The sequence below is a fragment of the Chryseobacterium indologenes genome, from assembly GCF_002025665.1.
In the GTDB taxonomy this organism is placed as follows: Bacteria; Bacteroidota; Bacteroidia; order Flavobacteriales; family Weeksellaceae; genus Chryseobacterium; species Chryseobacterium metallicongregator.
Genome location: NZ_CP018786.1, coordinates 3,286,989 through 3,402,331 on the forward strand (window position 1 = coordinate 3,286,989; position 115,343 = coordinate 3,402,331).

A 115,343-nucleotide genomic window follows, 5' to 3' on the forward strand; every position below is an offset into this window, starting at 1 on the left:
GTAGTCCAGAATGGTCATGCCCAGTTATTAGATGTTTCGTTGTTTTATCTTCATTAAGGATAGTCCAAATTGGAGAAATTAAAACTAAATTTTTTATCTCTTTACCGTTTGGTGACTTTATTCTAAGTTGCAGGAACTTATCTATAAGTGCGTTAATTCTTCTTTGACTGAGAGTAGGTTTTATTTCTATAAGTGTCCCACCAGAAAAGTCATCAAATCCATCCTCAGCAATAGCATCCCCCAACGTATTATTTATAATCTGGAATGGCTTACCTTGTGCTTCAACATGTATTTTCAATAAGCTTATTATAAATGTCTCTATAGAATAATAGTCTTTGTGACTATCAAGAAAATCCTCTATTTTCATGGTTGTTATTTGAGTGCAATCTACAAAATAATAGATTATCTAATCATCATATTAAAAGATTATTTGTCTGTGATTTCAAGCCTTACCATTTATATCCCCGCTCTCCAAAGTCTCCTGACTTCGGAACAAGTTTAAAGAAAATGGTTTTATTATCAGCCTAAAATCAGGAGTATTTTCATAACTGAAATCAAAACAAACTGCAAGTCTGTATTGTTTTAGGATTTACCTTATTTTTCCACCATCTTCCCTCTACGATTTTGTGCCTTGCTCAACCGAGGCTTTCTGTAGAATCTGTATGGCTCCGGTAGAGGTATTTCCATAGAGCTGAATATAAATATCATCGCCATTTGTTCTTCTGATGACATATACTTTTACGGGTTCATTCCAATAATCTATAGAACCTTCCTCGCCAAAGTATTTGGCATCTTCTTTTATTCTGTCAAGCTCTGGCTGAGAAACTTTACCATCAAATATTTTTACACCGCCTGCTTTTGTAATAGCATCATCATAGCTTTTCAAAAAATAGGGCAATGACCATTCTTCCTTGTTACTTTTCCCGTTGACTACATATGTTTTCCATACTTTTCCTTCTATGGGCGTCATTACGCCGTTAAGTGGAAAATACAGCATGTCAAAGCTTCTTTGTACTGGTTTGTTTTGAAAGTCCAGTCCTTTAGGAAAACTGAAAAAGGGAAAATCACCTACTTCAGCGGTGGAAACCGGCACAGCGTTGATGTCAAATTGAGTAGTTTCTCCGGGAGATTTTTCTGCGGCTGTAGTATTTCCTATGGCGACAGTGTCCTTAGCTGCCTCTGTTTTCTGTTCAGCCTTTTTGTTGCAGGCAGCAAGCAAAGCGCCCATGGATAGAATAATCAGTGTCTTCTTCATTGTAATAAATTTAGTTTTTAGGTGTCTCATTTTTTTAAAACAGTGAAGGATAAAACAATACGAATCTTTCTTCATCAGAATCGTTCTGTATATTTTTATCCTGTACTATTTTTGCGGCACTAACTTACAAATAAAAATAAGGATAGGAAATCCCTATTTTTAAGGAGTTTAGTAAGTGAAAAAAATATACTGATGATATTTGACGCAGAGATTTTTATTTTTGTAATTGTTGATTTTTAAGAAAGCAAAGTGTAGACTCAACCTTGTTGATTCCTCGAAGCGTATGGATAAACACACCGCTTCATGAGCGACGAAGTCGAAGCATTGAGCTCACTTACAATACAACGAAATTATCAATGGACTTTGCGTTAAAAAAATTCCAGTAATGATCTGATGAAAGGTCTAAAAACTTATGCCTTCCTAATTACCCCGCTCTCCGAAGTCTCCTGACTTCGGAGCAAATTCAAAGAAAATAACCTTATTTCATCAGCTTAAAATCAGTAGATTTTCCGTTGCAGTATTTAAAAACAAAAAAATCCCAGTTTTCTTTGGGATTTTTAAGCAAGTCTTTACTGATCTGAAGCTTCCTAGCTATTTCAAAGTAAATGAAAGCTAATAAGCAAATCCAAGTCTGTTTTTAACATGCTTACTTTCTTCCTCTCTTAATTTCTGATTGGTCATGATCTCATGTTCTTTATTTTTTTGGATAACCTTAAACCAATGTATTGCAGGAATCAGCCCGTTGGAATGTAATTCAAGCCTGATGATGAATTCATCTGTCGGCTTTCGATGATTATTAATATATTGACTAAGTACAGCTGGCTTCACATCAACCTCAACAGCAAAGTCCTTATCTTTTTTATCTTGTCTGCTAACATACTCATTTAAAAAAAAGCCAAAACTAAAAGCTTCCAAATATTGGCTGCTATCTATATAGTCTTCCAATTGAAACTTTAGCTGTAACAATCTCGAATACATTTTTTGACTATGAGTACGATTTTCAAACTGTTTGCGACGAGCTATCCAAAAGTCCTTCTCCTCTTTTTTCTCTTTCGCATTCAAAATTCGATCTGCAGGAAAGATAAAAGCATCCGCAAGTTCTTCACTTGTAAATTTTGAAAAATCTGTTTCCTTAATTTCCTTCCTGTTTGTCTTCATAATATTCCTGAATTAATTTTAGTGAATTTTCTCCTTCAGTGATCAAATATATTTTGGTTGACTGTAGTCCATATTGTTGTATATAATGCTTTTCAAGCTTTGTTTTTGGCTTTAAGCATACATAGCCTTCAAATCCTTTTTTAAATGCTTCTCTGCATGCAAATGCAATAAGGCAGCCTGCAATCCGGCTATAATTTTGCGATTTACCTACATTTTCTTTAGAAGCTGCCAGAAGTCTGATTTCCAAAGCATAATCCTGTGGCCGCTCTTCTATTGATAGCAGCCCCATAGGTTCTTCTTTCTCCTCTACTGTCAATTTATAGACATGAAAGTTTTTTTCTTTGTTCCAATTAAAATCAAATCGCCTGGTTTTATTAATTTTCGAAATTTCAGCAGCATCAATTCTAGTTATTGTTGCAGTCTGTTTCTTACCCGTAATTTTATTTAATACGTACATTGCTTAACAAATATACAAAAAAAAGTTTACATTATATGTAAACTTTTTCCTAATTAATTCTTTTCAATTAGCTTACTCAACTTCAATAAAGTTATTACCCGCTCTCGAAAGTCTTCTATTTTAAAGCAAATAAGCTTAAACCAAGAAACTTTGCACAGCATAAATAAAACCACTTATGCTTTTCTAATTGTATTCCGCGTAAGATAAATATAATTAAACATACAAAACGTCGCCACTGCCCCGAAAGTATGCCATAAGAAGTGGGTTCCGAAACTGAACCATTCCCATTTGTCAGCGATGCGGAAGGTCAGGGCAAAAACAAACGATAGTACAGCAAAGCCTACCCATTTGCCAGCTTTCCATTGGGTATAGATCAAATACCTTATTACTGAGAAAACTACCAATGAGGCCATGATTGCATAATTGACGTTGATAAAAAGAGAAGGGTTATCTACCAAAATCCAGTTTCTTAAACCAAACATCAATATCAGATATCCCAGAACCATTGCAACAGCATAGTACCATCTGGTGCTCTGGGTTACAAAATAAAATCCGGCAGAAAGGCATAACAACATAATGGGCAGCCAATCCATCATGATAAATACCGGCCATTGTCTGAATGAATGATAAACAGTTCCTCCTATGGCACCAATGTATAATAAAACTAAGCAGTAGGTTAAAAAAGGATATTCTTTAAAATTATCCTTTATTTTAAGGGTCCAGAAAATGGCTATGGCTAAAAAAAATACGGCAGTTATTGCATTTAATGGCTCAGGGAAAAACTGAGTCATATCTGTTTCTTTGTATAACATGCCTCCGTCCGGAGGTATTAGGTTTATCGGCATTGTCTTTTTTTATATTAGTATTTATAGGCAAGGTCAGCGTGCAAAATATAAACACAAGCCTATTTCTAAACATTACTAAAACCTATATACTATTAAACTTCCTCTAAATATAGACAAAATTATGGCATCATATGCCTGGATATGCCGATTCTATTTTATAAAAATGTTAATTCTACTCCTTTATACCCATCAACCAGATTGATGATAAAACACAGATTACTTATATTCCTGATTCATCAAGACCATTTGGGCTATTTACTTCTTATTACAACTTCTTTTACTCCTCCTTTTGTCAGAATTATAGAATTGTAAAGACCTGCACTATCTGGAATGAATTCAACGGTTCTGTCATTATTATCTGCTCTGAAAAATTTGGTTTTAGATTCTGGGATGAGCTCCATCTCCACACTGTTAAAATAAAGTTTACCGTCAATTTTCAATATGTCTATTTTATCATACTTACCGATATATTGATCGTATAAATTGGGGTCTATTTCAACCCGATAATGTTTGTAAGGAAGCTCAACTTCTTTTCCCAATGCAATGGCGGAAAGTCCATAACTTATAATATAGGAAAATGATTCATTATTGGAAAGTACAGTCACGAAAAGCTTGTCGTCCGTAAAGCGGTTAAAAGAAGTCATTGTCCCGAAAAAGCCTCCATCATGAGCAATCAATTGATGCCCGTGATTGTAAAACGGATTGATTACAAAGCCATACCCCCAATTTTCAGCGCCATAGGGACTAAACATGAGTTTCTTCATCTGTGCAGAAAGAATATTTGTTCCATATAAGGCTTTATCCCATAAGGCCAGATCTTCAACTGTGGAATAAACACCATCATGCCCTACATTAATTTCCCAGTTGATATAGGGATTATGAATAAGCCCGTTTTCTGTGTGATAGTAAGCCTTTGCTTTTTTTTCAACAATCGATTCGTTATTACTAACGCCGGTATTCTTCATTCCTGCTTTTTCAAATATGTTCTTCTTTAAGAAAACAGCATACTTCTCACCTGACACTTTTTCAATGATCTTAGCCAACAAATAATAGCCGATATTGCTGTATCCGCTTTGAGTTCCTGGAGAAAATTCATAAGGCATTTTCTTTATTTTGACATAAGCAGAATCTTTATCCATCGAGCTTAAGGCTATTTCTTTAAAACCCATAGCCAACCCCGAGCTATGCGATAATAACATATGGATTGTAACACTATCACCCTTGGGGTAATCTGGTAAAAACTTACTCAGTTTATCATCAAGAGATAGTTTTCCTTTTTCAATCAATAGAAGTATAGCCGTGGCGGTAAATTGTTTTGTTACTGAGGCCAATTGAAATTTAGTATCTATGGTATTTTTAATATTCCACTCATAATCTGCCAAACCGTACGCTTTTTTTAGTAAAACCTGGCCGTTTTTCGATACAAGAACAGCTCCGCTAAAATTATTTATTTCAACCTGAGCCTGCATATATTTTGCAAGATTGGCTGACACATCTTTCTGCCCGAAAATAAGAATTGGGAATAAAAGTAATATTAGGATTGGCTTCATAAACTATTGAATGATATGATTAAGCTGCAATGATACTACATAATCCATCATCATCATTGTATTTTTGTAAACCCTGCTAGATAAACATCCATTTTATGAATCCTTTTTCAAGTGTTGTTATTTTTGAAAAAAAGATTTTTGGTGTAAAACCTGTTAATTTTTTAAAATCCCTGATCATGTGTGACTGGTCAAAATAATCCAGACTATAAGACAATCCCGCTCTATTTCCATCTTCAAGCTGACTTTGAATGGCTGCCCTGAATCTGATGATTTTTTTGAACTGCGAGGGTGTTTTACAAATATGCTGATCAAAATGCTTGTTGATCGTTGTTCGTGACCTGCCCGTTGCAAAAGACAATTTCGTCATAGACTGATTGATATTATTCGTATGGAACATTTCGGTGAGTACTTCTGTCAACAGGGTATTCTCAAACGGGCGAAATTTTGAAAGCCAATATGATTCTAATGCCTTGATTTTTTCTCCCGGATCTTTTGTGGAAAGAATAGCAGCCATAGTTGCTTTATAATCCTCATATGGACTAAAATCCGGAAAACTCCCCTCTGAATAATCTCTTAAATCATTCGGTATAAAAGCATTGATTCCCAATGGCTTGAAATAGGTAGTAATTTCATTGATTACGCCTTCATAGCTCACCAATACCGGTTCATTAAAATCGCTTACCAGATTGGTTTCAATTGGATTCGATTGGCAGTATCTGGTTGTTATTTTATTTTTAGTGACCAGAGTTTCCGTGTTCTCACTAGCAGTGACAATGGTATAGATGCTCGGAAAGGTAAAGTAAGTAGCTGAGGGTTCTTCAGAGGTCTGCTCGAGAATATAAAAGCATTCAATATATTTTTTTAGTACAGGGTTTTCAGGTCTATAGATTTTTATGGTCATCCTTTTTGGCTTTTAAATTTATGTGAATCCAGCTCAATTAGCCAATATTTTTTTTCCTGGATTATAAAAGGAAAGATACAAACTAAAATGCTCAACAGAATTCAAAACAAAACAGATTTGGGATTTGTTTTTATAACTATTCACAAATCGGTAAATTGTTTCTTTCTTCCAGTAATATGTTTCGTTGATGAAATAACTATTTTTTTATTTTTGAATAAACATTACAATGATAAAATCATACAACATACCTTCTTTTCTAAAGTACATTAATGTAAAAGGCTCCAATAGTGATACTATTCAGGTTATTCATTATGATGAACATAAGAATTTACTTTTAAAATCAGCCCCTGTTGAGCTTGAATTTTATGTAATAGCAATCAAAAACAATATTGCCGTACAGCCACCTGTTAACGAAATGTCAAGTTCAAGTCTTTTCCTTGACAGACCTGGAAATAATATGGAATGGGATCTGGAACATCCATTTGTAGGATATGGAATTTTTGTTAATCCAAAACTGCTTGATAAATTTGCAAAAGATTATACATTTACAGGCTATACACGCCATGAAGCTCTATTTTTGACTGACCGAGAAAGTAAAGTCTTGTATGATCTTTTTATAAAAGCTTATGAAGAATACCAGCGGGAAGACTTTTCTCAGGATGTTTTGGTTTCTTATGCTGTGCTTATACTTTCCTACACTCAGACTTTTTATGAACGTCAGTTTGAATCAAGAAGCAAAATTTACAATAAAGTAGTAGCGGATTTTTATAAAGATCTGGATTGGTACTTTGGAAAAGATAATACTATAGAAACATTTCCCTCGGTTGCCTATTTTGCAGACAGAGTACATCTTTCTGTCAATTATTTTGGAGATGTCATTAAACATTTCACTGGCCAGCCTCCCATAGAACACATTCAGCAATATATCATACAATCAGCAAAAACCAAATTACGCGAAACCAAGCTTAGTATTAATGAAATAGCTTATAGTTTAGGTTTTGAATACCCTACCTATTTCACCAGATTTTTTCGTAAAAAAACAGGCATCTCTCCTAAGATATTCAGAAATCAGTAAAATGTTTCTGTTTTAAAGTATTTTGTTTTCAAATATAGCATCATAGCCAGCCTACCTTTGTCTTATCAAAATGAAAAAACATTTATAAGATAAAATATTTAAAAATGAAAAAATCAGTAAAATTCAAAGCATTGTATTGGGATATCGCAGCAGATCTATTATTCCCACCAGATTTCGATGAAAACAAAAAATATCCTACTATCATAAGCACCCATCCTATTGGAAGCTGTAAAGAACAAACTTCAGGAAATGTATATGGACAAGCATTTGCTGATGCAGGGTTTGTAGTATTGGTTCCGGATGCTTCTTTTCAGGGAGAAAGTGGTGGCGAACCTAGATTTTTGGAAGATCCATCATTTCGGGTAGAAGATTACAGTTATGCGTGCGATTATCTGGTAACCCTTCCATTTGTAGATGAAAAAAGAATTGGAGTTTTAGGTATTTGTGGTGCAGGAGGTTATTCTATTAACGCTACAATGAAAGAGCGTCGTATCAAAGCGGTTGCAACAGTAACTGGAGCTAACTATGGTCGTGTAATGCGTGAATTTGGCGATCCGATCGCCAATCTTGAAGCGATTGCAGAACAAAGAACAGCAGAAGCCAGAGGAGCCGCTTTGAGAATTGACCAGGGACTTTACCCTACTTATGAAATAGCTAAAGAAGCCAATGCCAACATTGACCTTCTGGAAGCTACCGAGTATTATCGTACCTCTCGTGGTGAAAGTGCCAATGGGGTAAACAAGACATTATTTTCCCATAATGCTGCGGCCCTCACCTGGGATGCTTATAATCTTGCCGAAAAATTGTTGACTCAACCGTTATTGGTGATTGTAGGAAGCAAACCAGGAGCTTTCGGAGCATATAGAGATGGATTTGAGATTGTTCGCCGTGCTGCTTCTAAGAAGAAAGAATTGGTAGTTGTTGAGGGTTGGTCACATTATGATCTCTATGACAAACCAGAACCTGTAAAAATTGCATTGAATAAGCTCATCCCTTTTTACAAAGAAAATTTATAATTAAACAGCAATAAATCGGATTCTTTCTGACTTCGTTGTTTAAAAATAACATACTGTACTTCTGGTATCAAAAGGTATAGCGATCAGATTTATCCGGAAAAGCTAGTTATACAATTAGCTTTTCTTTTTTACCTACATTTGGAATCGAATGAAGAGTCATTAGGAATTAAGTCTCAACACATCACAAATAGACTGAAAATATGAGAATTGCAATATTCGGTGCTCACAAAGTTGGTAAAACCACATTAGCGGAAGAACTTCTGGAGAATCTTCCCGGATATAGATTTGAAACAGAGCCTTATTATCAGCTGGAGTCTTCAGGTTATGAATTTTCAGAAGATCCGAATGCTGAGGATTTCATTGAGCAGTTTAATTATTCAACCCATCTCATTTCCCAAAGCGGAGACGATGTGATATTTGACAGATGCATTATTGATATCTTAGCCTATCTTCATGTTCTTGATCCCCACAGAAATATTCAGTCGCTTTTTGAAAAAACTCAGGCCATGGTTTCCGAAATTGATCTTTTTGTATTTGTTTCCATTGAAGAGCCGGATATGATTTCCATTCAGGAGATAGATCTGCCAACACTTAGACGTCAGGTTAATGACTTGCTCCATGATTGGATTGATGATCTGGGAATAGAAACAATCAAAGTAAGGGGTACATTATCAGAACGGAGAGATCAGGTACTTGCTAAAATCCCATCATAAAATCAACTCTATAAAAACAAAAATCAGAGCAGAAATGATCTGCTCTGATGGATATTTGATTAGCAATTATTTAAAAACCTGTTATGATTTATCTGAAAAAAGAACATTTTTCTCTGTTACTGTTTTTTCAGTCTTATGATTCACATACACAGGTATACCGCCTACCCAGGTTTCCAATACCGGAATGTCTCTCATTTTCATATACTGTAATGAAGGTGTATTCAATGAAAGAGGATCCTGTTCCAAAATAACAAAATCAGCAAAGTAACCTTCATTTAACGATCCCACCCATTTATCCGCATAACACTGCCAGGCAGCATCATAAGTAACGGCAATTAAAGCCTGCTCCGGAGTAATACGTTCAGCACTGTTTAAAACTTCAATATCATTTGGATTTTTTTCCATGATTCTGGTAATGGATTGTTCCATCATTCTTAGAGGACCTAATGGACTCACCTCATTGTCGCTGTGAAGGGTAATTCTCATACCGGCAGCAAGCGTTGAACCACAAAGGTCAAGCATTTGAGCCTTTTCTCCGAATATCACTTCTTTAAAAGCATAACCCCAGTAGCCTACGTGACCAATCAGGAAACTTGGTGAAACACCCATTTGAAGCATATTGGTAATTTGCTCCGATGTCAGCAGTGAACAGTGTTCAATACGGTTACGAAGCTCCGGGCCTCTATATTGAGCAAGTGTACGTTGATAAGCATTGATAGCAAATGTTACCGCCTGATCTCCATTAGCATGAACCATCAGCGGCCAGCCTTTTACTGCTACCACACTGTTGATTAATGTATTATAGCTTGGGGGAATCGTATGGGCAGGAATACCTGTCTGCGGGAAATTAAACACTCCTGTATTATTGGCAGGATTACACAGATAAGGAGCACTCTGATAACCCGTCAAACCTTGGTTGGAACCATCTGAAACCACTTTAATATGTCCATTATATACAGGTTTATAGTGCTCCGGCTCTTTATAAGGTTCCAGTTTATCCACATCTTCCTGGCTGGAACATAGATAAGCACCTCCTGTTCTTACCAGCTCAGGGTGAGTCTCAAAATATTTGGTTAAAAGTGTTTCAGAACCTTTATTCAGTCCGGCATCATACATAAAAGTAACCCCTCTTGAATTGGCTGTATTGAAAAGATTGGTAAGATATCTGTTAATCTCTATGCTCATCGCAATGATCTGCAGCTTTACCGTCTTCAATGCAGGAGTCATCTGTAAGCCTTCCTGCAGCTGACCTTTAGTCTCAGCAATATAATTTTCAACGGTTTTATACTCGTCACTGATATCAGAATTATGTTTAAATACATATTCCAGCGCCTTGGTATTCAGATAAAGTGTATGCATGGAAGCACTTAACAACATCATCGGTGTAGTATGATTAATACTGTCAAGTAATATATTATCGATGGTTATTAACTCTTTTTTACCGTCTTTTTCCTTAAAAGGCATTAATGAAGGATCCAGTCCTCTACCTAAAATAACAGCTCCCGGAATTTTAGGAATATGATTGTTGATGATGGTTCCCACAGAGGCAAGGTCATATATGGCCTTTAAATTCTGTCCTTCAAAAGGACTTAGATCCAGCCAGCCCTGCATCATTGCAGTTGGAACCATATGAACATGGGGTTCTATAAGACCCGGAAGTAAAGTTTGGGTACCGGTTAATTCTTTTCTTTGAAACCTTTGATAGTGCTGTTTCATATACTCTTCTACCTGATCTTTTGTACCGGTTACCACTATTTTTCCATCAGCGATCCCAACAGATTCAACGGTAGCTGTTGATCCTCCAATCATAGGGCGGATGATTCCTCCGCTTACCATGAGAGTTTGTGGTTTTTCGTGGATAGCTTTTCCGGAACCCGGATTTATTTTTGTCATATTTTCTGCACTGAAAAGTTCTTCTTTAAGAACATCCAAAACAGGATTGTGGCAAGAGCAATGCATGCAGCCATGCATGTGATTGTGTGATTTTTCCATAGGAATAATTGGATTTAAGGATTTGTTTAAGCTTAATTTTGTTTGTATCGATTTTTAATTATGCTTTATCTTGATATATATAGAAATACAGGCCTCTCATCAGATGAGGCTTATTTGTAATTTAAATTAAAAAGGATTTTTTTAAGGTACTATGTCAGGTTGAATTTGGGAATGTGAATAAATTTCATATATTTTCATGTTTTAGTTTATTTCATAAAAATAATAAAAATATTCATTCAAAATATTTTTTATCACTAAATGTTGATTAAATTTCCATCTCTAAAATTTTAATTTACAGCAAGTTCCTATTTAATTCACAATTCCCTATTGTCATTCACCAATACTTCATCATGCACTGCATCTCAAGATTTTTGACTTAAAAACATCCTTAAATTCTTTTTACTCTTGTGAAATAACATGTTAAATATCAACTCCAGAAACCTTTAAATGATTACATTAGCAAAGAATTAAAATGTGCTGAGATTTCTATGAAAAATATGTTCTGTGTATTGCTCCTTTCAATGGTACAGCCTGTACTGGCACAAACCAAATTAGAAAAAGCAATTACCAATCTTGAGGATAATTACGAGCAGGAAAAAGTATATGTACTTACCGACAAATCACAATATGCAGCTGGTGATAAAATCTGGTTCAAAAGTTTTGTATTTGACGGATATAACCGCTCTGCATTATCCACTACTCTGTTTGTTGAGCTGTATAATTCTGATAAAAAATTAATAGACTGGAAAACAGTACTTCTTACGAATGGTGAAGGCAGCGGGGATTTTCAACTGAAAGAAGATCTTCCTGAACAGGTTTATTTTGTAAGAGCTTACACGCCATACATGACCAATTTTAATGAAGACTTCCAAATTGTCAAAACAATTCCGGTTTACAATCCAAACTCTACAGAATCATTGGTGATCGCCAAGAGTTCCGATTGGTCTGCCAAGGTATTTCCGGAAGGCGGAACTTTTATTAACGGCATGCCTACAAAATTTGCTGTAAGATTATCTTCCCATTCTTCTCTGCCGGAAAACTGGTCCGGAAAAATAATAGACTCTCAAAATCCCAACACTCCTGTCACTACATTTAAATCTTTTGATAAAAATGTTGCGTCTTTTAAAATAACTCCCGCGCCAGGAAAAAAATATCAGGCTATTATTCATGATAATGCAGGAAAGAGCCAAACTATAGATCTGCCACAAGCTGCAGACAGCGGTCTCAATATAGACGTTTCCAGTTCTAAAGAAGGAATCAAATACACGTTGAAAGGCGTTAACCTAAAACAGCAACTGCAGGGTTATAAAATTATTGGGCTCATCAATAACCATCTTGCTTACAGAGCCAACATCAACCATTTGACCAATGAAGCATCCAGCCTTATTCCTACAAAAATCAGTAGTGGTGCTAACGGTATCTTGCAATTGGTTATTCTTGATGATCAGGACAATGTGGTGGCACAAAGGCTTTGCTTTATAAAACCTGGTAATTTAAAGGTTGAGAAAGCAGAAATAGTAGGCCAGAGCTTAAAACCAACCCCAAGAGCTTTTAATAGTATTGATCTTTCTCCGGAATCTTATTTCAAAAATTATACGGTTGTGGTAAGCGAAGATAATGGTACTGAGACACCGGAAGAAGAAAATATCCTGAGCGGTCTTTGGCTAACGGGAGATTTTACCACAAGAATAGACAGTCCTGCACAATATTTGTCTAAAAATGCCAATACTGAAGCGCTGGACGCCTTGCTTATTTCTGAAAAATGGAAAAGATTCGATTGGAATGCTGTACTCAGCGGAGTTTCACCTACCATTAAGAACCAGTCTCAAAAATACCTTTCTTACAGAGTAAAACCTATTAAAAATAATGCTCTGCTACCCAACACGAACATCAATTTATTATCAAAATCTGGTCAAAGCCAGCCTGCATTCAGCCAATTCAAAACAGATCAGAACGGGTATATCTATTTAAATAACCTCAACAATGATGAACCTCTGGAAGTTTCAGCCTTTGTCAATTCAGAAAATAAGGAATCAGGAAATGAGGATTTGTTTGTCACCATAGAACCGTTAGTCACACCTTCCCCATTTAAGGGCAATTTCCCGGCTACAAAATACACATTGGTAAAAGCTGATAAAAATAAAGCTCTTCCTTTAACTATTTCAAGAGCCATCAATACTCAAAAAAATATAAAAAAGAAAGAGAGTAATGATATACAAATTCAGGAAGTTGCTTTGGTAGGAAAAAAGAAAGATGCGAAGGCAGATCTTGATAAACAACTTTCCAGCGGAATGTTCAGTTCTGTCAATTCTACTGTATTTGATTTCGTGAATGAAGACCAGCATACGTCAGGATACACCAATATTTTGGACTGGCTGCAGGGAAAAGCTGCAGGCCTGACATTTCAGAGAAATAATTCAGGAGCCAACGTACCTTATATCCGAGGACAGCAAGCCAAACTCTTTTTAGATGAAATAGCTACCGATCCTACCATGATTTCCACTCTTCCCATCAACAATATTGCAATGGTAAAAATCATCAAAGGATCAGGATTGGTAGGCGATGCCGTAGCCATCTACACAATGAAAGGCAATATGCAGGCTAAAAGCAACGAAAAAGAAGTAAAAAAGAACAATTCATCCATCATCAAAGGATATGATAAACCTTCAGAATTCCCTATTGAAATGATAGATAATGATGCTCCGGAAAAAATTGAAAATGATACCCGTGAAACACTTTACTGGAACCCTAATCTATTTGACAGCGATTACGTTCCGCCAAGAATTAAATTTTTCAATAACGACAGTGCAAAACAATATAAAATGTTGATCATAAGCTTTGATGAAGATGACAATATTCTTTATGACCAGCAGGTTTTGAAATAATCTTCAAAAAGATTCTGAAGATCATCAAAGGGACAAGTCTGTATGTAGACTTGCCCCTTTTCATTAAGATGAGTATTCATATAACAAACAGGCATACTGCCGTTACTTCAGGACGGTATCATACATTGTATTCAGAAGATCCTGCCTCATCTTTGAGTTTCTCTGATCAAGAAAGATAATAATACCCCACTTTTTAGCCCTGTTATAACATATGATGGAAGATTGTCCCATAGAATCTCCGGATTTTATATACAGTGTATTTTGATCATCTGTTGAGATATTTAAGCCTAATCCCATTTCTCTTTTTTCATCCTTGTAAAAAATTTTCTCCCCTATTATGGAAGCCTGTCCTACTTTGGTTTTATCATTTAATACAGCCTTTAAAAACCTGATCATATCGGCTGAGTTAGATTTCACTAATCCGGCGGGAGCGGTAACATTCCAATGGAAAAATTCCTGAGTTCCTCCATCCTGATTGTGACCTGTTGTTCGGTTTTTTACATTAAAATCTTTCGTTAATGTAGTAGTCATTTTTAATGGCTCTGTTAGTTTTTCTCTGATAAGGACATCATAACTCTTTCCGTATACTTTTTCCAGAATCTGCCCCAGTAAAGCATAGCCAATGGTAGAATAACGGTATTTACCATAGTCTTTCAGCTCAGTGCAGGTATTGATTAAAGAGGTCAGTGTATTTTGGGTCACACTGCTGATAGGCTGCTGAGGATTCAGTTCTATTAATTTCGGAAAGTCTATATCCGGCAATCCGGATTGGTGAGAGGCAAGATCTGAAATTCTGATTTTGTTTTTAAGATTTTGATGCAAAACATATTCCTTGGGAAGGAAATTATCTATATAATCATCCAGTTTTATTTTGCGGTCTATCACTGCCTGAGCAATTAAATTGGTAGTTAATATTTTGGTGATGGAGGCAATTTCGAACAGAGAGTTTTTGTCAATCTTATTTTTATTTTCTGTATTCAGGTTACCATAAGAAGTAAAATGTTCTTCGTTATTATGGATAAAACCAACGCTGATTCCTACCGTTGGATTTTTCTTATAATTATCCCGAATAATAGAATCAATCTTTGTAGAAAATTTTTGTCCGAAAGTAAAGCTGCTTAAAAATAAAAGACCTGCTAAGAATGGTAATGAAGTTTTCATTGTATCGTTTTTTAATGTTAAATATTAATTTCGATACAAAGATGTGGAAGCTCCTCAAAGCTGGCGACCGAATAAAAGTAATCGTTCACATTTGCCACAAAAAATACGTACGAATCATTCCAAAAAAGCGTACGACTAATCACAAAACACTGTATTACAAGCTTTTACGATACAATGTAGGCGTAGTTCCTGTGTGTTTTTTGAAAGCTGTATTAAAAGAAGATTTTGAATTAAATCCCACTTCATATAGAATTTCAAGGACTGTTATCTTACTTTTGGTTTCATCTTTTAAGATGTCCATTGCATTTTCTATTCGATAGGTATTTACAAAATCATAGAAATGTTGCCCTAATTGGTGGTTGATTAAAAGAGACAATTCACGCACAGGAATTTCAATTTCACCGGACACTTCCTGAATGGTAAGTGAGGAGTTGAGAAATGGCTTTTTCTCCACCATATAATTTTTTAATCTCAAAATATCCTCATTATATTCCCTGTCACTTGTCACCGGTTCTTCGTTGTTTTTGTCTTCCGAAACCATCTCAGATACCAGTTTCAATTTTGAATCCACATTTCTGAAAAGCTCAGGATGATTCAGTGCTTTGAAAAGATACCAGCAGATAATGAAAAGGGATAATAATAAAAGTCCGGCCTTTATCCCCTCTGAAATGTAAACATAATCCGAAAATTTAAGGATGTTTTTTAAAAGGGCTATACCATATACAATACACAATACCACCGTAAACTGGAACAGCCAGTTGTAGGAGTTTATATTTTTCCCTGCATAATTTTCAAGATAAAGCGTCTTCGATTTTCTTAATACCCTGAAAACCGCAACAAAGTAAATAATCATCTGAACATGCAGCAGAATATGATTAAACTTCAGTTCCATCATATTCTGGCGGTTTTCAATAAAGAAAATTTTAGCGGCAGTATCTACGCCATAGAAACGGGGCACTAAAGCAAGATTAGTAATGATAAACGGAATCGTGTGCAGCAAATGCTGAGGTTTCAGTTTGAAATCCGAATAACAGACAGATAATACATAGAGATAAAAAACCGGAATTTGCAGGAAAACAAACATGTTTTTGAACATTCCGAGGTTAGACGGCCCATCCACCATCATATAAAACAAAGGATCACAAATATCTATAGCATTCAGGATGAGAAAAACAGCAAATAAAACATTACTTACCTTATGTTTCGTCTTTACGGTAACGAGGAAAACAGCAAGAAGTATAGAAATGAATATAGAAACCGAAGCTATAATAATTAATAAATTACTCTTATCCATTCCTTATTTTTCTTTGTTTTGGGTTATTATATTTTAAGTTTTGATGGGTATTCCGGCGATCTTCTGAGAGTCCTGCCCAACCCATGCAAATATAAAAATTTGATTGATACTGGCTGGATTTTTTATCTGTTGGATGTGAGAGTTGGGATGCAGGGAGCTGGAAGAAGGAAGTAATGTTCTCCGTCACTTGCTATAACCCCAAGCAAATAATTGTACTTCTGTCATTCTGACGAAGGAAGAATCTCTCCGCTACCGCACAAATCCTTTCGTGTGGTTCTTAAACTCATAAATCAAACATTCTAAAAACAACAATATGATCTAAAAGTCCTTTTTCATCAGCATAATCTATGGTACTGCTACATCCATAGCAAACATCCCCTTATCAAGATTTAAAACCTTGACAAGGAAATCAACTGAAGTCCCTTTGTATAAAACTTACACAACAAAAACAACATTTTGCTTTTTACTTTATCCCAACTAATATCTGGAAACTTTTTGCATGAAAAACAGTAAGAATTTTATAAAAAAATATCATCTTTCAAAAGAAACTCCCAAATATTCCGTTTAATTCTTAAATTTGGCTTATGCGAAAGAATCTTTATTTCATCCTTATATTATCTACGCTTACCAGCTGCTATACCTATCAGGTAAAAAAGCCTGCAGATCCGGCTGTGGCAACCAACAATAATCAGGGCCCTAAAAAGAATACCGATATAGCGAATAATACTTCTTCTCAAATGATGGGGACAACCACTGCCGCTCCAAACATGAATGCACAGCCAGCCCCTGTACCGGTCAATGTTCAGGAGAAACTGGCTGCCGGTAAAAATGTTAAAATTGAGGTAGACAACAAGAGTTATAAAGTCATTGTTGACCGTTGGGAAGGAGACAGTCTGGTAGCACACCCTGTTCGTAATGCTAAAAAAAGCCTGAAATTCCATAAGAACCAGATCAATAGCGAGAGAATTGCAGAAAAACGGTTTTCGCAGCCTATCGCTGATATCCTTACCGTTACGGCTTATGCAGCCATTGGAGTCGGAATTTACCTTCTGGTCAAATAGTTTTTTAAACATTCCTATCCTTCATAGTTTCCATGTTTCGAACCAGCAAAAAGTCTGAAAATTGACACAATAAGAATACTTTGAAAGCAACCTAATAAAAATAGACTGCCTTGTTGAGACAGTCTATTTTGTTATACTTATTGTTGTTGATTATGGCCAGATCACCCCGGATTGTTTTGGGCTTGTCCATGGTTTTCCTGCAGGGCTTGTTCCCGGATGGGCGGCAAGACATTCGCTTACCCATGTAGCACCTACGGCGTGAGATTTCACTTTTTTTACAGAACAATAAGTAGTTCCGAAGTTATCTTTATACAGCTGATAGTTAGGATAAGCGCCCTTCGCTACTAACTCTTCATTGTTAAGAAGTTCAACATCATCACTCACTTCAGCCGGATAATCCACAACTGCACCCAGAACCCATGCTATGGAATCTCTGTTGTTACCAGCCACCAAACTTGGCGGAGGACTGAGTGTAATCTTGATGGAAGATTTAGAATGATCTACAGAGTAGGAAGAAGAATAGGTAGATTCTTTAACGCTTGCCAACGGAATTCCTAAGAAAGAAAGCGTGGCAGAAGTAGACTGTTCAAAGGTTTTCTGAATGCTTTTATAATCTTCACCCGTTACTGTGATCTCTACCGTAGGATAATTGGAAATAGCCACCCCGTTCAGTAATCCGAAAGGTCCTTCCGGTCCGAATTTCATCCCCGGATCCGGAGAAAACTTATACCCTGAAATATGTTTTTCTTCTTCTTTATCTCTGCTGTTGATCTGTGCTTTACGAATTGGGTCAAACCATGCCCAATACATATTGCTGGCAATATTAAAGTCTTTGGGGCCAAAGTTCACAAGTGTAACCCCTGTAAACATCATCGAGATTTGGATGGAATTTTTGCTTATTGCAATATCTTCACTGAAATAATTGGCATTTCCCCCAATTCCTAAGGTAAAGAAATCAAAGATAGGAATAGAAAAACCAGTCTTCCCTTCTACGGAAACACTGAAACGACTTTCAGATTCACGGGTCACTTCCATATCGATCTGAGCAGTCTGAGAAGTATTTTTAAGCCCGTTTAAAATTTCGTTGAGCGGAGTGGTCACTTCAAAAGCCGGTAAAATACTGTCATCATTCAGCAGCAGTCCGCCATTCTCTTTTTTAGGATTCTGTACATTCTTCAATGCTTTGGACAGGTAACCGTTATTCATCGTTACATTGTTCTGTAATGATATCGTAGCGCCCAGTGCGTCCAGATAATTGGCTAAGACAGGGAGAATAGGTTTACCGCTTGCCGGGGTCTTATTCAGTAACGCATCAAGGTTATCACTCTTCTGAATCTGGTATAAAGTAGTGGAAGGATTCGCCCATTCAGTAGCAATTTTATCCATAATGATATCAATAGGCTGCATGGTATCGGTAGCTGGAGGAAGCGTATTATAAGCCGCTACCCAAGCATTAAGCAAAGCCATCTGCTGATCTGTAGCTCTTGTATGCGCATCATTCAGTACAGCGGTATCTTCTACAGATAAAGAATAATTGACTTTTGAAAAAGCATCAATAAAATAATTGGTAAACACCTGATCCAGCTGTACTGGTTCAGTATTAGCTCTAAGGTTGGAAGAGATCCAGTCATAAGTTTTCTTATTAAACTTCAGATTAGAAGGATCCTGCCAGTAATAAGGAAAATTTCCTTTACCATTGATGGTGATCGCAGACAGGTCTGTACTTAAAACACTGGAAAGAATATCATTAGCTCTGTCTTTCAGTTCTGTAATAATTTGTGATGCTTCTACAAAGGGAGCAACATTTTCTGGATTTTTCATGATAATAATATTGGTATGGTTCCTACTCTTTTCTTGGCTTTTCGGATGCTGCCGTTGTTCAGGGTTTTGAAGCTTCTTTTGAACATATCAAAGTAACGGCGAAAAAAAGGCAGATTTTAGGGTATAAATTTCCGATTTTGAAGCCAAGTATTTGTACTGTAGACGATAGGCATTTTTACGTATAAAAAACAACGCATTATTTTAATCATAAGCATCTGTGAAAATCTGTGTCATCCGTGGGAAAATATAAACCACAAATTTTTAAACACTTAAGTAAACTTTAGAGTATTTTATTTTGCATAATAAGTCCACATAAGTTTAAAAAATCTTTGATTTTTATCTTAAGTGCTATTTTTATGGCTGCTATTTTTAAATCTGCTTAAGTGTCTAAAGTGTTTTTAAATAAATCCTGATCAATTTTATTTTTAAAGGTTAACCGTTATCTAAATAGCTTAAATAAATTCTATATTTGAAAATCAACCAACACTATCTCACACCATGAAAGATACTCAATATGACATCAAACTCAGGCCGACTGTAGTGGAAGATTTAGAAACTCTTTTTCAGTTTCAGCTTGATGATGAAGCCAATCATCTGGCAGCATTTACATCAAAAGATTCTGCGAATAAAGAAGCCTATATCGCCAAGTTCACAAAACTACTGGCTGATCCTACCATCAATAACCAAACGATCATTGCCGGTACAGTGATCGTTGGAAGTATTGCCAAATTTATCATGGAAGGAGACGCAGAAATCACCTATTGGATTGATAAGAATTTCTGGGGAAAAGGTATTGCTACAAATGCTTTGAAAGATTTTCTCACAATTGAGACCACAAGGCCCATTTTTGGACGGGTTGCCTTTGATAATCTGGGTTCACAAAAGGTTCTGGAAAAATGCGCCTTTGTAAAAATCGGCACCGATAAAGGGTTTGCCAATGCCAGACAAACGGAGATTGAGGAGTTTATTTACAGACTTGATGATTAAGAAAAAACGATATTCGTCTGCATAGGCTATGAATGAATTATTTGTATCTTCGATAAAACTAAAATCTATCATCATGAATTACAAAGTACTCTCCAATTTTATTTTAGAAAATTTAGAACAGGAAGTTAATGATTACATTCTCCGTGGCTGGAAACCTCAAGGCGGAATATTCGTTAATGCCTCAGGATTCTACCAGGCAATATCTAAAGTATAGTACACCATTATAATCTTACTGCTGAGGATTAACTGTCCATGACTGTAATTAAAAATCAAACTCCTGACTTCTCTTTTCGGGGAGTTGGAGGGAATCGCCCCTTCTTCTGAACTTTCCTGGAAGAAGGGATTCAAACCCTTAGCAGATCACCAGATCTCCTTCACAAAATATTTCCATTTTTCAGAGTACCTGACTCATAATCAGGTGGCCATAAACTATTCTCTGTAAGGAAGTAATATAAAAAACATCCATTTTTAACTGCCCATTATCCATTCAACTTTGAAACAGCAAAAATGATAGATACCACCTAAAAATTTACACTACAATAATTGCGAATGCATATTAACCAAAAAAGCGTTCATTCATCTGATTAATTATCGTTTCTATTCCTTCTTTTCTCAGCCATTCATATTCAGAGGTTGCCAGTTCACCAGCAATATAATGAAGCTGCTCTCTATTGTCTGTAGCGGCTTCGTAAACAATATCAGCAATGGTTTCAGGAGCATCCCGTTTTGCAGATGAATCCGCTCTCATGGCTGCTATATATTGATTAAAAATATGCTGATAATCGGGATGGGAAACCATTTGTGCATTGCTTCCAAAATCAGTCTGCATGTAAGCAGGAACTACTGTTTTAATCTTAATATCCCAATCTTTCAGTTCGTAGCGCATTCCTTCTGTCCATTTCTCCAATGCAGATTTTGTGGCAGCATATACGGAAACAAACGGGTAAGGAATATTGGCAGTAGATGAAGTTACCGTAATAATTGTTCCGTTTTTTCTAGCTCTTAAATAAGGAAGAAATGCCTTTGTCACCAATAGAGTTCCTAAAAAATTGGTATTGATCTGACGGGCAAGCTGTTCATCTGAAATTCCTTCAAAAGGTCCCATAAGTCCGTAAGCAGCATTATTCAGGACTACATCCACCGGACTTATTTTTTCTGCTTCTGAAGCAATTCCGGAAATCTGTTTCGGATCGTTGATATCTAATTTCAGGAGACGAATGTTAGACCATTCTGTAAGTTCAGTTTCTTTTTCGGGATGCCTCATGGTGGCAATTACAATCCAGCCTTTTGATGCAAACAGTTTAGCGGCGGCTTTTCCTAATCCTGATGAAGCGCCTGTAATGAAAATTGTTGGGTTCATTTTTTATTCTTTTATATTGACACAGCAAAGGTGCACCGATAAAAAAAGAACCTGTTTACCATTTGGTAAAAAGCATATTACCGGATATTTTTCCTGATTCTGCTTAATGACTGCTGAGTAATTCCCAGATAAGAGGCAATATAAGATAAAGGGATACGATTGACCAATGTGGGATATTTTTCCATAAATTCCAGATAGCGCGTGGTAGCATCCTGTGATACTAACGGACTTATCCTTTCCAGCTTTTGGGCAAGGGCTTTATTCGTCACTTTTTGAATAATATTTTCCCAGTCGATAATGGTATCTGAAATTTCTTTCCAATCCTGATTAGAAAACACCAGCAATGTACAGTCTGTTGCGGCCTGAATATATTCTGTGGAAGGTACATTTTTCAGATTGAAGAGCAAATGTTTTTCTTCAATAAAGATCTTGGTAATTTCTTCCCCTTTGTTGTTATAATAGCAGATACGAATGATCCCGTCAAGAATAAAACCTACCTGCCTGAGGACTTTTCCTGCTTCTGCAAAATATTCCTCCTTGCTCAGCTCAATCTCTTTTGCTTTGCTCGTGATAAGATCTATTTGCTGTTGGTTCAAATGACCAAACTGCAGAATATATTCTATAAACTCTTTCATGATAACAAAGTTAGCAATTGTCTTTTGGGTGTATTTACCATTTGGTAAAAAATGACATTCTTAGGAAGTATGGGTGCTAATTCTGTCTTCAATTCTAAAGACATTAAACTGTCCGTCATTTTGGGGAAAATCTCCTGATAACGCTCCGTATTTATTCCTGTAAATACTCATCAAGTGTCTCAGTAGCTTTTGCCATAGCCTTTATAATTTATACTTCTAAATGCATATCAATAAAACACTGTAAAGCTTTCGACTGTGGTCCGTCTTTTCTAAAAACAAGAATGGTATTCATTGTTCCCAGCTGCTTATTCAGTCCATAGGTTTTAATTCCTCTTCCGGCATAATATTTAGTGACCACTTCTTCCGGCAATATGCTGACTCCCAACCCTGCTTCCACAAAGTTAATGACTCCTTCAATGGAATTCAGAACTGTACTTTTGTAGTTAAGAATTCCTTTGTGGCTTAACCAGGATTCTAATCTTTCTCTGAAAATACATCCTTCATCAAAGACCACTATTTTCAATGGTTCTTTCTCAATCAATGTCTGCAGATTCGGGCCTTTTGAAGAAGTAAGAATTACAAGCTGCTCTTCCTTAATGCAGATTTTTTCCAGTCCTTTGACATTCACAGGAGCAGAAACAAAGGCAGCATCCAGGTTGTAATTCAGAACATCAGACAGCACTGAATCTCTGGTATCTGATTTGAACTCAAGCTCAATATCAGGATAATTTTCATCAAAAGTATTGAGGATTTCCGGAACTTTCAGCGCCATTGTTGTTTCTATACAACCTATTTTCAAACATCCTCTGATATTATCACCACTCTGGATATTATTTTTTGCTTCTTCCACCAAATGCCGGATCTGTTTTGAATACTGCATCAGGATCATTCCTTCAGAAGTAAGCTCTACCCTTCTGGATGTCCGGGAGAAGAGCTTGGTATCAAACTCATCCTCAAGGCTTTTTATTCTTGCCGTAACGTTCGACTGAACCGTAAACATCACAGAAGCTGCCTTTGTAAAGCTTCCTGTTTCAGCTACCGCTTCAAATATTTTTAAATCATTAATGTTCATCTTAATTAATCATTATTAGTGATTTAACTTATTACAATTAATCGTTTTTAATAATCAAATATCCGTATTAATTTTGGACTATCAAAAAAAATAAATGAAAATAATTTCAAGACAATTCATTGCAGGTGTATCATTTGTCCTGTTCGCAGGCAATATGACATTAGCACAAACCAATCAAAAATTACATGTAAATAATCACATTATGGAAAATCACCCTGTTCACTACCGCAACATCAAAGTAAATGATTTAAATCTGTTTTACAGAGAAGCAGGTCCGGCCAATGCTCCAACGATACTTCTTCTGCACGGATATCCTACCTCATCTCATATGTTCAGAAATCTGATCCCGATTTTAAGCAAAAAATACCATGTCATAGCTCCGGATCTGCCGGGATTTGGCTATTCTGATGCTCCGGATCATAAGGAGTTCTCTTATACCTTCGACAATCTTGCAGGAACGGTACAGACATTTGTAGAAAAGCTGAATATGAAACGTTTTGCGATTTACATTTTTGATTATGGTGCTCCGGTAGGTTTGCGTCTTGCCATGAACAATCCTGAAAAAATCACAGGGATCGTTTCACAAAACGGAAATGCCTATGAAGAAGGATTAAGCAATGAATGGAATCCGATCCAAAAATACTGGCAGGATACAACAGAAGCCAACCGCCTTGCATTAAAAGGCTTCGTTTCTAAAGAAGTAACTCTGTTTCAGTACCAGCATGGTGTTTCTGATCTTTCTTTAATAGCACCGGAAGCTTATACTCTAGATCAGAAATTCCTTGACAGACCAGGTAATATAGAAATCCAGCTGGATCTGGTCAAAGATTACAGAACCAATGTGGCTTTATATCCAAAGTTTCATGAATATTTCAGAAAGTATCAGCCCAAATTATTACTGGTATGGGGAAACAAAGATCCCTATTTCCTTCCTGCAGGAGCTGAAGCTTATAAAAAAGATCTGCCGGAAGCCAAATTAAAATTTTATGACACGGGACACTTTGCCCTGGAAACCCATGCTGAAGAAATAGGTGCTGAAATCTTTGAATTTATGGGGACATTACCTCGATAGTATCTATCACTATTGAATCAATTTTAAGAAATAAGCGAAACATTTTATTATGAAGACAATTGTCATTAAAAACTATGGCGGACCTGAAGTTTTACAACTTGCAGAAACATCTATTCCTTCTATCGCAGATCCTTCTCAAGTACTAGTAAAAGTAAGGGCAACTTCTATAAATCCTCTTGATTTTCAGATAAGACGCGGTGATTATGCTGCTCTTTTTGATTTGCCTGTTATAACCGGCCATGATGTTGCCGGAGATATTATTGCTGTGGGTGAAGCTGTAAAAAACTGGAAAACTGGTGATAAGGTGTATTATTCTCCCCGTTTTGGCGGCTCCGGAAGTTATACAGAATATCATCTTACCGATGAATCTTCACTATCAAGAATGCCAGATAACATCAGCTATGAAGAGGCTGCTGCAATTCCGCTTATCGGAGGAACAGTTTGGGAAATGCTGATGGTAAGAGCACAATTAAAAAAGGGAGACAGTATTCTAATCCTTGGTGGTGCAGGTGGCGTAGGGACTCTTGCCATACAAGTCTCGAAGGCATTAGGGGCTTTTGTTTACACTACCGGACAAAGCATTCTGCATAAGAAATTAAAAAAGCTTGGAGCAGATGTTGTAATTGATCACCATAAGGAAAACTGGATTGAAAAAATACAAATCTACACTAAAGGAAAAGGTGTGAATGTGATTATTGATACCGTAGGAGGAGCAACACTTTCAGACAGTCCACTTGCTTTAGCGGATTATGGTTCCGTGGTAACACTGGTGGATATTCCAAAACCTCAAAACCTTATCAATGCCTGGGAAAAAAATGCAACATATCATTTTGTTTTTACCCGACAAAGCAGGGATGAACTGCATCATATCACTGAATTAATTGAAACCGGAAAAGTGAAACCTGTGATAGACAGTATATACTCACTTGAAAATATTCAAAAAGCCCATCAAAGAATAGAGGACTCGAAACGAGAAAAGCCTCTGTTTGGGAAGATTGTATTGTCAGTTTAGTTTTTGTCATAGAACTTTTCGGAACTATTTATTTTCAAACTTTTTTAGAGAAGAAATATTTCATCATACCACTACACAAATGATCCATTTTGTAGCAAATCATTATATTTGAAAAAACATCATAACACTTGTTTTCTTCAAATTAAAATATGGAAAAAAGACTGAAGCAAGAACACTTAAAACTTCTAACATTAGAAAGTCAGGGATTAACACAGGATACTCCATTCGGGATTGGAAAAGCTGCAGCTCTGAATGCTTTGGAACATCTCGGATATATTCAGATTGATACATTATCTATGGTGGAGCGGGCCCATCATCACACACTTTGGACAAGAATTCCCGATTTTCAGGCAAATGATCTGGAAGAATTGGTGGAACAACGTCAAGTATTTGAGTATTGGTTTCATGCTGCGTCCTATCTTCCTATGAAAGATTTCCGGTATGTTTTGCCTCAAATGCTGATGATTAAAAGAGGGGAATCCCGTTATTATAATGCTGATCCCAAAGTGATGGAATATGTGACAGACACCATCCGCAATGAAGGACCTAAAAGAGCAAGAGATTTTGAGAATGAAAGCCATAAAACAGGAAGCTGGTGGAATTGGAAACCTGCCAAACTAGCTCTTGAAAGACTTTTCATGCAGGGAGACCTGATGATCAGCGGACGTTCCGGAATGCAGAAAACATATGATCTGGCTGAAAGAGTTTTGCCATCTTCTACGAATACTACAGAACCTACTCCATTTGAGTTTGCAGAATATCTGGTAAGAACCAATCTGAGAGCGTATGGATTTACAACATTAAAACAAATCACTCACCTCAGGAAGGGAAATGATGTAAAGACGAATGTCAATAAGGTTTTACAGATGATGCTTGAAGAAGGTACAATCTCAAAAGTGGCTATTGAAGGAGGACCTTCTGCTTTTGTACAAAATGAAATACTGGAAAGAACTTTTGATCAGGCTAGTTCCAGTGTATGGCTGCTTTCTCCGTTTGATAATTCCATTATTCATCGAGAGCGGATCAAACAGATTTTTGATTTTGATTTTCGTCTGGAATGCTATACTCCAAAGGAAAAAAGACAATATGGTTATTTCTGCCTGCCTATTCTGTTTGGAGATCAGTTTATCGGAAGGGTTGACTGTAAAGCCCACAGAAAAGAAAAAAAACTGGAACTGATTCATTTACATATTGAAAACACTACTATTGACCTTAATTTATGGCTTAAGCCTTTCGTAGAAACCATAAAACGTTTTGTCATTTTCAATGGTTGTGAATCTTTGGTTCTGACTCAAGTAAGTCCATCAAAGCTGAGCACTCCCATGAAAAAAGAATTGTCCAGATTAAAGTTTAAAAAGTAATAGCTATTTATCTGAATGTTTCTATTAAAAGACAAATCGCATTATTGAGCTCAATAATGCGATTTTATTTTTATTAGGATGATTCCGATTAGTTTAATTTCTGATTTGTTTTCTGAACAAAATCATCCCATTGCTGGTTCAGGTAAGTGAGTGCTTTCTTTTTCTCACCATTATTCATAGAAGAATAATTAATGGAATTGAAAACCAGTTTTTTCAATGCTTTCACATCCAGTTCCCAATACACTTGTGTAACCCAGAAATCATAACTCAGACCTGTGTATCCGTACACAGACGGATCATCACTGCTGATAGAACATTGTACTCCGTTGCTCAATAAAACCCTTGCAGGATGGTTTCTTAAATCACTTACATATCCTAAAACCTGATTACTGATCGGGCTTACTTCCACCAGTTTATTTTGTTTTTTGATCTGTTCCATCGTTTTTGGAAAATAGATAAGGTTCAGTCCGTGGCCAATTCTTTTATTGTTCAGCAGCGCTACATCCAGAATATTTTTATTCAGGATAGAATTGCTTTCTCCGGCATGAAGGAAAAGAGGCAGTTCCACTCCGTACTTTTTATGAAGTCCGCTCATTTTGGCCCAGCTTTTCTCAAAAAAACTGATATTATGCCCGGCAGCTTCATCTGCCACAAGATCAAAACCTGAGATCATATCAGGAAATTCTTTCTTCATTTCAAATGCCGTTTCCAGCTGCTTTTCAATACTTTCATTATCTAAGAATTTAAAGCTTGAATAGATCAGTTTCAGGGTGAACTGCGGATCTGATTTCTGTACTTCTTTAAGAATATCCTGCAAATCTGTAATGGAAGTTTTCAAAGGATATTTTCCATGTTGAAAATCATAAAGTTCATCAAAGATATATCTGATTTCTACGTGTTGTACTTTATCTTTAATCAAATCCTGAAATCCTTTCAGATAATATGCTTTAAAGAAAGGACGATACGGAAGCAATAAACTGATGCGTTTAAAACGTTTTTCAAATTCAATCCAATAATCTGTGTAAGAGCAAAGGTTATCACGTTTCAGCGTAAGAAGATCCTGCAGTTCTTTTTCAAAACCAGGGTTTGAAGTGAGTTTTTTATCAAGGTTTACAAATCCGTTCGGAACTTTTCCTTTTTCAAAAAAAGCCAGCTGCCCAAAAATGTACTGATCATTATCTTTCTGATCAAAAACATAGCATTCCTGGTATTTTCTGGCAGCCGAAATAATCCATTTTACATCTGTAATTCCACCGCTGTGGGTATGCAGTAAACCTCCTTTTGGCATGGTCTGAAGAATTTCAAACAGTTTGCTACTTTCTATAATTGGTTTTAATTCATTAAAAGAACTGTTATATAAAGGTGTCTTCTTCGTTTCTGTATCACTGATAAACTCTTTACGGATCTGGAAGAGTTTTTTATCTAAAGCGAGTTCTGCATCGGACAATTTTATATCAGCATCAAATGCCATTGCTGCATTTTCTTTCTCTGATAACGCCAGGTTTTGTTGGTATACAGTTTTTTCAGTCACTTTACCTTGCCCCCAAAATAAGGGTGCTCCAAAAAGTAATATATAAATAAGGTATTTTTTCATCATAATAAATATTGGAGGGGTTGTACTATCAGTTATGTTTTAACTGATAAAATAAAAGTAGCTTGTTATAGCAAAAATTGTGCAAAATAAAGCTAATTCAAAAATAAGATTAATTTTATTAATATCCTTCAAGTAATTATTATGCTTTAATTGTTTTCTGATCGGCCTCATTTACAGGTTCTGAAGTAGGTAAATTATGACAGAACATTTTTAAGGACAACATTTAATAATGAGAAAAAAAGACAACATTTTCGAATTCTTTACTGAAAAGAAGTTCTGAACTTCAATGGAGAAAGACGGGTTTTATTTTTAAACAATTTGGTAAAAGATTGTGGATGTTCAAAACCCAGTTCATAGGCAATCTCACTTACTGATAAATCTGTGGTAGAAAGTTTTTCTTTCGCTTTTTCAATCAGTTTATCATGAATAAACTGCTGGGTACTCTGGCCAGTAAGCGTTCTTAACATACGACTTAAATAATTGGGAGAAATTCCAAGATGATCTGCAACAAACTGTACGGTAGGTAATCTTTTTGATACAAGATCATTATCATTGAAATAATCATCCAGCATAACTTCTAAACGATTCAGAATGGTATGGTTGGTTGTTTTTCTGGTGATAAACTGCCTTTCGTAGAATCTTTCGGAATAATTGAGTAAGGTTTCAATATGGGAAATGATAATATTCTGGCTGAATTTATCAATCACCGAATGGTATTCCTGCTGAATGTTTTCTATAATTCCATTGATGGTAATTTCTTCTTTTTTTGAAAGGAATAAAGCTTCGTTCACTGAATAATCAAAAAAATCATACTGCTTTATGATCTTCGCCAGTGAAGTATGCCATAGAAAATCTGGGTGAATCAACAGCATCCAGCCAGATTGGTTTTCCTGCATATTAAGATCTGCTTCTATTCTGAAAATCTGGTTTGGGGAAATAAAAAACAGCGTTCCTTCATCAAAATCATATTCCTGCTGGCCGTACTTCAGCTTTCCATTCATTCCTATTTTTAAAGAAATCTGGTAAAAATCCAGCATCCAGTTGAACTCACCGATGTCAGCAGGCCGCTTTACCTCTTTATAATCAATCACACTGATCAAAGGATGTTCAGGAGGAGGCAATCCTCTTGAACGGTGAAATTCTGTGATGGTTTTTATTCTTTTTATTGCCCGTCTTTCCATATCTATAAAATTACAAATTGTTTTTGCAGTAAACTGTTGTTGTAGAGTTTTTTCGCACAGATGACACAGATTTTCACAAATATTTACGTTAATACTATTATTTTCAAAACTTATTTGGACTTCTCTACGTCAAAATTTTCTCTTTATTTTAATTAAATATTTATTTCTTTTGTGACTTTTGTAGTTTATTTTTCCCACAGATTGCACAGATTTTCACAGATGCTTGTGGTTAAAGCAGTGCGTTATTTTATTCTTAAGTGTACTTTTCAGCGTAAGAATATGCTCTTCGTCTTACTAAAATGCTTAAAAACTTTTGTGACTTTTGTGGTTCACTATTTACACTTCATCATTTTGGTAGACCTCAGCAAATTCTTTTGCAAAGTCGGCCAGTTTTACTTTTCCCAAAACAGGCTGATGCTGATCATAATCTTCATACAGAATCCCGCTTCCCTGAGCAGCCTGAGTTTCTACAAAACCTCTAGCCACCTGCTCATTAAAGCCGATATCAAGCCAGTTTTTCAATAATTCCTGGTCTGAGATCACCTTCCACTGAAGATCCGGCTTGCCGATTGAATTCCCCAAGACTTTCGCAATTTCATTAGGAGAAACCTCATCACTTGCTACATATCGTACCATTCTACCATCAAATGGTTTTTCAGTTTCTTCTGCAATAACAGCCGCAATATCCAATGGAGAAACCCACGGTTCTTTCTGATCTCCTCCCCAATTGGAAATAATAAAGCCTTTGTTTTTAATCGTATTGATGAATGAAAACATATTGAAATAAATGCCTACCGGACGAATAAATTTGATGGCAACTTCATCCGGAAGCTGCTTCAGAATCTGTTCTACATGATGATGAAACACGATAATCCCCGTCCCTTTATCCGTGTGAGCTCCAATACTGCTGAGATGGATAATTTTCTTCACTCCCGAGCGCTCCACAGCTGTTTTGTAATGGTGGCCAATTTCGCAGATCTTTCCAATAAAATCAACATCTTTATCAAAAAAATCTCCTGCTGCTTCCATGGTTTCCATTAAATAAACAATATCTGCCCCTGTAAATACATCCGTGAGAAAATCAGAATCAAACATACTGCCTATCGCCGCTTTTGCTCCCAATGCTTCTATAGCTGACATTCTTTCTATAGTACTGCTTATCACTGTTACCGAGTGTCCTTTCTCTACAAGCTCTTCTGTAAGAGGTTTTCCGATGTTCCCGATGGAACCTGTTAAAACAATATTCATTTCTATAATTTTTTGTTAGAACAAAATTCTGAAATACCTGTAAAGAAGACTTCACCGAATCTATCTTCTTCTTAGCCAAAAAAGGAAACTTGATGAATAGATGTATTTTTTCGGTAAACAGAACACTTTTTAACACTTTTTTAATCTTTAATGGTTGTACTTATTTTGAAGTTTACCTACCTTTGCCTCTGGGATGCGGAAAAGATTTTATCAATATTTGTACAGTTTGTTATTTGCGTTGCTTACCGTTTTAGGATGGTACTATGGGCAAATTCAGCAGTATATTTCAACAGATATCTCTTCTGATCTTCATTTTACCACTGATCTTCTTGTTCATCAGAAAAAAAGCTTCAAAGAATCTTTTGCCTTTCTTAAAAATCATGAAGCCAATGATGCTTACAATGTCAGCCATCCCCGTTACAACAAAATCAGAGCAAACCTTTCTGAAAATGATAATGAAAATGACGACAATGTAGAGTCATCAAGTTCTACAGAACTTATTGCTCTTTTCAAAGATGGCTTCTGGCATCTTATTTCAGGCTTTGTCACTACATTTCACAACAGACAAATTGCTGTTTCACTTTCTCAATCAGAACATTTAAAGACCTTACATGATGATCTGTACATCCAGTACAGGGTCATCCGACTGTGATTTTATAGTAATTTTTTCGAAAACCTTATATGCTTTCAAATCCTAATTTGAGAGCAGGTAACTCTATTTTTTCAATTATAAATTATTATAAAAACAAAATTTATCATGGTCAAGAAAAGTCTCATGTATATCAACTTGTGCCTTATTTTCTTGTTTGTAGGCTGTCAATCTGAAAAAAAGGAAAAAACAGAAGCAGCGTCATTCAACGTTACAAGCCCGCTAATAAAAGATACTTTAGTCAACAAAGATTATGTTGCGCAAATCCGTTCTATTAATCATATTGAGCTTCGTGCCCAGGAAAAAGGATACATCCAGTCTATTTATGTAGATGAAGGGCAGTTTGTACAGAAAGGGCAACTGATGTTCAAAATCATGCCTAATCTTTACGAATCTGATGTAAACCGTGCCAAAGCGGAAACCAAATACGCAGAAATTGAATATCAGAATACAAAAAATCTTTCTGACAAAAATATCGTTGCTCCTCAGGAAATGGCTATGGCTAAAGCAAGATATGAAAAAGCCCAGGCTGAGCTTTCTTCAATGAATACTCATTTGAGATTCACAGAAATCCGTGCTCCCTTTACCGGAATTGTAGGAAAATTACACGTAAGAAAAGGAAGCCTTGTAGATGAAGGAGAGCTTGTAACGGAGCTTTCAGACAACAGCAAAATGTGGGTATACTTCAATGTACCAGAAGCTGAATATCTTAATCAGATGGATGCGAAAAAAGATGACAATCCATTGCATGTACGTCTGAGAATGGCCAATGGCAAAGAGTTTACGCAAGATGGCATTGTACAAACCATTGAATCTGATTTTGACAATGAAACAGGAAATATCGCTTACAGAGCTACTTTCCCGAATCCAAAAGGACTATTGAGATACGGTGAAACGGGAAATATTGTCATTACTTCACCTTATGCCAATGCGATGATGATTCCGCAGAAAGCCACTTTTGAAGAGCTGGAAAAGAAATATGTCTATGTGATTGGTAAAGACGGCAAAGTACATGCAAGAGAAATAAAAGTTGCTGCCGAATTACCTCACATTTATGTAGTGGCTTCAGGGCTTGGAAAGGATGAAAGAATTCTTCTTGAGGGGCTTAGAATGGTACAGGAAAACCAAAAGATCAGTTCAAAGTACCAAAAGCCGGAGAAAGTAATGTCGAACCTGGATCTGTACGCCGAGTAACCAAAAGCAGCATTATGTTTAAAAAAGTAATACACCGACCGGTTTTCGCCATTGTGATATCGGTTGTGATCCTGTTTATGGGAGGGATTGCCATGAAGCAGCTTCCTACAGAACAGTTTCCTAAAATTGCCCCTACCACAGTAGCTGTTTCTATTGCTTATCCGGGAGCGAGTGCAGATGTATTGGTAAAATCATCTTTGATTACGATTGAAAATGCCATTAATGGAGTTCAGGGAATGCGTTACATCACTACCGATGCCACCAGTGCCGGAGAAGCTACGGTAAACGTTGTCTTTGATCCCGGAACCGATCCCAATGAAGCGGTAGTTCTGGTAAAAACCAGAGTGGATCAGGTAATGCCTTTATTACCCGAACTTGTACAGAAAGAAGGAGTTGTGGTAAACCCGATTCAGCCGAGTATGCTGATGTACGTGAATCTTTACAGTACGAATAAAAGTATGGATGAAAAATTCCTGTACAACTATTCTATGGTGAATATCATCCCGGAAATTAACCGTATTCACGGGATTGCAAAATCTCAGATTCTGGGTAGCCGAAGATATGCCATGCGTATCTGGCTGAATCCTGACCGTATGCGTGCGTATTCTATTTCTGTAGATGAGGTGATGAAGGCTATTGGTGAGCAAAGTATCATTGGCCGTCCGGGAAGAATCGGACAGAGTTCCGGTATTGCAGCACAGTCTCTGGAATATGTATTGACTTATAAAGGACAGTACAACAAGCCGGAAGAATATGAAAACATCATTGTCCGTTCCAATGCGGAAGGAGAAAATGTAAAGCTGAAAGATATTGCCAAAGTAGAGCTTGGAAGTGAGTTCTTTGATATTTATTCCAATCTTGACGGACATCCTTCCGCTTCTATCGTTTTAAAACAAAACTATGGAAGTAATGCCAATGATGTGATCAGAGATGTGAAAGCGAAACTGGCAGAAATGAAAGGAAACTTTCCTCCGGGAGTTGATTATAAAATCAGTTATGACGTATCCCAATTCCTGGATGCTTCCATTGAGCAGGTAATGCACACCTTGAGAGATGCATTTATCCTTGTAGCCATCGTGGTTTTCATTTTCCTTGGCGACTGGCGTTCTACGTTGATTCCTATTATTGCCGTGCCGGTTTCTTTGATCGGAACTTTCTTTGTCATTCAGTTTTTCGGATTAACCATTAATCTTGTTACCCTTTTCGCACTGGTATTGGCAATCGGTATTGTGGTTGATAACGCGATTGTAGTGATAGAAGCCGTTCACGCCAAAATGGAAGACAGTAATATTTCGCCTTACAAAGCCGTAAAAGAAGTAATGGGTGAAATTGCGGGCGCTATTATTGCCATTACAGCCGTGATGGTAGCCGTTTTCATTCCTATTTCATTTATGACTGGTCCGGTGGGAACTTTCTACCGTCAGTTTTCTATTACCATGGCAAGTTCTATTGTGATTTCAGCGGTAGTAGCGCTTACACTGACTCCGGTCTTGGCTGCAATGTTATTGAAAAACCATCATGGAAAGCCTAAGAAAGTCAATATTTTCACCAAAGCTTTAGACTCTTTTAATAGCGGATTTGATAAAATAACAGGAAAATACGCTTCATTCCTTAGAAAAATCGTAAGCCGAAAGGTAGTCACATGGGGAATCCTGATTGCTTTCTGTGCCGGAATTGTGATGATTAATAAAGTACTTCCGGGCGGATTTATCCCAAACGAAGACCAGGGAACCATCTATGCCATTATCCAGACTCCTCCGGGTTCTACGCTGGAACAAACGAATAAAGTTTCCAGAACGTTGCAGAAAATCTGTATGGGTGTAGACGGTGTGGAATCTGTATCATCCCTGGCAGGATACGAAATCATGACGGAAGGACGTGGATCAAATGCAGGAACCTGTCTGATCAACCTTAAAAGCTGGAATGACCGTGATCATTCTGTAAAGGAAATCATGGAAGAGCTGGAAGAAAAATCAAAAGATCTTGGAGCTACCATTGAATTCTTCGAACCACCCGCTGTACCAGGATTCGGATCTTCGGGAGGTTTCTCTATGAGACTTCTGGATCTGAACAGAACGACTGATTATCAGGAATTTGATAAAGCCAATAAAGATTTCATTGCCCAGCTTAAAAAACGTAAGGAACTTTCAGGAGTATTTACCTTCTTTGCAGCCAATTATCCTCAGTATGAACTGGTATTTGATAATAATGCAGCGATGCAGAAAGGAGTTTCTATCGGAAAAGCGATGGACAACCTCAACATTCTGATCGGTAGTACCTATGAACAGGGCTTTATCCGTTTCGGACAGTTCTTTAAAGTATATGTACAATCGTCTCCGGAATTCAGAAGGCTTCCTACGGATATTATGAATCTATATGTAAAAAATGACCGTGATGAAATGGTTCCTTATTCAGCATTTATGACGATGAAAAAGACACAGGGACCTAACGAAATCACCCGTTACAACATGTACAATTCTGCGGCAATCCGTGGACTTCCGGCTTCTGGATATACAACAGCGGATGCCATTCAGGCCATCAATGAAACGGCAGCTAAAACACTTCCTCACGGATACAAAGTAGCCTGGGAAGGATTGTCTTACGATGAGGCACAACGTGGTAATGAAGCGATCTACGTATTCCTTGTTGTTTTGGTATTTGTTTATCTGGTTCTGGCAGCTCAGTATGAAAGTTTCCTGATTCCGTTTGCCGTACTTTGTTCACTTCCGGTGGGAGTTTTCGGGTCTTTCTTATTATTAAAAGCGATGGGACTGGAAAATGATATTTATGCACAGGTAGGATTGATTATGATTATCGGATTACTGGGTAAAAATGCAGTACTTATTGTAGAATTTGCAGTGAAAAGACGTCAGGCCGGAGATTCTATTCTTGAAGCGGCTGTAGAAGGCTCCAAAGCCCGTTTCAGACCGATTCTGATGACCTCTTTTGCCTTTATTGCAGGATTGGTTCCGCTTGTTTTTGCAAGAGGTGCCGGAGCGATCGGAAACCACACCATTGGAGCGTCTTCACTGGGAGGAATGCTGATAGGAACGCTATTCGGAGTGATTGTAATTCCGGGGCTCTACTACATATTTGCCAAATGGTCTGATGGTAAAAAAATGATCAAAGACGAAGATGAATCTCCATTAAGCGAAGACATGATCCATTATGAATAAAAGAAAAATATATCAATATGCAGGTCTGGCAGTCTTCTTATTAAGTCTTACTGCCTGTAAACCTATCGAAATAGAACAACGTGCTGAAAATAAAACCGTTCCTGAGAAATACGGTTCAGCAGAAAATGACACTATCAATACGGGAAAAATGAAGTGGAATGAATATTTCAGTGATCCTCATCTTCAGGAGCTGATTAGTCAGGCTCTTCAGAATAATCAGGAACTGAATATTGTCCTTCAGGAAATTGAAATGTCTAAAAACGAAATCAAAGCCAAGAAAGGTGAATATCTTCCTTCTGTAGGTTTAAAAGCCGGAGCTGGCGTAGACAAAGTAAGCCGGTACACCAATATCGGAGCGATGGAAGCCAATACCGAAATAGAACCCGGCAGAGAAATGCCGGAACCTTTATTTGACTTTGGAATTGGTGCCCAGGCACAGTGGGAAACCGATATCTGGGGAAAACTTCATAATGCTACAAAAGCACAGGTACAAAGGTATCTTGCGAGCATTGAAGGAAAGAACTTCATGACAACTCATCTGATTTCTGAGATTGCTGATTCTTATTATGAACTGTTGGCACTGGATAATGAGCTGGTTATTTTGAACCAGAATATCAAAATTCAGAATGATGCGCTGGAGATTATCAAAGATTTAAAGAAGAATGCCCGATCCAATGAACTGGCTGTACAGAGATTTGAAGCCCAGGTTCTGAAAACTCAGGGAATGCAGTATGATATCCAACAGAAGATTGTTGAAACTGAGAATAAGATCAATTATCTGGTGGGAAGATTTCCGCAATCTGTGGAAAGAAGTCAGAATTCGTTCGATTCTGTTGTTCCGCAAGCCGTGTATGGAGGAATTCCTTCCGAACTTTTAGAAAACCGTCCGGATATTAAACAGGCTGAATATGAACTGGCTGCGGCCAAGCTTGACATTAAAGTAGCCAAAGCAAGGTTCTACCCTTCTCTTGATCTTTCTGCCGGAGTTGGACTCCAGGCATTTAATCCTTTATATATCATCAAACCTCAGTCGTTCCTGTTCTCTCTTGCGGGAGAACTTACAGCTCCACTGATCAACCGAAGAGCGATTAAAGCGGCTTATAATAATGCCAGTGCGAAACAGATTCAGGCGGTATATCATTATGAGCAGACTGTTCTGGGAGCTTATATTGAGGTAGCTAATCAATTGTCTAAAATTCATAATCTGGAAAGCAGTGTGAATATCAAAACGAAGGAAGTGAATGCTTTAACCAAGTCGATTGATATTTCTAATGATCTGTTCAAATATGCCCGTGCTGATTATATGGAGGTTTTACTGACCCAACGTGACGCACTGGAATCAAGGTTTGAGCTGGTGGAAAAGAAAGTGAATCAACTTAAAGCGAGTGTTGCTGTATACAGAGCACTAGGCGGCGGTTGGGACCAGACACCTTTGGAGGTTCCGGATATTACCAAACAATAAATTCTTTTCAATCTTGTTTTTATAGGAGTCTGCCAAAAGGCAGGCTTCTTTTTTTGGTTTTGGCTAAATTTTTCCCACAGATTACACAGATAAACACTGATGTTTGAGTATATTTCTTTCATTCGCAATTCATAATTCATAATTCATAATTCATAATTCATAATTCATAATTCATAATTCTATTCTAGCCCTGATAGCAGCGGTTACCCCACAGCAGGAAGTGGTTTCAGCCAGGGGCGAGGAGTATGAGCGGATAGCAGGATAAAGCTCCTGATGCCAGATCTTATGATTAGTACTGCTATAAAATAAACAATAAGTCTACAAAATCAATAGACTTATGGTGTTAATTTTAATTCACGATTGCCACTACAACTTTTTTATCATTTTTTAACATTTTATACAAAAACACAAATTACTGATTTACAAATAAATAAATTAATATCATTTTATAAAACACTATTAGTCTACTAAATTAGTAGGTTAATATGATTTTTCTCATACCTCTCTTTTACCACGGTTTGTCAATTATTAAATAATTTTGACCCAGTTAAAAAATAAACTTTATTCTCATGAATAAGAATACCTTTAATTCTTACCTATGCACCATTACGGCGGCAACTCCTGCACAGCAAAACTGTTGTGGAATGCCTACCCTTTCACAGCACAACTGCATTTCTCAAGACATGTGCTTTGATATGATGCGCATGATGATGATGTGCTAACTTTTTAAGAGATACATTCATTGCTGTAGGAATTAAAGCCAAGGAATTCAAGGCTTCTTTCATCCGGGTACATCTCCTGTAAATTTAATTTTCTGTTTTTTATATCCTCCCTGAAAAAGGAGGCAGGGAATTATTATTTCTTACGGAGAGATCAGCAGTAATACACAATTCAGTTTTAAACCTAGATTAATATAATGAAAAAGAAACAATGCAAGCTTGGTGTATTGGCCTTACTGCTGTTCGCGGAATATGGTTTTGCACAAAGTAAAGACAGTCTTTCCAAGGAAACCTCCATAAAAGAAGTGGTGGTGGTAGCTTTTGGAAAGCAGAAAAAAGAAGAAATTACAGGATCTGTACAGTCGCTGAAGGCTAAGGATCTTTCTAATCTTCAAAATGGAAATATTCTTCAGGGAATTGGAGGAAAAGTGGCAGGAGTACAGGTGATTTCCTCAGGGCAGCCGGGTTCCCAGCCTACCATCAGAATGAGAGGAATTGGCTCTATCAACGCATCCAGCGACCCTCTGATTGTACTGGATGGTATTCCGTACAGCGGAAATCTGAACAGTATTGCGGCATCGGATATCGAAAGTATTTCTTTTCTGGAAGATGCCTCTTCGAATGCTCTGTATGGTTCCAGAGGGGCCAACGGAGTTATTATTGTGAACACCAAAAGAGGAAAAAGTAAGGGTGTAAGTATTGAGGCCGATGTAAAAACAGGGGTTAATTTCAGATCTATTGAAGATTATTCGGTTTATACTTCTCCTCAGGATTATTATACAGCTTATTATAACCGAGCCAGAATTGGTGAAATCGCAAGACTGAAACAACCGGGAGCTGTTCCTTCAGGCCCTTCTCCTCACGATGTGGGACTTTCAGCATTGACAAAACTTGGGTATAATGTGTATAATGTTCCTTTTAATCAGCTGATATCAAAGGATGGTTCTTTTAATTCTGATGCAAAATTATTATATCAGGACGATTGGAAAAAACTGCTTTTCAGACCTGCTTTAAGGCGAGAAGCTACGGTAGGTATCAATGCTAATGGAGATCAGGTAAAATCTTACACTTCTCTTAACTATCTTGATGACAAGGGATATTTGATTTCATCAGGGTTTGAAAGATTCGGGATCAGATCTAATGTAGACTACACTATCACTTCAAAACTGAAACTAACCAGTGCTTTATCCTACACTTACAGCAAGCAGGATTTCGGTGAGACCGGAGGTTTCTCCAACCCTTTCCAGTTTGCCCGAAATATTGCTCCTTTCTATCCTGTTTTTCTGAGAGACAACAATTATCAAAGGCTTTATGACAGTTATGGAAATGCTTTATATGATTATGGAGACGGACAAGGGCCTAACGGAGCTACAAGATCTTATGCTGTATTTGAAAATCCCGTAGGTAACCTTCAGAAGAATAAATCACAAATCGTAAGTAATGTGACCAATCTTAATCTTGGTTTAAATTATGAAATCATCAAAGGGCTGGATTTTACCTATAATTTTGGTGCTTATCTCGAAAATACAAGAAACCTTCAGTTCGGAAATACGGAAGGAGGAACTTCTTCTTCTGTGGGAGGAACTATTTCGCAAAGTTCAAACTTTAAATATACACTGAACCACCAACAGTTGCTTACCTACCAGAAAAAACTGGGAAATCACAGCTTCAATCTCCTTGTAGGGCATGAACTGAATAAAATAAAAGATGATGGCTTTTCAGGATCAAAACAGCAGCTTTTATTACCTGACTCACAAGCTTTTGATAATGCTGTGAAAATTACCGGATTATCAGGAAGCGGCTATGAATATGCTGTAGAAGGCTATTTCACAAGGTTATTGTATAATTATGATGGTAAATATTTCTTCAATGCTAACATTCGTAGAGACGGTTCTTCTGTATTTTCTCCGGAGAGCAGATGGGGAAATTTTTATGGATTAGGTCTTGCATGGAATATCGCAAAAGAAGATTTTCTTAAGGACAACAGCGTGATTAATTCTTTAAAATTAAAAGCTTCTTATGGCCAGCAGGGAAATGACAACATCCTTTTAAGCGGCTCTTCCAGAGACTACTATGCTTATCAGGATATCTACGGAATCAATAATTTCGGGAATGACAAACCTGTTCTATCTCTTAAAAAACAAGGAAATAAAGATTTGAAATGGGAAACCTCCAAAAATCTGAATGCCGGTTTTGAAATTTCACTTTTAAAAAACAGAATCAATCTGAATGCTGATTATTTTGAAAGAAAAGTTTCGGATATGATCTACACACTTCCTCTTCCTCCATCCAATGCAGGCTCCTATGTGAAGTATGGAAATATCGGAGATATGACGAACAGAGGTGTTCAGGCGAATGTCAATATTGATATTCTTCGCGGTGATGAGTTCCAGTGGAGTTTTTACGCCAATGCCACTCATTACAAAAACAAGATTACCCGATTACCAGCCGAGCAGAGAAATACCGGGCTTGTTTCAGGTTTATTTATTCTGACAGAAGGTGGAGACCGTTACACGTATTTCCTCAAAGAATTTGCAGGGGTAAATCCTGAGAATGGTGATGCTTTGTGGTATCGTACCACCATCAATCCAATCACTCAAAAGGAAGAAAGAACAATAACCAATAATTATAAGGAAGCCACCGATTATAACACCGGAAAGTCTGCCATTCCAAAGGTATATGGTGGATTTGGGACAGATTTCAGCTATAAAAGATTCAATCTGGCAGTGAATTTTGCTTACCAGTTCGGTGGATATGGATATGATGATATTTACAGAAGCTTATTCCATTCTGACAGCTATGGGTCTAACTATTCAACGGATCTGGATAAAACCTGGACTCCGGAAAATCCAACGGCTGCCTTACCAAGAGTAGATCTTACGGCTACGAACCAGAATGGAAATTCAACACTTTATCTTATCAAATCGGATTATATCAGTCTTCAGGATGTAACCCTTTCCTATCAGCTTCCTGAAGGTTTTGCCCAACAGGCAGGTTTATCTGGTCTGAAAATTTATGTGACGGGGAACAATCTATACCTATGGTCAAAGAGAAAAGGATATGATCCAAGAGCTTCACTGACAGGAGTTTCTGATGCTTACCGTTATTCTCTTCTGTCCAGTGTCTCTTTAGGGTTTAAACTTAATTTTTAAAAGAACAGGAATGAACACAATAAAATACTTTATAACAGCTGCAACCCTAAGTTTTTTGGCTACCAGCTGTGCTAATGATCTCAATACTTTGCCGGAAGGAGATATTTCCGGGGAGCAGCTCAATAGCGATGCCAACAGCCCGGAAAAAATCCTGGGTGGAATCTATCTTGATCTTCGAAGCAATGGTGCAGGCGGTACTACCGTTCATTCAGATTTCGGAATCATGGGAATAAAAGCGGGATCCGACCTTATGTCCAATGATGTGATCCAGTCTACCAACCAGCATTTAGGAATGTTTTATAATTATGAAGCCACCAATGCCAGTAATATTGCTTCTGAGATTGTGTGGACCACTTTTTATGCAAGAATATTTGTGATCAACAAGCTGCTTGATGGTCTGGATAAAAATGCCAATGCAAAAAACAGAGCAATTGCAGGACAGCTTCTGGCTTTAAGAGCTTATTCCTATTTTTACCTGGTTCGTTTTTATGCCAATGATTATAATGGACATCAGTCTGAGCCTGGACTTCCATTGGTTCTTACAGCCAATAACCCAAGTCAGGGACTTCCCAGATCAACGGTTGCTGAAGTCTATTCACAAATCAAAAAAGATATTGAAGAATCTATTACGCTTCTGGATACGTATGCCCGCCCTTCCAGAGCCCAGATAGACCAAAGAACCGCTAAAGCTATTGCATCTGAAGTGTTTCTGGAAACAGGAGATTATATCAAAGCTGCTCAATACGCTCAGGAAGGTAAACAGGGAATTGTCCTTATGACCGAAGATGATTATACCTCTACCGGATTTTCCAACATTAATAATCCTGAGGTAATATGGGGTTTTCATAATACGATTTCCACAATGAGTATCGGAAATTATTACGCTTCTTTCTTCTCCATGTTTGATAATACCAATGAAGGCTATGCAGGAGCTGCACAGATCCGTAAGCTGATCGATAAGCGTCTTTATGAAGCCATTCCGGCATCGGATTACCGTAAGAAAGTCTTCAATGGAAGCCAGAATGCAGCGTATACTTTTAATGGAAAAACAAAAAATTATCCGCCGTATGTAAGCTGGAAATTTAAAGATCCTACCCTTTTTGAGGGAGATTATATTTACATCAGAGCATCTTCATTATATTATATCCAGGCTGAAGCCCTTGCCAGACAAGGACGAGAAGCCGAAGCGAGACAGGTATTGTTTGATATTACTTCAAAAAGAGATCAGGCTTATACATTGTCTACAAAATCCGGCAGCGCGCTGATCAATGAAATTGTCCTGCAAAAGAGAATAGAACTCTGGGGTGAAGGCTACGCCTGGTTTGATATGAAAAGGCTGAATACTCCTTTGGAAAGAATATATACGGGCACGAACCATACTTTTGGAAGATTCAATCTGACCCCTGATAAATTCAGGTTTCAGATTCCTAATAAAGAGATTAATAACAACCCACAAATCAAGCAGAATGAATAGATAAACAGAAACAATTTTACATTCAAATATATTCAGTGACGAGGCACCATTTACTTCTAAGTGGTGCCTTTTTATTGATTAAAGTAAGGTGCTGAGAATTAAAAAAGCTTTGCATCTTTGCGATTTTCCAAAAAAACACAAATACGAAAGATATAATTGGAAAATCACAAAGGCGCAAAATCCTATTAAAAAGGCTGCTATAAGGCGCAAGGATTTTATCTGTGATAAAATTGAATACTGTTTATTTCCTAAGTCTCTTGCAGATTCTTTATTTTATAACAATATCAGATTTGTAATGATCTTTTACCAGCTCTCCATTTTTATACAACCTCTGGTTAACCACCTTTCCTTTTTCATTAAAGTAAAGCCACAACGCATTTTTTCTTCCCAAAGAATCCAGACGTCCCATTTCTTTCGGCATTTTATTGTTATGAAGAATCTGAACAGGATATAATCCTTTCAGGTCTTTCAGTGAATCCACTTTTTCAGGGATCAGTTCAGAGTCATTCCCGATTTTGAAAATATATTTTTTCCCTTTATCACTATTCAAAATCAGTTCATCACCTGTTATCTTATATTTACCTTCAGAAAAAGGTGCTGTTACAATCTGATCATAGCTTACATGTTCTGTTTTTAAAAATTCGAAATTTCCATCTTTTATATAAAGTGAATAACTTCCATTTCCCGATTCCAATTCAACATATTTAGGATATTCTTTATTTTTTTTACAGGAAATAATGGAGAAAAGAAGTCCAAAAAGGCAGATAATTTTAATTTTCATAAGAACTAAATTATTAAAATATCCTGAATAAAATAACAGTAGAATACTCTTCTTGTTATTTCCTGTCTCCTACTCTACCTTCTTTCAAACTCCCGGAGTTTTCTTTTCATCAGCTTAATTTCTGCAGATTGGGTTTTAAAAATATTTCTCTGAAGGATAATCAGCTGTGGATCACTGAGGTGTACCTTTTCAGATATCAATAAGGCTGCTGCATGATGAGGAATCATACTTTTTACAAACTGCCTGTCATCCACATTCACCTGTTCTCTGATTCCAAACCAGGAAAACAGACTTGTCACCACTCCAATACTTACAATGATCCAATTAAGCGTTCTGTTCCTATACCTCTTTCGCATGACCCATAATTCAATAAGTAACATGGCTGAAACCATCATGAGAGTCATGTATAAATTATTAATATTTGAAATAAAATTTCTCGGGTTGTCTATCATCGTGTACATAATGATATACATAAAACAGAACATCATCAAAGCCATAAGTACAAATCGGCTGTACATTACAGAAGAATTAATTAAATGTTTTTTATTTTCTTTCAAAGAAGAAACTTCATTTTTACGCTTCATATTTTCCATAAGAGAGGGCACTGTAAATAATATTATATAATTCAAAAACTTGTGATAAAAATAATAATATTTATCTGACAGGTTTATGCTTATACTCATAATAATTGACGAAAATACTTCCTTGTACAATCAAAAGAAAAAGATATATTTGGGAACTCAAATCTTTTTGAAGTGCTCAGTTGCAAAATGATTTCAATGAGAGTAGTTTTCATTCTCCATCTCAATTTTCAGCTATAAAAACATTAATAATGACCAAAACACAATTATTTTTCACCGGTATATCTTTCACCTTGCTATCTTTTACCGCTTCGGCTCAGAAAAAAACCACATATGCCCATAAAATTGACAGCATTATCACTGCTACCAGCCCAATAAAATTCAATGGCGTTGTTTTGGTCGCACAAAAAGGAAAAGTACAATATCTGAAATCCAACGGTTATAAGGATTTTGAAAAAAAGATTCCTTTGAAAGCAGATGATCAGTTTGAAATCATGTCAAACTCTAAGCAGGTAACCGCTGTTTTAGTTCTACAGGCTGCCGAACAGGGAAAACTGGATCTTCATACTCCTATCAAAAAATATCTTCCTGCTATTACCCAAACCTGGGCAGATACAGTAACAATCCATCATCTCCTGAACCATACTCACGGAATTACCAAACTGGAAAAACCTTCAGCTTTCAAAGCCGGTTCTCAGTTTAAATATGGTAATCTCTCTTATATGATGCTTGGGGAAATTCTTAAAAATACAACAGGAAAAAGTTTCACTGAACTGGCTAATTCTCTTTTTAAAAAACTGAAAATGAATCAGACTTTTGTTTATAACCAAAAAAATAACCAATCTCCCGTTCCCGGTTATATGAATGAAAACAATCAGTTTAAAAAAGTGAAAGAGTCTTTTCTGAATGAGGATATCGTTCCTGCTGCAGGAATCATTTCTACCGTACAGGATCTCGCAAAGTGGGATCAGGCCTTATTTAAAGGAAAACTGTTGTCTCCGGAGTTTCAAAAACAGATGATGACCCCTTCTACCCGCTCTCAGCATGACGTATTTGGAAAAGAAAGCATGGGATTCGGGTATAATGTAAGGTTTATCAAAGAAGCAGGTCTGGATTATTTTGCCGTGACTGGTCTTGGTGATGGGTTTACCTGTCTTAACACCTACTTTCCTTCCACAGATACAACTTTGATCATCCTCGAAAATCAGATGCCTGAAAACCGTGAATACTGGAGTTTCAAAGAAGCTGCAATAAAAAATACAGTTCTGAAGGCAATCACTGCTAAATAACCCTAACACTTAAAAAAGTACCCACCAAAGGCTTTTAGAATACACAGCATTCAATTTTATCGCAGATAAAATCTTCGTCTTATAACAACTTTTTTGTGCCTTTGCGATTTTCCAAAAAAAATAAATAAGAAGAGTTTAATTGGAAAACGCAAAGGCGCAAAGCTTTTTTAATTCGATGTAAATTTTAAGGCGCAAAAAAAAATCAAAGATTTTTAGCAAGGATACTACTTTAACATCTACCCTAAAGATGTAGAGATTATACAATTCTTTTTAAAATTCTTGTTTTAACAATAGAGAAAGGTTTTTCTATCACAAATCTGTAGAATAAACCTCCAAGTACGCAGGCTAAGAGACAAACCATAAGACTTATATTATCTGATGTTTCAAATTTAAAATAATCAAATCCTTCCTGCGTGAGATGAATAATTCCCTTATGCGACAGGTAAACAGCATAAGACAAAGCTGCCAGTTGAGCAGTGAGATAAGATTTTGTCCGATACAGGAAAGATGATTGAGAAACTGCAGCCATAAGAATTACTCCAAAACTTATAGCTACCAACGTAAACCCGAATATGGAAGCTGTTTTTGAAGCCTGCTCATTACATATCCAGAAAGATATTCCCAACAATACAATTCCCAAAAAGAAAAGTCTGTTTCCGTTGTTACTTACTATTTTTTTGAATTGTGATGAATACTGCATCAAATATCCGATCAAAACACCTATCCCTAAACCATCCAGCCTTGTATGAGTGGGGTAATATATTTGCATATACCATAGTTTCCAGAAATCAGTGGAAGCTGTATCCAGCCCTGATATATATTCATTCCATACCATCAACCTGAATACAATAGAAAGTCCGATAACAGTCATCATCAGAACTGTCAGATATCTGAATAATTTTGTAGATGACACCATTAAAAGAAACAGGGGAAGAATAAGATAAAACTGCTCTTCGATACATAAAGACCATGCATGGGAAAAGGTTCCACGGTTGATAACATCCAATCCATAGTTTTGGGTAAAAGTAATAAACTTCCATAACGGAGATAAAGTTTCACGCTCTCTGAAAAAAGGGAATGTAAAATAAAGGAAAATAGTAAAAAAGTAAGCCGGAAAAATCCTGAAAAACCGTTTTATATAGAATACTTTCAGACTGACATTTCCTTTATTCTTTATTTCTTTGAACAATTGCCCTGAGATCAGAAAACCACTTAAAACAAAAAACAAATCTACACCTGTCCAGCCAAACCTTCCGATACTGTCTATCCAGTCAGGATGTTTGAATGCCCGATAATGATACATGAGCACCAATAAAATTGCAATAGCTCTAAGATGATCTAATCCGTAAAGCCTTTCTGAATATTCCTTCATTATTTTTTCATGCAAATGTGGGTGAATTTCAGGGTGATTTCGGATGGAATATCCGGACAACTGCCTATTCAGTATCAACGACAAAATATGCAGTTCATACCGTGAATAATGTTGTATGTCATTATTTTAATACCATTAGCATAACATTTTCCTAAGGTTACTTAAGATTTTATATTTTTGAGGATGATGAAAACTCTGTCAGAAATTCAGATCAGACAAAATCTATACTTCCAGCTGTTCTTCTGGCCGGCTTTATTTTTATTCGGAACAGTAAGAATGTCTGGAGAATATGATAGTGAAGCTACCAAAGGATTGATTATTTATAATTTTTGCCATTGGATTTTCCAGATTGCAGGAGCCAATTTTATTTATTTTGTTCTCATTCGTCATTTTTTTGATCAGAAAAAGTATGTTAAATTAATACTGTCTATTCTTCTCAGCCTTTATATTATTTCTGTCATTAACCGGTTTTTTATTGTTTATATTGCAGAACCTCTATTCATCAATGAATTATTGAAAGACACCCCTTTTGAAATTTTCACAGATATTCCTTACCTGCTGCTTCATTATACCTTTCCGATTATCAGCGGCGCATTTATCTTTATTTCAATCATGTTTATCATACGGTATAAAGATGAAAAGGAACGCACCATCAAACTTCAGAAGGAAAAAACAGAGCTGGAACTGCAATCTCTCAAATCTCAGCTCAACCCTCATTTTCTCTTCAATACTTTGAATAATATTTACTCTCTGTCCATCAGCCATTCTGATCAAACATCCCAATCCATCAGCCAGCTTTCGGATATTCTGGATTATATTTTATACAAAGGACAAAAAAAGTGGGTGCAGGTTTCTGATGAACTGGATATTATTAATCATTACATTGCATTGGAAAAACTTCGATACCATGATGAAAGATTAAAAATTAACCTAAACATGGTCTTACAATCGGCGAATACCATTCCGCCACTTCTCTATCTCACTCTGGTAGAAAATGCTTTTAAACATGGAGCAGGAAAAAGTTCAGGAACAACGGGAATGACGATTGAAATAGAAACGAATCCTCAGCAATCTGTTTTTAAAATTGAAAATACCTTCTCAGATTCACCCACATCTAATGAGAAAGGAATCGGATTGCAAAATATAAAAAGACAGCTTCATTATCATTATCAGGAACATTTTACTTTTCAGATCTCACAGGAAAATAATATTTTTAAAGTTGAAATAACAACGCCTTCCCATTATGATTAACTGCATTATTGTAGATGACGAGCCTTTAGCCGCATCATTACTGGAAAACCATATCTCCAAGATTGACGATCTGAAACTTACGGGAAAAGCAGAAAATGCAATTCAGGCTTATAAAATACTGCAAAATCAGTCCGTTGATCTGATGTTTCTGGACATACAAATGCCTCATCTTAATGGAATCGATTTTCTGAAGTCCTTACCTCAAAAGCCTAAAACCATTTTCACCACAGCCTATCGTGATTTTGCTATTGAAGGATTCGAACTCGAAGCTGTAGATTATCTCCTGAAGCCCATTACCTTCGAACGTTTTTTCAAAGCTGTAGAACGCCTGTTAAGAAATACTGTTGACCAAAGAGAAGATTTCATCCTCATTAAAACAGAGGGAATGCACCGCAAACTTTCCCTTTCAGAGATCATCTATTTTGAAAGCCAGGGAAATGATATCAAAGTGGTACTAGCAACCCAGGGAAGCTTTATTTCAAAAAGTAAAATAACAGATATTGAGAAAACCTTATCTGGTAAAGGCTTTGTAAGAATCCACCGATCTTTTATCATTAATGCTGCTTTCGTAACTGCTTTTAATAATAACGAACTGATTGTCAGCAAGCACCAGATCCCTGTTGGCAGAAGCTACAGAAAGGAGTTCGATTCCTTTATAGCCACTGTTTCTAAAAACAAACTGTTATAAGTTCTTTAATTTTAAATCATAAAATTACATTTTTAACATTTATTTTAAATTAATTTTTAATTCAATCTTACTTAAAGGATTTTCAATCTGTTTTTCAATACATTACATCTTTTTAACAATCAAAAACCTATCTTAACAGACATCACAGCACTATAACAAAAGAGAATTAATCTCATGATTACCAAACTCTTATATAAACAATGAAATCCATAGCATCAGCAGATGATCACGTATAAATATTAAAAAAAAGTGTTACTTTTGCTTTAACGAATAAAATTGTTTTTTAGCTTTTTTATGAGTAACTTTATGTGCACCAAGTTATAAAACATTAAAATTCATTCCATGAGAAAAATAATTCTACTTATTACATGTATGTTCGGTATTTCAGTTTTCTCACAGATCAAAGTGTTGAAAAATGAAAGTTTGGTGGAAATTGGTAAAGATAATTCCGTTGGTCTCTATAAAAAGGAAGATAAATTTACAATCAATTACCAGGATCTGAATACCAGCAACCTGAACACAATCCGATCTTTTTCATTCCAGAATCTTAATGGAGATGTAGCCGGATTATATAAACTTATTATGGATGGTTTTGTTTCCACTCCAGAAGAAAATGTTGTATTGGAACTGCCCAATGATATCATAGAACTTCATTATGAAAAAAACTATGGTCAACAAACCATGCAGTTTATCCAGGTGATCAACAAAAACAGAAAATACATCGGAAAATCCCAGTTTTTAAACCAAAAACAGGTGGAAAAAATCTTTGGAAGAACCAATGGAAAGTATGCTATGTATGACAAACCTGCTACGATAAACCCAACGGGTAATAAAGGAGCTACAAATACAGCCTCTACAGCAACTCCTGCATCAGGCGGAGCCAAGAAAAAATCAAGAAAATAATTATATTTTATAAATATTGCGAAACTCATTCTATCGGATGAGTTTTTTTATTTTATTTTTGCAAAAAGATAGTAAAACTTATGCCACTTCAGATAATCAATTTAACCAAAAAATTTGGTGAGCAGACTGCCCTTGACAATATCAACATTTCTATTGATAAAAATGAGATCATTGGTCTTCTTGGCCCAAACGGTGCCGGAAAATCTACCCTGATGAAATCTATTGTCGGTGCACTGAAAATTGATCAGGGAGAAATTATTTTTAATGGAATGAATATCTCAGATCATGAGATTGAAAGCAAAAAGAAAATCGGTTTTCTTCCTGAGAATAATCCGCTTTATCTGGAGATGTATGTGAAAGAATACCTTCAGTTTGTTGCCAACATCCACAAAATTTCTGAATCCAGAGTAGATGAGGTGATCAAACTGGTAGGAATTACTCCTGAAAAATCAAAAAAGATCGGACAATTATCTAAAGGATACAAACAGCGTGTAGGGCTTGCACAGGCCATTATTCATCAGCCGGATTTACTGATTCTGGATGAACCTACCAATGGTCTGGATCCCAACCAGATTATTGAAATCCGTAATGTGGTAAAAGAAATTGGTCAGGCAAAAACAGTTTTACTTTCTACACACATCATGCAGGAAGTGGAAGCGCTTTGCTCAAGAGTCATTCTTATCCATAAAGGAAATATTCTTCAGGACTGCCCTATTGACGAGTTTAAAGGCAAATTTGAAAGCCTGGAAGATGCTTTTGCAAGTTATACCTCTTAAAGAATAATAGATCGCCCGAAAATATTTTCGGGCGATTTTTTTAGTTTTTTATTATATATCCTACAGGTGCTGTAAATTTTAAAATCTCATACTTTTTATAGTGAACCCAGAATTTATTTTTATCATGAAAATCCTGGTTCATGTAAAGCGTATCTTTTTGAGGCATTAATACTACAATAATATCTTTGTCAGTCACTCTCATTTTCTCGCTTACAATGTGAATATTGGACAATTCTTTTATTGAAAAAGATGAATTACTCTGTTCTATTTTTGAAGCATTTATATTTTCTACAAGTTCATTTTTAACCCAATGATTGCGTACTGTGATCATTAAAAAAAATAAAATCAAGCTAATAAACATACCAAAAAAGGCCTTAGAACTTTTTTTCACAATTTCACAATAGATTTCAATAATGGAGAAAACAAAAAAACTAATAATCAGTAGTGCTATAATGAGCTGAACGATATAAATCATTTTAAAAATTCAAAATTTGAGTTAAGTTTAAGTTATTTCTCAATTGAGTTAAGAGTTGTTGTCTGTCTTCTCTTCAGGAGCAGCAACTGTTTCAATACTTTTCTTTTGAACCTGTTCCAACAACTGAAGTCCTAAAAGTCCACTGATTCCTCCATTCGCAGAATCTCCGCTTCCTCCGATTAATACTTCAGGCATAATTCTTACATTCTGATTCGCAATATTTTCCATGATTTTTAATTGAGTAAAATTATTGCCACCCATTGCTTCTACAGACAGTTTGTAAGATTCTGCATTAGATTTACCGATAGCCAGAATTTTTTCTGCTTCAGCATTACCCGTCAAGGAAATCTGTTCGGCACTTGCTTTGGCCAGCAACTCTATTTTTTCTGCTTCGGCTTTTGCAAGAAGTCTTGTTTTCTCTGCTTCTCCGGTTGCCAGCAGTTTCAATCTGTCTCCTTCTGCATTCGCCTGCAACCTTACAGAATTGGCATCTCCGGTTGCTTTTTTCACTGATGCATCTGCGATTCTTTCTGCAATCACAACGCCCTGATCTGCTTTTACAATTTCTTTCTGCATATCCGCAACAGCCGTTTCTTTTTCCAGTGCCTGACGGGTTTCCTGCGCCAGCATTTCAGTTTCATAAGTTATTTTCTGCTCTTCCGCCAGTTTTCTGTCTGTTAAAGTCTTCATTAAACTTTCCGGAGGAACAATAGCTCCAATTAAAGTATCGACAGCGTTGACATTATACTGTTCCAAAACACTGCTGATATGGTCTTTTGCCGACTGTTGTCTTTCTTTTCGGGTTCCTAAAAAGGCAATTACATCACTGTCCTGAGCGGAGTTTCTAAAATAATTCCCAATGGTTGGCTCTAATACCTGGCTGACAAGATTAATCATATTCCCGAAACGGGCAATTACTTTTGGAGCTTCATAAGTAGGAATATGAATAATTTGGGAAACATCAAGATTGAAAGGGAAACCGTCTTTACTTCGTACGGTAATCGTTGAAAGATTTTTATCAAGTTGATGAGATTCGCTTCTTTCATAAGCCCAGTTCAATACCAGGTTGGTGGTAGGAACAAGCTCAACCTTCATGATATAAGGATTAATAGGATATTTTCCAGGGCCAATGGGTTCTGCCCAAACTCCTTTATGACCTTTCTCAACGATATTTCCATGTTTAAAATCAATTCCGCTGAGGTCTTTTCCCTCTTCACCTACATAGCTGATGATTACCCCAACATGACCAATCGGAATTTCCGTCATTTTTACCATTTCAACTTTTGTAAACCAAGGGTTCAGAAAATAGGAACCTGCAAGGATTACCTGCTCCTGAAGACCTTTATATCCTCCGTTATTTAAAAAAGTGTCTACATCCTGAAACTTATTATGATCATTGATAATTTTACCGGCAATCTGACCTTCTTCCAAAGGACTTCCTTCCATTGTGGTGATAATTCCCACCGCATTGTCAGGAATTTGAGTCATATCCGTTAATTCTATTTCAAATAATAAGGTATTGATTCTGTATGATCCCGGGGCAATAATTGCAGTCTGACGGCCTTTTCTTCCTCCATTTTTTAAAAAGGCTTCAGCATCCTGAAAAGAATCGCAGTCCACTTTTCTGGCTAAAATTCTTCCTGTTTCCAGTTCTATCCCATCTTTTGCCAGCAGCAAACCTATTTTGCCGGTCGGAATCACTGTAAAAGGTTGAAAATCGATAGAATATTGCCAGATCCATTTTCCAAAATACACTCCCGGAGCTAATGTCTGAGCTTGAAAACCCGCTTCTCCGTTGGTAGCAATAATTCTGCCTTCCGGAAGTTCCTGTTTTCCTACCAACACAAATTTTTTGGTCACCAAACCAATTTTGTCCTGAGGAACAATGATCAATCCAAAGAAAATTCTCAAAATGAATTTGTAAAAAAGTACGCACAAAAGCGCCATTACGACCGGAATCATCCAGCCATGAAAATCTAATTCCATAGTTTGTTTTTGTTTTTTAATTAAATTTTAAAACAGGGATTGCGCTCTGATTCTTCAGAATACGAAAAAACAGAGTACGAATTATGTGATAATTCTTTCGAAAAAAATTAAGAAATTACAGGAGGAGATGTATTAAAAATCGTGAAGATGATTTCTGATACTTTTAATAGAAAAAACTTAAAGTTAATTAGTTTCATTTTGATAATAAAGAAACGAGATCCTTTGATGGTACAAATGTACATAAGAAAAGTATTCAGTTGTTTCAGAATTTGATACTATTTCGCAAACAAAATAGTAATCAACTGAAAATCAATATCATTATTTTTAAGAACCAATATACAAAAGTCTTAAGAACTTCTTTTTCAGATCTATAAACTCTCTCTTTAATGAAAAATGGCTCTATATTTGATAGAGTCTGAAATATTAACCAATAACCACTCAATATGATAAAGCATATTTTATTAGGGACTTTCTGCTTAGCTCAGTTTTCTTTCGCTTATGCCAAAGAAGTTCCGGTACCTAAAACAGATGGTTTTATAACTTCTTCTGCCCTTCAGCAGGTACCGAAGACTGTCATTATCAAAACCAAAAAGTTCAAGATCAGAATCGACAAACAACCGAATGGCAAGTACCTTTACCAGTCGTGGAATGCCAACGCAAAGATTACGGCAAAACCAAGCATGATCATCAGTGATGGTGAACTGATTCCTGATGGTACAGGAGGAAACTACTATATTAACTTCAATAATGAGGGCCACAGTTATCAGATCTGGAGAAATTATCTTACAGATTCTCCGAAAAAAGCACCTTATACATTAGTTGTAAATGATGCTAACGACCGTGAAATTGTTCGCCAGGACGGATATGTAGTGAAAAATTAAAGCTGGAAGATGGAGGAGAGAAGCTGGAAGTTGTTATAGTCATTCTATAACTTCTCTTTAAGACCTCAAAATCTTTTCTTTCTTATAAAATAAAAATCCGGTATTGATTGATACAGGATTTTTTTATGTTCCGGATTGTCTTAATTCTGTGAAAAAAATACTTTCTTCGTAACTTTCTTTTGCCGCTTTGTAACCGATATTGAAGATCTCTTCCAATCTGTCTTTTCTTCGTTCAAAAGTTCCGTAGGAAGATAATTTTTGGGAAGAAATGAACCAGTCACAGTAATCAAATTTTATTTTTTCAATCCTGTAGGACAAAAGATCGTAAGAACGGGAAACGATAGCTTTAATGGAGTTCAGATCCTTGATCTTTGCTTCGTTGGGTGGCGATACAAATACACCGATCAGTTTATCACAGTCTTCCCTGATGATATCTGCCGGAAAATTATTCAATACTCCTCCATCACAATACATTTCATCACCAATGATGTAAGGTGTCGTTATTCCGGGAATAGAGCATGAAGCAATAATGGCATCAACAATCTCAAAATCTTTATCAAAAATCTTCTGGGTTCCGGCAACAAGCTCTGTGGCCACAATTTTCACTTCGATATCTAAATCACCCAGTTTCATTTCATGGAAAATAGGTTTCAGATAGTTTCTGAAAATTACCGAAGATACAAGTCCAGGCTGATTGAATGTGAAATGTTTCCAGTTGAAAAAATAGACGGAATTGAAAAACTCCAGGATTTCCTCAGGGGTTTTTCCTATAGCGTGAAGGCATCCTACAATAGAGCCTGCGCTGCAGCAGGAAAGGATATCTACTTCAATTCCTTTTTCCCTTAAGAATTTTAATACTCCTGCATGAGCGATTCCTTTGGTACCACCTCCTGATAAAACAAGTCCTACTCTCTCAAAATTCATAGAATAAATGTAAGAAAACAGCCTGATATAATTAAGTTAATTTTTATAAATATGCTGATTTTAAAATTATTTTAATAAAATCTATAATAATGGGACAAAAATTCAATCTAAAAAGTTATACTCTTCGATGTGGTTAGTATTTAATTAAGGTGTATTAAGTATCAAACCTCCCAGGTTTTTGAAACCTGGGAGGTTTATGTATTTTTTTTCAGCATCAACAAAAGAAGCCCGGATTTCTCCGGGCTTTTTATAATATAGATTTCTGTATACTTCAGATTAAATGTGAATCACTTCACCGTAAGCAGCAGCAGCAGCTTCCATAATTGCTTCAGAAACTGTTGGGTGCGGGTGGATAGACTTGATGATCTCATGACCTGTAGTCTCTAGTTTTCTAGCTACAACAGCTTCAGCAACCATATCAGTTACCCCTTCACCGATCATGTGGCATCCTAACCACTCACCATATTTAGCATCAAAAATCACTTTGATAAATCCATCAGTATTTCCGTTTGCAGTAGCTTTACCACTTGCAGAAAGAGGGAATTTACCAACTTTGATTTCGTATCCTTTTTCTTTAGCCTGCTTTTCAGTAAGACCTACAGAAGCTACTTCAGGGTGACAATATGTACATCCAGGAATATTGCCATAGTCGATTTTCTCAACGTGCATTCCTTTGATTTTCTCAACACAAGTGATTCCTTCTGCAGAAGCAACGTGAGCCAATGCCTGAGTCGGGATGATATCTCCGATCGCATAGTAACCAGGTACTGAAGTTTCGTACCATTCGTTTACCAATACTCTTCCTTTGTCTGTCTGGATTCCTACTTCTTCTAATCCGATGTTCTCAATATTAGCAGCAATACCTACAGCAGATAATAAGATATCAGCTTCAAGAGTGATGTTTCCGTTCGCTGTTTTCACAGTAGCTTTTACGCCTTCCCCGCTTGTATCAACACTTTCTACAGAAGCGTTTGTCATAATTTCGATTCCTGTCTTTTTAAGAGATTTTTCTAAGTGTTTAGAGATTTCTTCGTCTTCTACAGGTACGATGTTTGGCATAAATTCAACAACAGTTACTTTAGTTCCCATTGTGTTATAAAAGTCAGCAAACTCTACTCCGATAGCTCCAGAACCTACAACGATCATAGATTTCGGCTGCTCAGGAAGAGATAATGCCTGTCTGTATCCGATTACTTTTTTACCATCCTGCGGTAAGTTTGGTAATTCTCTTGAACGAGCTCCTGTAGCGATAATGATGTGAGTACCTGTATATTCAGTTACTTTACCTTCTTTATCTGTAACAGAAACTTTTTTACCTTTCTGTACTTTTGCAGTACCAAGAATTACGTCAATCTTATTCTTTTTCATCAAGAATTCGATTCCTTTGCTCATTTTGCTGGCAACACCACGGCTTCTCTGAATCACATTCGGGAATTCAAAGCTTGCCTCCACTTTATTCAAACCATAATCTTCAGCATGGTTGATATAATGAAAAACCTGAGCAGATTTCAATAAAGCTTTAGTTGGAATACATCCCCAGTTAAGGCAAATTCCTCCTAAATTTTCTTTCTCGATAATTGCGGTTTTGAAACCTAATTGCGCTGCTCTGATCGCAGTAACATATCCACCAGGACCACTTCCAATGACAATAATATCGTAATTCATTACTTTAAAAATTTTTATGCGAATTTAAGGAAAAATATTGGATGTTTTATGTTTCTTCAGATTGATCTTAAAATGCACTAACAAAGCTATTTTATTCAATTTTAAACAAAGAAAGAGAACACAAAACGCATTCTCTTTCAATAAATTTTCCTTCACATTGAAAACTTCTCAAAGTTCAAGATATAAAAAACAGCTTTTTTTATTTTAATAACTGTAAAAATTCTGTATTATTTCGCCTGTCTAAGTAATCGCTTTTCAGTCGCATATCTTTGATTTAAGGCTTTCATCTGATCTCTCTTCATCTGTTTGGTAGCAAGCGGATGGTTAAGGATAAGTTTTTTCTCCAAATTATATTTTTTGGTAAGCTCTTGCATTTTAATATTGACCAGTTCGCTTTTTGAAGGGTGCGGTGGTTCTGGCGGACGTTTTTGTCCATAGACATTCATAGATAAACCTAGTAACAATACTGTTGAAATTAATAATTTTTTCATAATGTTCATATTTTTGAATGATTTCAATTAATCCAATATCATTTAATGAAACTCATTCCGGTTCATGATGAATCTTGCATATATCATACCAAGATTTTTGGTGAGAAATAAAAAGCAAATTGTATTCATACTGATTTATTAAAATACGTTCTATTTTTTCATACATTTATTAATCTCTTAAATAAGCACTTATGAAGACTTCTGCTAAAAAAACTCACCTGAACAAAGACAATATCTGGCTGAAAGAACCGGAAGATCACGATTTCCCTGCAGCTCAGGACTATCTTGAGCTTCTTTTTCAACCTGATGAAGCACAAAAATTGGTTAAAAAATTAAAGGCTGCTCCTACTATTATAAAGAAGTCGAAAGATATTTTAAGAGCCAGTAAACTTACCTTGTTACCGGAAACTAATATTCATGTGCAAGAAAACCTTAAAAAAGTAGAAAAAAACAAAAAACTTTCTCCCATATTGCTGGTCAGAGGTCAAAACGAGCTGATTATTGCAGATGGATACCACCGCCTGTGTTCAAGCTATTATCTTACGGAAGATTTGGAAGTCCCTTGCAGATTGATTTAAGTAGCTTCAAAAATAACTCCTATCACCAACCAGTGATTTTCATTAAAAAAATTTAAAATATTCATACTTAGGTGATTTTTAGCTATTTTTTTTTATATTTTTGTTTAAATCCAAATTTATACAATATGAAAAAATACATTTCGCTCTTCTTATTTGCAGCTGTTCCCCTAACTGCACAAGTAGGTATTAATACCATGACACCTAACAGTACACTTGCAATCAACGGTTCATTAAGGGCTGGTTATACTGAGATCACCGCCACCACCTATAATATTCTGGCTACTGATCATTACATTACTTATAATGGTACTGCAGATGCCACGTTTACTCTTCCTGTCATCGGAACCGGAACAGCCAGTTATACAGGGAGAATTTACAAGATTAAAAACATTTCCCCGAATGCCATTACGTTACAGGCTTCCAGTGGAAATACATTGAGAATCGACAATACTCCTGTTACTTCTTTTATGATTCCTACAGGGGCGTATGCTGAAGTTGTCAACAACAGCAATACGTCTGGCGGAACATGGGATTTATCTTTTACCGTTCTTCCAAAACCGAGCAACGTGGAAATCTATGGTACACAAGTTCTCATTCCTCCTCATAGACTGGGAACTGCACCTGTTGCTGACTGGACCGGTCATGGTAATGTAGGTTATGATACAGGAGCAGCAAACGACAGATGGTGGATCATTAGCAAAACATCTGTAGATAATGCTCACACTGCCACCTATGCCAATGCCAGCAGAATGACCTTGGTTTATGAATATCAGGGTACTCCGTTCAACGTTAACAATATGTATCCCATCCTTACTGCAGGAAATAATTCAAGTTTCCCGGATGTATTTACAGCGTCTTTTGTAAGCCTTGCTAATAATGGTACTGCAGGAAGAACAAGACTTACTGTATCTGTGGCCCGTATAGATTTCATAGGAAATAACGGATCTAATAACAGTAACTGGACAGGAACATTCTTGCTGAACGTTCTATTGGCTAGAAAATATTAAGCAAATTCTATAATATATATAAAAAAAGAGCAGAAATTTCTGCTCTTTTTTACTTTATAAAACTTCAATATTCTGTTTTAAAGGAAGGTTTTTGGATGAGTTTCCAACCATGATCCTGTAGGTTCCTTTTTCTACAGTCCATTCCATTTTTTCATTCAGAAACTGTAAGTATTTTATGGGAACTTCAATGGTAACAGATTTTGATTCTCCGGGCTGCAATGCTATTTTCTGAAATCCTTTGAGCTCAATAACGGGTCTTGAAACTGAAGCCAATACATCTTTTACATAGAGCTGAACGACTTCACTTCCGGTTTTTGAACCTGTATTTTTTACGTTGACTTTAGCTACAATGGTTTCATTTTCCGAATACTGAGTTTTGCTCAATTGCAGCTCAGAAATTTCAAAAGAGGTATAACTGAGTCCGAAGCCAAACGGATATAATGGTTCTCCACTCAGATCATGATAATCATTTCCTCTTCCTGTTGGATGATGATTATAAGTTAAAGGCAACTGACCTTCCTGAACCGGAAAAGTGACAGGCAGTTTACCTGATGGATTCTCTGCCCCGAAAAGTGTTTTTGCCACAGCATTTCCGCCTTCTTCTCCCGGATACCAAATGTCCAAGATGGCTCCTACCTCGTCTTTCCACGCTGTTGTTTTTATAGCAGAGCCACCTATCAGAACCACAGTTACAGGTTTCTTCAGTTTAGAAACCTCATGAATAAACGCTTCCTGATTTCCAGGCAAACTTAGTGATGATCTGTCCTGAAATTCGCCTTCATGAATTCCAGCAGTAATGATAATGTAATCTGCTTTCTGAGCAAGATCCAAAGCTTCTTTAAAACCTTTCTGATAATGGTGCAAGCCATAGTTCCAGATCAATTCCAGATTAGCTTCACCTCGATTTTCATGGAATTCAATCTTAATATCATATTTTTTCCCTTTTACAAAGTCCACATCAACTGTTTTTGTAGAATAACTCAGCTTTTCCCATTGATCAATGACTAATTTCCCACCCAGGTATAACCTAAAGCCATCATTCCCACGCAAGCCTACTTCAAATTTGCCGGAGCTTGGAGCTTCCAGTTTTCCGGTCCATCGAATACTATAATTGTCAGGCTGCAATTTTTCCGGATCAGGAGAATATAAAGTCCATTTGAAATTGACTTGTTCATCCTGTTTTCCGAAAGCGGGATTGCCTTTTAAATCCGTATTAGAAAAATAGTTTCCCGTTAATCCTTTTTTGTTTTCGGAGGATAAATATTCATTTGAAATAGTGGCAAAGTCTTTTACATTCCAATCAATTCCTTTTGAATAGATAACTTCAGTGTCTGTATTTTTCACATAATTTTTAAGGCCATCCAGGATATTTACTTTTTTGTTTCCAGGCCCTGAATACCCTCCTAATCTTGCATCCACAGCATCTGTTCCCACTACAAGAATCTTTTTAACATTCCCTGGAACAGGAAGTGTCTGACTATTGTTCTGAAGTAATACAAAAGACTCTGCCGCTGCTTTTTCTGCCAAAGGTTTGTGAGTAAGCTTTTTTAAATCTTCAATTTCCTTAGCAGAAACATAGGGGGTTTCAAATAGCCCAAGCTCAAATTTGGCCCTCAAAACTCTTGATACTGCATCATCTATTCTTTCTTTTGAAATTCTTCCATCTAAGAACGGAGGAATGAAGAGCTGATAATGTTTGTATTCTGTCTGAAATATGACATCAAGACCCGCATTAATTGCCTGTGCGGAGGCATCATCATAATCTTTTGCTGTAAAATGCAGCACATTTGCTCCACCAACCGCACTTGCATCACTGATAACAAAGCCTTTGAAATTCCATCCTTTTTTTAATTTTTCCGTTAACAGCCAATGGTTTGCAGTTGAAGGTCTTCCATCAAGCAAATTATAAGAAGTCATTACAGAACGGCTTTTTCCTTTTGTAAAAGCATTGTGAAAAGGGATCAAATGGGTTTCTTCCAAGTATCTTTTGCTCCAATGGATCGGATATGAGTCTCTTCCTCCTTCTCCTACATTGGCTAAAAAGTGCTTGGGTGTGGTAATGATTCCCTGGTTTTCAAATGAACTGACAAAGCTTACTCCCATTACAGAAGTTAAAAAGGGGTCTTCACCATAGGTTTCCTCTGTTCTTCCCCATCTCACATCACTGGCAAGGTTCACCACCGGGGTCAGGATTTGACGAATTCCCCTCAGTTTTGATTCTCTTGCAATAGCTGTTGAAACCTTGGTCATTAATTCCGGATTAAAAGTAGCTGCCAGACCGATTGCCTGCGGAAAAGCAGTAGCACCTTCCCTAACCAATCCATGTAAAGCTTCATCAAAAGGAATAATAGGAATTCCCAATCTTGATTCTTCCACGAAATATTTCTGAATGGCATTGATTTTTTTAACCAATCTTTCTGCATCTTCACTGGCATTATACTTCAATAGCTGTCCCGCTGCACCACCGCCCTGATTTCCTGCACTTACCTGTAATCCGAAAATCCCATGGGAATATTGTCCTTTCGGAACATGATCCAGATCTCCGGGAATCATAAAGCACTGCCAGAATTTTTCTTCTGGTGTCATTCTCTTCAGCAGATCCTGAACTCTGGTTTCAATGGGTTGTTTTGAATCTTTATATAATGGTTTCTGAGCAAATGTAATCACAACATTCAACAATAATGCGGCTCCGGTAAGTTTAAAATAAATACATCTCATTATTGAACGATTTGAATTACGGTTGAATATTTTAACTGATCTCTTTCTTTCGGCAAATTAATTTCAATTGAATTCCCTGATTTTTTCCATTGAATTTTTGAAGAAATACCTAATATTTTCAAAGATTTGGGTTTAAAATTTTCCGGAAGGGAAAAAGTAAGTTTTGAAGGAGCTTTATATTCTGATTGTTCATCCAGATGGAAAACATTTACCGTCTTATGATCTTTGCTTTGCGTATAATAAAAATTTCCGTCGTGATAAGGCGCAATGCTTCTTGTTGCAAAAACCGCAGACTGATTTTTCTCCATCCAATTGGAAATCTGCTGTAACCTTTCATAAACTATCGGATCATAATCTCCGTTAGGTCCGGGCGCAATATTCATAAGGTAATTTCCTCCTCTTGAAATGATTTTCACAAGAGTTTCAATGATCTTTTGAGAGGTTTTATAGTTGTCATTAGGAACATAGGAAAAGGAATCTCCCATTGTGATGCAGCTTTCCCAGGGAATGGAAAGAGCATGTTCCGGAACTGCCTGCTCAGGAGTTACATAGTTTTCCCATTTTCCGGAAACAGTACGATCGACAATAATAATCCCTGGCTGATTTTTTCTGGCCATTGTTCCTATTTTATCCATATCGATATCCTGCTCTACTTTGATGGTGCGCTGCCATTCTACTTTGGGGTCTATAGTGTGAAAAGGACGTACCCAGCCGCCATCCAGCCAAAGAATATCAACTTTCCCATAATTGGAAGTAATTTCGTTCAGCTGATTGAAAGTGAATTTTTTAAAATTCTCCCATCTTTCAGGATATTTCTTTGGATCATAATTGACATTTCTGTCTTTGGGTGGAAAATAAGACCACCAGTAATCATCGGAATGCCAATCAGGTTTTGAATAATAAGCACCAATTTTAAATCCTTCTTTTCTGAATGTATTGAAAATCTCTTTCGTCACATCGGATTTTGGATTTTTTGAAAAAGGAGTTTTAGGAGAAGTGATTTTATAATCCGACTGGCGGGTATCAAACATAGCAAAACCATCATGATGCTTGGTTGTAAAAACTACATATTTCATTCCAGCCTTTTTTACTGCTTCAGCCCATTTCTGAGGATTGAACTGAGTTGGATTGAAAGTTGTCTGAAGATTTTCGTAATTCTTCACATATTGGTAGTAAGATTTTCCGTATTCTGGTTTTCGCTGTGTCCATGATTCATCTTCCGGGCATAAGCTCCAGCTCTCAACAATCCCCCACTGGCTGTAGGTTCCCCAATGCATAAACAGTCCGAATTTCATATCCTGCCACTGCTCCAGATTCTGGACAACCAAAGGGTCTGTAGGCTTCTGATAACCTTCTGATACATTATGAGCTTGTGAAAAAGCAATTGAACTTATAAAAAGGAATGAAAGAAAAAAGGGTTTTATTTTGGATATAACCAGCATATGGAATAGTTTTCCGCTAATTTAATTATCCTTTAGGAAACCCGCAAACATTAGGATTCCAAGAGATTAAGAATCGCTTCATCAAATGTAGAATATGAAAACTTAAATCCACTTTTTATAAGTTTTTCCGGATAGACGTTTCTGCTTTTTAATAATAATTCCGTTTCCGTATTCAGGAATATGGAGGCTATTTCCAGCTGCCAGACGGGAGCATTGAGTCCAAAAGCAACTTTTGTTTTATGTCTTAGTTTTCTCATCATGCTTTGATTGGAAAGAGGAGTCGGAGCAGTTATATTCACTGTTCCTGAAAGATTCTCATCCTGAATAATCCAATCCACTGCTCTACAGAAATCTTCGATATGAACCCAGCTTACCATCTGATTTCCTCTTCCCTGCTTTCCACCTAAGCCCAGTTTTGTAATCATTTTCAGCTTCGGAAAAGCGCCGCCATTATTTCCAAGAACAATGGAAGTTCGAAGGGCAACTTTTCGTATTTCTTCATTTTTACCTGCAAAAAATTCTTCTTCCCAGCTTTTGCAGATATTCATAGAAAAGTCGTCTCCCACAATTCCGTTTTCTTCTGTGTTTAAGTTCTTTTCAGAGTGAACATAAATGGTTGCAGAACTGGCATTCAGCCATACTTTTGGTTTATGAGAACATTGATCTACTGCTTTCTGTAATATTCTTGTACTGTTGATTCTTGAGGAATAGATTTCCTGTTTATTTTTCTCATGATAGCGGCAATCTACAGACTTCCCTGTCAGGTTGATGAGAACATCTGCTTTTTCAAGGTTATTTTTCCATTCACTTATTGTTTGGGCATTCCAATAGATTTCATTTTTACGTTGAGGATTGCGGGTAAGAATGTAGACCTGATTTCCTTTTGTTGTAAAGTATTTTTCCAGGTTTTCACCGAGAAATCCGGAGCCTCCGGCTATGATTATTTTCATGGTTTGAGATTTAATGTTTTGGGTTCAAAGTTCAAAGTTTATGGTTTGCCCACAGATTTCACTAATTTGCACAGATGATCCTGGAGAGAGAAAGATGTTCTTTAATCTTATTCTTTTTAATGAATGTATTTTTTGGTTTTGACCTGAATTTCTGAGCCTTCGGCAAGCATTACGGAAACAGGTTTCTGATGGTTCAGGTCTTCGAAATTATTTCCATAAATCTTTTGAAAATCTACTTCTAATTGATATTCTTTTACAGTATAGCATTCCCATTTTGGATGGCAGACTTCGTATTCTGAGGTTGTATTTTCCTTTTTTGTAAAGCCAAAATAATGTTCTGTAATAAATTCAAATTCTGAGTTTTCCTCCATTGGTTTCGCTGTATTTTCAGCCATAATCTGAATAGAATGCCAGCTTTTATCTTTCCATGAATATCGGATCAGCAGTTCATCTTCTCTTTTTTCAATCTGATTTTTCATAGGCATGGTATGATAATTTTCTTTGTAAATAGAATTAGCGACCAGGCTTAGTGCAGGCTTTGGAACAATTTCTTTAATAAACACGACTCCTCTTTTCCAGATTCCATTTTCTTTTTTCTTTACGTAAAACCTTAGATTCACTTCTTCAAAGTTTCGGTGAAAAGGAATAGGAACTCCCAGTAGTCTGGTATTTAAAAACATAAATCCAACCAGGCTTACATAACATTTGCCTTTATAAAAATCAAGCTCTGTTCCTTTTGGAAGATAGGGCTGCAAAATTTCAGGATTAATCTCGTAATTGATGATGGCCAGTTTTCGCCATTCTGCTTTTAAAAAGTTCATAACTATGTTTTTTAGGTTAAAAAATCGCAATTCCGTCACGGACAGAAGATTCTGCAATGGTTTTGATCATTTCATTTCTTTGAATCAGAAAGTTTTTGAGATACGTTCTTAGAAAAACAGCATTAAATAGCTTTCCAATGATGCCCAGCGGAGATTCAAATTCGAAAATATCTGTCATCAAAGTATTTCCGTTTACAGATTTAAAAATATGATGGTGGCGCATGAACTTGAAAGCTCCTTTCTGCATGACATCAATAAACTGAAACGGTTTTTCCATGCTGACAATTTTTGTAGTGAGGTTTTGATATACTCCCAGATGTTTTGCCCGCCAGGTTACGGTTTCATTTTCTTCAATCAGTCCTGAAGTACGTCCTGCAATGGCTTTTTCATGAGATTTTGAGGTGGACTGCTGATGCAGATCAATATTTCTTGCCAGATCAAAAACATAGTGAATATCTGCTTTGATGACTGTATTTAAATAGATGGTTGACATTTTTTTAAGGTTTAAAATTTTATAGTTTAAAGTGATCCTTTTCGTCTGAAATAAATAATCAGGAATAAGTGAATGATTAAATTTCTCATAATTATTATTCATTTAAAATTTTCAGTAATTTTTGAAATATGGGTTCAAATAAAAAACTAGTTTCTTTTCACATGAAGAATTTCAACCAAATCCAGATATCTTTTGTGCGATATAATGGAGAGTCCGTTTTTGATAAACTGATCTTTAAGATCTTCCAGGCTTTCATTTTTATTGATATAATGGAACAATTTTCCAAATTCATTCCCAAAAACCTTTGTCACAAGAACCTCTATATACCATTTCACACAATTGAATCTCCACTTTGTTTTAGGTTTCACAAATTCTACAATGATAATTTCACCTTTCTCATCAATGATATTTGAAAGTTTATCTGCAAAAATCGGCTTCTGGTCTTCTTCTATCGTCTTTGTCCCGTAAGAGCAAAGGATAATATCCATAGAATGATCGGGAATCTGGCTTTCGAAAAAATCGTTCCGGATCTGTTGTATTGACAATTTGTTTTTGAATGTTGCAGCCAGTTTCATATGCATTGCTGATGAGAAATCCAGTGCTACAATTTCTGTATTATCATTGTGTGCCTGTATAAATTCTAAATTTTCTCCCTGCCCGCTCATCAAGTCCAAAACTCTTTTATCCCCGTAGCTTTTCACCTTTTGAACAGCCATTTTCCTAAACAGTCTGGTAAACCCTAAAGATGCAATTTCATTAACATAATACCTGGGTTGCAGGTTGTCAAAATATTTTTGCAGATCATTCATTTTCAGATTGTGTTTTTATAGATTGTAATACATGGTTTTGCATTTTATCAATGATATAGCCGGACCAATTTTTCCAATACCAGGTGGGGGCAATTTTGTAACTGTATTTTGTTTTTGCAATGATCTTTGTTCTATTTTCTGATAGCTTATCTAAAGTAATTTCGCCATATTTCACAATAAAATAATCGTGCAAATGCTTAGCATCAATATTTTGATAAGGTGTTATTTCTTTCATTGGAACAGTCTGATTTTCCAAAAAGAATTTCACTTTTTTATTTTCAATAAATTCATTGATATTAAGTTGTAATTCATCATTATTGGTCTGACAGCTATAGCCCAATTTTCCGTTGTCATTAACAAGTTTTATATTCTTTGGATAACTGACTCCTTTTTCAAACAGTATAAAATCAGGAGTATCGAAATTGATTTGTGTATTTAAAAGTTTCCAAACTTTTTCATTGGAAGAATTCACAATCATTTCTGTTGTAATAGTTTCCTCAATAGGTTTTGTATAGGTATCGAAAATATAAGATGCAGGATTGATAAAAAGAATAAATACTATAACACTTCCGGTATGCCGTTTTTCGTCAAATACTCCTATGATAAAACCAATATTGAAGCCCACGAACATCGCAAAGCCAATAAATGGAATAGCCATAATAATGCAAATAGCTCCTTCTACACCAGCTCCTATTAAAATCAGAGAGAAAATGACTAATCCTAAAACTATTTTTAAGATAGTCTTCAGAACATTCATTAATCCAATTTTTTTAAAATACTTTACATATCCGATGATAAATCCAATAGAAACCGGAATGGTGAGGAACATTGTCACTCCATATTCACCTTTGGCAACAAGAAAAAACCATACGGCAACAATTAAAACAACAGTCAGAAAGAGACTTAAATAGAGATAACGTTTTAAAAAATTCTTCATGATATTATAAGTTTTATATTTTCAGTAATTTTTGAAAATTAGATTGAAATAAAAAAGGATTTTCATCCTCTTTTGTTCTTTATTTCAACAGATTGGTAATCTTCCCTACCAGCCAGTGGTCATCACTTTTTATCGCCAGATCCATGATGTTGTTGATTTTTCCGGTTACAGAACTGAAATCATTCATCAGCTTGATAAATTCCTGTGCTTCTTCTGAATCTTTATCCTCAATATTTTTTAATTCTTCAAGAAAGGAAATGACTGGTTCAATCTCTCTTTTTCTTCTTTCTTTTGTAATTTGTTTGAACAGATACCAGACATCTTTTTCTGCTACGAAATATTCTTTACGGTCGCCTTTTACAAATTCTTTTTTCACGATTCCCCAGTCTATCAGAGCACGGAGATTCATATTGGCATTTCCTCTTGAAATTTCCAGCTGTTCCATGACTTCATCAGTAGAAAGAGGTTTTCCGCTCGCCAGAAGCAATGCATGCACCTGTGCCATCGTACGGTTGATTCCCCAATTGGTAGCAAAGGTTCCCCAGGTCTGAATGTATTTTTCTTTTGCTTCTGAAAGTTGCATCTTGTTTCCGTTTTTAATTTCTGTAACAAATGTAATTATATTTTTTGAATTTTCAATAATTTTTGAAAATTAATTTTAAAATTAAAACAGATCTCCTTAGAATACCTGTTTTAACTTATAAAAATTAAGGTTCAATACTGGTTGTAATCCCTTGGCTCCAATATTTTGCTTCCGGCATATAATAGAGATAAACATTACTTGATTTTCCTGTGTAAGTTCCTGCAAATTCTACTTTAAGGTCAAGATTAACGGTTTTTGTTTCCTCGTCATTAAAATGTTCCCAATATAAAACCAGATAGTTATCAAAAACCTCATAGTAAGAAACCTGTTTTTTATCAACCATATCTTTCAGTAAGGCATTTTGCAGAGTCAGTCCTGCTGGTACACCAATTTTTGCTATGGTCATTGGCAGCTCTCCGTTTATTTTGTTTTTTACGGTAATGGTCATTCTCTTAGTCTCCCCTACTTTAGATATTCCGGATTTTAATTTTGTCTCCATGGTAATAGGAATATCTTTGCTTTCCGGAGCTTGCAATGTATAATATTGATATTCAAACTTATATGGAAGTCCATTTTTATTTGGATAGTGAACATTAATAGTATTTTCTCCGGCTTTAAATGCTGATGAAGCACTTATCATAGGTGAGACTTTTGCATTATTAATCCTGATATCAGGTTTTTCAGTCCCATACAATTTTCCATTTTTAGAGAAAAAATCAGATAATGCCTGTATTGCCAGTGTTGTGGCCTGTGTAGAACCGAATCCGTAATATCCATTGAGACCAATAAGTTGATCAGCTACTTCAGCAATTTTCAACTCATTGAACTTCTCATCTTTCTGAAGCGCCATTATATATAATGAAAGTGTTTCTGCATCCGCAGACATTCCCCATGAACCTGTAAAAGTGATTTTAGATTTTATATTCTTCGTTTCATACTGCTGGTCCAGCATCTGCATCAGGTTATCATATTCCTTTTGTTTTCCTAAGTGAGCCGCAGCATTGGCAAGCAAAGCCAGCTGATAAGAATCTTTTGTAACTAAAGCTCTTTTGAGCGTTACCTGAAAGGAATCTTCAATTTTATTTTTAAACCCAAGTTTGGACAGAGCATATACAACATACATATTTCTAGACCAGGAAAATTCAGAAAAATCTTTTTTGGATTCATAAGGCTTTCTAACTTCGAATAATCCGTTTGCATCCTTTTTCGACAGAATAAATGTGGAGAGCCCATGGATAAGCTTAGCGTCCGGATTTACATACTTCTTTAATTCGGTAAATTCTAATAATGCAAACGCTGAAAGTGACACATCCGATTCCTCGCTGTTGAAATACCCGAATCCTCCATCTTTATTTTTATAGCTCAACATTTTCTGGAAGCCTTTTTTCATATTTTTAATGACTTCATTCTCTGTTGCTGTATTTATTTTTTTACTTGATTTCAAATAATCCAGAATAAAAATATTAGGATACACCGTTGATGAAAGCTGTTCAAAGCATCCGTAAGGCTCTTTCTTCAATTGTGCCAGATTGTCAAACAATTGCAAAGCAGTGCTTTCAAACACATAATATGAGGAAAATAAGCTTCCATTGATATACTCCGGAATATTGATTTTTATCTCTTCTGTTTTGTTATTGATAATGGAAAACTGATGGGGAAATCCTTTTTCTTCAACTTTAAACGGAAGAATCATTGTTTCTCTGAAATCTCCGGATCTTATGGTAAATTGAATATTGGAATTCACTATCTCATCGGTCTGTATTCTTACAAATAATCTTCCTGATTCCAATGGCTTCAGAGTGATAAGACTATCGGAACTGATGAGTTTTACATGGTTCGGAACAATTACATCCATGGTCATTTTGCGCGTTTCAGGAGAATTATTTTTAATTACCACAGGAATTATCATCTGATCTGTTCTTGTCAGATATTGTGGAATTTTGGCATCTATTGAAATCAAACTCTGGGCAGCATACGTTGTTTCATCTCTCCCTACAAGTCCTGATGCAGCAATTCCTTCTGTCATAATTCTGAAAGTGGAATTGGTATCTGAATTATAAAACTCTACTTTTGCCTTCCCATTTTTATCCGTCTCTACTACCGGATTCCAGTAAAGTGCTTCTCTGTAATCAAAACGGTAAGAGGTATTGGTTGTTTTATATTCAGGATAAACAAATTCTCTTGCCCCAGCATATGAGATAAGTTTTCCATAAGGCAAGGCTTGTATGGCGAGATAAGATTTCGGAGTAATATCAAAACTTATTTCTGATTTTCTATTTTTGGATGAGTTGACGACCACTACTCCATTCACAGCTCTGCTTCCATAAATAGCAGTAGCAGCAGCATCTTTCAAAACGGTAATACTGCTGATATCATTTGGATTGATCGTCGTATTAAAGTTTTCGACAGGAATACCATCCACAATGAATAGAGGGTTCTTATTGGTCATGGAGGCTGTTCCTCTAATATTGATCTGTTCTCCTGCTCCCGGCTGTCCGGTGTTTGTTACCACTACTCCGGCAACTTTTCCACTCAACAGAGAAGTTACACTGGCATTCTGCATTTCCATAGAAGAAGCTACTGTTGTAGAAGCAACCGCTAATTGATCTTTCTTTACACTGTACCCCAGCACAACTACTTCTTCAATACTTGCATTCCTTCTGATTGTATCAGTTTTTGATCTTCGTGGGGGATTTAACTGACTGGTTTTGTTTTTATTTTCTGTTTTTACTTCTTCTTTTCTTTCAGCTTCCTTTACAATTTCTTCTACGTCTATGTTGGTCAATTTCTGTTTTACTAAAGGATTAATATCCAGATTATAAGACAGAATTCTGATTTTCAGCTGATGTTTGGGCTGAAAAGATTTTGCAATAATTTTGTATGAATAATCAGCATTTAAATCCGAAAAATAGAACTTTCCATTTTCTGCAACAGTCTGCTTGAGAATTTTTTTATTATCTGTATCCAAAAGAAAAATATCTGCTTTCACCGGCTTTTTGTTTTCATCTTCTACCACGCCATAGATTGTGTTTTTCTTTTCAGGAAGGTATTTGTATTTATTGGTCTTCAGAATTTCCGGAATAGGTTCAAAATATCGATAACCGTTTGTCAGCATCACAAGATCTAAGCTTTTATCTGCTTTTTCTTCTTTTTTATCGAAATAAAACTGAGGTTTTTCAATTTTCCCTTTGAGCTCAGAGTCCATCAAAAGCCAGGAAATAATATGATTCTGCTTATCATCAGCATATGTCCATAGCTTATCATCTACTACACTTATTCCAAGATTAGCGGGAACGGGTTTATTATTTTCATCTGTAGTTTCAATATTCAGCATTACTTTTTCTCTCGGCAGATAATGTTTCTTTACAGGAGTAACTTTTATATTCAGCTGGTTTACTTTATTGGCAAAAACAATCCGTTCTGCAAGCGGCATACTGTTTTCCAGAACGGTAAACCTGCAGATTCCTGTGGGGAAATCCTTTTCTGCAATTTCCAAAGAATTCATTCCTTTTTTCAGCGAAATGATTTTGCTGTAAACTTCTTTTCCGCGGAAACTTCCCAGCAGGGTAATTGTTTTTTCCTGGGTAGAAAGAATGGTAAAATTCAGGTTTTTATTTTCATTCTGAATATTCAAAACCAGTCCTTCATTTTTTGCTACGGGGAGATTAAAAGTCTGGGTAATATTTTCCGGCTTTACAACTTTCGCATAATAATTTTCTCCTATTTTAGGGCTAAACCGGAAGCTTCCCATTCCGAAATTGTAGGCTGAAATTTCTTTTATTTTTTCGTGATTCTGATTGTAAACTGCCAGAACAGCATCTACAGGTTTTTCAAACTCATCCAGAATTTTAAAAGCGATATTCTGTTCTATTCCATTGATAAAAGTTCCGCCTTCCGGTAAGAATTTCACATCCAGATTATTCAGAACAATAGGAATATTTCTGGAAATGGATTCGGTAAACCCGTCAAAATTCACTTTGATATTCAAAAGAGCATCAGAGGATTCCAAGATCTCAGGAAGCTTAAATCTCAACAGTTTTTTACCTTCTTTATCGGTAATAAGTTTTCCTTCTGAAATGGTTTCTCCGTTGTGCATTACTGTGTAATCCGCTTCATAAAAAGGAATCGGAAGATTGCTAAGACTTCTCATTGAAAAATCGGCACTTACCTCATCTCCCGGGCCATATCCTTTTTTAGGAAAATCAAGCTTCATTAAAATCCTTGGTGATACTATTTTCTGAAGGGTAATTTCTTTCTCAAATGCATTTTTGCCTTCTTCATTCTGCATCCAGTTGGTAAAAGCTCTGATTTTATAGATGCCACCCTTCATGTCTTCAGCAAAATAGAAGTCTCCCCGGGCATATCCATTGGTAATTTCGTATTTTAATTTTCTCACAACACTTCCTGCAGGATCTGTTATTTCAAAATTTACGACTCTGCTTTCTTCGACTGGTAAATTATTGTTTCCTTTAACAACATATATTTTAAAATACATGTGCTCCCCAGGTTTATAAAAAACATGATTGGTCTGAATGTAGGTCTTTTCTTTTTCAAAATCCTGAAATGGTTGCTGCCCCTTCACAGAAAAGCCTGAAAATAATAAGCACAGCAGGATGATATAGGGTGATATAAACTTGAGATTCATGAGTTAAAATTTAAGAGAAACAATACAGCCAAATGTTTTAAAGGAAGGAAGATTAAAAAAATCCAGTCCTCTTCCATTACTCAAATCGTAGAAATTCTGATTAGGATCTACGCCTTTATTGGCCTGCCAAAGCATAATATTATTTACATAAAAAGTCAGTCTGAGAGTCTGTTTATTATGGTTAATCGGGAAATCTGAGGAAAGTGATATATTGTTGATTCTTATATAATCTGCCTTTTGAACATAATTTTCAGCCACCCCTAAATAACCGTACTTCGACCATCTGTTTTCCAGAACATTCCGGCCAGGATCATAGAAATCAACAGGAATCTGGTTGACAGTTCCATTGGCCTGTACGCCTTCGAAAATATAATTTTTGATATTCCTTTCTTCTCCCGAGCCATAAGAACGACCGTAGTAATCGAGAACAGCCTGTGTTCCGTTCCAGAGGTGGCCCCCTTTTTTCCATTCCCAATTGATATCTAAGGACCAATTTTTATAGGCAAAACTGTGGTTGAATTTCATCACAAAATCCGGTGTAGGATCTGCAATAATTTTCATTCCGTCTGCTTTTTTAGGAAATCCAAACTCATCAATAATCACTTGTCCGTCTGCATTTCTTTCAAAGTAACTTCCCATCACAGCCCCCAAAACCTGTCCTTCTGATAGTGTTTTATAAATATCTTTGAATCCTGAAACAGCATGGTTCTGATATCCGGGAGCCATGCGGTCTACAATATCTTTGTATTTAAAGAATGAAATTTTATTGGTGATATACAAATCATATCCAAGCTGCAACTTTTCGTAAGCAAAATTGAATTCATACCCGCTGTACGTATGATCTGCTATATTCTTTAATATCAGCTGATTGTTTTCAAAAACAGGAAATATATCATCTTTATTTTTTTTATTAAAATACTCTCCTTCTACACTCATTTTATACCCAAGATTCAGCCTGGTTCCAATTTTCCATTCTCTAGTATTGATATTGGATAAACCTCTGAAGCTTTCCACTTCCTGTACCGGAAAATATTGATTGTAATTTTCTGCATTCAGCAAAGTAGTAGAATACGAAGCATAGGATCTTGTAATTTCCGGCTCGGAGCTTAATTGTGTGTAGCTTCCCAATAATTTAAAATTGTAATTATACCAATTGAAGATCCCATTGAACGTCAAATAAAAGTTAGCCTTTGGAAGCCAATAATTATTTTTAAGGGAAGTATTGGAGATATAAAATGAATTCCCAAGATTAAAACCTGCTTCAAAATCATAATCGCGGATATTCATATTATAATTAAAAATATGATCCTGTGAAGTTCTCTGATAGAGATATTTTTGATGAGTCAGGCTGTTATAAATGTCGGATTTTTTATCATTTAAAATAAAATTCAGACTGAAAGTATTTCTAAAGTCATAGTCTCCCAATGAATAAGAGCCCTGTATATTGGAATGATAAGAGCTGTTGTTTTGAATCCTTTCATTCGATACACCGCTGAGGAAACCATAAGTAGAAGGTTTATATTGGTCCTGATTCCAGATAGTAATATTTTCATAGGCCTGAGTGATATTCAGTTTAAAGTTATTCCAGTCTCTCGCTACATTAAGACTCAACTGCCTGTCCTGATTCTTAAAATGGTATTTGCTATCCTGCTCAAAAAGGAATGAAGGATTGTCTGCATATTTGCTGTAGCTTCTCTGTGAGCCATTATTCAGCAAAGTATTTTGTTCATTTGAAAAAGAAACCGGCGTTAACAATGAATTTTGGTAAGCTCTGTTGAACAAACCTATTCTATTGGTATTGGTTGCTCTATTTTCTTCATAATTGAAAGCTAGATTAATGTAATATCTACCCAAATCTGCGTTAAGTTTTGCTTTAAGGGTATTGGTAATATCAAACTGATCAATAAAATACATCTGGTTCTTTTGCTGTCCCAGATTCAGTGAAAGACGAAGTTTTTCATTGTTCCCCTGTTTTATAAAAGCATTTACATTCAACTGGTTATTATAACCTACCGTAGTTTTAAAAAGGTTGTTATCGTATCTTTGCGCACGCTGAAGCGCATTAACCCACGGAATCAGTTTTCCATTCTGGTCGTACTCATAAGGTAATCCATTAAATCCAAGAGTTGATATATCTGGTCCAAAACTGAACATTTCATTCGTTTCGGGGCCTTTCCAAACAAGATTTCCATTTTCAGATCTTCCCTGAACATACTTATTTTGAGTCTCCGGAACAGCATTCCTGCTTTTAATATCAAAAGATGTGGTAAAGCTTCCGTTAAAGAGTAATGTTGTCTCATTGATCCTTTTTAAAACATAAACACTATCGTTCTTTTGTTTTAATTTTCTTATTTTATCAAAATATGAGTGAGATCTTTTACTTAGGAGGTTTTTAGTTTTTTCAATACTGAAATCGTCTTTAATTTCCTTTGAAACAAGACTGTCATAGGCTTTACTGTAAATATTTTCAACACTTTTACTTCCTGTCTGATTTTCCAGAATCGCTTTTAATTCTCTGAGTTCATAAGAAGAAATAACATGGGTATTTTTCCCTTGATTCCATACAAGGGTATCATAAGGTTTAGCCGCAATAATAGCAAATCCTTCCTCATCAGTTAGTTCATAAATACCGCTGTTTTTATTATAAACCTTTAAAAAATTCTGCTCCTTATCTTTAGTTGTTAAAAATTTACCAGAGTAATAGAGTTGTGAATTTTGTGCCTGTAATAGGGTAATCGTAAATGGCAGTAACAGCAAATAATTCTTTTTCATCGGTTGTTAGTATGCTTAAAAATATAAAAAAAGAAATTTCCGGGGAAATTTCTTTTTTATGAATTACTTTTGAATTGTTTTATAGCTTTCTATCAGCTTTAAAAATTCTGACCGGTAGCCTTCTTCATCCTTACTTTTTCCCTGTTTAGCAAGGTTTTCAATATCGGAAAGATCTTTTTTTGTAATCAGTTCTGAGTTTCTTAATACTAACCCGAACCAGGCTACGGAAGAGGCAAATTTAAAATCCGGACTTACTGAAGATTTATCTTCTTTTTTAATCACTTTAGTTATCTCAATGCTTTTGTCTCCATCAGATTTTTTGTACCTGAATTTTACCGTTGCCATTTCATCTCCAAAGTTCTTCTTCTTAGAAATTTCAGAGTATTTCAATTTTGTTTCTTGTGGGATAAATTCAGACTCTACATTTGACGGGATAACTTCATATAAAGCAGTTACTGTATGTCCGCTTCCTAGTTCTCCTGCATCAATCTTATCATTTACAAAGTCTTCATTTCTTAGTTTTCTGTTTTCATAACCAATCAGTCGGTATGATTTTACATATTTAGGATTAAATTCAATCTGCACTTTTACATCTTTGGCAATGGTATAAATATTTCCTGCAAATTCTCTTCCCAAGAATTTATTGGCTTCCTGCATATTATCAATATAGGCATAATTTCCATTTCCTTTGTCCGCCAGAATTTCCATGGTATTGTCTTTGTAATTTCCCATTCCATAGCCAAGACAGGTAAGGAAGATTCCGGTTTTCCTTTTTTCTGTTATCAACGCTTCAATATCGGTGGTAGAAGAAGCTCCCACATTAAAATCACCGTCTGTTGCCAGAACAACTCTGTTATTTCCTCCTTTTATAAAGTTTTGCTTCGCTAGTTTATAAGCAAGTTCAATTCCAGCTCCTCCGGCTGTGCTTCCTCCGGCCTGAAGATTATCCAACGCTTTAATAATTTTTTCTTTTTCACCTGCTGACGTTGGGGGTAAAACCACTCCTGCACTTCCCGCATAGACTACAATCCCAACCTTATCCTTAGGTCTGAGCTGGTTCAGTAAAACTTTAAGAGAAGACTTCAGCAAGGGAAGTTTATTTTCTGCATCCATTGACCCTGAAACATCGATAAGGAAAACAATATTGGATGCAGGCAGACGATCCATCGGAATATTTTTCCCCTGAAGTCCTATTTTGAGCAGTTTATGTTTAGGATTCCATGGAGATTCACTGTATTCTGTATTAATTGAAAAAGGATCGCCATTGGCAGGCTGTGGATAATCATATCTAAAATAATTAATCATCTCTTCTACCCTCACTGAGTTTTTATCAACCTTAGATCCATAACTGATCATTCTTCTGACATTGGAATAGGATGCATTGTCTACATCAATAGAGAATGTAGAAACAGGTTGATTACGGGTTAATTCAAATGCATTTTCAACTAACGCTGCATATTCTTCATTGTTATAATCAATATCCTGATCTACCTTTTTTGTAGTCTTTTTAACATTTTTTTTGTCACCAACCTGATGGTCATAAACTCTTCCTGATTCATAGGATATCGATCTGGAACTTACTACTTCCATTGCAGTAACTGACTTTGGTTTCGGGCAGCCATTATATTCCGGTAATCCCGGAACCGTAGGACAGGCATCGTCTTTATCCAAAATACCATCTCCATCTGTGTCCGGCCACGGACAGCCATTATTTTCAGGAGGTCCTGCCACTGTAGGACATGCGTCATCTTTATCAATAACACCGTCTCCATCCGACTCTACCCACGGACAGCCCTCATTTTCTACCGGACCGGCAATATCAGGACATTTATCTAATTGATTAGGAATCCCATCCTGATCTTTATCTTTCCTGACACTGTAAGTCTTTGGTTCATTGGCTTTTTCAGTATTTTTTTGAATTTTACAGCTTGTCAATGCAACAAGCCCTAGCATGGTTATTACAATTTTTTTCATCTTTAAAAATTTCGACAGGAAATTATTAAAATTAATTCAATCCTGTTAATAATTGTTAAATAAAACAGATTTCTTCTCTTAAAAATTACTTTTGAATTGTTTTATAGCTCTCTATCAGCCTTATAAATTCTGAACGATAGCCTTCTTCATCCTTACTTTTTCCCTGTTTAGCCAGGTTTTCAATATCGGAAAGATCTTTTTTTGTAATCAGTTCTGAGTTTCTTAATACTAACCCAAACCAGGCTACGGAAGAGGCAAATTTAAAATCCGGACTTGCAGAAGATATTCTATTATCTGTATTTTTAACAATCTGACTTATTTCAAGACTGGTATCTCCGTCAGGTTTTTTATATCTGAATTTAATTGTTGCCAGTTCATCTCCAAATTCTCTCGATGAAGTATTCCGGGTATATTTCAGATTACTTTCTTTAGGAGCGAAATCCGATTTTACATCTGCAGGAATCACTTCATACAAAGCGGTAACGGTATGTCCGCTTCCCAATTCTCCAGCATCGATTTTATCATTGGCAAAGTCTTCATTTTTCAGTTTTCTATTCTCGTAACCAATCAGGCGATATGATTTTACATATTCAGGATTAAATTCAATCTGGATTTTTACATCCTTTGCGATAGCATACATACTTCCTGCAAATTCTTTCCCCAGAAACTTATTCGCTTCCTGCATATTATCAATATAAGCATAATTGCCGTTTCCCTTATCGGCAAGGGTTTCCAGCGTATTGTCTTTATAGTTGCCCATCCCGAAACCTAAGCAAGTGAGGAAAACGCCTGATTTTCTTTTATCTTCAATCAGCATTTTAAGATCTGAGGTTGAAGACATTCCTACATTGAAGTCTCCGTCGGTTGCAATAATAACCCGGTTATTTCCATCTTTTACAAAGTTTTCCTCCGCCAGTTTATAAGCAAGCTCAATTCCAGCTCCTCCTGCTGTACTTCCGCCAGCCTGAAGATGATCCAGTGCTTCAATAATTTTATCTTTTTCTCCTGCTGAAGTAGGAGGTAGAACCATTCCTGCACTTCCCGCATAGACTACAATCCCTACTTTATCTTTTGGTCTGAGCTGATTCAGCAGCACTTTAAAGGAAGATTTTAATAATGGTAATTTATTTTCCTCATTCATTGAGCCTGAAACGTCAATAAGAAATACAAGGTTGGATGCAGGCAGTTTGTCCGTGGGAAGATTTTTTCCCTGAAGCCCTATTTTAAGTAATTTATGTTTAGGGTTCCATGGTGAATCGTTGTATTCTGTATTGATTGAAAAAGGATCTTCATTTTTAGGCTGAGGATAATCATATTTGAAATAATTCACCATTTCTTCGATTCTTACAGCATTTTTATCGACTCCCTGACCAGTATTGATCATTCTTCTCACATTGGAATAAGAAGCATTATCAACATCAATAGAGAAGGTGGATAACGGCTGGTTGCGCGTCAGTTCAAAAGGATTTTCAACAAAAGCATCATAACTTTCATTATTGGGGGCAACCTGTGTAATCGGCTGTTGTTTATTGATTTTTTCCTGCAGCTTTTTCAATCTTTTTCTTTCCCTTCTTGATGGATCTTTAGTGGTTACCACGATCACTCCATTTGCTGCTTTATTTCCGTAAATTGCTGTAGCAGAAACACCTTTTAAAACATTCATGCTTTCAATTTTTTTAGGATCTAATTTTCTGAAATCCTCATCTTTTGTCACCATTCCATTGACAACAAACAAAGCCTGATTTTCTGGTTTTATAGAAGCTGTCCCTCTAATCCTCAGCTGAAAATTATTGAAATCTCCAGGAGCTATGTTACTCCCCTGATTTCCTGATCCATTGATTTGAATTCCTGCAACCCTTCCTGCCAATGAAGAATAAGTAGTGGGTTGAGGCAAATTACTGACAGAGCTTGTAACGGTACTGGATGCTGTCACTGAATTTACTACCTTCCTTTGTCCAAAACCAACCATTACAACTTCATCAATACTCGTGACTCTATTGCTATCTTTTCGTTGTCCGGAAGAAATGTAATTAGCTTTCCTATCATCATATACGATGTCGCTTTTCTCTCTTACTAACTGATTTTCGGAGATTGCCGGTTGATATACATGATCCGAAGACGGAGGAAGAGGAGGAAGCTCAACAGAATATTTCGGTGGTAACTGAATTGTATTCACTGCAATATTTTCTGCCGGCTTAACAATATTTTTTTCTTTTTGGATATTATGCTTTGTAATGCTGTCTATTTTTGCAATATCAACTTTATTACCAGGACTTTTTGAAACTTTATTTTCTGCAATTGCAGATGGTAAAGGTTCTGCAACCTCTTTTTTATCCATAAAGTAAAAAGCCCCTAAACCGATCATCAGACTTGCAGCAATACTATAGGGTAGCCAAAGAGGAATGATTTTCTTTTTCTCTTCTTTTTTATCTAATTTCTCTTCAATCTTTCCCCATACTTTCTCAAAACCAGGAAAAACAGTTGGCTCTTCTGAAAGCCTGGAGGCTTCATTGAATTGTTGATCTATATGATTATTTTCCATTGTTGTAAAAGTTTAAATGTTTTGATTTACGAGAAGTTCCTGCAACTTTTTTCTTGCAAAATTGAGTTGGGATTTTGATGTTCCCTCGCTTATGGAAAGCATGATTGCTATTTCCTTATGAGGATATCCTTCAATAGCGAAAAGATTAAAGATGGCTCTGCAGCCTTCCGGGAGAAAATTCAATAAGCTCAGAATATCTTTTTCCAGGGAAAGGTTTTCTGTAGTTCCTTCAGAATGATCAATGAAGTTTTCTTCCAGAGAAATAAACAGTTCTTTGTTGGATCTTAATTTCTGAAGGCATTCATTCACCGTAATTTTTCTTGCCCATGCTTCAAAGGTATCTGCATTATGAAGCTGGGTGATTTTCGTGAAGATCTTGTAGAATGTATCGGCTAATACTTCTTCTATATCTTCATCGTTTTTCAAATAGCGTCTGCAGACTGAGTAAAGCCTGCCCGCCATTTTCTCGTAAACTTTCCGCTGGGCATTGCGGTTGTTACGCTGACATTCCAATAATAATTCTTGTTCCATAGTCAGGAGTTATATTATTATAGATGCGGAAACTTTTGAAAGGGTTGGAAACATGATCAACTTTTTTTGAGCAAAAGGGTAAATTGGCCTCTATAATTTCAATCTTTTTTGTGATTTTTTTAATTTCAAATTTAACTTTTCCATGTGTAACAAATCTCTATTATCAACGACTCTTAATATAAATAATCTTTTTATAGTAATGAAAAATGCCAAAATTGCATCATTACTTTTTGTTTTGTCTGCAGGAAGTATGATGTTTGCCCAAGATGACTTAATCAATAAGTTAAAAAACAACCAATCACAAAATGCTAATTTTCAGTTCACAACGTTAAAAGACGTTGGCGCGACTTCTGTAAAGAACCAGGGTTCATCAGGAACTTGCTGGAGCTACTCCGGAAACTCTTTCCTTGAATCTGAAATGCAGAGAATGGGCAAAAAACCTGTAGATCTTGCTGAAATCTTTACAGCGAGAAATTCTTACCACGATAAAGCCAAATTATACGTTTTGAATAATGGTGCTATCAGCTGGGGAGATGGAGGAGAACTTCACGACGTAATCAATATGTATAAGAAGTATGGAGCTGTTCCTCAGGATGTGTATACAGGATTAAAAGCTGGACAGACTACCAACAACTTCAAGGAAATGCAAGGGAAACTAAAACCTGTTCTTGACAGCCTTGTTCAGGCTTCTTCAAAAGGGAAACTGACAGATAACTGGATGGATTCGGTAGATGCTATTCTTGATGAATATTTAGGAAAAGTACCTGCTAACTTCACATATGAAGGGAAAAACTACACTCCAAAAACATTTGCTAAAGAAGTAGTAGGAATCAATCCTGAAGATTATGTAGAATTATCTTCTTATAAAGATTATGCTTACTATGAAAAATTTGTAGTTCCCATTCCTGATAACTGGAGCCACGATTCTGACTGGAATGTTCCGATGAAAGACCTTACTGCAATCATTGACAATGCTGTAACAAAAGGATATTCTGTAGGTTGGGCAACGGATGTTTCTGAGCCTTATTTCTCTTATAAAAACGGGGTAGCTTACGTTCCGGATATGGATCTTGACCAGATCACTGCAGAGAACAAACAAACTTTGTTTACTGAGCCTAAAAAAGATAAAACCATCAGTGAAGACATGCGTCAGAAAGCACTTAACAATCTTTCTACAACGGATGACCACGGTATGCATATCGTAGGTTTGGCAAAAGACCAGACAGGTAAAGAATATTATATGGTGAAAAACTCATGGGGTGTAACCAATGATTTCGCCGGATATCTTTACGTAACAAGACCTTATGTTGAATACAAATCAACAGCAATCCTTGTTCACAAAAATGCAATTCCAAAAAGCATCTTAAAACAATTGAAGCCAACTAAAAATATTGGTTTATAAGATAAAGAAATCATTTCTGCCATTTTTTAAGGCAGTTTTAGATATTTAAATCTGTTAAAACCCGCTTCTGGAAATTCCGGAAGCGGGTTTGTTTTTAGAATATGTTATTTGAAAAAATATATTTCCCATTTTAGTGCAAAGTATTGTTTGATTTACAAAAAATATTATATTTGCATGAATCAACAAACTAATTAACATGAAAAATCTAAAGAAATTAACAAAATCGACATTAAAGAACATCATTGGAGGAAATGCTCCACAATGCGAAGGCGATACTGTTGCATGCCGACATAAAGCTGAAAATGGTGTTCCTGCTTATTGGTCATGCGAACCCGCTGCAACAGGATGCAGATTCTTATAAAAAGGAATTCAAAGCTTTTAGAAATTGTTTATAAAGAAGTAAATAAAAACCCGATTTCAGAGTTTCTGAAATCGGGTTCTTTAATAAATAGGTGAAAATTAAATATAAAATAAAGTGAATTATGCTGATTTAATACCAGATTGAATCGTCAAATCCAGCTTGCAGTGAATAAATTATGCTGTTAAAAAATCAACCGCGAAATGAATTGACAATTCATTATTGATATTAAAATAAAACGCCCATACTTTCTGCTGAAAAATCAAGAAGTGCTTCAGTATTGCCATCTTTGATCTTCTGTACCCACTGATGATCCTGTAAGATTGCTCTTCCTACTGCAACAAGATCAAACTCTTCATTGTCAAGTCTTCTGATCAATTCTGTAAGGTCTCTTTTTTCTGTTCCTTGCCCTGCAAAAGCATTCAGGAAATCACCGTTCAAACCTACTGAACCTACCGTAATGGTTGGCTGTCCGGTAATTTTTTTAGCCCATCCTGCAAAGTTTAAATCAGAACCTTCAAATTCCGGTTCCCAGAAACGACGCTGTGAACAATGGAAAATATCTACACCAGCCTCTTTTAATGGTAATAACCAGTCTTCCATTTCGTTTGGAGTGAATGCCAGTCTTGTTTTATAATCCTGCTGCTTCCACTGTGAAAGACGGATAATAATGGTAAAGTCCTCTCCTACTGCTGCTCTGATCGCTTTTACTACTTCTACAGCAAATCTGCTTCTTTCTTTTAATGTTTTACCTCCGTATTCGTCAGTCCTTGTATTGGTCACTTCCCAGAAAAACTGGTCAATAAGGTATCCATGTGCTCCATGGATTTCAATACAATCGAAACCAAGATCTTTTGCTGATTTTGCGGATGCTGCAAACTGTGCAATGGTATCCTGAATATCTTCAATTGTCATTGTTGAAGCTTTTTCCATTTGAACTAACGGATAGTCTTCCGACATTCTTGTATCTCCTACATGCCAGATCTGAGGTCCCATTTTACCTCCATTCTGATGTACAGTATCGATGACATTTTTCCAGCCATTTAATGCTTCTGTACCATAGAAATCAGGGATATTCTGTAAGTTCTTTGATCCAGGTCTGTTGATCACAGTTCCCTCAGAAAGAATTAATCCTACTTCTGAAGCAGCTCTCCTTCCGTAATAGTCTGCAATATTCTGAGTGGGAACTCCATTGTCAGATTGTGCTCTGGTCATAGGAGCCATTACTATTCTATTTTTAAGCTGTAAATTCTTGTATTGAAACGGTTTAAATAATGATGATGTACTCATATTTAAATTTATATTTTATAATTGTTACACAAAGTAACTAATAATAGTTCACTTTTGTATCTTTTATTAAAAAAATAGTGGTAACTTCGCAGTAACTTACATTAGTAACATTAAAGTAACATATGAAACTTTGGTTTTATATGCTGTTTAAAATAAAGATCTCCTTATGAAAAAGAATGAATTAATGCAATACAGCTGCCCTCTGGGCAAGGCAATGGCCGCTTTGGGAAGCAAATGGAAGCCTATTATTGTTCTTGTTATTAAAGACAGGAAGTTACGTTTTGGAGAGCTGGCAGTACGCATTAATGTCATTTCCAGAAAGGTATTGACTGATCAATTGAGGGAGATGGAAACTGATGGTCTGGTTATCCGTGAAGAGTTTAAAGAACTGCCTCCGCGAGTGGAATATTCTCTTACAGAAAAAGGATTGGCTTTATTACCTATTCTGTATTTACTGGAAGAGTGGGAAGCAAAATATCAGGTGAAGGGACAGCATGAAGATAAAGATTGTTCTTTTTTGAATGAAGATATAAAAAATAAAAAGGCTGTCAATGTTTGATCGCTTTTTTGCTTTTTAAAACAATACTGAACATTATTTATTAATTATCCGGCTTACTTTTTATAAATAAGGATAAAATAAAAAATGTAATTAAAAACATAATAAACTGAATCAATAATACAGGCCATATACTTGGATCAGCATATCTACATCCGAAACTCAAAATTGAGACAGGAAATGTTACTATTAAAGCATATAAAGTCCATTCACCATATAATGGATCGCTGCCATAAGCTGAACATACTGCCAATGTTCCGGTTCCTACATATAGTATCGAAATAATAAGTGCCCATTTTCGGGACTTCAAAAATGAAGTTATTTCTTTCATGTTTTATTTAATATAATTGAGCACTTTCAAAAAGGTAAGTATATAACGAAAAGGTAAGCATATAGGTTCAAAGCCATTTCTGATGCAAATTTGCAGAAAATATTTCACTATGAATTACAAAGAAATTGCAAAAGAAACCATTGGAAATTTATACAAAGCCCACCACAGCATCCGAAAATCCGGTATTGATGAAAAACTGATCGCTTTGGTAGAGTTACGCGTCTCACAAATCAATGGCTGTGCTTATTGCTGCAGTTATCATGCTAAAGAATTATCTGATTTTGGGTTTGAGCAAGATACCATTAACAGGCTCCCGGGCTGGAAACACACGAATGCCTTTAATGATCAGCAAAAGCTTGTTTTAGAATGGGCTGAAGCTGTCATTGACAGTAAAGATGATTGGCAACATATCAAAGCAAAACTGACTGAGCAATTTACGGAAAGAGAAATTGTGGAGCTTACCGCAAGTATAACTTTGATGAATACTTTGAATAAATTGAGGATTACTTTGGCTGAGGTAGATTAATCAAGAAGGAGCTATAAATCTATGGCTGTTTTTATTTTTGAATAGATAATTTATTAAGTTGTATTTGAACACTTTCATGGTAATCGCCATTAAGGTAATATACAAACCCTTTCTCTATCACAGCTTTTGAACCTGCTTTAGGAATTGAATCTTTGTATTTAAAATAAAGGGTATCATTTTTTAAGCTATAATTTCCGCTGTACACATCTTTATCCCGCATCATTCCCTGGGAAATGAATTCGAAACTGTTATCATCATACATTTTCAAATAAATCCAGCCTAAAGGAGCTTCTCTGTCTGCCAGTAAAACTTCTTTTTTATTCGCTTTCTTACAACCTATAATTATTAATATTAAGATCAAATATAAGAGTCTAATTTTCATGGTTTATCACTGAAGGATTCAAGTAAATATAAACAAAAAAACCACTCCCAAAAGGAAGCGGTTTTTAAATGTATCTAAAATCCCAATTAGAATATCGCAGGATATTTCTGAGGATTTGTTTCATTAAACATTGCGTAGATTTTTTCCACCATATCGTCTGTAGACGGTTTGCTGAAATAATCACCATCACTTGCATATGCTGGTCTGTGATCATTAGCAGAGATCGTCAACGGATCTGAATCCAGATATCTGAATGCTTTCTGCTTTTCAAGGATCTGCTGTAGGATGAACCCTGTAGTTCCTCCTTCCACATCTTCGTCAATCACGACTAATCTGTTGGTTTTCTTAACACTTTCAGCAATTTCGTGAGATAAATCGAAAGGAATCAATGACTGAATATCGATTACTTCTGCAGAAATTCCTAATTTTTCCAATTCGTTGGCAGCTTCCGTTACAATTCTCCATGTAGAACCGTACGTTACCAAAGTAACATCTTTTCCTTCTTTAGTTACTTCAATTTTCCCTACAGGAACTGTGAATTCACCTAAGTTATCCGGTTGTTTTTCTTTTAATCTGTATCCATTCAGACATTCTACGATGATGGCAGGTTCGTCAGCCTGAAGCATAGTGTTGTAGAATCCTGCTGCTTTTGTAAGATTTCTAGGTACTAATACTAAAATTCCTTTTGAAAGGTTCAGAATACCCGCCATTGGAGAGCCAGAGTGCCAGATTCCTTCTAATCTGTGACCTCTCGTTCTGATAATTAATGGAGCTTTCTGACCTCCTTTTGTTCTGTAATGTACCGTTGCCAGATCATCACTCATTCCCTGTAAACAGTAAAGAACATAGTCTAAGTATTGGATTTCAGCGATTGGTCTTAAACCTCTCATCGCCATACCAATTCCCTGTCCAAGGATCGTTGCTTCACGAATTCCTGTATCAGCGATACGTAAAGCACCATATTTTTCCTGCATTCCTTCCAATCCCTGGTTTACGTCACCGATATTTCCGGTATCCTCTCCAAAGATTAAAGTTTCAGGATATTTCTCAAAAATTTTGTCGAAGTTGTTTCTGATCACTACTCTTCCATCTACATCTTCAGAGCTGTCAGAATATACAGGTTTGATTTCCTGAACGTTTTCAGCCTTCCATTCAGACTGAGAATATAAGTGAGAAGAATAGTTGTCTTTTTCAACAGCAGATACTTCATTGTATTTCTGCATCAATTGATTTCTTTCTGCAGAATTTGTTCCTCTTGTTGCCAGTAAAGTCTGTCTTACCAAATGGAAAATATCTTTCTTAGCTTTTGAAACTAATTTGTTGAAGTGAGCAATATAAGTTTCCACTTCAGCATTTTGTCCTTTAAGGTTTTCTACTAAAGGTAAAATAGACTGAATAAGTACTGAAATGGCTTTCTGATAGTTTTCCCAAGCTACTTTCTGACCTGTTTTTGCTGCTTTTTTCGCTTCTTCGTCAATAGCATCCAATTCTTCAGCAGTAGCAATTACTTCCTCTTTTCCATCTATTTCGATAGAATAGTTCAGAATCCACTCTTTGAATTTTGCCAGCCCGTCATACTCTGCTTCCCAAGCCAGACGTTCTTCGTTTTTATATCTTTCGTGAGATCCGGATGTAGAGTGTCCCTGAGGCTGAGTAACGTCTACCACGTGCACTACCACTGGTACACTTTCTGTTCTTGCAAAATGTTCTGCCTTAGCATAAGCATCTAATAATGCAGGATAATCCCAAGCTCTTACCTGGATAATCTCACATCCCTGGTTTTCTCCTTCTTTTCTCTGGAAACCACTTAGCATTTCACTGATATCAGCTTTTGCTCTCTGATTTTTCGTAGGAACTGAAATTCCGTATCCGTCATCCCAGATAGAAACAATCATAGGAACCTGAAGAGCACATGCTGCATTCAGAGTTTCCCAGAAGTGTCCTTCTGCTGTAGAAGCATCCCCAATAGTTCCGAAAGCAATTTCGTTACCTTCTCTTGAGAATTTTTCTGAACCGTCAAATTTTACGCTTTTATAGATCGTTGAAGCCTGAGCTAATCCCAATAATCTTGGCATTTGTCCGGCTGTAGGGGAAATATCGGAAGAAATATTTTTCTGAGCTGTCAAATCTTTCCAGCTTCCGTCTTCATTTAAACTTCTTGTTGCAAAATGCCCGTTCATTTGTCTTCCCGCTGATGCAGGCTCTCTTTCCACACTGGTATCTGCATACATCTGTGCAAAGAAACTTTCTACTGTTAAGGCATCTATTGCCAATGCAAAAGTCTGATCCCTGTAATATCCTGAACGGAAGTCTCCATTTCTGAAAACTTTCGCCATTGCAAGCTGAGGAAGTTCTTTTCCATCCCCAAAAATTCCAAATTTAGCTTTTCCAGTGAGTACTTCTCTCCTTCCGAGATAAGACATTTCACGAGAGATCCTTCCTAACCTGTAGTCTCCAAGTATCTGATTTTTAAAATCTTGAAAGGATATTTGCTGTGTTTCAATATAGGTTGTTTGCATAGCTAAGTAAAAAAGTTTTTTAATCTTCAAGTATTTTGCTAATATACACTTTTTAAATTAATTTTAATTTTTAATAATCTTTTTTAAAAATTTGATAATAAAAAAAATTGTGCTTTATTTTGAAAAAAATTGTAAATGATGGAAAAAAAGTCACCTCACATCTTGAATGCGTCCAGCAATCTTTTAGGATTTTCATTAATCATTATTACGTCACTGAAAATCTCTAAGATCAGTCAGAATACGTATTTGGACGAATTTGCAGGATTTGCCTGTATTCTTTTTGCCTGTAGCTGTTTCTTTTCATTTCTGGCGATCAGAACTAGGAATAGAAAGCGGGAATCTACGTTTGAGAACATTGCGGATTATTTATTTTTAATCGCTTTATTTTGTATAGTTCTAGCTGTTATTATTGTAACCCTGAAAATTATTTAATTTAAAATTTTCGCACAATTGCGTAATTTACGGTAATACATAAGGGCAATCGTATAAAAATTTGAGAATTCAATAAGAAGCTATTTCCAATTTTTTTAACTGAATCAATATCAGATTCTAAATATAAAAGAGAAAGTGTTTTGTACATATTTCCAGATTCCTGAAAACATATTACAAAACACTTTAGTTTTAATTATAATAAAAGGTAGAATTATATCTTCTGAACAGTTACATTGGTAACATTTCCGCTTCCTGTAGATCCTGTTTCTGTTGAAATAATCGTAGCATTTTGATTCGGAGCTGCTGTAAAACGAATCTGGTATCCCGCTGTAGGAGCAACAACTACAGTTGTATAATTCATCAGCTCACCTACAGTTCCTGAAGAAGCAACTGCATTATAATGGCTTCCTCTTCCCAGGTAATTAGCATCTGGTACAGGTCTGATACCAATAAGCAACTGAGTATCTGCAGGCATATTGGTAAAACTTGCCTGTAATGTTACCAGATAATTGCCAGCCTGATTAAAAGTCATTACTCCAGTTCCGGTATTATAGGAATAGAAAGGAGAAGTTGCTATTGGTGCAGCGAATAATAAAGTAGTAATTGTTGAAGAACTGATGTTCTGGTTAGCTGCTAAACGTGCATGAAAAAGCGAATAAGCAGTAAAGTCTATAGTCTTCAGTACTCCGCTAGCATCAGCTACAACAACCCTGTCAGTTCCTCCGACGCCTATATTTGAATTAATATTACGGATACGGGCATTTCCGGACGCCACATCTAATTTTTCACTTGGAGAAGCGGTACCTATCCCTACTTTAGCAGTTGAGGTTACACTAAAATCATTATCCTGTTGGGCTACAGAAGGAACTCCTGTGGCAGGATTGTCTTTAGAACCGTCAATATGAAAAGTTGTCTGGGGATTTTGAGTACCTATTCCCACTTGTGCGTACGAAATAACGCTTGAAGTGATAGCACACGCTATCATCATTGTCTGAATTTTTTTCATTATTTGTTGTTTTTTCTTGCGACAAATTAACAAAAAATATACTGAAACCCAATGAATTATTAACAAGCACTTTATTTAAATGATGCAAAATATTAGTTTACAGTAATTTAATATCATAAAAAACGCAACTAATCACAACTGATTGAATTATTGAAAGATAGCTCTATTTTTTCTCCAACAATGAAAAATTTACATACCACGTGGGAAGAAAGGGAAATAAGTGAATAAAAAACTCAGAACAACTAAAAAATATCAACATCAGAATTTTCGCTCAATCACATAATCAAGCATAATATGTAACGACTTTCTTGCTTCAGAATCCGGAAACTCATTCAGAATATCTTTGGCTTTTTGCTGGAAATCTTTCATGATGGTAATAGCATATTCCAATCCACCAGAATTTTTAACAAATTCTATAAGCTCTTTTACACGCTTAGGATTGTTATTATATCGTTTTATGGTATCGAAATAGTATTTCCTGTCTTTTTCACTGGCGATCTTTAAGGTATGAATCAAAGGCAGTGTCATTTTCTGTTCTTTAATATCAATCCCTACCGGTTTACCGATCACGTTTGAACTTAAATAGTCGAAAAGGTCATCCTTAATCTGAAATGCCATTCCGGTAAAAGTACCAAAATCCATCATCTTCTTGGCAAGAGCTTCATCTGCATTATTGGAAAGAACACCTATTTCGCAACAGGCTGCTATCAGAGTAGCTGTTTTCTGACGGATAATTTCATAATACACCTCTTCAGTGATATCCAGTTTTCTGGCTTTTTCCAGCTGAAGAAGTTCTCCTTCAGACATTTCACGGATCGTTCTGGAAATTACCCCAAGCAGATCATAATCTTTGTGATCTGTGGAGAGTAAAACTGATTTTGACAAAAGATAATCCCCTACCAAAACCGCAATTTTATTCTTCCAAAGTGCATTGATTGAAAAGAAATTACGACGTTTAAAACTTTCATCCACCACGTCATCATGTACCAGAGTAGCCGTGTGGATCAGCTCGATCATAGAAGCACCTCGATAGGTTTTTTCCGTTACCTCACCCACCAGTTTGGCACAAAGAAACACAAACATAGGACGCATCTGCTTTCCTTTGGTGGTAACAATAAAACGGGTTACTTTATCCAATAAAGCTACTTTACTCTGCATTGACTCATAAAACTTCTGTTCAAAAAGTTTCATTTCATCATTGATCGGTCGTTTAATCTCTTCTACTGTATTTGCCACAATCTGCGAATGCTGGGTGAATAATTATTAATTCTCACAAAGATAATTTTTTTCGCTCAATTTTAAGGTAAATTAATCTTTGAGTTGATCTTTCGGAATAAAATAAAAGGAAGGTTTTGTGGTTCCCAACGGAGATCTGAACTTTTCTCCTGAAATATAAATTCCCGTTTCATCTACACTTATTCCCTCAATCTGTGCTAATGAAAGCGCAGTCCCGAGGTAATAATGCTTTGGTTTTTCTTTAAAAAATATTCCTGGTTCGGTTTCTGTAAAAATATCTAAAAAGACTTCTGTTTTCTTGGTATATCCTATTAAATAAAGCTTTTTATCAAAATAAGAAGCATCTGTAACCACAAAACCTGTTGTATAAGCTTCTATTTTTTCTGCCTTTTGCAGTTCTGAAATATCAGGATCTACGATATAGTGTGAGGTTGCTTTTGAAGCCCATTCTTTGGTAAATACATGCAGCTTTCCATTCAAGTAGATCATGGCTTCTGCATCGAAGTCATTTTTTGTGTTTTTAGAGGTAAAATCAGTCTGTTCCGGATAATAAAAAAGAATTCTTGTTCCATCCAAAGCTCTTTCTGAACCGGGAATTTTAATGATATTAGCTGTATCAATACGTCCGTAAGGAACTTTATAGATCATCAGATCTTTCCTTGTTCCTGCATTATTTCCGAAATCTCCGATATAAAAATTTTTCCCATCATTGGCCAAAGCCTCCCAGTCCGTATTGATTACATTAGTTTTCAGCGTTCTGATAATTTCGCCGCTCTTTTTATCAATTTCAAAAAGTTCAGCAGCATTTCCACTGTCATTGAATGTGTAAAGTTTTCCATTTAAAATATTCAGTCCTGAGGTTTCCTCAATTTTATCATCAAGATAACCTACTCTGTATTTTTTAATTTTCAGAAAATCGGTCTGCTGAGAAAATGCAGATTGACCAACGAAAAGAGCAATAATCAGAAGGAATTTTTTCATAAGACAAAAGTAGGGCTTTATTCTGAGGTGAGATTCGGGTTTCGGAATACGGGTTTGAGGGGAGAATGTAGATTCCTACAGAATGGACAAACTAAGCGTTTTTATTTATCCCACATTGTCATTCCGAAGGAATTTAAATATTGTATGGAGTCAATGAAAAAAATTTTGGATTTTTGAAGAGATTTATTGTTTTGCTTATTCTCCGTTTTACTTTTTCTAACTTCTTAAAAAAGAAAAGCGGGTTAAAATAGCCCGCTTTTCACTTAGATTTCTATTGATTTTAAATCAGAAGTTAAGCCGTTTTCTGCTCTTTCTGATTTTGCTGTTGTTCTTTCTTTCTAGCCTGTCTTGCAAAATATTCTTTCTGATATTGCCTTACAGTCTTTCCGGTTCCATCATGTCTCCATCCAGGTGAATTGAAAATATAATTAACTCTGTCTGTGAATTTTAATCCTGGCTGCTTCAGATCTTTCCAAATTTTTCTCCATTCATAAAAAAGAACAGTATCTGGTCTGTTATCCGGCATTTTTGGATAGATTCCATATTTCACGGGTACATTTGGATCTTCTTTTTGGAAGGTTCCAAATATTTTATCCCAGATAATGAGACACATTCCCATGTTTTTATCCAGATATTTCACGTTACATGCGTGGTGCACACGGTGATGGGAAGGTGTTACCAGAATATATTCCAGGAATCCCATACTCTTCACAGTTTGTGTGTGTACCCATGTTCCATAAACCTGCCCGATGGCGTAAGCCACCATAATATGCCATGGATTGAATCCTAAAAATGCAAGCGGTGAAAAATACAAATATCTGTAAAGTGGCTGTAATACGGGGCTTCTGAATCCTGTTGTCAGGTTAAAATACTCTGAACTGTGATGCGTAATATGAACTGCCCAGAATGCTCTGGAACGGTGGTCCACATAATGCAGCACATAATAAGCAAAGTCTGTGATGATAAAACATGCCAGCAAATACCAGATGCTGAGATCCCATGAAAAAAGTCTGTGATGGTAAAAGAAAAACATCACTCCCATGGCAAATGCCTTCATGATAAGGTCTAGGCCAAAGTTCATCAATGCAAGATAAACATTGGTAGCAAGATCTTTTCCACTATATAGCTTAGCTTCTGAAACGTGGCTGTAAATCATTTCAGCTAAAATAACAGTAGCATGCAATGGAATAGCCCATGCATAAACATTTTCCAGCCCATCCTCGCTCATAAGAAAATCCATCATCACAAAATAATTTGTGCAAAGGTAGGGTTTTAACCTATTTTTTATGAAAGTTTTAGGCTTTTTTTAAGGAAATTTTAATCTGTTGTTTTGTTGGCCAACTGTCCGCAAGCGGCATCAATATCACCTCCACGGCTTCTTCTGACCATTACAGTTACCCCTGCGTTTTCAAGCTGTCTGATGTAATTTTCTTCAGCCTGTTTGTTGCACTGATCATATTTTCCATCTCCGATCGGGTTGTACTGGATAAGATTTACTTTTGAAGGAACCTGTTTGCAATATTTGATTAAAGCTTTAATGTCTTCGTCACCGTCATTGATTCCTTTCCATACGCAGTATTCAAAAGTAATCACAGAACCTGTCTTCTGATACCAGTACTGAAGGGCCTCCATAATATCCGTCAACGGGAATTTATCAGAGAAAGGCATGATCTCATTACGCTTGGATTCGATAGCAGAGTGAAGGGATAAAGCCAGCTTCACACGCAGTTCGTCATCTGCAAGCATTTTGATCATCTTAGGAATACCGGATGTAGAAACGGTAATTCTTCTTGGAGACATTCCCAAACCTTCCGGCTGGGTAATTTTTTTGATGGCTTCCACTACGTTTTTGTAATTCATCATCGGCTCTCCCATTCCCATAAATACGATATTGGAAAGCGGTCTGTCAAAATACATTCTGCTCTGGCTGTCAATCAGAGCTACCTGATCTACAATTTCAGCAACTTCAAGATTTCTCATCCTTTTCAGTCTTGCTGTAGCACAGAATTCGCAGTTTAATGAGCATCCTACCTGTGAAGACACACAGGCTGTAGTTCTCGTTTCTGTAGGAATAAGAACAGATTCCACCATCAGCCCGTCGTGAAGTTTCACTCCGTTTTTGATGGTTCCGTCAGAGCTTTTTTGAAGAAGGTCTACGGAAACAGGATTAATGGTATATTCTTCCGAAATTCTCTCACGAAGTGATTTGGAAAGATTCGTCATTTCGTCAATCGAATGGAGGTTTTTACTCCATAGCCAGTCATAGACCTGTTTCGCACGAAACGGTTTTTCTCCTAAAGATACAAAGTAGTCTTTAAGCTGGTCTAATGATAATGTACGGATATCTTTCATTGTAAGGTTGTAGATTTTAGGTGGCAGGTTGCAGATACTATTACCTGCAACCTTTTACCTATTATCTTTTTTATAGAATTAACATTGCGTCACCGTAAGAATAGAATTTATACTTTTCTTTTACGGCTTCTTCATAAGCATGCATGATGAAATCTCTTCCTGCAAATGCAGCAATCATCATAATTAAAGTAGACTTCGGTGTGTGGAAGTTGGTGATCATTGAGTTAGCAACTCCGAAATCGTGAGGTGGATAAATGAATTTATTAGTCCATCCGTTGAAAGCAGAGATTTTTTTGTTTGAAGAAACAGAAGTTTCCAATGCTCTCATCGTAGTAGTACCTACTGCACAAACTCTTCTGTGAGTTTCTACTGCTTTGTTGATAATCGCAGCATTTTTCTCATCAATGATGATCTCTTCAGACTCCATTTTGTGCTTAGAAAGATCTTCTACCTCAATCGGGTTGAATGTTCCCAATCCTACGTGAAGCGTTACTTCAGCAAAATTAATTCCTTTGATCTCTAATCTCTTCATCAAATGCTTAGAGAAGTGAAGTCCAGCTGTAGGTGCAGCTACTGCTCCTTCTACTTTTGCATAGATCGTCTGATATCTTTCAGCATCTTCCGGCTCTACCGCTCTTTTGATATATTTTGGAAGCGGAGTTTCTCCCAATTCTTTCAATTTCGTTCTGAATTCGTCGTAAGAACCGTCGAATAAGAATCTTAATGTTCTTCCTCTTGAAGTCGTGTTATCAATTACCTCAGCTACCAAAGACTCATCTTCTGTGAAGAATAATTTGTTACCAATTCTGATTTTTCTTGCAGGATCTACCAAAACGTCCCAAACTCTTGTTTCTTTATCAAGCTCTCTTAATAAGAAAACTTCAATTTTAGCACCTGTTTTTTCTTTATTTCCGTAAAGACGTGCAGGGAAAACTTTTGTATTGTTGAAGATGAACAAATCTTCTTCATCAAAATAATCCACAACATCCTTGAATAATTTGTGCTCGATAGTTTGTGTTTTTCTATCAAGTACCATTAATCTCGCTTCGTCTCTGTGCTCTGATGGGTGTTCTGCTAATAATTCCGCAGGAAGATCAAAATTAAAATCTGATGTTTTCATTTTTTAAATTACGGTTTAAAAATTATTGAAATTACAAGGTGTAATTTTCGGAGTGCAAATATACAACATTGAACACCCCTTTGTCAAGTATTATTTACAATCAAATATAAAACCGTGATTTTACGGGGATTTCCAAGGCATAAAAAGAGTATTTTTGGAAAAATTACAATTTATTATGGAATCTGTAAGTACAATATACTTCATTGATAATCCGTATCCTAATGGCCACAAAATTGAAACTTTCAGCTGGAGCGGAAGAATTGACGAGTATGGATTTATCTGGTTTGATTTTCATTTAAAAACTGAAAATTATTACACCAATGATGATGAAAACAGTGAAGAAGAAAACGAAGATCTGTCCGAGTGGAACTCCAAAATAGTATGGGAAAACTACCATGCCTGTACATTGTCATCCAACTATTGGGGCGAACAAAGAGGAATCAAAATTAACAACCTTGATGAAAAACTTGACTTCGATACAGTTGTTAAAAACGATCTTTTCAGTAATGATCTCCCTTCTGAACAGCGTTTTGATGATGATGGCCTTGCCTTCAATATTTATCTGTTGGGGCATGACAGCAGTGCAGGACATCAGATCCAGTTTTCAAAAACAGACAATAACAAATATGATATTATATGGACGGGTAAAATAGCATTGACCTATGCTGGTGATGACGAATTTTCGCATGATTTCAAAGCGCAAATTTTCAATGCTGAATTTGAAGGTTTTCATTATCCTAAAACCTGGTCACTGGAAAAAGCAACTGAAATGTTCAAAACCAGACTTGCCAATTTTGAAAAGTATGAATTTGTAGATCTGAATCCTAAAAGTAACAAAAGGGAGTATAAACTCGACAAACTAAGTAATAACACTATAAAAACAACAAATTAAAAAATTATCATTATGAGTAAATATTCAATTGAAGCATTTATCAACGAAACGAAAGAGAATCCGCAGCAAAGAGATTATTTTGAGCTGGAGACGAAACATCTTCTGGAAATCAACCTTAATAATCAGGCAGTATGGACTAAAAGAGGAAGTATGGTAAGCTATGTGGGAAATATCAATTTTGAAAGACAGGGAATGCTGTCCGGAGGAATTGGAAATCTTTTGAAGAAAGCTATCAGCGGTGAAGGAGCCAAGCTTATGAAAGCAGAAGGAACCGGAAAACTATATGTAGCAGATTCCAGTAAAAAAGTCCGTATTCTTTATCTGAATAATGAATCTGTATGTGTAAACGGAAATGATATTCTTGCCCATGAACAAAGCGTAAAAAGTGATATCACCATGCTGAAAAGTATTGCAGGAATGATGTCCGGAGGGCTTTTTCAGGCAAAACTTTCAGGAACGGGACATATTGCTATTACCACTCACGGAGATCCTTTAACCCTACTTGTAACTCCTGACACTCCTGTATTTACAGATCCTAATGCCACAGTTGCATGGTCTGGAAACCTAAGCCCGGAACTGAAAACGAATGTTTCTTTCAAAAGCCTTATCGGCAGAGGAAGCGGTGAAGAATTCCAGATGAAGTTTTCAGGACATGGATGGGTACTGATTCAGCCTTATGAAGAGGTATACTATATGGAAAAATAAACCAGACCAACCTTAGAGGTGATTTAAAATATTCGTAATCATTAAAATTGCATCCAGTGAATACCCTTATAAAACTATTTTTCGTGATCATTCTACTTCCTAATGTAATGATTGCTCAGACTTCAAAAAAAAATTACGAATATTCTATTGATCTTCTTCATATGAACAATGATGAAGTCCGGGTATCTTTTTCGCCCCCAAAGAATAATCTTAAACAGGGCAAATTTATCATCCCCAAACTGGTACCCGGGTTTTATCAGGCTATGAATTTCGGACAATATGTTTCTGATTTCTCAGCCACCGATAAAAACGGTAAAAAAGTAGTAACCGAACGTCTGGATAAAAACAGCTGGATGGTACACGATCTCAACCGGGTAAAGAAAATATCCTATCAGGTAGCTGACGGGTGGGACTCTTTGGAAAAAGAATCTAATGAAGCCAGATCTGCCGGCAGTATGTTTATAAAAGACAGCGTTTTTGTCATCAATTATAATTCTTTAATAGGATATTTTGAGGAAATGAAAGAGATTCCTTATCAGATTACCATTACAAAGAACAAGGATTTTTACGCTTCTTCTGCTTTAGATTATCAACAGAAAAATAAAAATACGGATATGGTTTGGGCAAAGGATTACCGCGAACTGGTAGATTCTCCTGTTTTATATTCTGTTCCTGATACCACCTGGCTGAAAATAGGTCATACCAAAGTACTTGTATCATTCTACAACAAAAAGGAAAGACATTACTCCAAAACAATTGCCCACGAAATAGAAAACATCCTGAAAAATCAGCAGGCTTATCTTGGCGGAACATTACCTGTCAAAAAATATGCTTTTCTGATTTATTATGAATCTTCCCATGAGAATGGATTTTTAGGAGACGGGCTTGAACATTCCCACTCTACGGTCTGTCTGTACCGTTCCGGAAGTATGAAGTTTCTTCCAAATGCTCTGAACAGAGTGGCTTCTCACGAATTTTTCCATGTGGTTACCCCACTCAACATTCATTCAGGAGAAATTCAGCATTATGATTTCCTGAATCCTGTGATGTCTCAACACCTTTGGTTATATGAAGGAATGACGGAGTATGCAACCATTCATATGCCTATCAAACAAAAAATGATCAGTCTGGAAGATTTTGAAAAAAGTCTGGAAGAAAAGATCAATGGTATGAAAGCATTTGACAACACTCTATCTTTAACAGAAATGAGTAAAAAATCTATGGAAAGACAAGATCAATATATGAATTTTTATCTGAAAGGAGCATTACTCGGGTTGTGTCTGGATATAAGATTAAGAGAACTTTCTAACGGTAAAACAGGAACTCAGGATCTGATGCAGATGCTTATGAAAAAGTATGGAGCAGGTAAATATTTCAATGATGATGAGCTTTTTGATGAGATTACAAAAATGACCTTTCCGGAAATCCGTACATTTTTCAGAGATTATGTAGAAGGTACTCAACCCATTCCTTTAAAAGAATACCTGGAAAAAGCAGGATTCAACTATGATGAAACTAATGGAAAAGTAACTCCTGTTTCCAATCCCGATTCAAAACAAGTTGCATTAAGAAAAGCCTGGATCAATCAATAAATTTTCACGCATATAACAAAATATGTAAAAAAAATATAAATGATCAAAATAAAGAAAAAAGCGAAAATTAATAATCTATACATCAACAATTCCAAAATCATTCAACTTTAAAATCCAACAACTCACAAATTCTTACCAACTACCTTTATTACTTCATTATCCTATTATCTATCACTTTATCGGGATTTACAAAAGTTTTAATATATTTAAGAAAAAATAATAGATGAACAATAGTAATTCCCGCAGAAACTTTCTTAAGACAGCTGCTTTAGCAAGCTTTGGAGCATTGGTTTTACCCAATTCTTTATTTGCTTATTCAAATGATTTTAAAACAGATAAAAAAGTCCGCGTCGGTTTTATCGGCGTAGGTCTTCGTGGTCAGGAACATGTAAAATTACTGGCTAAACGTAGTGATGTAGAGATTGTTGCATTTGCAGATCCGGAGAAAAGAATGCTTGCCGCATCTCAAAAAATATTAAAAGACAACAATAAACCGGCTGCTCAGGAATTTTCCAATGGGGAATATGACTATCGAAATCTTTTAAAATTAAAAACAATAGACGCTGTTGTGATTGCTACTCCATGGGAATGGCATCTTACCCAAGGTGTGGAAGCTATGCGCGCTAAAAAAATTGTGGGCATGGAAGTTTCCGGAGCAATAAAGCTTCAGGACTGTTGGGAATTTGTAAAAGTATATGAGGAAACGAAAGTTCCTATCTTTATGATGGAAAACGTTTGTTACCGCAGAGACATTATGGCCATCCTGAATATGGTACGTAAAGGAATGTTCGGGGAGCTGGTACATGGAAGAGGCGGTTATCAGCATGACCTGAGAGGTGTTCTTTTCAATGATGGAGTTAATCCGTACAATTCCGGGGCTGAATTTGGAGAAAAAGGATTCAGTGAAGCAAAATGGAGAACCGAACATTATGTAAAACGTAATGGAGAGCTTTATCCCACCCATGGATTAGGTCCGGTTGCGATGATGATGGATATCAACCGAGGAAATCGCTTAACAAGACTTTCTTCATTCTCATCAAAATCTGTAGGCCTTCATAAATATATTGTTGAGCATCCAAAAGGAGGAGAAAACCATCCCAGCGCTAAAGTAAAATTCAACCAGGGAGATATTGTAACCACACAAATTGCTTGTGCCAATGGAGAAACCATTCTTCTTACTCATGATACAAGTTTACAAAGACCTTATGATCTTGGCTTCAGAGTTCAGGGAACTGAAGGATTATGGCAGGATTTCGGATCGGGAGATTTTACCCAGGGGCATATCTATTTTGAAAAAACAATGAACCATACCCACCGTTGGGACAATACTGAAAAATGGATGAAAGAATATGATCATCCGATGTGGAAGAAGTTTGAAACTACTGCTGCAGGAGCCGGACATGGGGGAATGGACTTCTTTGTGATGAATACTTTCATTGAATGTATCAAACGAAATATAGAATTCCCGATGGATGTATATGATCTTGCCCTATGGTATTCTATAACCCCATTGAGTGAAGAGTCTATTGCCAAAGGCGGTCAGGTAGTTGATATCCCTGATTTTACTAATGGAAAATGGAAAACCCGTAAACCTGTATTTGGAATGACCGATGAGTTCTAAAAAAACATTACTCATACTGGCAGGCGGATTGGGCAGCAGATATAAAGGACTTAAGCAGATAGATGGAATACTTGATAACGGTTCGCCTATTCTTGAGTATTCTATCTTTGATGCTCTGGAGGCCGGTTTCCAAAAAGTAGTTATTATTGTCAACAAACTGATTCCTGAAAGTTATATTGAAAGGCTCAACGGCATTTCAAAAGCTAAAAATTTTGAATTGCTTTGGGTATATCAGGAGATAGACACCATTCCTATTTCACTGGAAGGCTTTGATTATCCTGATCGTGAGAAGCCATGGGGAACTGCTCATGCCGTACTTTGCGCCAAATATTCAATACAGGAACCTTTTGTCATGATCAATGCAGATGATTTCTACGGAAAAGAAGCCTATCAACTGGCTGCTGATGAAATTAATCATCATTATATTTCAGATACACAATTAGGAATGATTGCTTATCCTGTGGGTACAACATTGAGTGGCAACGGTGCCGTAGCAAGAGGAATATGTACGTTGGATGCAGAAAATTATCTGATCAAAGTAGAAGAACAAACTTCTATTCAAAAAATCAATCATTCCATCATTTATGTTGAAAACGGAGAAAATATAAAATTAGATCCCGAAACATTGGTATCCATGAATTTTTTTATTTTCCATCCTCATATTTTTTGTTATCTGGAAGCCTATTTCTATGATTTCATCGAATCTGATCCACTACCCAATCAGGAATTTTACATTCCTTCCGCAGTACAAAAAATGATGAACGAAAACAGAGTAAAAGTAAAAGTGAAAGCATCTCCATCCCGATGGATGGGAGTTACCTATGCTGATGATAAAAAGGAAATTATAGATTTTCTGACTTCAGAGATTAAAAATAACAGATACCCGGAAGATTTATGGAGCTAAATGATATTGTTGCAAAGTTTATTAATACTGATAATTACAACCTCACTCCTATTACTGATGGATTGATCAATACAACCTATCTTTTGGAGAATAAAGATCAAGGGAAAAAGTTTATTCTGCAGAAAATCAACAATCATGTTTTTAAACAGCCGGAAGTGGTCGTTAATAACCATTTAATGATTAATGAAGTTCTCAGGTCAAATAATTATCAATTTGAAATTATAGAACCCATTCCTTCTCTCACTGGCCAAATTCTGGTAAAAGATAAAAATGGTCAGCTATGGCGTATGTTAAGTTTTGTAGAAAACAGCATTACATTCCTTACTGCTCCATCCTTACAGACCGCTTTTGATGCTGCTAAAACCTTCAGTTATTTTCTAAATACAGTAAATACTGAACAACTACCTGCCATTCAAGATTCTCTTCCTAATTTCCTCAATTTTGAGAAGAGGGTTGCAGATTATAAAGACTCACTAAAAAATGCAGCACCTCATTTAAGAGAAAATGCTAAGGTTGAAATAGAAATCACCAACCAGCTTTTGTCGTTGCCTGACCGATGGATTGAAATGGAGAAAAACAATCAGATTCCCAAAAGGATTATTCATGCCGATGTAAAAATCAGTAATATTCTCTTTGATCAGAACCATAACCCTTTAGCTGTGATAGATCTGGATACTATGATGATTTCTACTATTTTGTATGATTTCGGAACCATGATTCAGTCTTACACCAATACAACACAGGAAGATGACGGAACAGCCCAAAACAATTTCAATCCTGAAATGTATAAAGTTGTAAAAGAGGGATTTTTATTTTATCTAAAAGAAAAACTGACGTCTGAAGAATCTGATAGTCTTGATTATGCGGCACAAGTCGCTATTTATATCCAGGAACTTCGCTTTTTAACAGATTACCTTAACGGAAGTACCTACTATTCTATCATGCATCCTGAACACAATCTGGAAAGAACAAAAAACCAGTTAGAACTGTTGAAGGGATTGAGGGAATACTTGAGAAGTAAATGATTTTTAAGCTCTTATCATTTGTACTAAGATTACATACGATATTTAGATTCCTACGGAATGACAAAGTGTGCGGATAAATAAAGTGCTCTGTTTGCCATTCCGTAAGAATCCAGCTTTATCTTCTCACTCTCCGACTCTCAAACCCAAATCCCGAATCACAAAATCTGGCATCTCGTTCAAACTCTCCCATCATCAACAGTCACACTCAATAACCTGAATCTCGCACCCCAAATTCCAAAACTCCTAATTACCTCAAAAACTTAAGAATTCTTTTCCACTCTTCCAGTTTCTTTTCAAAGGAAACGGTATGAAGCGGACTTGTAGAAGGCAATAAAAAAATGGGCAGCTTATAATCTTTCCCGAGTAGTTTCTGTAAGTTCTTGTATGACTTTCCACCGTTGCAGAAAACAGCTTTTATATTCGGATGTTTTTCCAGCAGTTCAGCAATCTGATTGGCTTCTTCGTTTTTGATTTCGGAATCCAGACTTCCTTTTCTCTCACAGGAATCAATGACATCCCAAAGGGCGATATGATGTTTCTTTATCGTTTCAATTCTTTGAGTATAATCATGAGTAAATTCTTCGTGCAGCAATTCAAAAATGATTTTCCAGAATTTATTTTGAGGATGGGCATAATATTGCTGCTTTTCCAATGATTTCACCCCGGGAATTGATCCTAAAATTAGAATATCAGACTGAGAATCAATGATAGGTGGAAATGAAGAAATACGGTTTTGCATATTCAAATATAGAGATTTAAATTATTTTAATCTGGCTGGAAGCCGGGAGCTTGAAGAAGGAAGTTATTGAGGTCTTAAAAAACGGGTTGTCGCCATTTTCATCTTTCTAAACAGTGATATCATTAATTTATAGTAACCTCTATCAATGTTAAGATTAGCAGCTACTTCCAGCTTCCAATAACCTGAATTTAATTCCCTTAAACAACTCAGGTTATTTAGATTTTGGCTAAAGCCATTGGATATTTTTCATAAAAAAAGCGGGCTAAAGCCCGCTCCTATTGATATTTATTTTTATTGATCTTATAAAGTTTCCTTCAGCCAATCAAAGAATTCTCTCTGCCATACCAATCCGTTTTGTGGATGAAGTACCCAGTGGTTTTCGTTCGGGAAGTAAACCAGTTTAGATTTTAATCCTCTTAATTTTGCAGCCTGGAAAGCTTCCTGCCCTTGCTCGTAAGGAACACGGAAATCAATTCCTCCCTGAACAATCATGATTGGTTTGTTCCATTTTTCTACAAAGTTACTTGGGTTGAATTCTGTATAGGCTTTTGGAAGTGGTTTTTCCCATGGAGAACCAAGATCCCAATTCGCAAACCAAAGTTCTTCTGTAGTCAGATACCAGGATTTCATATCAAATAAACCATCATGAGCGATGAATGTTTTGAATCTGTTCTCATGGATTCCGGCTAACATAAATACGCTGTATCCTCCGTAACTAGCTCCTACAGCTGCTACTCTGTCACCATCTACGTAAGGTAAAGTTTTCGCAAAGTCTGTTGCTGCAAGATAATCTCTCATTGGCTGTCCGCCCCAGTCTTTTGAAATCTCTTCGTTCCATTTTGTTCCCCAGCCTGGCATCCCTCTTCTGTTTGGAGCCACTACGATATAATCGTTAGCAGTCATAAGAGCAAAGTTCCATCTTACGCTGAAAAACTGAGTAAGAGCAGACTGCGGTCCACCCTGGCAGTATACCAAAGTAGGATATTTTTTATTTGGGTCAAAGTTCGGTGGATAGTGGAACCACACCCCCATTTCTTTACCGTCTGAAGTTTTCACCATCTTAAGTTCAGATTTCCCCTGAGCTAACTTAGCGTATGTTTCTTTGTTTGCTTCAGTTACCTGCTTCATCTCTCCGTTTTTAACGTTTACAGAGAATAATTCTGTAGCATGGTTTACATCTGTTCTTCCTACTAAAAGTGAAGTTTTATTGTCTGTAAAGATTTCGTTGACGTCAAAATCTCCTTTGGTGATCTGCTGTATTTTTGCTGATTTTGAATCCAAAGCAAAAAGCTGTTTTGTTCCTCTGAATGCTGCTGTGAAGTAGATTGTTTTTGAATCGGCTCCCCAAAGTACATCTCCTGAAACGCTTTCATCCCATCCTGAAGTAAGATTAGTGGTCTTCCCTGACTTCCAGTCTAAGATTTTCACATCATTTTTATCTGCTTCATATCCGTCTCTGGCCATACTCTGCCAGATTAAAGATTTTCCGTCCGGGCTGAACTTAGGGTTTACATCATATCCTTTGTTGGATTCTGTAAGGTTTTTGGTTGTACCAGATGCCAGATCGTAAGCAAAGATATCTGTATTGGTGCTTGTAGAATATTCTTTACCACTTTTAGGTTTTGTAACATATAAAAGCTGTGCAGAATCCGGACTCCAGATAAAGTCTTCAGCACCACCAAAAGGTCTCTGAGGAGAATCCCATGTTTTCCCTTCCAAAAGGTCTTTCGCTCCTTCTACTTTATCGGCTGTATTCACAACAAATACATGGTTATATTTTCCTTCATTGAAATAATCCCAGTGTCTGTGGTTCAGATCTGTGTAAACCTGTGCTGTCGTTTTAGGAGTATCACTGAATTTATCTTTCCCCATCACTTTTTCTACCAATACCTGCTTGCTGAAAGCAATTTTCTTCCCGTCCGGAGAAATTACAACGTTATCAGCTTCACCAATCGTATAAAATTCTGTCCAGGTTTTTCCGGCATCTTTAGAAAGATAGATTTTATCACCTTCCTGCGCATAAATTCCGTTTTTATCCCATTGAATAAGGGCTTTTTTACCGAAATCAATTTTAGAAGACTGATGATTAAGAACATTCAGAAAATAGTTCTCATTTTTCGTTTTCTCTGTTTTCAGGTCTACCTGTCCTACTTTGTAGATAAGGGAACCCTGATCTGGTGAAACTGCCTGTACCCCAACTTTTTTCAAAGTCCAAAGAATTTCAGGCGTCATTACTTGTTGTGCATTCATTAAAAGCGGAGCTGCCAAAGCCAGCAGGCTGTACTTAAGTTTCATATGTTGATATTCATTTTTAACGGATGTACAAAATCAGCTGATTTCCTACATCCTTTTATTAAATTCAAAGATTGCCAAAGTTAATATTTAAAATAAAAACGGACTAAAGAATTAACATTTAAGTTTCCTAAAATTGAAAAATAAATAATTTATTTACTAGTGAATTTCACTAATTTTATAAAAACTAAACTAATACCCATTTAATATGAAAAAATTTATACTTTTTTCTTCACTTTGTGTGTCTTCATTCTTTTTTTCACAGCTTACGATGAGTCCTTTTCCCAATCATTATTATAATCCTTATCAGGTCACTATTAATGGAAACGGGACTATTTATTATACGACTGACGGAAGCACTCCGACGATTAGTTCTTCCTCTGCCGTAAATAATGTGCAGATTTCTATTGATCAGAATAAAGAGATCAAGGCATTTCTTGTTAACGGACAAGGAAGTTCTTCTCCTGTAATCAGTAAAAAGTATTACACTGGAAATATTCCTACAGCTGCTATTTATTTTAAAATCCCTTCTACATGGACTTCAGGAAGCTGCGTAATGATTGACATGGTTAGTCCCAATTCTATAGACGGATTTGCAATGGATACATTCTGGCCCGGAGTTGTCATGCAACCTACAGGATGTGAATCATGGTATAAAACTACAAAAGATTTTGAAAGTGCCAATGTCCGTTTTAATAATTGCACTCTATTTGAGAATATTCCTGCCACCATCAGCACTAATCTGATTCCGATGGGAAGTACTTTGTATTATGATTTTACGGATGGTGTAATAACAACTCCGCCTTCATGCTTATTTCTAACGACTAATGAATCGATATCTAAAAATAACAACGTTTTAATCAAAGTTTATCCGAATCCTGTTTCAGATATTTTAAAACTAAATACTGACCGGAACTTCAAAGAATATGAGATTATAGATATGACCGGAAAGACTGTTGTAAAGGATCCGTTTGTAAAAGAAATTACCGTTAATCAGCTTAGTTCGGGATCTTATTTTCTAAGACTTAAAGATTCGAAAGAAGACCTCGTGTTATTGAAGTTCATTAAAAAATAAAAAAATCCGCTCGTTGAGCGGATTTTTTATTTTGATCTTTTATGATTTTAATTAATCTCCATCTGAGAACATTGAGTTCGCAAGAGAAGTTACGATTGACAATAATATACTGAAGATAAATGCCCACCAGAAACCATCTACAACCATGCTGTCTATGAAATAGTCTGCAATCAGGATAATTCCGGCATTGATTACCAAGGCAAAGAATCCTAAGGTAAGGATCGTTAACGGAAGGCCGAACAGACTTAAAATAGGCTTTACAAATATATTAAGAACCCCAAGCACAATAGCAAAGATAATGGCTGAAGAAAACCCTTCAAAATGTACTCCCGGCAAGATTTTAGTTAAAAGATAAGCTACAATTGCCGTAATAAATAGTCGGATAATTAAGTTCATTGTGATATTTTTTAATGTTTATGGGGTTTGTCGAGCAAAAGCCATTCCATTCCGGAAAAAATAATGCTTTGAAACCCTTTATTGAAGGAATATTTTGTCTTTTATTTCCCGTAACGTCTTATTTTATTTTCATCATGGTGACTAATGAGGTCGCTACATGACTTTCCGAGTCCGAACCTTCAGTCTGAACATAAATTTCCGTTCTCACGACAACAATTTTACCTCCACCTTTGATAACATAGGATTTTGAAACCAAAGCATCCCCCATTGCCGGACGAAGATAATTCACTTTCAATTCAACGGTTACTACATAACAGTCTTCCGGATAATGGCTCACAGCAGCATATCCTGAAGAAACATCCACCAGAGAGGCGATCATCGCTCCGTTAAACATTCCTGCTTTTCTGGTCATCATTTCCATTTTAGGGATTTTCATGGATATAAAATCGGTTTCTACTCCCAGCAGTTCTGCTTTATAGAATTTCAAGGTTTCCGAACGGTTGAAGCTGTCTGTGATGAGTTTTCTTTTCTCTGGTGTCATTACTTTTGAATTTGAATGTAAAGGTAGAAATTGATTTAAAGATTAAAGAATATAAAGATTAAAAATTTCCAGTGTCAGGAAGCTTTGAGGGAACTGATATAAACTTATGCTGCTCTTTGATCTCTATATGAATATTTAAACCTTATAGGTATTGAAAACCTGTAACGTTTTGTTGTGTGTCGTTTTATTCAGCAATAATCAAAATTTTTCAGTTCAAAAGGTTAGATTTGCAGGAAAGCTTTATGATGGGTTTAAAAAGGTTTTTACAACTTTTAGGTTTACTGGCAGGATTCTGTTTTCAGGCACAAACGCTGCATTTGTATGGCGGTGCAGATCAGGATCAGTATCTGGGATGCCTAAACTGTGATAATTTTGATAAAAATTCGATCTGGAACAAGTTCAGCGATTACGGAAATGTCTTCAGTTCAAAATCCATCTGGAATACATATGGAAATTATGGGAGTACGTACAGCGCCTATTCTCCATGGAATTCCTATGCTTCTTATCCTCCGGCAATTCTGGATCAGGACGGAAACTTCTTTGGATTTCTTACTTTGAATCCTTATAAATCGGATAGATCAGAACTGGAACTGGCAGTTATTTTATGTAAGCATCATGAAGAAATTAAAAGTGATGTTGGAGGCTGGTACGAGAGGTTGTTCCGGTAACCTATGAATTCTCACTTCTTCTCCTGGAATATTTATATAAAAAACTGTGAAAACATAAGGCTGGATTCCTACGGAATGACAAATACAATGCTTAGTTTATCCGTATAGTTTGTCATTCCGTAGGAATCTCTGTATAAATGAAAAGCCGGAAGATTGTTGGAAAACGCAAAGGCGCAAGTTGTTTTCCAAATTGTATGTTTTTAAGGCGCAAAGATTTTATCTCCGATAAAATGTGATCATGTCTAAAATTGTATCATCTATCGGTGTAGAGAGTTCTAGCCATCATTTCATTATCCTTGAAGAGGAAGCTCATATAAATAGCGTATATCAAAAGCTATTGTGTTTGACTGGCAGTCAAAAGGTTGCGGTTTCGAATCCCGTATTCTCCACTCAACAATGAATGCTATTTAACCTGATTTTTCTGAATCGTGAATTAAGATGGTTGGATAATGTTTAGGTGAGACTTACTATTGATTAACCAAGTTGCACCTGAAAATCATCACTCAAAGTTAAAACACCTTCTGCAAGGTTTTCCGGATGTGTGGTAAAGCCTTTCAATTTTGAGGTTTTTCCTTTTAATACAAGGTCTAAAAGCTGTTTATCGGATAATTTTTTACCGAAAATTTCAAAGGTAATTTTGAATCCGCAGTTTTTAAAATCAGAACATCCTACTGCTGTTTTTCCTTTGATCAGGTTGTGTCCTTTGCATTTCGGGCATTTCGTTTCTTCCCAGGACTGAAGTTCTTTTTTCTGTGCAGGTTCTCTTTTTTTCTTTTCCTTTACTTCTTCTTTCTCTTCTTCCTGAAGGGTAATTACTTTTCCTTTTCCGTACACTACTTTCTCAGTAAGTTCGGTAACCATCTGAATCAGTTCTTCTTTGAAAAGGTTGGCTTCATACTCTCCTTTTTCAATTTTACGAAGTTTGGATTCCCATTCACCAGTTAGTTCCGGACTTTTTAACAGCTCGTCTTCGATGGTATCAATCAACTGAATTCCGGTTTGGGTAGCGATGAGGTTTTTCCTTTTCTTCTCGATGTATTTTCTTTTGAAAAGGGTTTCAATGATGTTGGCACGGGTAGATGGTCTTCCGATTCCGTTGTTCTTCAGCATTTCACGCAACTCTTCATCTTCTACCTGTTTTCCGGCAGTTTCCATGGCTCTCAGCAAGGTTGCTTCGGTATAAGGTTTTGGAGGTGTTGTTTTTCCCTGGTGAATCATAGGATCATGTGGTCCGGTTTCTCCTACAGTAAATTCAGGGATGGTTTGTTCTTCCTCTTTTTCTTTGTCTTTATCTGCAGCTTCTTCTTTAGGCTCTTTGGCATAAACGGCTCTCCATCCTGCTTCAAGCACCTGTCTTCCACTAGTTTTGAAAGGAATCGTTCCTACTTTTCCTTCCACCAATGTATTTGAAATTTTACATTCCGGATAGAAAACGGCAATGAAACGTTTGGCAATCAGATCATAAATCAGTTTTTCTTCCCTGCTCAGATTTTGAGAAGGTGGAATTTCCGTAGGAATGATCGCATGGTGATCGGTTACTTTTGTATCGTCGAAAACAGCCTTTGATTTTGGAATCGGAGCTTCCAGTAACGGAGCAATCAGCTCCTGATAAGGATACATTTTCTGAAGAATACCTGTTATTTTCGGATATAAACTCTCGGATAGATAGGTGGTATCAACACGCGGATAGGTTACATGCTTCTTTTCATAAAGACTTTGGATATAATTCAGTGTATTTTCTGCTGAATAACCGTATTTTTTATTGGCTTCTACCTGAAGTCCGGTCAGGTCGAAAAGTCGTGGATTTTTTTCTTTCCCTTCTTTAATTTCGAAAGAAACGATCTCAAATGGATTGACTTTAAGATATTCCAATCCTTTTTCAGCTCGTTCCAGTGTTTTTAAACGGTCAATCGCTGCATTGAAAAGAACGTCACGATATTTGGTTTTCAGTTCCCAATACTCTTCTGTGGTAAAGGCATCAATTTCTTTCTGACGCTGCACCAGCATGGCCAATGTGGGAGTTTGCACCCTTCCAATGGAAAGAACGGCTTTATTTCCCCCAAATTTTTTCGTAAAAAGTCTGGTCGCATTGATTCCCAATAGCCAGTCTCCGATAGCTCTGGCATTTCCGGCCAGATACAGATTTTTATAATCTTCCGCAGGTTTTAAGCTGGCAAACCCTTCTTTAATAGCATCTTCCGTCAATGAAGATATCCATAAACGCTGGATGGGTTTGTTACATTTCGCTTTCTGCAATACCCAACGCTGGATGAGTTCTCCCTCCTGCCCGGCATCCCCGCAGTTGATGACCTCATCACATTCTTCGACCAATTTTTCAATGACTTTAAACTGATTTTCAACGCCTTTATTCGGGATCAGCTTGATTCCAAAACTGTTGGGAATAATCGGCAGTGAAAAAAGGTTCCAGGATTTGAACTGTGGACCGTAGTCATGAGGTTCTTTCAGGGTACAAAGGTGTCCGAACGTCCATGTCACGCAATAGCCGTTTCCTTCCATATAGCCTTGTTTAGGCGTGGTAGCGCCCAATACTTTGGCGATATCTCTGGCAACACTGGGTTTCTCGGCAATACATAATTTCATGAACTCGGGTTTATTGAAGGAGTGCAAAAATCGGGATTTTTTTTGACTTTAGCTAATCCATACAAATTCCAACATAATATGTTTTTTCTAATAACTAAATTTAATCTAATAATTTTTACATTCAAATCTTAGGGCAATTGATTATTCAAATAAGTATTAGGTATTTTCAATATAAGACAAACATTAATCTTGAAACTCAAATAATGGATCATTCTCTTTTCCACTTTCTTTTTTTAAACTTCTTTTAAATTCTTCAACATCTTCTAGAATAGTATTATCAAATAGCATTTCATTATTCAAATTATGAATCATTCTATAATCAGTAAAAAAATTATTTACTTTACTTTTATCATTCTGTTCCCATTTTTCACCAAACCCTGCTTTCCAATTATAAAATAATAGTGCCTGTTCAAAATTGGATAATTGTGCTCTTAAAATTCTAAGATATTTTCTTTTCTCCTTATAACTTATAATCTTTTCATCTTCATCAGCCACAAACTTCACTGTCAAATATAAGTGTCGATAAATATGAGCTAAATAATTTGAATGACCAGAACAGTATGATATATTCATGGGCTTATTTTGAGTAAAAAATAAATAAATATTATCATCTGCAGTAATTGTTCCTTCTATATCTAGACCGTTTTTATATTGACAATTTAATTGATTTTGTTTTGATCTAATACCAAAGAAAAATATTAAATAAGATTTTTTTAAAATACTATTATTATCTAAATTATCTCGAGATAACCTCTCTATATGTTTATATATGTGTTTTAATTCTGAATACAATTCCTCAAATGCTCTTCTACCCGTAAAAGTTTTATCATTTTCCTCAATATATTTTACTTCATTAACATTTTCCTTATGTAGTTTTAACATCTCATAAAACTGACTTTCAAATTTTTGAATTATAAATTGATTTTTAATCTCATCATTTGCTAATTTTTGCATATAAAAAGCAAGAAAAGTAAAAATTACACCAGCTATACCAACAAAAGGTCCCATTGTTCCACCAATTGTATCACCTATCTCATTAGGATTTAATTCTTTTCCACTTAAAATATTTGTTAAGAAGTACGGAGAAAATAAAGAAATAAATATAAATGAGATTCCTAACAAAACTCCAATAAAGGTCCAGTTTTTCTTAATTGATTCATTTACATTTTCAACCAAACCTTTAATATTTAAAATTATTAATAGAATGATGATTAAAATTAATATTAGAAAAATTAATATTAGATTATTTATGTTCATAATTTGAAAAAATACAAGCTTAAAATATTTATTTATAAAAAAGTATATCTAAAACTGTAATAGATTTTATAGTTATTAGTTTGACAAAGATAATTAATAAATAGACTAAAAAGCCCCCTTAAAAAAGGAGGCTAAATTAACAATGTAATGAAACTAGGTTCATTATTTCTTTTTTACTTCTGAAATGGCATCAGCAATTCCTCCACCTGCGGTTTCAAAGAAGGCTGGACCAGCCAGAAGATATACTTTTTCTAATTTTTTGATGGTGGATAATTTGTGTTCTTTCAGGTAATTTTCTGAACGGTTGGCATGTACAATTCCTCTTACTACGTTTCCGGCTACCAAAGCGGTTGGAGAGTCTATTCCAGCATCTTTCAGATCGCTGGCAAAGGCAAAATTGGTAACACCTAATCTCATCGCTTCGCGGGCAGCTACTTCTCCTACGGAAGTCATTAAATCAGGAGTGAATTTGTTGCGGTCGCCTAAGCCAATCAATAATAATTTCTTTGCAGACATCGATCCTGCAGGTGGTGTAATTAAAAGGGTTTCCAAAGAATGTCCCTGAAACTGTCCTGCCTTTCTGATATTGGTTAATTCTCCTTTTAAAGCTTCATCCAGATGAACCAGTCCGTTCAATTTAGCAGGTAAGGCCTGAGCATTGAAGATGTCTCCTTCTGTATATTCGAAAACACAGGCTACCTGAAGCTGGGCATCTGCTGAAGAAGGTCCCTGTACCAATCCTACCATGGAGATACCGTCTACAGTTCCCCAGGTTTTGGATGTTCCGATGGCTGTTGTTTTTGCAGGTGTTGCAGTGGTTGTTTGTGCAAAATTTAATGTTGAGAATGCTAATGTTGCAATTACCAGTGATTGTTTTACTGTATTTTTCATGAGATTTTTTTGTTGTTAGTTGCTGGTTATTTTTGTTGCTGGTTGTGTGTGTTTTTGTTGGATAATGCAAAGGCGCTAAGTTTTTGCTGTTGTTTTATTTTTTAAGGCGCAAGTCGCTTTGCTCCGGCTATTTTTGCTTTTTCAAAGGTAGTTTCTGTGATGGAAAAGTACATTGATCTGGAATAATTTGTTGAGAGGTGCGGGTTGCGAGTGTTTTGTTGGATAACGCAAAGGCGCTAAGTTTTTGCTGATGTTTTATTTTTTAAGGCGCAAGTCGCTTCGCTCCGGCTATTTTTGTTTTTTCAAAGGTAGTTTCTGTGATGTAGAGGTGCATTGATGTGGGATAGTTTTTTGAGAAATGCGGGTTTTAATGTTTGTTTGTTGGGATAACGCAAAGGCACTAAGTTTTTGCTGTTGTTTTATTTTTTTAAGGCGCAAGTCGCTTTGCTCCGGCTATTTTTTGCTTTTTCAAAGGTAGTTTTTGGGATGGAAAGGTACATTGATGTGGGATAATTGTTCAATTAACTTTCAAATTCCCTATATTTTTTTAAAACTTAAATACAATTCTGGAGTTGATAAAGAGTCCGTCTTTGTGGTTATCGATGACATCGTTGATGAAAGCTCCGGTATTGAAATATTGTATTCCTGTATTAAAGGTTAAAAATGAATTGATTTTATAATTAAAACTTCCCAAGAAAGCCGTTCCGATGTATTTCTTTTTTGAGTTTGAAGATGGTAGGTTTAATGTTCCGCTGGGCCTGTAAATTCCATCCTGGGTAGAATATCTCCAGTTGAAAACTACGTCTGCCTGCACCGTTATTTTTTTACCTAAATCAATCGTTGCATAGGGATGAATATCAATTAAATTCACCGGACCTATCTGAGGATTAAATCCAAAATATCCACCTTTCGGATACAGAGGATTGAATGTCCCTAATGTTCCGTCTCCTTTATTGCTGTCGCCTGAAATATAATCGTTTCTAAGATTGATGGTGGGTTTTCCTTTTACATTTTCAAACATATATCCGATATCTGCAGAAGCTGTCCATGCGCTGATATTTCCTTTATTAAAATTGCCAAACTGATAGGCTGCTTCAAAGTTGTAGATAAAGCCACCGCCATATTTCCAGAATCTTCCGCCAAAAGTATGTCTGTTTTCGTCTGAAAGTCCGTCTTCAAAGCGTACATCCTTTCTGTGGATCCCCAGATAATAGAGCTCCAGATTTCCGCTTTTGGGAATAATCCATGTGTTGTAACTTCCCCAAAGGTTGACTGATTTCGAAGATTTGTTATCCAACGCTCCCGGACTTATTTCACTGGCAGCCATCATAAAGGCATCCGATCTGAAATTTCCTCTTTTGTACATGAATTTTAATCCATCAAAATAGAGTCTTAAATTCGGACCTTCTCTTACGGAGATCAGTCTTCCGCTTCCATAGTCCAATTCCTGTCTTCCTGCACGTACGGTCAGTTTTTCTTTATCATTTTTCAGGATATCGACATCAATGAAGAGGTTCTGAATATTCAGATGGTCTTCATCAATCGGTCTTGGTCCATTTTTCCTTCCATTTTCCCATGCACTTCTCACCTGCCCGAAAATTCTTACCCGTGAGCCCAGATGCAGATCTGCATGTATCGTGTATCTTTGAATCAGAAAAGGATTGCTTCCAATATCCATTCTTCCCCAATCTTCATTATTAAAGTCTACAAATTCAAGTCTGGCTTCTCCTCCCAATGACAGATATTTGTTATTGTTTTCTGCAATCGGGATGTATTTTATGGAGTTATAAAAAGTTTTTGCGGAGTCTTTGTATGCCACATACTCTTCATCAAACCTCATCAGCTTAAACTGAGCTAAGAGCTGAATTGGAATAAAAATCTGCAACAACAGTACAATGACAATCAGTTTTTTCATAATGATTTCTTTGTTAAATAATGATCCAAAGAATATTTCCCAGCACCCATAAACAGTAGAAAAAGGTAACATAAACTGTACATAAAGGGAGTGTCTTTCACCAATAATGCATCATTCCAATGGAGAATAAAATATCCTGTAAGAGTCACAGCCAAGATCGGCAATACGGCAATTCTTGTGAGAAACCCGAAGATTACAAATACCGGAAATACGAGATTGGCAGCATCCGCAAAAAGACTGTTGAATGCTTCAGGAAGGTGCAACGGGTTCGGAACCTGCTCGGCTTCTGAAACGCCTACTCCTATTTTTTTTAAGCCGTGGGCTACGATTAATTCTACGGAAAGTAAAACTCTGAACACTAAAAGTGCAATATTGATTAGTTTCTCTCCCGGATTGGTGTTTGTGATAATATGAATTAACTTTTTCATGATTGGAATGAATTTTAAGCTGATTTTTGTTTTTTAGCCGCAGATTGTACAGATTGACACAGCTCATTGGTGGCATTTAATATTGTTAATGACTTTGCGTGTAAGACCACCCCGTCAAAAATTCTTTGAATTTTCGCCACCCCTCCAAAGGAGGGGAATTTTTGTACTTTTGATCAACTATTGGTTATTGGGTTTGATAGCCTCCGTAATATTTTACGGGTGACCATTCCGGAATGACAGGAAGCGGTGCTGGAGCTGCTGTTTTGTAGGTTTCATCTCCGTAAACTACTTTCCCATCTACGATTGTCAGTTTTGAAGTGATGTTTTTGATTTCTTCATCCTTAACCTCAAAATAGTCTTTATCCAAAATGGTAAGGTCTGCAAAATATCCCTTTTGTATTTTTCCTTTCTGATAGTCTTTTATTAATTCATAACCTCCATAAGTAGAAAGGGATAGGGCTGTTTTTCTGTCCAGCGTATTTTCTTTTCCCATCACCTGAGTTCCTCCGATGGTTTTTCCTGTGGTGATCCAGTATAAAGCAACCCATGGATTGTAACTTGCTACTCTTGTTCCATCAGTTCCCAATCCTACAGGAATTCCCATTTCAAGCATTTTTTTCACGGGAGGAGAAGCTAAAGCCGGCTTTTTACCATATCTGTGGATGAAACTTTCTCCCTGATATGCCATTCTGTGCTGTACTGCAATTCCTCCACCCAAAGTTTTTATTCTTTTCATATTGTCTTCAGTAACGGTTTCTGCGTGATCAATAAACCAGACTAATCCGTTCAAAGGATTTTCTTTGTTGACTTCCTCAATGACATTTAAAAATCTTGTGATACTTTCATTATAGGTAGCATGAATTCTGAAAGGCCATTTATTTTTTACCAGAAGACTTACAACCTCTTTCATATTTTTCTCCATGGTAGCGGGAAGTTCTGGTCTTGGAAAAAGAAAGTTTTCAAAATCGGCACCATCAGAAACCAGGTTTTCACCACCTCCGTTCACATGGTAATCTATTTCATTAAAATCATTGTGGCCATGATCATCAATCTCTACCATTCCTATCCATTTGGTATAATCTGCAAGCTCAGAACCTTTCTTTTGAGCAAATAAATAGTAAGGTAAGCGAACGGTAATTTTTCCTTCTTTGTTCAGCTGATCTGTTGTTCCATAATCGTCAGGGAAATTTTGGAATCCTCCTCCTGCATCCATTACAGCCGTTATCCCTAATCTGTTCAGTTCCGTCATATACTGGAGGGTTGAGTTTATTTTTTCTTCTTCTTTCAACTCCGGTAATTTGGCCAATGTTGAATAAAGGATGAATGCGTTAGGCTCTGCAACCAATAATCCTGTGGGAACTCCATTATTGTCTTTTTCAATAAGTCCCTGTGCCGGATTTGGAGTATCTCCGTTGATATTCAGTTCTTGTAATCCTGCTTTGTTTAGCCATGCTTTTCCATAAAGATACATGATGAATGTGGGAACATTTCCTGTGGCCTCATTAATTTCAGCCAGTGTGGGAAGTCTTTTTTCTTCAAACTGATATTCATTCCAGCCTCCGATGACCCTTACCCATTGTCCTTTCGGTGTTCTCTGAGCTTGTTCTTTCAACATTTCCAAAGCTCTTTTTAAAGATTTCACGCCATCCCAACGAAGTTCTGTATTGTAAAATCTTCCTCCACGGATCACATGCAAATGGCTGTCAAACAAACCGGGAATCACTCTGTTTCCTTTGGCATCAATGACTTTTGTATTACTGTTTTTTAATTTTAAAATCTGGGCATTGGTTCCTGCCTGTAAGATTTTATGGTCTTTGATGGCGACAGCCTGTACTTCAGGATTTTTATCATCCATTGTGGTAATCTTCCCGTTGGTGATAATCATGTCTGCTTTCTGAGCATTCAGGAGTCCT

General features: G+C 36.2%; 96 protein-coding genes (2 of these 96 cut by a window edge). 38 read left to right on the top strand and 58 right to left on the bottom strand.

The window, feature by feature from the left end; translation table 11 throughout:
• The 7 genes from BUE84_RS14880 to BUE84_RS14910 all read right to left on the bottom strand — a co-directional run.
• Positions 1-367, bottom strand: partial view of an SIR2 family protein gene (locus BUE84_RS14880; RefSeq protein ID WP_079242335.1) — the beginning only. It extends 1,130 nt beyond the left edge of the window; only the first 367 of its 1,497 coding nucleotides appear in the window; the start codon lies at positions 365-367; its stop codon lies off the left edge, out of view.
• Positions 368-616: 249 nt separating this feature from the next.
• Positions 617-1,255, bottom strand: a complete 639-nt coding sequence (locus BUE84_RS14885; protein ID WP_145953263.1) for a hypothetical protein — start codon at positions 1,253-1,255, stop codon at positions 617-619.
• Between the two features lie 612 nt (positions 1,256-1,867).
• Positions 1,868-2,413: a helix-turn-helix transcriptional regulator gene (locus tag BUE84_RS14890; protein WP_079242342.1), complete on the bottom strand. Its 546-nt coding sequence runs from the start codon at positions 2,411-2,413 to the stop codon at positions 1,868-1,870.
• Positions 2,388-2,870: a hypothetical protein gene (locus BUE84_RS14895; protein WP_079242343.1), complete on the bottom strand. Its 483-nt coding sequence runs from the start codon at positions 2,868-2,870 to the stop codon at positions 2,388-2,390. Before BUE84_RS14895 ends, BUE84_RS14890 begins: the two co-directional genes overlap by 26 nt.
• A 173-nt stretch (positions 2,871-3,043) precedes the next feature.
• Positions 3,044-3,715 carry a hypothetical protein gene (locus tag BUE84_RS14900; protein WP_079242344.1) on the bottom strand — a complete coding sequence of 224 codons (672 nt, stop codon included), beginning with the start codon at positions 3,713-3,715 and terminating at the stop codon, positions 3,044-3,046.
• Positions 3,716-3,966: 251 nt separating this feature from the next.
• Positions 3,967-5,265: a serine hydrolase domain-containing protein gene (locus BUE84_RS14905; RefSeq protein ID WP_079242345.1), complete on the bottom strand. Its 1,299-nt coding sequence runs from the start codon at positions 5,263-5,265 to the stop codon at positions 3,967-3,969.
• Positions 5,266-5,341: 76 nt separating this feature from the next.
• Positions 5,342-6,166 carry a helix-turn-helix domain-containing protein gene (locus BUE84_RS14910; protein ID WP_079242346.1) on the bottom strand — a complete coding sequence of 275 codons (825 nt, stop codon included), beginning with the start codon at positions 6,164-6,166 and terminating at the stop codon, positions 5,342-5,344.
• Positions 6,167-6,392: 226 nt separating this feature from the next.
• Between BUE84_RS14910 and BUE84_RS14915 the strand changes: the two genes are divergently transcribed.
• The 3 genes from BUE84_RS14915 (at position 6,393) to BUE84_RS14925 (ending at position 8,970) form a co-directional block, all read left to right on the top strand.
• A complete protein-coding gene (locus BUE84_RS14915) occupies positions 6,393-7,241 on the top strand; it encodes a helix-turn-helix domain-containing protein (protein WP_167595395.1) in 849 nt (282 codons plus the stop codon).
• Between the two features lie 104 nt (positions 7,242-7,345).
• Positions 7,346-8,257, top strand: a complete 912-nt coding sequence (locus BUE84_RS14920; protein ID WP_079242347.1) for an alpha/beta hydrolase — start codon at positions 7,346-7,348, stop codon at positions 8,255-8,257.
• Positions 8,258-8,457: 200 nt separating this feature from the next.
• The gene (locus BUE84_RS14925; RefSeq protein ID WP_079242348.1) at positions 8,458-8,970 is read left to right on the top strand and encodes an AAA family ATPase; all 513 of its coding nucleotides are present in this window, start codon (positions 8,458-8,460) and stop codon (positions 8,968-8,970) included.
• Positions 8,971-9,051: 81 nt separating this feature from the next.
• Here BUE84_RS14925 and BUE84_RS14930 read toward each other — a convergent pair whose 3' ends face one another.
• Entirely contained in the window at positions 9,052-10,962 is a 1,911-nt protein-coding gene (locus BUE84_RS14930) for an amidohydrolase (protein WP_079242349.1), read from the bottom strand.
• 488 nt (positions 10,963-11,450) lie between these two features.
• On the opposite strand from BUE84_RS14930, the gene BUE84_RS14935 reads away from it, so the two are divergent.
• A complete protein-coding gene (locus BUE84_RS14935; RefSeq protein WP_079242350.1) occupies positions 11,451-13,847 on the top strand; it encodes a hypothetical protein in 2,397 nt (798 codons plus the stop codon).
• A 102-nt stretch (positions 13,848-13,949) separates the two neighbouring features.
• Here the strand turns inward: BUE84_RS14935 and BUE84_RS14940 are convergent, their stop codons facing one another.
• Together BUE84_RS14940 and BUE84_RS14945 are read right to left on the bottom strand one after the other, a co-directional pair.
• On the bottom strand, positions 13,950-15,008 hold the full coding sequence (locus tag BUE84_RS14940; RefSeq protein WP_079242351.1) for a serine hydrolase domain-containing protein: 1,059 nt from the start codon (positions 15,006-15,008) through the stop codon (positions 13,950-13,952).
• A 154-nt stretch (positions 15,009-15,162) separates the two neighbouring features.
• The gene (locus BUE84_RS14945) at positions 15,163-16,302 is read right to left on the bottom strand and encodes a helix-turn-helix domain-containing protein (protein WP_079242352.1); all 1,140 of its coding nucleotides are present in this window, start codon (positions 16,300-16,302) and stop codon (positions 15,163-15,165) included.
• Positions 16,303-16,886: 584 nt separating this feature from the next.
• On the opposite strand from BUE84_RS14945, the gene BUE84_RS14950 reads away from it, so the two are divergent.
• Positions 16,887-17,363, top strand: a complete 477-nt coding sequence (locus tag BUE84_RS14950; protein WP_079242353.1) for a hypothetical protein — start codon at positions 16,887-16,889, stop codon at positions 17,361-17,363.
• Positions 17,364-17,513: 150 nt separating this feature from the next.
• Here BUE84_RS14950 and BUE84_RS14955 read toward each other — a convergent pair whose 3' ends face one another.
• Positions 17,514-19,184: a hypothetical protein gene (locus BUE84_RS14955; RefSeq protein ID WP_079242354.1), complete on the bottom strand. Its 1,671-nt coding sequence runs from the start codon at positions 19,182-19,184 to the stop codon at positions 17,514-17,516.
• Positions 19,185-19,682: 498 nt separating this feature from the next.
• On the opposite strand from BUE84_RS14955, the gene BUE84_RS14960 reads away from it, so the two are divergent.
• Positions 19,683-20,171, top strand: a complete 489-nt coding sequence (locus tag BUE84_RS14960) for a GNAT family N-acetyltransferase (protein WP_079242355.1) — start codon at positions 19,683-19,685, stop codon at positions 20,169-20,171.
• A gap of 73 nt (positions 20,172-20,244) precedes the next feature.
• The gene (locus BUE84_RS24440; RefSeq protein WP_158521371.1) at positions 20,245-20,385 is read left to right on the top strand and encodes a hypothetical protein; all 141 of its coding nucleotides are present in this window, start codon (positions 20,245-20,247) and stop codon (positions 20,383-20,385) included.
• A 342-nt stretch (positions 20,386-20,727) separates the two neighbouring features.
• Here the strand turns inward: BUE84_RS24440 and BUE84_RS14965 are convergent, their stop codons facing one another.
• The 3 genes from BUE84_RS14965 to BUE84_RS14975 all read right to left on the bottom strand — a co-directional run bounded on the left by BUE84_RS14965 (position 20,728) and on the right by BUE84_RS14975 (position 23,238).
• Positions 20,728-21,531: an SDR family oxidoreductase gene (locus BUE84_RS14965; RefSeq protein WP_079242356.1), complete on the bottom strand. Its 804-nt coding sequence runs from the start codon at positions 21,529-21,531 to the stop codon at positions 20,728-20,730.
• A gap of 77 nt (positions 21,532-21,608) precedes the next feature.
• Positions 21,609-22,166: a Crp/Fnr family transcriptional regulator gene (locus BUE84_RS14970; protein WP_079242357.1), complete on the bottom strand. Its 558-nt coding sequence runs from the start codon at positions 22,164-22,166 to the stop codon at positions 21,609-21,611.
• 208 nt (positions 22,167-22,374) lie between these two features.
• Positions 22,375-23,238 (bottom strand): LysR family transcriptional regulator, encoded by an 864-nt coding sequence (locus BUE84_RS14975; RefSeq protein ID WP_079242358.1) that lies wholly within the window; start codon positions 23,236-23,238, stop codon positions 22,375-22,377.
• Between the two features lie 94 nt (positions 23,239-23,332).
• Here BUE84_RS14975 and BUE84_RS14980 point away from each other — a divergent pair, with 94 nt between their 5' ends.
• The 3 genes from BUE84_RS14980 (at position 23,333) to BUE84_RS14990 (ending at position 26,683) form a co-directional block, all read left to right on the top strand.
• On the top strand, positions 23,333-24,310 hold the full coding sequence (locus tag BUE84_RS14980; protein ID WP_202971499.1) for an alpha/beta fold hydrolase: 978 nt from the start codon (positions 23,333-23,335) through the stop codon (positions 24,308-24,310).
• A gap of 49 nt (positions 24,311-24,359) precedes the next feature.
• A complete protein-coding gene (locus BUE84_RS14985) occupies positions 24,360-25,322 on the top strand; it encodes a zinc-binding dehydrogenase (RefSeq protein ID WP_079242359.1) in 963 nt (320 codons plus the stop codon).
• A gap of 149 nt (positions 25,323-25,471) precedes the next feature.
• Entirely contained in the window at positions 25,472-26,683 is a 1,212-nt protein-coding gene (locus BUE84_RS14990) for a winged helix-turn-helix domain-containing protein (protein ID WP_079242360.1), read from the top strand.
• Positions 26,684-26,771: 88 nt separating this feature from the next.
• Here BUE84_RS14990 and BUE84_RS14995 read toward each other — a convergent pair whose 3' ends face one another.
• The 3 genes from BUE84_RS14995 to BUE84_RS15005 form a co-directional block, all read right to left on the bottom strand.
• Positions 26,772-28,280 (bottom strand): adenosine kinase, encoded by a 1,509-nt coding sequence (locus tag BUE84_RS14995; RefSeq protein WP_079242361.1) that lies wholly within the window; start codon positions 28,278-28,280, stop codon positions 26,772-26,774.
• A 257-nt stretch (positions 28,281-28,537) separates the two neighbouring features.
• The gene (locus BUE84_RS15000) at positions 28,538-29,458 is read right to left on the bottom strand and encodes an AraC family transcriptional regulator (RefSeq protein WP_079242362.1); all 921 of its coding nucleotides are present in this window, start codon (positions 29,456-29,458) and stop codon (positions 28,538-28,540) included.
• A gap of 336 nt (positions 29,459-29,794) precedes the next feature.
• Positions 29,795-30,706: an SDR family oxidoreductase gene (locus BUE84_RS15005; RefSeq protein WP_079242363.1), complete on the bottom strand. Its 912-nt coding sequence runs from the start codon at positions 30,704-30,706 to the stop codon at positions 29,795-29,797.
• A gap of 217 nt (positions 30,707-30,923) precedes the next feature.
• On the opposite strand from BUE84_RS15005, the gene BUE84_RS15010 reads away from it, so the two are divergent.
• The 7 genes from BUE84_RS15010 (at position 30,924) to BUE84_RS15035 (ending at position 42,532) form a co-directional block, all read left to right on the top strand.
• Positions 30,924-31,358 carry a hypothetical protein gene (locus tag BUE84_RS15010; RefSeq protein ID WP_145953264.1) on the top strand — a complete coding sequence of 145 codons (435 nt, stop codon included), beginning with the start codon at positions 30,924-30,926 and terminating at the stop codon, positions 31,356-31,358.
• Between the two features lie 105 nt (positions 31,359-31,463).
• On the top strand, positions 31,464-32,549 hold the full coding sequence (locus tag BUE84_RS15015; RefSeq protein ID WP_079242365.1) for an efflux RND transporter periplasmic adaptor subunit: 1,086 nt from the start codon (positions 31,464-31,466) through the stop codon (positions 32,547-32,549).
• A 14-nt stretch (positions 32,550-32,563) separates the two neighbouring features.
• Positions 32,564-35,725, top strand: a complete 3,162-nt coding sequence (locus tag BUE84_RS15020; protein WP_079242366.1) for an efflux RND transporter permease subunit — start codon at positions 32,564-32,566, stop codon at positions 35,723-35,725.
• Positions 35,718-37,187, top strand: coding sequence for a TolC family protein (locus BUE84_RS15025; RefSeq protein WP_079242367.1), 1,470 nt, complete (start codon positions 35,718-35,720; stop codon positions 37,185-37,187). Before BUE84_RS15020 ends, BUE84_RS15025 begins: the two co-directional genes overlap by 8 nt.
• Before the next feature lie 569 nt (positions 37,188-37,756).
• Entirely contained in the window at positions 37,757-37,909 is a 153-nt protein-coding gene (locus BUE84_RS24445) for a hypothetical protein (protein ID WP_158521372.1), read from the top strand.
• 194 nt (positions 37,910-38,103) lie between these two features.
• Complete coding sequence (locus tag BUE84_RS15030; RefSeq protein ID WP_079242368.1) at positions 38,104-41,058, top strand: SusC/RagA family TonB-linked outer membrane protein; 2,955 nt, start codon at positions 38,104-38,106, stop codon at positions 41,056-41,058.
• Between the two features lie 10 nt (positions 41,059-41,068).
• Positions 41,069-42,532: a RagB/SusD family nutrient uptake outer membrane protein gene (locus BUE84_RS15035; RefSeq protein ID WP_079242369.1), complete on the top strand. Its 1,464-nt coding sequence runs from the start codon at positions 41,069-41,071 to the stop codon at positions 42,530-42,532.
• A gap of 268 nt (positions 42,533-42,800) precedes the next feature.
• Here BUE84_RS15035 and BUE84_RS15040 read toward each other — a convergent pair whose 3' ends face one another.
• Entirely contained in the window at positions 42,801-43,313 is a 513-nt protein-coding gene (locus tag BUE84_RS15040; protein WP_079242370.1) for a hypothetical protein, read from the bottom strand.
• A gap of 74 nt (positions 43,314-43,387) precedes the next feature.
• On the bottom strand, positions 43,388-43,897 hold the full coding sequence (locus tag BUE84_RS15045; protein ID WP_238594267.1) for a DUF305 domain-containing protein: 510 nt from the start codon (positions 43,895-43,897) through the stop codon (positions 43,388-43,390).
• Between the two features lie 248 nt (positions 43,898-44,145).
• Between BUE84_RS15045 and BUE84_RS15050 the strand changes: the two genes are divergently transcribed.
• Positions 44,146-45,183: a serine hydrolase domain-containing protein gene (locus tag BUE84_RS15050; protein ID WP_079242372.1), complete on the top strand. Its 1,038-nt coding sequence runs from the start codon at positions 44,146-44,148 to the stop codon at positions 45,181-45,183.
• Positions 45,184-45,439: 256 nt separating this feature from the next.
• Here the strand turns inward: BUE84_RS15050 and BUE84_RS15055 are convergent, their stop codons facing one another.
• Positions 45,440-46,555 (bottom strand): acyltransferase family protein, encoded by a 1,116-nt coding sequence (locus BUE84_RS15055; RefSeq protein WP_079242373.1) that lies wholly within the window; start codon positions 46,553-46,555, stop codon positions 45,440-45,442.
• Positions 46,556-46,738: 183 nt separating this feature from the next.
• On the opposite strand from BUE84_RS15055, the gene BUE84_RS15060 reads away from it, so the two are divergent.
• The 4 genes from BUE84_RS15060 to BUE84_RS15075 all read left to right on the top strand — a co-directional run bounded on the left by BUE84_RS15060 (position 46,739) and on the right by BUE84_RS15075 (position 50,173).
• The gene (locus tag BUE84_RS15060; protein WP_079242374.1) at positions 46,739-47,806 is read left to right on the top strand and encodes a sensor histidine kinase; all 1,068 of its coding nucleotides are present in this window, start codon (positions 46,739-46,741) and stop codon (positions 47,804-47,806) included.
• A complete protein-coding gene (locus tag BUE84_RS15065; protein WP_079242375.1) occupies positions 47,799-48,494 on the top strand; it encodes a LytR/AlgR family response regulator transcription factor in 696 nt (231 codons plus the stop codon). The genes BUE84_RS15060 and BUE84_RS15065 overlap by 8 nt, the downstream gene beginning before the upstream one ends.
• A 342-nt stretch (positions 48,495-48,836) precedes the next feature.
• A complete protein-coding gene (locus tag BUE84_RS15070) occupies positions 48,837-49,397 on the top strand; it encodes a hypothetical protein (protein ID WP_034696405.1) in 561 nt (186 codons plus the stop codon).
• 80 nt (positions 49,398-49,477) lie between these two features.
• Positions 49,478-50,173, top strand: a complete 696-nt coding sequence (locus tag BUE84_RS15075) for an ABC transporter ATP-binding protein (RefSeq protein ID WP_079242376.1) — start codon at positions 49,478-49,480, stop codon at positions 50,171-50,173.
• A gap of 40 nt (positions 50,174-50,213) precedes the next feature.
• On the opposite strand, the gene BUE84_RS15080 is transcribed toward BUE84_RS15075, so the two are convergent.
• On the bottom strand, positions 50,214-50,648 hold the full coding sequence (locus BUE84_RS15080; protein ID WP_079242377.1) for a hypothetical protein: 435 nt from the start codon (positions 50,646-50,648) through the stop codon (positions 50,214-50,216).
• 48 nt (positions 50,649-50,696) lie between these two features.
• The gene (locus tag BUE84_RS15085) at positions 50,697-52,634 is read right to left on the bottom strand and encodes an SPFH domain-containing protein (RefSeq protein WP_079242378.1); all 1,938 of its coding nucleotides are present in this window, start codon (positions 52,632-52,634) and stop codon (positions 50,697-50,699) included.
• A gap of 443 nt (positions 52,635-53,077) precedes the next feature.
• On the opposite strand from BUE84_RS15085, the gene BUE84_RS15090 reads away from it, so the two are divergent.
• Entirely contained in the window at positions 53,078-53,515 is a 438-nt protein-coding gene (locus BUE84_RS15090) for a hypothetical protein (RefSeq protein ID WP_079242379.1), read from the top strand.
• 123 nt (positions 53,516-53,638) lie between these two features.
• On the opposite strand, the gene BUE84_RS15095 is transcribed toward BUE84_RS15090, so the two are convergent.
• The 3 genes from BUE84_RS15095 to BUE84_RS15105 all read right to left on the bottom strand — a co-directional run bounded on the left by BUE84_RS15095 (position 53,639) and on the right by BUE84_RS15105 (position 56,595).
• Positions 53,639-54,439, bottom strand: a complete 801-nt coding sequence (locus BUE84_RS15095; protein ID WP_079242380.1) for a patatin-like phospholipase family protein — start codon at positions 54,437-54,439, stop codon at positions 53,639-53,641.
• A 276-nt stretch (positions 54,440-54,715) separates the two neighbouring features.
• Entirely contained in the window at positions 54,716-56,104 is a 1,389-nt protein-coding gene (gene lpdA / locus BUE84_RS15100; RefSeq protein ID WP_047378183.1) for a dihydrolipoyl dehydrogenase, read from the bottom strand.
• A 227-nt stretch (positions 56,105-56,331) separates the two neighbouring features.
• Positions 56,332-56,595 (bottom strand): hypothetical protein, encoded by a 264-nt coding sequence (locus BUE84_RS15105; RefSeq protein WP_238594268.1) that lies wholly within the window; start codon positions 56,593-56,595, stop codon positions 56,332-56,334.
• Positions 56,596-56,786: 191 nt separating this feature from the next.
• Between BUE84_RS15105 and BUE84_RS15110 the strand changes: the two genes are divergently transcribed.
• Both BUE84_RS15110 and BUE84_RS15115 read left to right on the top strand, forming a co-directional pair.
• Positions 56,787-57,173, top strand: coding sequence for a hypothetical protein (locus tag BUE84_RS15110; RefSeq protein WP_079242382.1), 387 nt, complete (start codon positions 56,787-56,789; stop codon positions 57,171-57,173).
• Positions 57,174-57,298: 125 nt separating this feature from the next.
• On the top strand, positions 57,299-58,180 hold the full coding sequence (locus BUE84_RS15115; protein WP_079242383.1) for a hypothetical protein: 882 nt from the start codon (positions 57,299-57,301) through the stop codon (positions 58,178-58,180).
• A gap of 54 nt (positions 58,181-58,234) precedes the next feature.
• Here BUE84_RS15115 and BUE84_RS15120 read toward each other — a convergent pair whose 3' ends face one another.
• The 13 genes from BUE84_RS15120 to BUE84_RS15180 form a co-directional block, all read right to left on the bottom strand.
• Positions 58,235-60,898 carry a beta-glucosidase gene (locus BUE84_RS15120; RefSeq protein ID WP_079242384.1) on the bottom strand — a complete coding sequence of 888 codons (2,664 nt, stop codon included), beginning with the start codon at positions 60,896-60,898 and terminating at the stop codon, positions 58,235-58,237.
• Positions 60,898-62,340: an alpha-L-fucosidase gene (locus BUE84_RS15125; RefSeq protein WP_079242385.1), complete on the bottom strand. Its 1,443-nt coding sequence runs from the start codon at positions 62,338-62,340 to the stop codon at positions 60,898-60,900. Before BUE84_RS15125 ends, BUE84_RS15120 begins: the two co-directional genes overlap by 1 nt.
• A gap of 50 nt (positions 62,341-62,390) precedes the next feature.
• Positions 62,391-63,290 carry a TIGR01777 family oxidoreductase gene (locus tag BUE84_RS15130; RefSeq protein ID WP_079242386.1) on the bottom strand — a complete coding sequence of 300 codons (900 nt, stop codon included), beginning with the start codon at positions 63,288-63,290 and terminating at the stop codon, positions 62,391-62,393.
• 116 nt (positions 63,291-63,406) lie between these two features.
• Complete coding sequence (locus BUE84_RS15135) at positions 63,407-64,111, bottom strand: YqjF family protein (protein WP_079242387.1); 705 nt, start codon at positions 64,109-64,111, stop codon at positions 63,407-63,409.
• A 16-nt stretch (positions 64,112-64,127) separates the two neighbouring features.
• The gene (locus tag BUE84_RS15140; RefSeq protein WP_079243958.1) at positions 64,128-64,604 is read right to left on the bottom strand and encodes an SRPBCC family protein; all 477 of its coding nucleotides are present in this window, start codon (positions 64,602-64,604) and stop codon (positions 64,128-64,130) included.
• Between the two features lie 146 nt (positions 64,605-64,750).
• On the bottom strand, positions 64,751-65,413 hold the full coding sequence (locus BUE84_RS15145; RefSeq protein ID WP_079242388.1) for a class I SAM-dependent methyltransferase: 663 nt from the start codon (positions 65,411-65,413) through the stop codon (positions 64,751-64,753).
• Positions 65,406-66,350: a hypothetical protein gene (locus BUE84_RS15150; RefSeq protein WP_079242389.1), complete on the bottom strand. Its 945-nt coding sequence runs from the start codon at positions 66,348-66,350 to the stop codon at positions 65,406-65,408. The genes BUE84_RS15145 and BUE84_RS15150 overlap by 8 nt, the downstream gene beginning before the upstream one ends.
• Positions 66,351-66,429: 79 nt before the next feature.
• Positions 66,430-66,933 (bottom strand): GbsR/MarR family transcriptional regulator, encoded by a 504-nt coding sequence (locus BUE84_RS15155; protein WP_034696386.1) that lies wholly within the window; start codon positions 66,931-66,933, stop codon positions 66,430-66,432.
• 124 nt (positions 66,934-67,057) lie between these two features.
• Positions 67,058-71,578: a TonB-dependent receptor plug domain-containing protein gene (locus BUE84_RS15160; RefSeq protein WP_079242390.1), complete on the bottom strand. Its 4,521-nt coding sequence runs from the start codon at positions 71,576-71,578 to the stop codon at positions 67,058-67,060.
• Positions 71,579-71,581: 3 nt separating this feature from the next.
• Positions 71,582-74,350 carry a hypothetical protein gene (locus BUE84_RS15165; RefSeq protein WP_079242391.1) on the bottom strand — a complete coding sequence of 923 codons (2,769 nt, stop codon included), beginning with the start codon at positions 74,348-74,350 and terminating at the stop codon, positions 71,582-71,584.
• Between the two features lie 63 nt (positions 74,351-74,413).
• Positions 74,414-76,324 carry a vWA domain-containing protein gene (locus BUE84_RS15170; RefSeq protein WP_079242392.1) on the bottom strand — a complete coding sequence of 637 codons (1,911 nt, stop codon included), beginning with the start codon at positions 76,322-76,324 and terminating at the stop codon, positions 74,414-74,416.
• Between the two features lie 85 nt (positions 76,325-76,409).
• Positions 76,410-78,866 carry a vWA domain-containing protein gene (locus tag BUE84_RS15175; protein ID WP_079242393.1) on the bottom strand — a complete coding sequence of 819 codons (2,457 nt, stop codon included), beginning with the start codon at positions 78,864-78,866 and terminating at the stop codon, positions 76,410-76,412.
• A 12-nt stretch (positions 78,867-78,878) separates the two neighbouring features.
• Positions 78,879-79,397: an RNA polymerase sigma factor gene (locus BUE84_RS15180; RefSeq protein WP_079242394.1), complete on the bottom strand. Its 519-nt coding sequence runs from the start codon at positions 79,395-79,397 to the stop codon at positions 78,879-78,881.
• Positions 79,398-79,596: 199 nt separating this feature from the next.
• On the opposite strand from BUE84_RS15180, the gene BUE84_RS15185 reads away from it, so the two are divergent.
• Together BUE84_RS15185 and BUE84_RS24450 are read left to right on the top strand one after the other, a co-directional pair.
• A complete protein-coding gene (locus BUE84_RS15185) occupies positions 79,597-80,799 on the top strand; it encodes an aminopeptidase C (RefSeq protein ID WP_034696380.1) in 1,203 nt (400 codons plus the stop codon).
• A gap of 196 nt (positions 80,800-80,995) precedes the next feature.
• Positions 80,996-81,160, top strand: a complete 165-nt coding sequence (locus BUE84_RS24450) for a bacteriocin-like protein (RefSeq protein ID WP_157885757.1) — start codon at positions 80,996-80,998, stop codon at positions 81,158-81,160.
• Positions 81,161-81,385: 225 nt separating this feature from the next.
• On the opposite strand, the gene BUE84_RS15190 is transcribed toward BUE84_RS24450, so the two are convergent.
• Complete coding sequence (locus BUE84_RS15190; protein ID WP_079242395.1) at positions 81,386-82,447, bottom strand: NADH:flavin oxidoreductase; 1,062 nt, start codon at positions 82,445-82,447, stop codon at positions 81,386-81,388.
• A gap of 166 nt (positions 82,448-82,613) precedes the next feature.
• On the opposite strand from BUE84_RS15190, the gene BUE84_RS15195 reads away from it, so the two are divergent.
• The gene (locus BUE84_RS15195) at positions 82,614-83,006 is read left to right on the top strand and encodes a winged helix-turn-helix transcriptional regulator (protein ID WP_079242396.1); all 393 of its coding nucleotides are present in this window, start codon (positions 82,614-82,616) and stop codon (positions 83,004-83,006) included.
• A gap of 40 nt (positions 83,007-83,046) precedes the next feature.
• Here the strand turns inward: BUE84_RS15195 and BUE84_RS15200 are convergent, their stop codons facing one another.
• On the bottom strand, positions 83,047-83,334 hold the full coding sequence (locus tag BUE84_RS15200) for a hypothetical protein (protein ID WP_079242397.1): 288 nt from the start codon (positions 83,332-83,334) through the stop codon (positions 83,047-83,049).
• A 109-nt stretch (positions 83,335-83,443) separates the two neighbouring features.
• On the opposite strand from BUE84_RS15200, the gene BUE84_RS15205 reads away from it, so the two are divergent.
• On the top strand, positions 83,444-83,860 hold the full coding sequence (locus BUE84_RS15205; protein WP_079242398.1) for a carboxymuconolactone decarboxylase family protein: 417 nt from the start codon (positions 83,444-83,446) through the stop codon (positions 83,858-83,860).
• 31 nt (positions 83,861-83,891) lie between these two features.
• Here the strand turns inward: BUE84_RS15205 and BUE84_RS15210 are convergent, their stop codons facing one another.
• Positions 83,892-84,242: a hypothetical protein gene (locus BUE84_RS15210; protein ID WP_079242399.1), complete on the bottom strand. Its 351-nt coding sequence runs from the start codon at positions 84,240-84,242 to the stop codon at positions 83,892-83,894.
• Positions 84,243-84,328: 86 nt separating this feature from the next.
• Positions 84,329-86,761: a thiamine pyrophosphate-dependent enzyme gene (locus BUE84_RS15215; RefSeq protein WP_079242400.1), complete on the bottom strand. Its 2,433-nt coding sequence runs from the start codon at positions 86,759-86,761 to the stop codon at positions 84,329-84,331.
• Between the two features lie 135 nt (positions 86,762-86,896).
• Here BUE84_RS15215 and BUE84_RS15220 point away from each other — a divergent pair, with 135 nt between their 5' ends.
• Entirely contained in the window at positions 86,897-87,193 is a 297-nt protein-coding gene (locus BUE84_RS15220; protein WP_238594269.1) for a hypothetical protein, read from the top strand.
• Between the two features lie 211 nt (positions 87,194-87,404).
• Here BUE84_RS15220 and BUE84_RS15225 read toward each other — a convergent pair whose 3' ends face one another.
• The 6 genes from BUE84_RS15225 to queA all read right to left on the bottom strand — a co-directional run bounded on the left by BUE84_RS15225 (position 87,405) and on the right by queA (position 93,888).
• On the bottom strand, positions 87,405-88,199 hold the full coding sequence (locus tag BUE84_RS15225; protein WP_079242401.1) for a hypothetical protein: 795 nt from the start codon (positions 88,197-88,199) through the stop codon (positions 87,405-87,407).
• A 258-nt stretch (positions 88,200-88,457) separates the two neighbouring features.
• On the bottom strand, positions 88,458-89,435 hold the full coding sequence (locus BUE84_RS15230) for a polyprenyl synthetase family protein (RefSeq protein ID WP_079242402.1): 978 nt from the start codon (positions 89,433-89,435) through the stop codon (positions 88,458-88,460).
• A gap of 72 nt (positions 89,436-89,507) precedes the next feature.
• Positions 89,508-90,416: a hypothetical protein gene (locus BUE84_RS15235; protein WP_079242403.1), complete on the bottom strand. Its 909-nt coding sequence runs from the start codon at positions 90,414-90,416 to the stop codon at positions 89,508-89,510.
• A 292-nt stretch (positions 90,417-90,708) separates the two neighbouring features.
• A complete protein-coding gene (locus tag BUE84_RS15240; protein WP_079242404.1) occupies positions 90,709-91,659 on the bottom strand; it encodes a sterol desaturase family protein in 951 nt (316 codons plus the stop codon).
• Between the two features lie 74 nt (positions 91,660-91,733).
• On the bottom strand, positions 91,734-92,768 hold the full coding sequence (gene rlmN, locus BUE84_RS15245; RefSeq protein WP_034696370.1) for a 23S rRNA (adenine(2503)-C(2))-methyltransferase RlmN: 1,035 nt from the start codon (positions 92,766-92,768) through the stop codon (positions 91,734-91,736).
• A 70-nt stretch (positions 92,769-92,838) separates the two neighbouring features.
• The gene (queA, locus tag BUE84_RS15250) at positions 92,839-93,888 is read right to left on the bottom strand and encodes a tRNA preQ1(34) S-adenosylmethionine ribosyltransferase-isomerase QueA (RefSeq protein ID WP_079242405.1); all 1,050 of its coding nucleotides are present in this window, start codon (positions 93,886-93,888) and stop codon (positions 92,839-92,841) included.
• Between the two features lie 154 nt (positions 93,889-94,042).
• Here queA and BUE84_RS15255 point away from each other — a divergent pair, with 154 nt between their 5' ends.
• The 6 genes from BUE84_RS15255 to BUE84_RS15280 all read left to right on the top strand — a co-directional run bounded on the left by BUE84_RS15255 (position 94,043) and on the right by BUE84_RS15280 (position 100,627).
• Positions 94,043-94,780, top strand: a complete 738-nt coding sequence (locus tag BUE84_RS15255; RefSeq protein WP_145953265.1) for a hypothetical protein — start codon at positions 94,043-94,045, stop codon at positions 94,778-94,780.
• Between the two features lie 12 nt (positions 94,781-94,792).
• Positions 94,793-95,485, top strand: coding sequence for an AIM24 family protein (locus BUE84_RS15260; protein ID WP_079242407.1), 693 nt, complete (start codon positions 94,793-94,795; stop codon positions 95,483-95,485).
• A gap of 56 nt (positions 95,486-95,541) precedes the next feature.
• Positions 95,542-97,077 (top strand): peptidase M61, encoded by a 1,536-nt coding sequence (locus BUE84_RS15265; RefSeq protein ID WP_145953266.1) that lies wholly within the window; start codon positions 95,542-95,544, stop codon positions 97,075-97,077.
• Positions 97,078-97,300: 223 nt separating this feature from the next.
• Positions 97,301-98,698, top strand: coding sequence for a Gfo/Idh/MocA family protein (locus BUE84_RS15270; RefSeq protein ID WP_079242409.1), 1,398 nt, complete (start codon positions 97,301-97,303; stop codon positions 98,696-98,698).
• Positions 98,688-99,602, top strand: a complete 915-nt coding sequence (locus tag BUE84_RS15275) for a sugar phosphate nucleotidyltransferase (RefSeq protein WP_079242410.1) — start codon at positions 98,688-98,690, stop codon at positions 99,600-99,602. The genes BUE84_RS15270 and BUE84_RS15275 overlap by 11 nt, the downstream gene beginning before the upstream one ends.
• A complete protein-coding gene (locus tag BUE84_RS15280) occupies positions 99,593-100,627 on the top strand; it encodes a phosphotransferase enzyme family protein (RefSeq protein WP_079242411.1) in 1,035 nt (344 codons plus the stop codon). Before BUE84_RS15275 ends, BUE84_RS15280 begins: the two co-directional genes overlap by 10 nt.
• Positions 100,628-100,874: 247 nt before the next feature.
• Here the strand turns inward: BUE84_RS15280 and BUE84_RS15285 are convergent, their stop codons facing one another.
• The gene (locus BUE84_RS15285) at positions 100,875-101,366 is read right to left on the bottom strand and encodes a DNA-deoxyinosine glycosylase (RefSeq protein ID WP_079242412.1); all 492 of its coding nucleotides are present in this window, start codon (positions 101,364-101,366) and stop codon (positions 100,875-100,877) included.
• A 300-nt stretch (positions 101,367-101,666) separates the two neighbouring features.
• The gene (locus tag BUE84_RS15290; RefSeq protein WP_079242413.1) at positions 101,667-103,661 is read right to left on the bottom strand and encodes a S9 family peptidase; all 1,995 of its coding nucleotides are present in this window, start codon (positions 103,659-103,661) and stop codon (positions 101,667-101,669) included.
• Between the two features lie 205 nt (positions 103,662-103,866).
• On the opposite strand from BUE84_RS15290, the gene BUE84_RS15295 reads away from it, so the two are divergent.
• On the top strand, positions 103,867-104,733 hold the full coding sequence (locus tag BUE84_RS15295; RefSeq protein ID WP_079242414.1) for a chitobiase/beta-hexosaminidase C-terminal domain-containing protein: 867 nt from the start codon (positions 103,867-103,869) through the stop codon (positions 104,731-104,733).
• A 51-nt stretch (positions 104,734-104,784) separates the two neighbouring features.
• Here BUE84_RS15295 and BUE84_RS15300 read toward each other — a convergent pair whose 3' ends face one another.
• Together BUE84_RS15300 and BUE84_RS15305 are read right to left on the bottom strand one after the other, a co-directional pair.
• Positions 104,785-105,129: a phage holin family protein gene (locus BUE84_RS15300; protein ID WP_047388083.1), complete on the bottom strand. Its 345-nt coding sequence runs from the start codon at positions 105,127-105,129 to the stop codon at positions 104,785-104,787.
• Positions 105,130-105,247: 118 nt separating this feature from the next.
• Positions 105,248-105,670 (bottom strand): PaaI family thioesterase, encoded by a 423-nt coding sequence (locus tag BUE84_RS15305; RefSeq protein ID WP_079242415.1) that lies wholly within the window; start codon positions 105,668-105,670, stop codon positions 105,248-105,250.
• Positions 105,671-105,912: 242 nt separating this feature from the next.
• Here BUE84_RS15305 and BUE84_RS15310 point away from each other — a divergent pair, with 242 nt between their 5' ends.
• Complete coding sequence (locus BUE84_RS15310; protein WP_202971500.1) at positions 105,913-106,338, top strand: hypothetical protein; 426 nt, start codon at positions 105,913-105,915, stop codon at positions 106,336-106,338.
• Positions 106,339-106,812: 474 nt separating this feature from the next.
• Here BUE84_RS15310 and BUE84_RS15315 read toward each other — a convergent pair whose 3' ends face one another.
• From BUE84_RS15315 to BUE84_RS15340, 6 genes are all read right to left on the bottom strand, one after another.
• The gene (locus tag BUE84_RS15315; RefSeq protein ID WP_079242416.1) at positions 106,813-108,939 is read right to left on the bottom strand and encodes a type IA DNA topoisomerase; all 2,127 of its coding nucleotides are present in this window, start codon (positions 108,937-108,939) and stop codon (positions 106,813-106,815) included.
• A gap of 183 nt (positions 108,940-109,122) precedes the next feature.
• The gene (locus BUE84_RS15320; RefSeq protein WP_079242417.1) at positions 109,123-110,196 is read right to left on the bottom strand and encodes a putative phage abortive infection protein; all 1,074 of its coding nucleotides are present in this window, start codon (positions 110,194-110,196) and stop codon (positions 109,123-109,125) included.
• Positions 110,197-110,358: 162 nt separating this feature from the next.
• Positions 110,359-111,087 carry a M17 family peptidase N-terminal domain-containing protein gene (locus tag BUE84_RS15325; RefSeq protein ID WP_079242418.1) on the bottom strand — a complete coding sequence of 243 codons (729 nt, stop codon included), beginning with the start codon at positions 111,085-111,087 and terminating at the stop codon, positions 110,359-110,361.
• A 547-nt stretch (positions 111,088-111,634) separates the two neighbouring features.
• Positions 111,635-113,002, bottom strand: a complete 1,368-nt coding sequence (locus tag BUE84_RS15330) for an alginate export family protein (protein ID WP_079242419.1) — start codon at positions 113,000-113,002, stop codon at positions 111,635-111,637.
• A complete protein-coding gene (locus BUE84_RS15335; RefSeq protein ID WP_079242420.1) occupies positions 112,999-113,430 on the bottom strand; it encodes a DoxX family protein in 432 nt (143 codons plus the stop codon). Before BUE84_RS15335 ends, BUE84_RS15330 begins: the two co-directional genes overlap by 4 nt.
• A gap of 184 nt (positions 113,431-113,614) precedes the next feature.
• Positions 113,615-115,343, bottom strand: partial view of an amidohydrolase gene (locus tag BUE84_RS15340; protein WP_099049850.1) — the 3' portion only. The gene runs 44 nt beyond the window's last position; the window shows 1,729 of its 1,773 coding nt (coding positions 45-1,773); its start codon lies beyond the right edge, outside the window — the gene reads right to left on this strand; its stop codon occupies positions 113,615-113,617.

What these genes read in the sequence shown, in the direction of transcription:
- BUE84_RS15280 (WP_079242411.1), top strand. Translation starts at nt 99,593, where the DNA reads ATGGAGCTAAATGATATTGTTGCAAAGTTTATTAATACTGATAATTAC.
- BUE84_RS14890 (WP_079242342.1), bottom strand. Translation starts at nt 2,413, where the DNA reads ATGAAGACAAACAGGAAGGAAATTAAGGAAACAGATTTTTCAAAATTT.
- BUE84_RS14930 (WP_079242349.1), bottom strand. Translation starts at nt 10,962, where the DNA reads ATGGAAAAATCACACAATCACATGCATGGCTGCATGCATTGCTCTTGC.
- BUE84_RS15115 (WP_079242383.1), top strand. Translation starts at nt 57,299, where the DNA reads ATGAAAAAATACATTTCGCTCTTCTTATTTGCAGCTGTTCCCCTAACT.
- BUE84_RS15180 (WP_079242394.1), bottom strand. Translation starts at nt 79,397, where the DNA reads ATGGAACAAGAATTATTATTGGAATGTCAGCGTAACAACCGCAATGCC.
- BUE84_RS14895 (WP_079242343.1), bottom strand. Translation starts at nt 2,870, where the DNA reads ATGTACGTATTAAATAAAATTACGGGTAAGAAACAGACTGCAACAATA.
- queA (WP_079242405.1), bottom strand. Translation starts at nt 93,888, where the DNA reads ATGAAAACATCAGATTTTAATTTTGATCTTCCTGCGGAATTATTAGCA.
- BUE84_RS15300 (WP_047388083.1), bottom strand. Translation starts at nt 105,129, where the DNA reads ATGAACTTAATTATCCGACTATTTATTACGGCAATTGTAGCTTATCTT.
- BUE84_RS15125 (WP_079242385.1), bottom strand. Translation starts at nt 62,340, where the DNA reads ATGCTGGTTATATCCAAAATAAAACCCTTTTTTCTTTCATTCCTTTTT.
- BUE84_RS15235 (WP_079242403.1), bottom strand. Translation starts at nt 90,416, where the DNA reads ATGAAAAAATTCCTTCTGATTATTGCTCTTTTCGTTGGTCAATCTGCA.
- lpdA (WP_047378183.1), bottom strand. Translation starts at nt 56,104, where the DNA reads ATGAATTACGATATTATTGTCATTGGAAGTGGTCCTGGTGGATATGTT.
- BUE84_RS15305 (WP_079242415.1), bottom strand. Translation starts at nt 105,670, where the DNA reads ATGACACCAGAGAAAAGAAAACTCATCACAGACAGCTTCAACCGTTCG.
- BUE84_RS15290 (WP_079242413.1), bottom strand. Translation starts at nt 103,661, where the DNA reads ATGAAACTTAAGTACAGCCTGCTGGCTTTGGCAGCTCCGCTTTTAATG.
- BUE84_RS14970 (WP_079242357.1), bottom strand. Translation starts at nt 22,166, where the DNA reads ATGAAAGAGTTTATAGAATATATTCTGCAGTTTGGTCATTTGAACCAA.
- BUE84_RS14985 (WP_079242359.1), top strand. Translation starts at nt 24,360, where the DNA reads ATGAAGACAATTGTCATTAAAAACTATGGCGGACCTGAAGTTTTACAA.
- BUE84_RS14935 (WP_079242350.1), top strand. Translation starts at nt 11,451, where the DNA reads ATGAAAAATATGTTCTGTGTATTGCTCCTTTCAATGGTACAGCCTGTA.
- BUE84_RS15070 (WP_034696405.1), top strand. Translation starts at nt 48,837, where the DNA reads ATGAGAAAAATAATTCTACTTATTACATGTATGTTCGGTATTTCAGTT.
- BUE84_RS15330 (WP_079242419.1), bottom strand. Translation starts at nt 113,002, where the DNA reads ATGAAAAAACTGATTGTCATTGTACTGTTGTTGCAGATTTTTATTCCA.
- BUE84_RS15020 (WP_079242366.1), top strand. Translation starts at nt 32,564, where the DNA reads ATGTTTAAAAAAGTAATACACCGACCGGTTTTCGCCATTGTGATATCG.
- BUE84_RS15035 (WP_079242369.1), top strand. Translation starts at nt 41,069, where the DNA reads ATGAACACAATAAAATACTTTATAACAGCTGCAACCCTAAGTTTTTTG.
- BUE84_RS15170 (WP_079242392.1), bottom strand. Translation starts at nt 76,324, where the DNA reads ATGAAAAAAATTGTAATAACCATGCTAGGGCTTGTTGCATTGACAAGC.
- BUE84_RS15130 (WP_079242386.1), bottom strand. Translation starts at nt 63,290, where the DNA reads ATGAAAATAATCATAGCCGGAGGCTCCGGATTTCTCGGTGAAAACCTG.
- BUE84_RS15275 (WP_079242410.1), top strand. Translation starts at nt 98,688, where the DNA reads ATGAGTTCTAAAAAAACATTACTCATACTGGCAGGCGGATTGGGCAGC.
- BUE84_RS15095 (WP_079242380.1), bottom strand. Translation starts at nt 54,439, where the DNA reads ATGAATTTTGAGAGAGTAGGACTTGTTTTATCAGGAGGTGGTACCAAA.
- BUE84_RS15000 (WP_079242362.1), bottom strand. Translation starts at nt 29,458, where the DNA reads ATGGAAAGACGGGCAATAAAAAGAATAAAAACCATCACAGAATTTCAC.
- BUE84_RS15120 (WP_079242384.1), bottom strand. Translation starts at nt 60,898, where the DNA reads ATGAGATGTATTTATTTTAAACTTACCGGAGCCGCATTATTGTTGAAT.
- BUE84_RS15335 (WP_079242420.1), bottom strand. Translation starts at nt 113,430, where the DNA reads ATGAAAAAGTTAATTCATATTATCACAAACACCAATCCGGGAGAGAAA.
- BUE84_RS14905 (WP_079242345.1), bottom strand. Translation starts at nt 5,265, where the DNA reads ATGAAGCCAATCCTAATATTACTTTTATTCCCAATTCTTATTTTCGGG.
- BUE84_RS15085 (WP_079242378.1), bottom strand. Translation starts at nt 52,634, where the DNA reads ATGGAATTAGATTTTCATGGCTGGATGATTCCGGTCGTAATGGCGCTT.
- BUE84_RS15190 (WP_079242395.1), bottom strand. Translation starts at nt 82,447, where the DNA reads ATGAGTACATCATCATTATTTAAACCGTTTCAATACAAGAATTTACAG.
- BUE84_RS15140 (WP_079243958.1), bottom strand. Translation starts at nt 64,604, where the DNA reads ATGTCAACCATCTATTTAAATACAGTCATCAAAGCAGATATTCACTAT.
- BUE84_RS15205 (WP_079242398.1), top strand. Translation starts at nt 83,444, where the DNA reads ATGAATTACAAAGAAATTGCAAAAGAAACCATTGGAAATTTATACAAA.
- BUE84_RS15015 (WP_079242365.1), top strand. Translation starts at nt 31,464, where the DNA reads ATGGTCAAGAAAAGTCTCATGTATATCAACTTGTGCCTTATTTTCTTG.
- BUE84_RS14990 (WP_079242360.1), top strand. Translation starts at nt 25,472, where the DNA reads ATGGAAAAAAGACTGAAGCAAGAACACTTAAAACTTCTAACATTAGAA.
- BUE84_RS15005 (WP_079242363.1), bottom strand. Translation starts at nt 30,706, where the DNA reads ATGAATATTGTTTTAACAGGTTCCATCGGGAACATCGGAAAACCTCTT.
- BUE84_RS15175 (WP_079242393.1), bottom strand. Translation starts at nt 78,866, where the DNA reads ATGGAAAATAATCATATAGATCAACAATTCAATGAAGCCTCCAGGCTT.
- BUE84_RS15135 (WP_079242387.1), bottom strand. Translation starts at nt 64,111, where the DNA reads ATGAACTTTTTAAAAGCAGAATGGCGAAAACTGGCCATCATCAATTAC.
- BUE84_RS15325 (WP_079242418.1), bottom strand. Translation starts at nt 111,087, where the DNA reads ATGAAAAATACAGTAAAACAATCACTGGTAATTGCAACATTAGCATTC.
- rlmN (WP_034696370.1), bottom strand. Translation starts at nt 92,768, where the DNA reads ATGAAAGATATCCGTACATTATCATTAGACCAGCTTAAAGACTACTTT.
- BUE84_RS15155 (WP_034696386.1), bottom strand. Translation starts at nt 66,933, where the DNA reads ATGCAACTTTCAGAAGCAAAAGAAAAATACATTCAGACCTGGGGAACC.
- BUE84_RS15320 (WP_079242417.1), bottom strand. Translation starts at nt 110,196, where the DNA reads ATGAACATAAATAATCTAATATTAATTTTTCTAATATTAATTTTAATC.
- BUE84_RS15065 (WP_079242375.1), top strand. Translation starts at nt 47,799, where the DNA reads ATGATTAACTGCATTATTGTAGATGACGAGCCTTTAGCCGCATCATTA.
- BUE84_RS15270 (WP_079242409.1), top strand. Translation starts at nt 97,301, where the DNA reads ATGAACAATAGTAATTCCCGCAGAAACTTTCTTAAGACAGCTGCTTTA.
- BUE84_RS15060 (WP_079242374.1), top strand. Translation starts at nt 46,739, where the DNA reads ATGATGAAAACTCTGTCAGAAATTCAGATCAGACAAAATCTATACTTC.
- BUE84_RS14995 (WP_079242361.1), bottom strand. Translation starts at nt 28,280, where the DNA reads ATGATGAAAAAATACCTTATTTATATATTACTTTTTGGAGCACCCTTA.
- BUE84_RS14900 (WP_079242344.1), bottom strand. Translation starts at nt 3,715, where the DNA reads ATGCCGATAAACCTAATACCTCCGGACGGAGGCATGTTATACAAAGAA.
- BUE84_RS14910 (WP_079242346.1), bottom strand. Translation starts at nt 6,166, where the DNA reads ATGACCATAAAAATCTATAGACCTGAAAACCCTGTACTAAAAAAATAT.
- BUE84_RS15240 (WP_079242404.1), bottom strand. Translation starts at nt 91,659, where the DNA reads ATGATGGATTTTCTTATGAGCGAGGATGGGCTGGAAAATGTTTATGCA.
- BUE84_RS14960 (WP_079242355.1), top strand. Translation starts at nt 19,683, where the DNA reads ATGAAAGATACTCAATATGACATCAAACTCAGGCCGACTGTAGTGGAA.
- BUE84_RS15215 (WP_079242400.1), bottom strand. Translation starts at nt 86,761, where the DNA reads ATGCAAACAACCTATATTGAAACACAGCAAATATCCTTTCAAGATTTT.
- BUE84_RS15050 (WP_079242372.1), top strand. Translation starts at nt 44,146, where the DNA reads ATGACCAAAACACAATTATTTTTCACCGGTATATCTTTCACCTTGCTA.
- BUE84_RS15090 (WP_079242379.1), top strand. Translation starts at nt 53,078, where the DNA reads ATGATAAAGCATATTTTATTAGGGACTTTCTGCTTAGCTCAGTTTTCT.
- BUE84_RS15310 (WP_202971500.1), top strand. Translation starts at nt 105,913, where the DNA reads ATGATGGGTTTAAAAAGGTTTTTACAACTTTTAGGTTTACTGGCAGGA.
- BUE84_RS15195 (WP_079242396.1), top strand. Translation starts at nt 82,614, where the DNA reads ATGAAAAAGAATGAATTAATGCAATACAGCTGCCCTCTGGGCAAGGCA.
- BUE84_RS15150 (WP_079242389.1), bottom strand. Translation starts at nt 66,350, where the DNA reads ATGAAGAATTTTTTAAAACGTTATCTCTATTTAAGTCTCTTTCTGACT.
- BUE84_RS15110 (WP_079242382.1), top strand. Translation starts at nt 56,787, where the DNA reads ATGAAGACTTCTGCTAAAAAAACTCACCTGAACAAAGACAATATCTGG.
- BUE84_RS14940 (WP_079242351.1), bottom strand. Translation starts at nt 15,008, where the DNA reads ATGAAAACTTCATTACCATTCTTAGCAGGTCTTTTATTTTTAAGCAGC.
- BUE84_RS15260 (WP_079242407.1), top strand. Translation starts at nt 94,793, where the DNA reads ATGAGTAAATATTCAATTGAAGCATTTATCAACGAAACGAAAGAGAAT.
- BUE84_RS14980 (WP_202971499.1), top strand. Translation starts at nt 23,333, where the DNA reads ATGAAAATAATTTCAAGACAATTCATTGCAGGTGTATCATTTGTCCTG.
- BUE84_RS14965 (WP_079242356.1), bottom strand. Translation starts at nt 21,531, where the DNA reads ATGAACCCAACAATTTTCATTACAGGCGCTTCATCAGGATTAGGAAAA.
- BUE84_RS15145 (WP_079242388.1), bottom strand. Translation starts at nt 65,413, where the DNA reads ATGAATGATCTGCAAAAATATTTTGACAACCTGCAACCCAGGTATTAT.
- BUE84_RS15040 (WP_079242370.1), bottom strand. Translation starts at nt 43,313, where the DNA reads ATGAAAATTAAAATTATCTGCCTTTTTGGACTTCTTTTCTCCATTATT.
- BUE84_RS24445 (WP_158521372.1), top strand. Translation starts at nt 37,757, where the DNA reads ATGAATAAGAATACCTTTAATTCTTACCTATGCACCATTACGGCGGCA.
- BUE84_RS14975 (WP_079242358.1), bottom strand. Translation starts at nt 23,238, where the DNA reads ATGAACATTAATGATTTAAAAATATTTGAAGCGGTAGCTGAAACAGGA.
- BUE84_RS15220 (WP_238594269.1), top strand. Translation starts at nt 86,897, where the DNA reads ATGATGGAAAAAAAGTCACCTCACATCTTGAATGCGTCCAGCAATCTT.
- BUE84_RS15075 (WP_079242376.1), top strand. Translation starts at nt 49,478, where the DNA reads ATGCCACTTCAGATAATCAATTTAACCAAAAAATTTGGTGAGCAGACT.
- BUE84_RS15285 (WP_079242412.1), bottom strand. Translation starts at nt 101,366, where the DNA reads ATGCAAAACCGTATTTCTTCATTTCCACCTATCATTGATTCTCAGTCT.
- BUE84_RS15210 (WP_079242399.1), bottom strand. Translation starts at nt 84,242, where the DNA reads ATGAAAATTAGACTCTTATATTTGATCTTAATATTAATAATTATAGGT.
- BUE84_RS15105 (WP_238594268.1), bottom strand. Translation starts at nt 56,595, where the DNA reads ATGAAAAAATTATTAATTTCAACAGTATTGTTACTAGGTTTATCTATG.
- BUE84_RS15055 (WP_079242373.1), bottom strand. Translation starts at nt 46,555, where the DNA reads ATGAAGGAATATTCAGAAAGGCTTTACGGATTAGATCATCTTAGAGCT.
- BUE84_RS14945 (WP_079242352.1), bottom strand. Translation starts at nt 16,302, where the DNA reads ATGGATAAGAGTAATTTATTAATTATTATAGCTTCGGTTTCTATATTC.
- BUE84_RS14950 (WP_079242353.1), top strand. Translation starts at nt 16,887, where the DNA reads ATGCGAAAGAATCTTTATTTCATCCTTATATTATCTACGCTTACCAGC.
- BUE84_RS15045 (WP_238594267.1), bottom strand. Translation starts at nt 43,897, where the DNA reads ATGAAGCGTAAAAATGAAGTTTCTTCTTTGAAAGAAAATAAAAAACAT.
- BUE84_RS14915 (WP_167595395.1), top strand. Translation starts at nt 6,393, where the DNA reads ATGATAAAATCATACAACATACCTTCTTTTCTAAAGTACATTAATGTA.
- BUE84_RS14920 (WP_079242347.1), top strand. Translation starts at nt 7,346, where the DNA reads ATGAAAAAATCAGTAAAATTCAAAGCATTGTATTGGGATATCGCAGCA.
- BUE84_RS15165 (WP_079242391.1), bottom strand. Translation starts at nt 74,350, where the DNA reads ATGAAAAAGAATTATTTGCTGTTACTGCCATTTACGATTACCCTATTA.
- BUE84_RS15185 (WP_034696380.1), top strand. Translation starts at nt 79,597, where the DNA reads ATGAAAAATGCCAAAATTGCATCATTACTTTTTGTTTTGTCTGCAGGA.
- BUE84_RS15225 (WP_079242401.1), bottom strand. Translation starts at nt 88,199, where the DNA reads ATGAAAAAAATTCAGACAATGATGATAGCGTGTGCTATCACTTCAAGC.
- BUE84_RS15200 (WP_079242397.1), bottom strand. Translation starts at nt 83,334, where the DNA reads ATGAAAGAAATAACTTCATTTTTGAAGTCCCGAAAATGGGCACTTATT.
- BUE84_RS15295 (WP_079242414.1), top strand. Translation starts at nt 103,867, where the DNA reads ATGAAAAAATTTATACTTTTTTCTTCACTTTGTGTGTCTTCATTCTTT.
- BUE84_RS15030 (WP_079242368.1), top strand. Translation starts at nt 38,104, where the DNA reads ATGAAAAAGAAACAATGCAAGCTTGGTGTATTGGCCTTACTGCTGTTC.
- BUE84_RS14885 (WP_145953263.1), bottom strand. Translation starts at nt 1,255, where the DNA reads ATGAAGAAGACACTGATTATTCTATCCATGGGCGCTTTGCTTGCTGCC.
- BUE84_RS15080 (WP_079242377.1), bottom strand. Translation starts at nt 50,648, where the DNA reads ATGATTTATATCGTTCAGCTCATTATAGCACTACTGATTATTAGTTTT.
- BUE84_RS14925 (WP_079242348.1), top strand. Translation starts at nt 8,458, where the DNA reads ATGAGAATTGCAATATTCGGTGCTCACAAAGTTGGTAAAACCACATTA.
- BUE84_RS14955 (WP_079242354.1), bottom strand. Translation starts at nt 19,184, where the DNA reads ATGAAAAATCCAGAAAATGTTGCTCCCTTTGTAGAAGCATCACAAATT.
- BUE84_RS24440 (WP_158521371.1), top strand. Translation starts at nt 20,245, where the DNA reads ATGAATTACAAAGTACTCTCCAATTTTATTTTAGAAAATTTAGAACAG.
- BUE84_RS15025 (WP_079242367.1), top strand. Translation starts at nt 35,718, where the DNA reads ATGAATAAAAGAAAAATATATCAATATGCAGGTCTGGCAGTCTTCTTA.
- BUE84_RS15160 (WP_079242390.1), bottom strand. Translation starts at nt 71,578, where the DNA reads ATGAATCTCAAGTTTATATCACCCTATATCATCCTGCTGTGCTTATTA.
- BUE84_RS15315 (WP_079242416.1), bottom strand. Translation starts at nt 108,939, where the DNA reads ATGAAATTATGTATTGCCGAGAAACCCAGTGTTGCCAGAGATATCGCC.
- BUE84_RS24450 (WP_157885757.1), top strand. Translation starts at nt 80,996, where the DNA reads ATGAAAAATCTAAAGAAATTAACAAAATCGACATTAAAGAACATCATT.